Source organism: Streptomyces sp. NPDC003379 (assembly GCF_053589195.1).
The window spans coordinates 1-82,151 of record NZ_JBSFRK010000038.1 but is presented as its reverse complement, the minus strand read 5'-3'; the positions used below and the strand labels follow the sequence as shown (position 1 = coordinate 82,151).

77 protein-coding genes and 6 pseudogenes are annotated in these 82,151 nt (G+C 70.2%); 49 read left to right on the top strand and 34 right to left on the bottom strand.

The genetic code is table 11. The annotated features are described in order from the left end of the window. Positions 1-193 precede the first annotated feature (193 nt). Entirely contained in the window at positions 194-3,526 is a 3,333-nt protein-coding gene (locus ACWDVB_RS30495) for a S8 family peptidase (protein WP_451515037.1), read from the top strand. 18 nt (positions 3,527-3,544) lie between these two features. Here the strand turns inward: ACWDVB_RS30495 and ACWDVB_RS30490 are convergent, their stop codons facing one another. After that, positions 3,545-3,931: a YybH family protein gene (locus ACWDVB_RS30490; protein WP_451514986.1), complete on the bottom strand. Its 387-nt coding sequence runs from the start codon at positions 3,929-3,931 to the stop codon at positions 3,545-3,547. A gap of 25 nt (positions 3,932-3,956) precedes the next feature. Here ACWDVB_RS30490 and ACWDVB_RS30485 point away from each other — a divergent pair, with 25 nt between their 5' ends. From ACWDVB_RS30485 to ACWDVB_RS30475, 3 genes are read left to right on the top strand one after another with little or no spacing between them, the layout of a single operon-like run. Beyond that, positions 3,957-4,364: a winged helix-turn-helix transcriptional regulator gene (locus tag ACWDVB_RS30485; RefSeq protein WP_451514987.1), complete on the top strand. Its 408-nt coding sequence runs from the start codon at positions 3,957-3,959 to the stop codon at positions 4,362-4,364. Next, on the top strand, positions 4,361-4,819 hold the full coding sequence (locus ACWDVB_RS30480) for an ASCH domain-containing protein (RefSeq protein ID WP_451514988.1): 459 nt from the start codon (positions 4,361-4,363) through the stop codon (positions 4,817-4,819). The genes ACWDVB_RS30485 and ACWDVB_RS30480 overlap by 4 nt, the downstream gene beginning before the upstream one ends. 6 nt (positions 4,820-4,825) lie before the next feature. Beyond that, the gene (locus ACWDVB_RS30475; protein ID WP_451514989.1) at positions 4,826-5,656 is read left to right on the top strand and encodes an alpha/beta fold hydrolase; all 831 of its coding nucleotides are present in this window, start codon (positions 4,826-4,828) and stop codon (positions 5,654-5,656) included. Here ACWDVB_RS30475 and ACWDVB_RS30470 read toward each other — a convergent pair. Both ACWDVB_RS30470 and ACWDVB_RS30465 read right to left on the bottom strand, forming a co-directional pair. Further along, positions 5,638-5,927 (bottom strand): annotated as a pseudogene (locus tag ACWDVB_RS30470) (VOC family protein). The gene ACWDVB_RS30475 and the pseudogene ACWDVB_RS30470 sit on opposite strands and share 19 nt — an antisense overlap. A gap of 197 nt (positions 5,928-6,124) precedes the next feature. Then, positions 6,125-7,177, bottom strand: coding sequence for an NAD(P)-dependent alcohol dehydrogenase (locus tag ACWDVB_RS30465; protein ID WP_451514990.1), 1,053 nt, complete (start codon positions 7,175-7,177; stop codon positions 6,125-6,127). 139 nt (positions 7,178-7,316) lie between these two features. On the opposite strand from ACWDVB_RS30465, the gene ACWDVB_RS30460 reads away from it, so the two are divergent. Together ACWDVB_RS30460 and ACWDVB_RS30455 are read left to right on the top strand one after the other, a co-directional pair. Beyond that, positions 7,317-8,285 (top strand): helix-turn-helix domain-containing protein, encoded by a 969-nt coding sequence (locus tag ACWDVB_RS30460; RefSeq protein ID WP_451514991.1) that lies wholly within the window; start codon positions 7,317-7,319, stop codon positions 8,283-8,285. Positions 8,286-8,441: 156 nt separating this feature from the next. Beyond that, a complete protein-coding gene (locus ACWDVB_RS30455) occupies positions 8,442-8,816 on the top strand; it encodes a helix-turn-helix domain-containing protein (protein WP_451515038.1) in 375 nt (124 codons plus the stop codon). Positions 8,817-8,834: 18 nt separating this feature from the next. On the opposite strand, the gene ACWDVB_RS30450 is transcribed toward ACWDVB_RS30455, so the two are convergent. The 3 genes from ACWDVB_RS30450 to ACWDVB_RS30440 all read right to left on the bottom strand — a co-directional run bounded on the left by ACWDVB_RS30450 (position 8,835) and on the right by ACWDVB_RS30440 (position 10,524). Continuing rightward, positions 8,835-9,446: a ClpP family protease gene (locus ACWDVB_RS30450; RefSeq protein WP_451515039.1), complete on the bottom strand. Its 612-nt coding sequence runs from the start codon at positions 9,444-9,446 to the stop codon at positions 8,835-8,837. A gap of 48 nt (positions 9,447-9,494) precedes the next feature. Then, positions 9,495-10,154, bottom strand: coding sequence for a ClpP family protease (locus ACWDVB_RS30445; protein ID WP_451514992.1), 660 nt, complete (start codon positions 10,152-10,154; stop codon positions 9,495-9,497). 142 nt (positions 10,155-10,296) lie between these two features. Continuing rightward, a complete protein-coding gene (locus ACWDVB_RS30440) occupies positions 10,297-10,524 on the bottom strand; it encodes an HNH endonuclease (RefSeq protein ID WP_451514993.1) in 228 nt (75 codons plus the stop codon). A gap of 380 nt (positions 10,525-10,904) precedes the next feature. On the opposite strand from ACWDVB_RS30440, the gene ACWDVB_RS30435 reads away from it, so the two are divergent. Beyond that, positions 10,905-12,392, top strand: coding sequence for a recombinase family protein (locus ACWDVB_RS30435; protein WP_451514994.1), 1,488 nt, complete (start codon positions 10,905-10,907; stop codon positions 12,390-12,392). A gap of 334 nt (positions 12,393-12,726) precedes the next feature. On the opposite strand, the pseudogene ACWDVB_RS30430 reads toward ACWDVB_RS30435, so the two are convergent. Further along, positions 12,727-13,099: pseudogene (locus tag ACWDVB_RS30430) on the bottom strand (replication initiator). 5 nt (positions 13,100-13,104) lie between these two features. Here ACWDVB_RS30430 and ACWDVB_RS30425 point away from each other — a divergent pair. Both ACWDVB_RS30425 and ACWDVB_RS30420 read left to right on the top strand, forming a co-directional pair. Continuing rightward, positions 13,105-13,191 (top strand): annotated as a pseudogene (locus ACWDVB_RS30425) (integrase); the annotation flags it as partial. Positions 13,192-13,650: 459 nt separating this feature from the next. Continuing rightward, complete coding sequence (locus tag ACWDVB_RS30420) at positions 13,651-14,433, top strand: class I SAM-dependent methyltransferase (protein WP_451514995.1); 783 nt, start codon at positions 13,651-13,653, stop codon at positions 14,431-14,433. Between the two features lie 159 nt (positions 14,434-14,592). Here ACWDVB_RS30420 and ACWDVB_RS30415 read toward each other — a convergent pair whose 3' ends face one another. From ACWDVB_RS30415 to ACWDVB_RS30405, 3 genes are all read right to left on the bottom strand, one after another. Continuing rightward, positions 14,593-15,009 (bottom strand): hypothetical protein, encoded by a 417-nt coding sequence (locus ACWDVB_RS30415; protein WP_451514996.1) that lies wholly within the window; start codon positions 15,007-15,009, stop codon positions 14,593-14,595. Between the two features lie 182 nt (positions 15,010-15,191). Then, a complete protein-coding gene (gene msrA, locus ACWDVB_RS30410; protein WP_451514997.1) occupies positions 15,192-15,908 on the bottom strand; it encodes a peptide-methionine (S)-S-oxide reductase MsrA in 717 nt (238 codons plus the stop codon). Positions 15,909-16,021: 113 nt separating this feature from the next. Further along, entirely contained in the window at positions 16,022-17,140 is a 1,119-nt protein-coding gene (locus ACWDVB_RS30405; RefSeq protein WP_451514998.1) for a hypothetical protein, read from the bottom strand. A gap of 126 nt (positions 17,141-17,266) precedes the next feature. Here ACWDVB_RS30405 and ACWDVB_RS30400 point away from each other — a divergent pair, with 126 nt between their 5' ends. After that, a complete protein-coding gene (locus ACWDVB_RS30400) occupies positions 17,267-18,430 on the top strand; it encodes a cystathionine gamma-synthase (protein ID WP_451514999.1) in 1,164 nt (387 codons plus the stop codon). Between the two features lie 71 nt (positions 18,431-18,501). On the opposite strand, the gene ACWDVB_RS30395 is transcribed toward ACWDVB_RS30400, so the two are convergent. The 3 genes from ACWDVB_RS30395 to ACWDVB_RS30385 all read right to left on the bottom strand — a co-directional run bounded on the left by ACWDVB_RS30395 (position 18,502) and on the right by ACWDVB_RS30385 (position 19,855). After that, positions 18,502-18,753 (bottom strand): hypothetical protein, encoded by a 252-nt coding sequence (locus ACWDVB_RS30395; RefSeq protein ID WP_451515000.1) that lies wholly within the window; start codon positions 18,751-18,753, stop codon positions 18,502-18,504. Positions 18,754-18,789: 36 nt separating this feature from the next. Further along, complete coding sequence (locus ACWDVB_RS30390) at positions 18,790-19,272, bottom strand: sigma factor-like helix-turn-helix DNA-binding protein (RefSeq protein WP_451515001.1); 483 nt, start codon at positions 19,270-19,272, stop codon at positions 18,790-18,792. Positions 19,273-19,336: 64 nt separating this feature from the next. Continuing rightward, complete coding sequence (locus ACWDVB_RS30385) at positions 19,337-19,855, bottom strand: MarR family winged helix-turn-helix transcriptional regulator (protein WP_451515002.1); 519 nt, start codon at positions 19,853-19,855, stop codon at positions 19,337-19,339. 157 nt (positions 19,856-20,012) lie between these two features. Between ACWDVB_RS30385 and ilvA the strand changes: the two genes are divergently transcribed. From ilvA to ACWDVB_RS30370, 3 genes are read left to right on the top strand one after another with little or no spacing between them, the layout of a single operon-like run. Continuing rightward, complete coding sequence (ilvA, locus tag ACWDVB_RS30380; protein WP_451515003.1) at positions 20,013-21,242, top strand: threonine ammonia-lyase; 1,230 nt, start codon at positions 20,013-20,015, stop codon at positions 21,240-21,242. A gap of 31 nt (positions 21,243-21,273) precedes the next feature. Continuing rightward, the gene (locus ACWDVB_RS30375) at positions 21,274-22,236 is read left to right on the top strand and encodes an ATP-binding cassette domain-containing protein (RefSeq protein WP_451515004.1); all 963 of its coding nucleotides are present in this window, start codon (positions 21,274-21,276) and stop codon (positions 22,234-22,236) included. Then, positions 22,233-23,084 (top strand): ABC transporter permease, encoded by an 852-nt coding sequence (locus ACWDVB_RS30370; protein ID WP_451515005.1) that lies wholly within the window; start codon positions 22,233-22,235, stop codon positions 23,082-23,084. The genes ACWDVB_RS30375 and ACWDVB_RS30370 overlap by 4 nt, the downstream gene beginning before the upstream one ends. 68 nt (positions 23,085-23,152) lie before the next feature. Here the strand turns inward: ACWDVB_RS30370 and greA are convergent, their stop codons facing one another. Both greA and ACWDVB_RS30360 read right to left on the bottom strand, forming a co-directional pair. Then, the gene (greA, locus tag ACWDVB_RS30365; RefSeq protein ID WP_451515006.1) at positions 23,153-23,650 is read right to left on the bottom strand and encodes a transcription elongation factor GreA; all 498 of its coding nucleotides are present in this window, start codon (positions 23,648-23,650) and stop codon (positions 23,153-23,155) included. Between the two features lie 176 nt (positions 23,651-23,826). Then, positions 23,827-24,261 carry a DUF4307 domain-containing protein gene (locus ACWDVB_RS30360; RefSeq protein ID WP_451515007.1) on the bottom strand — a complete coding sequence of 145 codons (435 nt, stop codon included), beginning with the start codon at positions 24,259-24,261 and terminating at the stop codon, positions 23,827-23,829. Positions 24,262-24,384: 123 nt separating this feature from the next. Between ACWDVB_RS30360 and mca the strand changes: the two genes are divergently transcribed. From mca to ACWDVB_RS30345, 3 genes are all read left to right on the top strand, one after another. Continuing rightward, positions 24,385-25,266, top strand: coding sequence for a mycothiol conjugate amidase Mca (mca, locus tag ACWDVB_RS30355; RefSeq protein WP_451515008.1), 882 nt, complete (start codon positions 24,385-24,387; stop codon positions 25,264-25,266). 19 nt (positions 25,267-25,285) lie between these two features. Then, on the top strand, positions 25,286-25,486 hold the full coding sequence (locus ACWDVB_RS30350; protein ID WP_451515040.1) for a hypothetical protein: 201 nt from the start codon (positions 25,286-25,288) through the stop codon (positions 25,484-25,486). 143 nt (positions 25,487-25,629) lie between these two features. After that, complete coding sequence (locus tag ACWDVB_RS30345; RefSeq protein ID WP_451515009.1) at positions 25,630-26,208, top strand: hypothetical protein; 579 nt, start codon at positions 25,630-25,632, stop codon at positions 26,206-26,208. 70 nt (positions 26,209-26,278) lie between these two features. Here ACWDVB_RS30345 and ACWDVB_RS30340 read toward each other — a convergent pair whose 3' ends face one another. Together ACWDVB_RS30340 and ACWDVB_RS30335 are read right to left on the bottom strand one after the other, a co-directional pair. Further along, on the bottom strand, positions 26,279-27,409 hold the full coding sequence (locus tag ACWDVB_RS30340) for a serine hydrolase domain-containing protein (protein ID WP_451612002.1): 1,131 nt from the start codon (positions 27,407-27,409) through the stop codon (positions 26,279-26,281). 214 nt (positions 27,410-27,623) lie between these two features. Continuing rightward, the gene (locus ACWDVB_RS30335; protein ID WP_451515011.1) at positions 27,624-30,839 is read right to left on the bottom strand and encodes a tetratricopeptide repeat protein; all 3,216 of its coding nucleotides are present in this window, start codon (positions 30,837-30,839) and stop codon (positions 27,624-27,626) included. Positions 30,840-30,975: 136 nt separating this feature from the next. On the opposite strand from ACWDVB_RS30335, the gene ACWDVB_RS30330 reads away from it, so the two are divergent. Continuing rightward, the gene (locus ACWDVB_RS30330; protein WP_451515012.1) at positions 30,976-32,997 is read left to right on the top strand and encodes a thioredoxin domain-containing protein; all 2,022 of its coding nucleotides are present in this window, start codon (positions 30,976-30,978) and stop codon (positions 32,995-32,997) included. Between the two features lie 375 nt (positions 32,998-33,372). Here the strand turns inward: ACWDVB_RS30330 and ACWDVB_RS30325 are convergent, their stop codons facing one another. Then, the gene (locus ACWDVB_RS30325; RefSeq protein WP_451515013.1) at positions 33,373-34,212 is read right to left on the bottom strand and encodes a class I SAM-dependent methyltransferase; all 840 of its coding nucleotides are present in this window, start codon (positions 34,210-34,212) and stop codon (positions 33,373-33,375) included. A gap of 207 nt (positions 34,213-34,419) precedes the next feature. Here ACWDVB_RS30325 and ACWDVB_RS30320 point away from each other — a divergent pair, with 207 nt between their 5' ends. Continuing rightward, positions 34,420-34,968, top strand: a complete 549-nt coding sequence (locus ACWDVB_RS30320) for an EF-hand domain-containing protein (protein WP_451515014.1) — start codon at positions 34,420-34,422, stop codon at positions 34,966-34,968. 5 nt (positions 34,969-34,973) lie between these two features. On the opposite strand, the pseudogene ACWDVB_RS30315 reads toward ACWDVB_RS30320, so the two are convergent. The 3 genes and pseudogenes from ACWDVB_RS30315 to ACWDVB_RS30305 form a co-directional block, all read right to left on the bottom strand. Further along, positions 34,974-35,072, bottom strand: a pseudogene (locus ACWDVB_RS30315) (cation transporter); the annotation flags it as partial. Continuing rightward, the gene (locus ACWDVB_RS30310) at positions 35,072-35,407 is read right to left on the bottom strand and encodes an ArsR/SmtB family transcription factor (protein WP_451515015.1); all 336 of its coding nucleotides are present in this window, start codon (positions 35,405-35,407) and stop codon (positions 35,072-35,074) included. The gene ACWDVB_RS30310 and the pseudogene ACWDVB_RS30315, both read right to left, overlap by 1 nt. A gap of 421 nt (positions 35,408-35,828) precedes the next feature. Beyond that, on the bottom strand, positions 35,829-36,164 hold the full coding sequence (locus tag ACWDVB_RS30305) for a MerR family transcriptional regulator (protein ID WP_451515016.1): 336 nt from the start codon (positions 36,162-36,164) through the stop codon (positions 35,829-35,831). Positions 36,165-37,199: 1,035 nt separating this feature from the next. On the opposite strand from ACWDVB_RS30305, the pseudogene ACWDVB_RS30300 reads away from it, so the two are divergent. Continuing rightward, positions 37,200-37,777, top strand: a pseudogene (locus ACWDVB_RS30300) (transposase); the annotation flags it as partial. A gap of 990 nt (positions 37,778-38,767) precedes the next feature. Continuing rightward, positions 38,768-39,490 carry a dienelactone hydrolase family protein gene (locus tag ACWDVB_RS30295; RefSeq protein WP_451515017.1) on the top strand — a complete coding sequence of 241 codons (723 nt, stop codon included), beginning with the start codon at positions 38,768-38,770 and terminating at the stop codon, positions 39,488-39,490. Between the two features lie 441 nt (positions 39,491-39,931). Here ACWDVB_RS30295 and ACWDVB_RS30290 read toward each other — a convergent pair whose 3' ends face one another. The 4 genes from ACWDVB_RS30290 to trhA form a co-directional block, all read right to left on the bottom strand. Next, positions 39,932-40,666, bottom strand: a complete 735-nt coding sequence (locus ACWDVB_RS30290; protein ID WP_451515018.1) for a Mut7-C RNAse domain-containing protein — start codon at positions 40,664-40,666, stop codon at positions 39,932-39,934. A 42-nt stretch (positions 40,667-40,708) separates the two neighbouring features. Beyond that, entirely contained in the window at positions 40,709-41,341 is a 633-nt protein-coding gene (locus tag ACWDVB_RS30285; protein WP_451515019.1) for a TetR/AcrR family transcriptional regulator, read from the bottom strand. Between the two features lie 5 nt (positions 41,342-41,346). Then, on the bottom strand, positions 41,347-42,909 hold the full coding sequence (locus ACWDVB_RS30280) for an MFS transporter (protein ID WP_451515020.1): 1,563 nt from the start codon (positions 42,907-42,909) through the stop codon (positions 41,347-41,349). 112 nt (positions 42,910-43,021) lie between these two features. Beyond that, complete coding sequence (gene trhA / locus ACWDVB_RS30275; protein ID WP_451515021.1) at positions 43,022-43,738, bottom strand: PAQR family membrane homeostasis protein TrhA; 717 nt, start codon at positions 43,736-43,738, stop codon at positions 43,022-43,024. A gap of 278 nt (positions 43,739-44,016) precedes the next feature. Here trhA and ACWDVB_RS30270 point away from each other — a divergent pair, with 278 nt between their 5' ends. Beyond that, positions 44,017-45,882, top strand: coding sequence for a phosphoenolpyruvate carboxykinase (GTP) (locus tag ACWDVB_RS30270; protein WP_451515022.1), 1,866 nt, complete (start codon positions 44,017-44,019; stop codon positions 45,880-45,882). A gap of 57 nt (positions 45,883-45,939) precedes the next feature. On the opposite strand, the gene ACWDVB_RS30265 is transcribed toward ACWDVB_RS30270, so the two are convergent. Together ACWDVB_RS30265 and ACWDVB_RS30260 are read right to left on the bottom strand one after the other, a co-directional pair. Further along, on the bottom strand, positions 45,940-46,350 hold the full coding sequence (locus tag ACWDVB_RS30265; RefSeq protein WP_451519095.1) for an SCO4983 family protein: 411 nt from the start codon (positions 46,348-46,350) through the stop codon (positions 45,940-45,942). A 110-nt stretch (positions 46,351-46,460) separates the two neighbouring features. Beyond that, positions 46,461-47,672 carry a pyridoxal phosphate-dependent aminotransferase gene (locus ACWDVB_RS30260; RefSeq protein ID WP_451519096.1) on the bottom strand — a complete coding sequence of 404 codons (1,212 nt, stop codon included), beginning with the start codon at positions 47,670-47,672 and terminating at the stop codon, positions 46,461-46,463. A gap of 158 nt (positions 47,673-47,830) precedes the next feature. Between ACWDVB_RS30260 and ACWDVB_RS30255 the strand changes: the two genes are divergently transcribed. Next, on the top strand, positions 47,831-48,667 hold the full coding sequence (locus tag ACWDVB_RS30255) for a trypsin-like peptidase domain-containing protein (protein ID WP_451519097.1): 837 nt from the start codon (positions 47,831-47,833) through the stop codon (positions 48,665-48,667). A 79-nt stretch (positions 48,668-48,746) separates the two neighbouring features. On the opposite strand, the gene ACWDVB_RS30250 is transcribed toward ACWDVB_RS30255, so the two are convergent. From ACWDVB_RS30250 to ACWDVB_RS30240, 3 genes are all read right to left on the bottom strand, one after another. Next, entirely contained in the window at positions 48,747-49,145 is a 399-nt protein-coding gene (locus tag ACWDVB_RS30250; RefSeq protein WP_451519098.1) for a DUF2267 domain-containing protein, read from the bottom strand. A gap of 51 nt (positions 49,146-49,196) precedes the next feature. After that, positions 49,197-49,616, bottom strand: coding sequence for an Hsp20/alpha crystallin family protein (locus ACWDVB_RS30245; RefSeq protein WP_451519126.1), 420 nt, complete (start codon positions 49,614-49,616; stop codon positions 49,197-49,199). A gap of 132 nt (positions 49,617-49,748) precedes the next feature. Then, entirely contained in the window at positions 49,749-50,126 is a 378-nt protein-coding gene (locus tag ACWDVB_RS30240) for a hypothetical protein (RefSeq protein ID WP_451519099.1), read from the bottom strand. A gap of 397 nt (positions 50,127-50,523) precedes the next feature. Here ACWDVB_RS30240 and ACWDVB_RS30235 point away from each other — a divergent pair. From ACWDVB_RS30235 to ACWDVB_RS30220, 4 genes and pseudogenes are all read left to right on the top strand, one after another. Further along, positions 50,524-50,832, top strand: a pseudogene (locus ACWDVB_RS30235) (MerR family transcriptional regulator); the annotation flags it as partial. Between the two features lie 428 nt (positions 50,833-51,260). Next, on the top strand, positions 51,261-51,464 hold the full coding sequence (locus tag ACWDVB_RS30230; RefSeq protein ID WP_046930152.1) for a cold-shock protein: 204 nt from the start codon (positions 51,261-51,263) through the stop codon (positions 51,462-51,464). A 274-nt stretch (positions 51,465-51,738) separates the two neighbouring features. Further along, positions 51,739-53,214 (top strand): DEAD/DEAH box helicase, encoded by a 1,476-nt coding sequence (locus ACWDVB_RS30225; RefSeq protein WP_451519100.1) that lies wholly within the window; start codon positions 51,739-51,741, stop codon positions 53,212-53,214. Positions 53,215-53,409: 195 nt separating this feature from the next. Further along, the gene (locus tag ACWDVB_RS30220) at positions 53,410-54,042 is read left to right on the top strand and encodes an SAM-dependent methyltransferase (RefSeq protein WP_451519101.1); all 633 of its coding nucleotides are present in this window, start codon (positions 53,410-53,412) and stop codon (positions 54,040-54,042) included. Positions 54,043-54,069: 27 nt separating this feature from the next. Here ACWDVB_RS30220 and ACWDVB_RS30215 read toward each other — a convergent pair whose 3' ends face one another. Together ACWDVB_RS30215 and ACWDVB_RS30210 are read right to left on the bottom strand one after the other, a co-directional pair. Then, positions 54,070-55,689, bottom strand: a complete 1,620-nt coding sequence (locus ACWDVB_RS30215; RefSeq protein ID WP_451519102.1) for an N-acyl-D-amino-acid deacylase family protein — start codon at positions 55,687-55,689, stop codon at positions 54,070-54,072. A gap of 187 nt (positions 55,690-55,876) precedes the next feature. Continuing rightward, positions 55,877-57,232, bottom strand: a complete 1,356-nt coding sequence (locus ACWDVB_RS30210; RefSeq protein WP_451519103.1) for an amino acid deaminase — start codon at positions 57,230-57,232, stop codon at positions 55,877-55,879. Positions 57,233-57,359: 127 nt separating this feature from the next. Here ACWDVB_RS30210 and ACWDVB_RS30205 point away from each other — a divergent pair, with 127 nt between their 5' ends. From ACWDVB_RS30205 to ACWDVB_RS30190, 4 genes are all read left to right on the top strand, one after another. After that, complete coding sequence (locus tag ACWDVB_RS30205; RefSeq protein ID WP_451519104.1) at positions 57,360-58,439, top strand: sugar kinase; 1,080 nt, start codon at positions 57,360-57,362, stop codon at positions 58,437-58,439. Then, entirely contained in the window at positions 58,436-59,194 is a 759-nt protein-coding gene (locus tag ACWDVB_RS30200; protein WP_451519105.1) for an IclR family transcriptional regulator, read from the top strand. Before ACWDVB_RS30205 ends, ACWDVB_RS30200 begins: the two co-directional genes overlap by 4 nt. A gap of 6 nt (positions 59,195-59,200) precedes the next feature. After that, on the top strand, positions 59,201-59,611 hold the full coding sequence (locus tag ACWDVB_RS30195) for a RidA family protein (protein ID WP_361055398.1): 411 nt from the start codon (positions 59,201-59,203) through the stop codon (positions 59,609-59,611). A gap of 118 nt (positions 59,612-59,729) precedes the next feature. Continuing rightward, positions 59,730-61,223 carry a GntP family permease gene (locus ACWDVB_RS30190; RefSeq protein ID WP_451519106.1) on the top strand — a complete coding sequence of 498 codons (1,494 nt, stop codon included), beginning with the start codon at positions 59,730-59,732 and terminating at the stop codon, positions 61,221-61,223. A 40-nt stretch (positions 61,224-61,263) separates the two neighbouring features. Here ACWDVB_RS30190 and ACWDVB_RS30185 read toward each other — a convergent pair whose 3' ends face one another. Next, the gene (locus ACWDVB_RS30185; protein WP_451519107.1) at positions 61,264-62,604 is read right to left on the bottom strand and encodes a M14 family metallopeptidase; all 1,341 of its coding nucleotides are present in this window, start codon (positions 62,602-62,604) and stop codon (positions 61,264-61,266) included. 258 nt (positions 62,605-62,862) lie between these two features. Between ACWDVB_RS30185 and ACWDVB_RS30180 the strand changes: the two genes are divergently transcribed. From ACWDVB_RS30180 to ACWDVB_RS30110, 15 genes are all read left to right on the top strand, one after another. Then, positions 62,863-64,203 (top strand): Nramp family divalent metal transporter, encoded by a 1,341-nt coding sequence (locus ACWDVB_RS30180; protein WP_451519108.1) that lies wholly within the window; start codon positions 62,863-62,865, stop codon positions 64,201-64,203. Positions 64,204-64,348: 145 nt separating this feature from the next. After that, on the top strand, positions 64,349-65,233 hold the full coding sequence (locus tag ACWDVB_RS30175; protein ID WP_451519109.1) for a hypothetical protein: 885 nt from the start codon (positions 64,349-64,351) through the stop codon (positions 65,231-65,233). Between the two features lie 94 nt (positions 65,234-65,327). Then, positions 65,328-66,038: a Flp pilus assembly protein CpaB gene (cpaB, locus tag ACWDVB_RS30170; RefSeq protein WP_451519110.1), complete on the top strand. Its 711-nt coding sequence runs from the start codon at positions 65,328-65,330 to the stop codon at positions 66,036-66,038. A gap of 10 nt (positions 66,039-66,048) precedes the next feature. After that, a complete protein-coding gene (locus ACWDVB_RS30165) occupies positions 66,049-66,249 on the top strand; it encodes a hypothetical protein (RefSeq protein ID WP_451519111.1) in 201 nt (66 codons plus the stop codon). Positions 66,250-66,259: 10 nt separating this feature from the next. Continuing rightward, complete coding sequence (locus ACWDVB_RS30160; RefSeq protein ID WP_451519112.1) at positions 66,260-67,900, top strand: AAA family ATPase; 1,641 nt, start codon at positions 66,260-66,262, stop codon at positions 67,898-67,900. Then, positions 67,897-68,310 carry a TadE family protein gene (locus ACWDVB_RS30155; protein ID WP_451519113.1) on the top strand — a complete coding sequence of 138 codons (414 nt, stop codon included), beginning with the start codon at positions 67,897-67,899 and terminating at the stop codon, positions 68,308-68,310. The genes ACWDVB_RS30160 and ACWDVB_RS30155 overlap by 4 nt, the downstream gene beginning before the upstream one ends. A 35-nt stretch (positions 68,311-68,345) precedes the next feature. After that, the gene (locus ACWDVB_RS30150; RefSeq protein ID WP_451519114.1) at positions 68,346-69,683 is read left to right on the top strand and encodes a CpaF family protein; all 1,338 of its coding nucleotides are present in this window, start codon (positions 68,346-68,348) and stop codon (positions 69,681-69,683) included. Between the two features lie 91 nt (positions 69,684-69,774). Continuing rightward, entirely contained in the window at positions 69,775-70,722 is a 948-nt protein-coding gene (locus ACWDVB_RS30145; RefSeq protein ID WP_451519115.1) for a type II secretion system F family protein, read from the top strand. Between the two features lie 11 nt (positions 70,723-70,733). Continuing rightward, a complete protein-coding gene (locus ACWDVB_RS30140; protein WP_451519116.1) occupies positions 70,734-71,624 on the top strand; it encodes a DUF5936 domain-containing protein in 891 nt (296 codons plus the stop codon). A 260-nt stretch (positions 71,625-71,884) separates the two neighbouring features. Next, the gene (locus tag ACWDVB_RS30135; RefSeq protein ID WP_451519128.1) at positions 71,885-72,103 is read left to right on the top strand and encodes a hypothetical protein; all 219 of its coding nucleotides are present in this window, start codon (positions 71,885-71,887) and stop codon (positions 72,101-72,103) included. After that, a complete protein-coding gene (locus tag ACWDVB_RS30130; RefSeq protein ID WP_451612003.1) occupies positions 72,082-72,711 on the top strand; it encodes a pilus assembly protein TadG-related protein in 630 nt (209 codons plus the stop codon). The genes ACWDVB_RS30135 and ACWDVB_RS30130 overlap by 22 nt, the downstream gene beginning before the upstream one ends. A 32-nt stretch (positions 72,712-72,743) precedes the next feature. Then, entirely contained in the window at positions 72,744-73,352 is a 609-nt protein-coding gene (locus ACWDVB_RS30125) for a hypothetical protein (protein WP_451519117.1), read from the top strand. 4 nt (positions 73,353-73,356) lie between these two features. Then, the gene (locus ACWDVB_RS30120) at positions 73,357-73,980 is read left to right on the top strand and encodes an OmpA family protein (protein WP_451519118.1); all 624 of its coding nucleotides are present in this window, start codon (positions 73,357-73,359) and stop codon (positions 73,978-73,980) included. 78 nt (positions 73,981-74,058) lie between these two features. After that, on the top strand, positions 74,059-74,892 hold the full coding sequence (locus ACWDVB_RS30115) for a methyltransferase domain-containing protein (protein ID WP_451519119.1): 834 nt from the start codon (positions 74,059-74,061) through the stop codon (positions 74,890-74,892). 57 nt (positions 74,893-74,949) lie between these two features. Continuing rightward, positions 74,950-75,348 (top strand): winged helix-turn-helix transcriptional regulator, encoded by a 399-nt coding sequence (locus ACWDVB_RS30110; RefSeq protein WP_451519120.1) that lies wholly within the window; start codon positions 74,950-74,952, stop codon positions 75,346-75,348. 565 nt (positions 75,349-75,913) lie between these two features. Here the strand turns inward: ACWDVB_RS30110 and mgrA are convergent. Continuing rightward, complete coding sequence (gene mgrA, locus ACWDVB_RS30105) at positions 75,914-76,951, bottom strand: L-glyceraldehyde 3-phosphate reductase (RefSeq protein WP_451519121.1); 1,038 nt, start codon at positions 76,949-76,951, stop codon at positions 75,914-75,916. Between the two features lie 130 nt (positions 76,952-77,081). Here mgrA and ACWDVB_RS30100 point away from each other — a divergent pair, with 130 nt between their 5' ends. From ACWDVB_RS30100 to ACWDVB_RS30085, 4 genes are all read left to right on the top strand, one after another. Continuing rightward, a complete protein-coding gene (locus ACWDVB_RS30100; protein ID WP_451519122.1) occupies positions 77,082-77,843 on the top strand; it encodes an isoprenyl transferase in 762 nt (253 codons plus the stop codon). 321 nt (positions 77,844-78,164) lie between these two features. Next, a complete protein-coding gene (locus ACWDVB_RS30095; RefSeq protein ID WP_451519123.1) occupies positions 78,165-79,487 on the top strand; it encodes a PhoH family protein in 1,323 nt (440 codons plus the stop codon). A 399-nt stretch (positions 79,488-79,886) separates the two neighbouring features. Next, positions 79,887-80,618 carry an aggregation-promoting factor C-terminal-like domain-containing protein gene (locus ACWDVB_RS30090; protein WP_451519124.1) on the top strand — a complete coding sequence of 244 codons (732 nt, stop codon included), beginning with the start codon at positions 79,887-79,889 and terminating at the stop codon, positions 80,616-80,618. A 145-nt stretch (positions 80,619-80,763) separates the two neighbouring features. Continuing rightward, the gene (locus ACWDVB_RS30085) at positions 80,764-82,080 is read left to right on the top strand and encodes an AI-2E family transporter (protein ID WP_451519125.1); all 1,317 of its coding nucleotides are present in this window, start codon (positions 80,764-80,766) and stop codon (positions 82,078-82,080) included. Positions 82,081-82,151 lie beyond the last annotated feature (71 nt).

Genomic DNA, 82,151 nt, shown 5'->3' with positions numbered 1-82,151 from the left:
CGGCGAGTTCGTAGTGCAGCGGGATGTCCTCGCGCGTGTAGTACGCCATCGTGGCCGCCGTCCTGGCGAGAACCCACCGGCACCAACCCTGCACCTTCCCCCCACTATTGAGCAGATGTTCGACGCTCGGCATACTTCGCTGTCCAAGGAGCGAAGGCTCCTTAACCTCCAGGGGGAGAACTTGCACGGACAAGTGAAGAGAGCGGGCGGGGCCGCCGTCGCCGCGGCGGTCGCCGTGGCACTCGCGGCGGGCATGACCAGCCCCGCGGCCGCGGAGCCGGTATCCGTGGGGAACGTACTCGGCGCGCAGGCGGGTGAGGCCACCGGCAGGACCCACGTCACGCTGATCACCGGTGACCGGGCCGTCCTCGACGCCGAGGGCCGCGTGGTCGGCGTCGACCGCGCCAAGGGGCGGGAGCACATCCCCGTACAGGTGCGGCGCAGCGGCGGGCACACGCTGCTGATACCCGCCGACGCGCAGCGTCTGATAGCCGACGGCAAGATCGACCAGCGGCTGTTCGACGTCACCGAGCTGAACAAGAAGCGCAACCGCGCGGCCCAGAAGAAGGGCCTCAAGCTCATCGTCGGCTACAAGGGAGCCGCGAGCGGCGCCAAGGCCGACGTCCGCTCCGCCGGTGACACCACGGTCCGCAGGACCCTGAAGTCGCTGAACGCCGACGCGGTCACCACCCCGAAGCGGGACGCCGCCGACCTGTGGGCCGCTCTCACCAGCGGCAAGGGCGACACCCGTACCGCCGCCTCCGGCATCGGCCACGTCTGGCTGGACGGCGTCCGCAAGGCGAGCCTCGACAAGAGCGTCAAGCAGATCGGCGCCGACAAGGCGTGGGCCGCCGGGTACGACGGCAAGGGCGTGAAGATCGCCGTCCTGGACACGGGCGTCGACGCCACGCACGTGGACCTCAAGGACCAGGTGGTCGCCGAGAAGAACTTCACGCCCTCACCGGATGCCAAGGACCGCTACGGCCACGGCACCCACGTCGCGTCCACCGCGGCCGGCACGGGCGCCAAGTCCGGCGGCAAGTTCAAGGGCGTCGCGCCCGGCGCGAAGCTCCTGAACGGCAAGGTCCTCGGCGACGACGGCTACGGCGATGACTCCGGCATCATCGCCGCCATGGACTGGGCGGCCGCCGAGGGCGCCGATGTCGTCAACCTCAGCCTCGGCGGCGGTGACACCCCCGGTGTCGACCCGCTCGAAGCACAGGTGAACAAGCTCTCCGCCGAGAAGGGCATCCTCTTCGCGATCGCCGCGGGCAACGACGGCGCCCCCGGCTCCGTCGGCTCGCCGGGCAGCGCGGACGCCGCGCTCACCGTCGGCGCGGTCGACGACAACGACAAGCTGGCGGACTTCTCCAGCCAGGGTCCGCGGGTCGGCGACGGTGCGATCAAGCCCGATGTGACGGCTCCCGGTGTGGACATCACCGCGGCGTCCGCGAAGGACAGTCTCCTGGAGAAGGAGGTCGGCCAGAACCCGGACGGCTATCTGACGATCTCCGGTACGTCGATGGCGACCCCGCACGTCGCGGGCGCCGCCGCGCTGCTGAAGCAGCAGCATCCCGACTGGAAGTACGCCGAGCTGAAGGGCGCCCTGACGGCGTCCACGAAGGGCGGCAAGTACACGCCGTTCCAGCAGGGCTCGGGCCGTATCGCCGTCGACAAGGCCATCAAGCAGACCGTCGTCGCCGACCCGGTGTCGGTGAGCTTCGGTGTGCAGCAGTGGCCGCACGCCGACGACAAGCCGGTCACCAAGAAGGTGACGTACAAGAACCTCGGCAAGGACGACGTCACCCTCGACCTGACCATCTCCGCCACCGACCCGAAGGGCCGCCCGGCCCCGGCCGGATTCTTCGCCCTCGGCGCGAAGAAGGTGACCGTCCCCGCGGGCGGCACGGCCGCGGTCGACCTGACCGCCGACTCCAAGCGGGGCGCGGCTCTCGACGGCACGTACTCCGCGTACGTCGTCGCGACCGGCGGCGGGCAGTCCGTGCGGACGGCCGCCGCGGTCGAGAACGAGGTCGAGTCGTACGACCTGACGCTGAAGTTCATCGGACGGGACGGCGCTCCGACCAAGTCCTACGACGGTGACCTGGAAGGCATCAGCGGCCTCGCCACCGACAAGTCGTACAACCCGTACGACGAGTCCGGCACCGTCAAGGTCCGCGTTGCCAAGGGCGGCTACGTCCTGAACGGCAGCATCTACGTGGACCCGGCGGACTTCGCCAAGGGCTCCGACTGGATCGCCCAGCCCAAGCTGAGCGTCACCAAGGACACCACGGTGACGCTGGACGCGCGGACGACGAAGCCGGTGGACATCACCGTGCCGGCCGCCGGCGCCAAGATGGAGCTCGCCTCCGCGGACTTCAGCATCGACACGCCGAACACGGGCTACAGCTTCGGCTGGTTCATGGACTCGTACGAGAACTTCCGCAGCGCCCACCTCGGCCCGCAGATCACCGACGGCTCGCTGTTCCAGCAGTGGGGCGGGGCCTGGACGGACGGTGACGCCACCGAGTACGACGTCGTCACCGGCGGCAAGGTGAAGCAGGTCGCGACCGGCTACACCAAGCACTTCAAGGCGGCCGAACTCGCCAAGGTGAAGGCGGAGCTCGGCGCGTCGTCCAAGGGCAAGAAGGGCGCGCTCAGCGCCATGGGCAACCTCCCGGGCAGCATGAGCGGCGCCTCGATCGGCATCCCGCAGCCGCTGCCCACGACGCGGACGCTGTACCTGTCCACCGTGGACAAGGCGAAGTGGAACCTTGACCTGGAGCAGCACGCCGGTAGGGGCCCGGACGGCTGGCCCATTGTCGACGCGGTCTACACGCTCGGCGCCGCGCAGACGTTCAAGGCGGGCCAGAGCTACAAGAAGACGTTCAACACGGCCGTCTTCAGTCCGCGCGTCGGTGGCGACTTCGGTGTCTTCCGCAACGGCAACGAGATCGCGGGCTACCTGCCGCTCTTCGCGGACGGCCAGAACCACGCGGGCTCCTCGCTCTACACGTCCGTGAAGACGACGCTGTACCGCAACGGCACCAAGGTCGGCGAGAGCAACGACCCGCTGATCGGCGAGAAGCCGTTCAAGGTGCCCTCGGCCGATGCCGCGTACGAGCTGAAGACGTCCGTGAAGCGGTCCGTGAAGGTGGCCGCGGCCTCCACCCGGATCGACGCGGCCTTCAAGTTCCGCTCCAAGAAGGTGGAGAGCGCGAAGCTCCCCGTCTCCACGGCGCGGTTCAGCCCGGCGGTCGACCTGAGCAGCAGGGCGGAGGCCGGCAAGACCCAGTCCGTGCCGGTCAAGGTCCAGGGCGCGGCGGCGGGGTCGAACCTCAAGTCCCTCTACGCCTACGTCTCGTACGACTACGGCCAGACGTGGAAGCAGGTCAAGGTCACCAACGGGAAGGTGTCCGTGAAGAACCCCGCGAAGGGGGAGGGCATCTCCTTCCACGCCAAGATCACGGACAAGAAGGGCAACAAGTCGACGCTGTCGATCTACAACGCGTACTACGGCAAGTGAGCTTGTGACCTTGCCCAGCTAGTGCGTTGATACCGGCGCGGCGCCGAAGGGACTGTCGATCACGTATCGCCAGTACCCGTCGGCGCCGCGTCGTGCCACGTCCGTGGCCGTGGATCGGACCACGCCGTCGCCGATCTCCCAGTCGACGACGAGCAGCGCGATGTCCTGCGCGACGTGCACGTGCCGGGGCGTCACGGTGATCGGCAGGCCGAGGGCGAGGAAGGGACCGTTGGCGGCGGCGATCTCCGCGCTGCCGTGCACGGCGGCACCGGTGTCGGGCACGAAGGCGGCCCGCGCCTCGTAGAGCTCGCGTACGGCTTCGGGGTCGCCGCTGTTGAACCGCTCGGCGAACGCCGCCGGGACGTCCTCGGCGCGGGTGGGCAGGGACGGTGTCGATATCGTCATGGGCGAGACGGTAGGAGACGGATTCGTGACTCACCGAACGGTAAGCGGCGCCGGTACGCAGGAGTCCCCGGGGCTGCCGGACGACGCGCGGGCCCGCGTCACGGCCCCGAGCCCGGCCTGCCCCGTGGAGATCACGCTCGCCGCCCTGCGCGGCCGCTGGACGACGCTCCTGGTCCGCGAGCTGCTGCGGCACGAGCGGCGTACGTACAGTGAACTGGCCGCCGCTCTCCCGGAGCTGTCCGACAAGGTCCTGACCGACCGCCTCGCGCAGCTCGTCGCCGTGGGCGCCGCCGAGCGCACCCGCACCCCTGGCTGGCCCCCGGCGGTCACCTATGAACTCACCGAGCGCGGCAGACAGCTGGGTCCCGTGCTGCAGGCCCTCTGGGACTGGGGTGCGGCGGATCAGCCTCCGCGAATTACTGTGCTCCCATGACCACCACGCCACCGCCGGACCGCCCGACCTCCCACGCCTCGCTTCCCCGGGCCGAGTTCGCCTTCCCGGGACCCCTGCGTGACCAGCTGGTGGCGGCCGTCCTGGACGGTTCCAAGACGTCGACGACGGGGCTGCTCGCCGGCTACGAGCGCGACGGCGACCCGCTGCCGGGGACCGGTGAGCGCTCGGTCGTCGTCGACTCCGACGACCGGCCCGTGGGCGTCATCGAGATCACCGGGGTGCGGGTCGTGCCGCTGGCCGACGTGGACCTCGCGCACGCCGAGGACGAGGGCGAGGGGTACACGTCCGTGGCCGCCTGGCGGGCCGGGCACGAGAGCTTCTGGCACAGCGCCGAGATGCGGGACGCCCTCGGCGACGACGCGTTCACCGTGGACGACACCACCGAACTCGTCCTGGAGCGCTTCCGCCTCGTCGCCGACCTGCGGGACAAGTGACCGGCCGTGCCCTTCGCCGAAGCGGCCGACGGCGCCGCCCTGCACTACCGGCTGCACGGCTCCGGCGAGCCGTTGCTGCTGCTCGCCGGACAGTCCAACGACCACCACTGGTGGGACCCCGTACGGGACGACTTCGCCGCCCGCTTCACGACCGTCGTACTCGACCACCGCGGCACCGGCGGGAGCGACCGCCCCGACACGGACACGTACAGCACGCCGGGCTTCGCCCGTGATGTCGTCGCGGTCCTCGACCACGCGGGCATCGAGCGCGCCCACGTCTACGGCACGTCCATGGGCGGCCGCATCGGCCAGTGGCTGGCCGCCGACCACCCGGACCGCGTCGGCCGCCTCGTCCTCGGCTGCACCTCGCCCGGCGGCCCGCACGGCGTCGAGCGCGGCCCCGAGGTCCGGGCGGCCCTGAGCCGGGCCGATCCGGGCGCCGTGCGCCGCGCTCTGCTGGAACTCATGTACACACCGGCCTGGCTGGCCCAGCAGGAACGCGACCGTCCGGGGCGGGAGTTCCACACCCTCGGCGACCCGACCATGCCCGCGTACGCCCGGCGCCGTCATCTGCGGGCCAGCGCCCGCCATGACGCGTGGGACGCGCTGCCGCGGATCAAGGCGCCGACGCTGGTCGTGCACGGCACGGACGACGCGTTCAACCCCGCCGACAACGCGCCGCTGCTCGCCGCGCGCATCCCTGACGCGAGGACGTTCCTCATTCCGGGCGCCCGGCACGCGTACTTCGAGGAGTTCGCGGACGTGGCGACCGAACCGGTGCTCGCGTTTCTGTGCGGGGGCGGCGGGAGCGGCCCGGCTTACTCGCCGCTGCCGTAGGGCTTGGTGATGATCTCCAGTATGTGGCCGTTCGGGTCGTCCCAGTAGACGCCCCGGCCGCCGTCGTTCGTGTTGATCTCGTTGACGTGGTGGTGGTGCGGGTCCGCCCAGTAGGTGAGGCCCCGCTCCTTGATGCGTCCGAAGACCGCGTCGAACTCGTCCTCGGAGACCAGGAAGGCGTAGTGCTGAGCCCCAGAACGTCCGCGAGGAACTGTGCCGACGCCTTCTTGTCCACGGCCGTGACGATCGTGTGGTTCAACTCGATGGACATCGTGTGACCTCCTCGTATGCCTGAACTCGCGGTGTCCTGCGGTGTCCTGCGGTGACAACGCTAAGTCGGGCCGCCCGCGTGTCGTATCGGTCCCGGGGACCGACGCCCTGGGCCATGCGGACCAGGACCGGCGACGCAGACGCGTTCAAGCCACACGGAAGCCCGGCGGGAGCCCGCTCGGACCGGCGCGGACCGGCTCAGATCGTCGCGGCGTCGATCACGAAGCGGTAGCGCACGTCGCTGGCGAGTACCCGCTCGTACGCCTCGTTGATCTGGTCGGCGCGGATCAGCTCGATCTCCGAGCCGAGGCCGTGCGCGGCGCAGAAGTCCAGCATCTCCTGGGTCTCCGCGATGCCTCCGATCATGGATCCGGCGAGGGTCTTGCCGCCGCCGATCACGGAGAAGAGGTTGAGGGAGACCGGCTCCTCCGGGGCGCCGACATTCACGAAGGCGCCCTCCGAGCGCAGCAGCCCCAGGTACTTGTCGAGCGGCAGCGGCGCCGAGACGGTGGAGAGGATCATGTCGAAGGAGCCGGCCAGCTGCTCGAAGGTGATGTCGTCGCTGGTCGCGTAGTAGTGGTCGGCGCCGAGCCGCTCGCCGTCGGCCTTCTTGCGCAGGGACTGCGAGAGGACGGTCACCTCGGCGCCCATGGCGTGCGCGATCTTGACGGCCATGTGGCCGAGACCGCCGAGGCCCACCACGGCGATCTTCTTGCCGGGGCCCGCGTTCCAGCGCTTGAGCGGGGAGTACGTGGTGATGCCGGCGCAGAGCAGCGGCGCGGCCACGTCCAGGGAGAGCCCGTCGGGGATGCGGACGGTGAACGCCTCGTCCACGACGATGTGCGTGGAGTAGCCGCCGTAGGTCGGCTCGCCGTTCTTGTCGAGCGCGTTGTACGTGGCGATGTTGCCCTGCGTGCAGTACTGCTCCAGGCCCGCCCGGCAGTTCTCGCACGTACGGCACGAGTCGACCATGCAGCCGACGCCCACGCGGTCGCCGACGGAGAACTTGGTGACACCGGGGCCGACCTCGGTCACGACTCCGGCGATCTCGTGGCCGGGCACCATCGGGAAGATGCCCTCGCCCCAGCCGTCACGGGCCTGGTGGATGTCCGAATGGCAGATACCGGCGTACTTGATGTCGATCAGGACGTCGGACTCGCCGACGGCGCGGCGCGGGACGGTGGTCCGCTCCAGGGGCGCGTCGGGGGCGGGAGCGGCGTAGGCGGCAACGGTGGTGATCTGCTGAGTCATGGCTACGACACTGCCACTGACCTGCGACTTCACCCAGACACCCGTTCTGCCTACGTCCAACGGTCCTACTACTGGCGGGGTCAGGCTCAGGGGCGTACGAACGGGGGTGGGGTGCGCACGAGCCGGGATAATGGAACGTATGGACGAGAGCCGCGAGAGCCGCGAGAGCCGCGAGACCCGCGACACCGCAGGGGCCGGGGCCCAGCACCCGCAAGGCCCGACGAGCGGCCCGGCGGTCGTGCCGCTGGACGGTCGTGCCGAGCTCAGTGAGTTCCTGCGCACCCGCAGGGCCCGGCTGCAGCCGCAGGACGTCGGGCTGCCCAGCTACGGGCGGCACCGCCGCGTGCCCGGCCTGCGTCGCGAGGAGCTGGCCCAGCTCGCGGGGGTCTCCGTCGCCTACTACACCCGCCTTGAGCAGGGCAACGGCCGCAACGTCTCCGTCGAGGTGCTCGACGCCATCGCGCGCGCCCTGCGCCTGACCGACGCCGAGCACGCCCACTTCACGCGGCTCGCGAAGCCGAAGTCCGTGAAGAAGAAGCGGGCCGCGCGCCCGCAGCACATGCGGCCCGCGCTGCAGCGGCTCCTCGACTCCATCGACGGCGTGCCCGCGTACGTCGTCGGCCGCCGCGCGGACATCCTCGCCTGGAACACGCTAGCGGCGGCACTCTTCGGCGACTGGGGCGAGCTGGCGCCGAAGGACCGCAACTGGGCGCGGATCTGCTTCCTGGACGCGCGCTCGCGCGACCTCTTCGTGGACTGGGACCAGAAGGCGTCCGACATCGTCGGCCACCTCCGTATGGACGCGGGCTGCTACCCCAACGACCCGCAGCTGTCCGCCCTGGTCGGCGAACTCTCCGTGAAGAGCGAGGAGTTCAGGGGCCTGTGGGCCACGCACGACGTACGGGAGAAGGGACATGGCACCAAGCGCATGCGGCACCCGCTGGTGGGCGACCTGACCCTGGCGTTCGAGACGCTGCGGCTGCCGGACGACTGCGACCAGTCGCTGATCATGTACCACGCGGAGCCGGACTCGGCGTCGGCGCAGGCGCTGCGGCTCCTCGCGAGCTGGGGCAGGGACGCGTCGTCGGTGGGCTCCGCGACGACGTAGCGGCGCGGCCCTGCCGACGCCCGTACCGGGTACGGGATTTCGCGGGCGGCGGAACGCCTGGCGCTGCCCCGGTGACCCGATCCCTCCTAGGCTGAGCGAGTGAGCAGCCAAGAGCGAGTGAGCAGCCAAGAGCGGCAGACGCAGACGCAGAAGCAGATGCAGAAGCAGAAGCCGAACGAGGGCCGTGTGATTCCGTTGCGGCCGGTCAAGACCGCGCCGACCACTGGGAGCGGGGAGGCGAAGGAGCCCCTCTGGCGGGACGTCGTAGGAGATGTCCTGCGCGGTGAGCGCCTCGCGCAGGAGCGCACCCTCAAGGACGTGGCCGAGGCCGCCCGGATCTCCATGCCGTACCTCTCCGAGCTGGAGCGTGGCCGCAAGGAAGCCTCCTCCGAGGTCCTCGCGGCCGCCGCCCACGCGCTCGGCCTGCGCCTGTCCGACCTGCTCTCCCTGGCCCACGGGCGCCTGGCCGGCCTCCCCCGTGCGAGGCCGGCCAGGGCGTCGTACCAGGGCGAGGTGCGCCTGGCCGCGTGACGCGCGGGGCTCGCGTCCTCAGGCGGCGACGGGTGCGACCCGCCTGCTGAGCACCTGATCGGCGAGCCCGTACGCGACGGCCTCCTGCGCGGTGAAGACCTTGTCCCGGTCCATGTCGGCGCGGAGCGTGGCGACGTCGTGGTGCGTGTGCCGGGACAGCACCTCCTCCACCTGGGAGCGGATCCGCAGCATCTCCTGCGCCTCCAGGGCGAGGTCGGACACCGTCCCTTGCCGGCCGCGGCTCGCGGGCTGACCGAGCAGCACGCGCGCGTGGTCGAGTACGAACCGCCGCCCGGGGTCGCCGCCGGCGAGCAGCACGGCGGCGGTGGAGGCGGCCTGCCCCACGCAGAAGGTGGAGATGGGCGCGGAGATGAAGCTCATGGTGTCGTAGATGGCCATGAGCGAAGTGAAGGAGCCGCCTGGTGAGTTGATGTAGATGGCCACCTCGCGCTCGGGGGCGGACGACTCCAGGTGGAGCAACTGGGCGATGACGGCGTTGGCGAAGCCGTCGTCGATCTCCGTCCCGAGGAAGATGATGCGCTCGGAGAGCAGTCGGCTGTAGACGTCGTACGCCCGTTCGCCGCCCTGCGGGGTGCGCTCGATGACGGTGGGAATCGTGTACTGACCCATTGCCGTACTCACTGCTGTACTCATCGCTGTACTCACTGCCGTCACCCCTCAGATCCCGAGCCCGATACGCCGCTTCGACCCGGCGGGCCGCACGTCCTCCAGGGACTCGACCACGCGGTCGACCATCCCGTACTCCTTGGCCTGCTCGGCGGTGAACCACCGGTCACGGTCGCCGTCCCGCGAGATCGTCTCCGGGCTCTGCCCGGTGTGCTCGGCGGTGATCCGCTCGACGGCCCTCTTCGTGAAGTCCAGGTTCTCGGCCTGGATGGCGATGTCGGCGGTGGTGCCGCCGATGCCCGCCGACGGCTGATGCATCATGATCCGCGCGTTGGGCAGCGCGAACCGCTTGCCGTGCGTGCCCACGCTCAGCAGGAACTGCCCCATGCTGGCGGCGAACCCCATGGCGAGGGTGGCGACGTCGTTCGGGATGAGCCGCATGGTGTCGTAGATGGCGAGCCCGGCGGTGACGGAGCCGCCGGGGCTGTTGATGTAGAGGCTGATGTCGGTCTTCGGGTCCTCCGCCGACAACAGCAGCATCTGCGCGCAGACGCGGTTGGCGGAGACCTCGTCGACCTGCGTCCCGAGGAACACGATCCGCTGGTTGAGCAGCTGCGCGGCGAGATGGTCGTCGAACCGCGACGGAGCGGTGTCCCCGTCCTCCCCCCGCGGCCGCGCCACCGTGTCCCAGCCACTGCCGAGTACTGACATCGGACCTCCCTGAAGTACCGCGGCTCCCGACGCCGCGCTGTGCCTCCACTGTTGCCCGACGGGGGCGCGGCCGTCAGGAATCTCGGCTGGGGGCAGATTCGCTGACGGCAGAGCGGCCTCACACCCGGCGGATCGTCACCGGTCACCGGTCACCGGGCACAGCCGCGACTCCGCGCGCACGCGCCTGTTCGTGCAGCTCACGCACCACTTCGAGGAGGACCGCGCGTACGTGGTGCCGCGTCCTGCCCCGGGTCTTGACGGCGTGGCAGTTCGGGCAGAGGGCGATCATCTGGCTCGGGTGATCGCGGCCGTCTCCGGCGATCTCGACGATGTGGTCGACCTCCAGCAGGGCGTCCCCGGCGTCCGTCACATCGGCGGGGTGCGGGACGCCTGGAACCCGTACTGCCGAAGAAACACACTCCGACCGAGTCGGTCGAACTCCTCGACGGCCCGCAGGACTTCCGCTCTGCCTATGTCACTCAGCGCCATGGCGCCACGATAGACGCGGCCGCCCGATACGCGGGTGGGCCGGTTCGGGGCGGGTCGGTTCGCGGACCGGTCAGCTCTCGCTCGGAGCCGGAGCGACCCGTCGGGCAGGCCCGGCCCAGTTCGTCTCCGACGGGGTGTCCAGGAGGGCGCCCGTGCCGCCGATGCCGCAGTAGCCGTCGGAATGCTTGTCGAGGTATTGCTGACGGTACCTCTGCCTTTCAGGCAGTATTAAGACTCCCCGACAGGCAGAGGGTGTTTGACATGATCAAAGGTGATCAGTTAATCCCGGTGGTGGCTTACGCGAGGATCTCGGCTGACCTGGAGAGGGACGGCCACGGGGTCGAGGACCAGCACAACGTCAACGACGAGACTGCGGCAGCGCTCGGCCTGAGGATTGTGCACTACTACACCGACAACGATCTCTCGGCAGCGAAGGCCGCTGTCGTGCGCCCTGACTTCGAGGAGATGTTGCGGACCCTCAAGGCCGGACAACTCCCGGACGGCCAAGAGGTGCGTGGGGCGATCGTCGTCGCGGATGACCGACTGGTGCGGCGGGTCGGCGACTACGAACGGTTCGTGGACGCTCTGACGCACGACGACGGTCGGGTCTATGCGGACGCCAAGGGGATCAAAGACCTCTATAACGAAGACGTCGAGTCCATGGGACTGTTCGGGGTCGTCATCGCGAAGGCGGAAGTACGCAAGATCAAGCGGCGCACGCGTCGCTCGCACCGTCGCCGTGCCGAGCAGGGCATTCCCGTTGGCGGTACGCGGCCGTTCGGTTGGAAGGCGGACAAGCGGACGCTTGAGCCGGAGGAAGCCGAACTATTGGCCAAAGCGGCGCGCGAAGTGATCGCGGGGAAGTCGCTCCACTCCGTCCTCGCCGCATGGAGTGATGAGGGCGTGCGGACTGTCCACGGGAACGTGTGGCGAAGCCGATCGCTCAAACTCTCCCTCTGGAATCCCCGATTGTGTGGATGGAGAAGGCACAACGGAGACCTGGTCAGAGACGCTGGCGGTGTCCCAGTGGTGGGGCAGTGGGAACCCATCATCACGCCGAAAGAATGGATGGCCATCGATGCCCTCTTCTCCGCTCGGCTTGGCCCCAACATCAAGGCAGATGGCGCAATCACCGACTACCGGACTCCCTCGCATCTTCTGACTGGAATTCTCCGATGCGGAAAGCCGAAGGCCGATGGGCAGATCTGCAACGCTCCCTTGAGGGCGAGTACCAGGGCAGACCTTTCAGGTGGATACCTCTATCAGTGCCCGAGTCGGTCCATGGGCGGTTGTGGGGGCAGTGCCCGTAACGGAACCAAGGTAGATGAGTACATCACGGAGGCTGTACTCGCGAAGCTGGAGGAGCGTGCAGCCGTCAAGAGCGAGACGGACTCTGTGTGGAGTGGAGAGGACGAGCTCAACCGTTTGATGGCCAAGCAGCGGAAGATGTTGCAGGTGTGGCAGGAGGACCAGATCTCGGATGAGCTGTTCTTCCCTGAGAACCACAAGATGGAGTCCCGCATCAAGGAACTGCGCAAGGAGCGCACGCAGCATGCCTTGCGTGTTCAGAGGGCTTCGGTGGTGACTGAGGACGTTCGGGAGCAGTGGGAGTCAGGCAGGCTCGATATGGCGCAAAAGCGTGCGCTCATTCGCGAGGCGCTTCACGCTGTGATCGTCCGGCCTGTGGGCGGAGGTGGTAGGCGCCCGTTCAATCCTGACCTACTCGACCCCAAGTGGACCGAGGGATAGAGCATCGGTTATTCAGCCGAGTCGGCGTGGCCGATGACCCTTATGGCGGATTCGCTTTCCGTCACATTCATCGATTAGGTCGACGCCGAGAATCGTTGATATGCGAAGCCAACGCTCTTCGCTCCGAGCTGGTGCTTTGGCCGCTTGTACCTTCCCCCATTCCCGAGGGTTCGGGTGAGTAATTCTCTCCACCCCGGCCCCTCACAAAGCTCGTCCTCTCGTGCCACCCGAGCCAGCTGACGGGACTGCGCGAGATCTTCGGCGATGCCTGCGGTGAAGAGGGCAGCGCCGGGGGTGTGGCCGGAGCCGAAGTAGCGCCAGGCGGATTCCTTGATCAGGTTCGGTCGTCGTCCTGTCTGGGGCCGCCACGCGCGTAGGCGGCCCGTTCCTTGCGCAAGGCCGCGTACGTGGTCGAGTAACGGCGGGACCTGGTCAGGATGTGGCCCCGGTATCCGAGCGTGTGAGCCCAGGCGCGCAAGTCGCAGGGATGCCAGTTCCACCAGGCCGCCCAGGCGCCAGCAGGTGCCCATCAGGGCCCGGATGTGAGGCGGAACGACCGCAGCCCGGACATCCGTCAAACTTTTCACCGCGTAATCGAGTCCGGCCCCGGTGTCGGCGGCACTCTTGGACACGCACCTGGCCACGTAGGCGGCCGCCGCGTCATCGCTAAGGCCGTAGTCATCGCCGAACCCGTGGATCGGCCGCACACCGCAACCACGCCGCGCAGACTCGAGCCCTCCACGCCTACCTCCGCTGGCGCAACGCGAACGCCCGCCATCCCGACGTACTGGCTGTGGAAGTTCGCGTACTTCCCCATCCTGAACTTCCCCGGATTGGCCATGGGGATGACGGAGCGCCACCTCGGTGCCCCTGGGGACGACGGCTCGGCTCCCTCGTCCCCTGCGGCGCCAGGGTTTCCCGGGCCGCTCGATAGCCGACCGTCGTTTGGGCTGGTCAGGACTGTCCAGGGTGGCCGAAGGCCAGTGCGCAGCACCGCCGCAGGCGCCCTTGACCGGCCTGACCAGCCCCACACTCAGCAGTCGGGCGGCTCGTCATGGACTTCAGCCCAGGTGGGGAATTACGCGGTGCTCCAGGTGCTGATGTGGGGAAATTGCATGAACGTCCACACTGGCCGCCCAACGCCGCGAACGCGCATGTACCCGCAGCGAGAAGGGCATCCGCTGGGGCGGCCGAAGTCAGGCAGCCGCCGCCTAAAACTGCCCGCACTCCCCGGCGGCCAACCACTACGGTGGGATACATGCCCGAGCCCTCCGTGCGGGATTTCTACGACGATTTGGCCCACGACTACCACCTGATGTTCCGGGACTGGGACGCAAGCATGGCCTACCAGGCCGAGGTATTGGGCGGGCTCGTCCGCCAATCTCTCGGCGCGGCACCGCACACCGTCCTGGACTGCTCGTGCGGGATCGGCACCCAGGCCATCGGGCTGGCCCTGGCCGGGCACCAGGTCATCGGCAGCGACCTGAGCCCGGTCGCCGCCGCACGGGCCGCCGCCGAGGCGGCGGCCCGCGGGAGCCGGCTTCCGGCCGCTGCGGCTGACATGCGCAAACTGCCCTTCAAAAATACGTCCTTCGACGTCGTCCTCTGCGCGGACAACTCGCTCCCGCACCTACTCTCCGGGCAAGATCTCCAGGCGGCACTCCTCGGCATGAGCCGGGTGCTCCGAGACGACGGACTGTTGATGATCACTGTCCGGGCCTATGCCGAGACGCGCCAGACCAGACCCACGGCGACACCTCCCCAGGTCTCGGAAACACGCGACGGCCAAGTGATCACCTTCCAGCTGTGGCACTGGCATGAAGACGGCGAGCGCTACGACCTGGAGCACTTCCAGCTCATCCCCGCGGAGAACACCTGGCATGTCCGAGTCCGCCGGAACACCTACTGGGCGCTGACGCCCCCGCAGCTGACAGAGTTCGTGGCTGAAGCCGGCTTCACCAACATCACCTGGCACAGTCCGGCCTCCAGCGGGTACTACCAGCCCGTGCTCACCGCACGGCGCGCTCCCTCAGCGCAGTAGTCCAGACATCGGTTCCGCCCTGCCTACTTGCAACAAGCAGTTATGTGGATCTTCCTGTCGTGCCCTCTGAGCCGATAACCCGCGTCGCGGGCTGAGTCAACAGGACGGTCTTACAGCCGTGAGACGCTGATCCACTGCTGCCCCCTGTGACCTGTTAGGTCAGTGGACGGCGACGCCAGGTACCAGCGCCACTAGCCCGGACAGGAAGCTGCCTGCTGCTGCCAACGTGACGAGGGTCCCCTTGCCGTCTGTGAACAGCCCAGAGCAGAACTCCCGTACGCGCCGTCGGAAGATCAGCATCTTGAGCTTCTGCCATCGATGCTGGTGGATATGGCAGCCCATGAGGATGCCGGATGCGTTGTTGCGGCAGCCGTCCTTACGTCCTCTGACCGGAGCTCCGCAGATCACCGGGGCTTGGAAGAAGGACCAGAGGAGGACCAGGGCGGACAGGGCGACGATCGCCGCCGGGCCCGCTGCCTCATTGATCCACGCGGCGATGAGTAGGGCGCCGGCCAAGACGCCCCACCACTGCCCCAAGCCACCAAGCAGACTGCCCTTTGCCCCCGAAGTCGCCATGTCTGTAAGCGTGACGGTGCGCAAGATGATTCACGCCGTAAGCGGGCGATATGGCCGAATAGCACTTCAGGACGGCTAGGGCCTTGCGTAGACAGGGCGCTGAACGCGCATGGAACGGCTGTGCCGCCGTACTGACTCCCAGTCGGCGGCACAGTCTGTTCGGTCGAGCGGGAGCTGAAGGCCTACTGTTCCGTGGCCGGAGGCGCCGGAGCGATTCCCGTCGGGCAGGCCCGTCCCCAGTTCGTCTCCGACGGGCTGTCCAGCTCAAGGCCAGTCCCGCCTATCCCGCAGTACCCGTCCGGGTTTTTGCTGCTCGAAAGATACTGCTGGTGGTACGGCTCGGCCGGCCAGAAGGGCCTGGGTTCGGCCGGGAGGACCGTTGTCGTGATCGTGCCGTGGCCCGCTGCCGTCAGGACCCGCTGGTAGGCCTCCAGGGACGCCTTCGCCCCTGCCTCCTGCTCGGGGGAGTGCGTGTAGATCGCCGAGCGGTACTGCGTGCCGACGTCGTTGCCCTGGCGGAAGCCCTGCGTGGGGTTGTGGGACTCCCAGAAGAGCTTCAGGAGCGCCGCGTACGAGACCTTGGACGGGTCGAAGACGACGCGTACCGCCTCCGTGTGGCCCGTCAGGCCGGAGCAGACCTCTTCGTAGGAGGGGTTCTCGGTGTAGCCGCCCTGGTAGCCGACGTACGTCGTCCAGACGCCGTCCGTCTGCCAGAACTTGCGCTCCGCGCCCCAGAAGCAGCCCAGCGCGAAGTCCGCGATCTCCAGGCCTTCGGGGTAGGGGCCGAGCAGCGCGTTGCCGAGGACCGTGTGGCGCGAGGGGACCTCGAATTCCGGGGTGGCCCGGCCCTTCAGGGCCTGCTCGGGGGTGGGGAGCTCGGGCGTGCGGCCGAAGATCATGCGGGTCTCTCCTCGTGCGGGGCCTGACAGGGGCGCGCTGGCGTGCCTTGGGGTGCCTTGGGGTGCATCAAGGGAACGTGCGGGTGGGGCCCGGCATTCCGCACGGGCACCACTCAGTGCGGCAGCGTCGCCGGGCTGCCGCCGTTCGCCTCGTACCCCGCCACCGCCAGCGCGCGGTACACCGCGTAGCCCTCGGCCGGGTCGGGGGAGAGGCTCCAGGGCAGGGCCCCGACGTAGCCGTCCACGTGCACCAGCTGGTTCATCGCCTCCGACCAGCGCTCGCAGCGGACCAGGAAGAAGACCAGGAGATGGCGGACGTGCGCCAGCATCGGGTCGTCCGCGCGCGCGGCGTGCACCGCGAAGAGGGCGCCCTCCATGGCCTTGGTGACGACCTCGCTCTCGTAGAAGCCGCGGACCAGATTGACCTCGGGCATGTGTTCGTAGACGGCGAAGAGCGGGAGCGCCGCGAGGAGGGAGGCCTGGGGGGCGCGGGCCGCGGCGGCCTCCGCGAAGTTGTACGCGAGCTCGCGCGAGCCGTGCCACTTCTCGCACCAGTAGTGCAGCGCCGCCAGATGCGCGCCCATGTGCGCGGGCGCGCGGTCCAGGATCTTCAGCCACAGCTGCTCGAACTCCTCGCGGGGATACGCGAGGCCGCGCGCGATGGAGAGCTCGATGATGTACGGGACGGGGTCACCGGGAGAGAGCAGCGCCGCCTGCGCGCACGCCTCCTTGGCCTCCTCCAGAATGATCCGGAACTCGTCCGTCCCCTGGGCGGCGGTCCGCCACGCCTGCTGCACGAGGAACTCCGCGTGCACCGCGGCGCCCCCCGCGTCCTTGGGCGCCTCGGCCCGCCACACCCGCAGCCACTGCCCGCCGGGGCTCTCACTCACGCCACCGGGCCGCCGCTGGAGCTCCAGCGAGGCCGCGCCCGCGAACGCCTGCACCCGCTGCCAGCGCCGCTCGCCGTGCGTCTCCGTGCCCGCGAGCAGCTGTGAGGCGGCCTTCCACTCCTGCGTGCGCTGCACGAGGTCGAGGACTTCGAGGAGATCGGCGTCCGGCCCCGGCATGCGGATGTCCAGCTCCTCCTGGCGCAGAAAGCCGTAGTTCGCCGGGTCGGCGGCGTCCGGGGAGCCGGGGTCGACCTGCCGGATTCCGCCGCGCCTGCGCAGCAGCACGGGCCCGAGGACCGCACCGATCATGATCACCGCGAACAGGAACCAGAGAATCTCCATGACACAAGCGAACCAGACGGGTCCGACAATTGGCGAACCTGCCGGGACGTACCCGTACCGACCGGGCGGAACGACCCGTACGGTCGGGCGGCGGAAGTGCCTTCGCGCGCACTACGCTCAGGCCGCATGACTGACTTGCACAGCACCCCCGGCACGCAGAGTTTCGAGACCGTGGCGATCCACGCGGGCAACACGGCCGACCCGCTCACCGGCGCCGTCGTCCCGCCCATCTACCAGGTATCGACCTACAAGCAGGACGGCGTCGGCGGCCTGCGCGGCGGCTACGAGTACAGCCGCAGCGCGAACCCGACGAGGACCGCCCTGGAGGAGAACCTGGCCGCACTGGAGGGCGGCCGCCGAGGGCTCGCCTTCGCGTCCGGCCTGGCAGCCGAGGACTGCCTCCTGCGCGCGCTGCTCGGCCCGGGGGACCACGTGGTCATCCCCAACGACGCGTACGGCGGCACGTTCCGCCTCTTCGCCAAGGTCGTCTCGCGCTGGGGCGTCGAGTGGTCCGTGGCCGACACCTCCGACCCGGAGGCCGTGCGGGCCGCGCTGACCGACCGCACGAAGCTGATCTGGGTGGAGACCCCCTCCAACCCGCTGCTCGGCATCACCGACATCGCCGCGGTCGCGCAGATCGCCCGCGAGGCCGGGGTGCGCCTCGTCGTCGACAACACCTTCGCGAGCCCCTACCTCCAGCAGCCGCTGGCGCTCGGCGCGGACATCGTCGTGCACTCCATGACGAAGTACATGGGCGGCCACTCGGACGTCGTCGGCGGCGCGCTGGTCGTCGACGACGCGGAGCTCGGCGAGGAGCTGGCGTACCACCAGAACGCGATGGGCGCCGTGGCCGGGCCCTTCGACGCCTGGCTTGTGCTGCGCGGCATCAAGACCCTCGCGGTGCGCATGGACCGGCACAGCGAGAACGCGACCAAGGTCACCGAGATGCTGTCCCGGCACGCGCGCGTGACGCGCGTCCTGTACCCGGGCCTTTCGGAGCACCCCGGTCACGAGATCGCCGCCAAGCAGATGAAGGCGTTCGGCGGCATGGTGTCGTTCCAGGTCGAGGGCGGCGAGGAGGCGGCCGTCGAGGTCTGCAACCGCGCCAAGCTCTTCACCCTGGGGGAGTCCCTGGGCGGTGTCGAGTCCCTGATCGAGCACCCGGGCCGCATGACGCACGCCTCGGTGGCCGGCTCGGCCCTGGAGGTCCCGGCGGACCTCGTGCGTCTCTCGGTGGGCATCGAGTCGGCGGACGACCTCCTGGCAGACCTGAAGCAGGCACTGGGCTAGCCGGGTCAGCCCCTACGGCGCCTGGTGACGCGGGGCAGACGGGTGGGCGGCCTGGAACACCCGCCCACCCGCTACCAGCGGGTAAGAGGCGGGGTCGTATCCGCGGGCCGCTCCACCCAGGGCTCGGCCACGGACGCCCACACCGCGAACGCGACAACGGCGGCCACCAGGAGGAGCCACAGAATCCGCCGCATCACCCGGCGCCGCCGCAACATCCGCCCGCCCCGCCGCACCGCCTCACCGAAGAGCTCCGGCGGCACCGGCGGCTGCGTACCCTCCAGGAGACGCCGGACGGCGATCTCCTTGCGCTCGTACTGACTCATGACGGCACCGCCCGACTCATGACGGGCCCGCCCGGCTCATGAGGGCACCGCCCCGCTCAGCGCCCGCGCCGGCGCCGGTCCGCGCGGCGGGTGCAGGACCGTCGCCATCGCGCGGGCGCAGATCGACGAGACCCGGTCGGCGGGCAGACCGAGGAGCGCCGCGGTCTGCTCCTCGGCCACCCCTTCGTACATCCGGAGCACGAGAATCAGCCGCTCCTGGGAGCTGAGCCGCTCCAGGACCCCGCCGTGGCCGCGGTGGTGGCGCCAGGCGCCCCGCGCGAAGCGGACGGCGACCTGCTGGCGCGTGCGGTCGTAGGGGTCCTCGCCACGCAGCCGGTCCCACGTCGCGTACGTATGCGCGAGGGCGGCGGTCAGCAGGGCACGCGCGCGTGGGTTGTCGTCCGGGGGCTCGGCGGTGAGCAGGGTCGCGGCATGCAGGAGCCGCCCTGCCGCGCCCGCGACGAACGCCTCGAACTCCCGGGCACGGCGGGCGCTCTGGAGCGCCTGCCGTTCTCGCACCGCGCCTCCCGGCCTGAAGGAAGGGGGGTCCCGGTCTCATATGAGGCCAGGCGCGGGGCCGGGGTCAAGACTCCGGAGTGGCCGGAACCTCACCGCCGGGCGCCGCGTGTGACGTCTGGCGCGCCGAGAGGGCGGAATTGAAGCGTGTGAGGAGCGCGCAGAAGCTCTCGCGCTCCTCCGGGTCCCAGTCCTGCGTCAACTCGGCCATCAGCTCGCGCCGCGACGAACGCACCTCGTCGAGCCGGGCCTGGCCGCGCGGCGACAGCTGGAGCACCACGGCACGCCCGTCCTCGGGGTGCGAGGTGCGTTTGACGAGTCCGGTGTCGACCAGCGGGGCGACCTGCCGCGTGACCGTCGACGAGTCGATGCCCATGCTCGCGGCGAGCGCCTTGACACCCATCGGGCCCTCCTTGTCGAGGCGGTTGAGCAGCAGATACGCGGCGCGGTCCATGGAGTTGCGGACCTGGCCTACGCCGCCGAGGCGGGTCTGCTCCGCGCGGCGGGCGAAGACCGCCACCTGGTGCTGCAGGCTGTCGAGAAGGCCGGGTTCACTGGCGGTCGTCATGTCCGGAGTTGTGGGCATGGCCGGGGGCTCACTTCATGCGAGGGCGGTGGGTTGGGGGACAGGGTACGCGGACACGGCGCGTACCGTACCTGCGCTGCGCAAACCTACGCGCAGAACGGTCTCGTCCCTTGGTCACGGCGAGAGGTCTCGCGCGTCGGCTGCGAGACTTGCCGGCATGAGCTACCGCACGCCTGACTCCTTGCCGACGGTCACCCTCGACGATGTGCGCGGCGCGTGGAAGATGCTCTCCGGAGTGGCCAGGACCACGGCGATGGAGGGCAGCAGGCACCTGTCGCAGCTGGTGGGCGCCCCCGTGCACCTCAAGTGCGAGAACCTCCAGCGCACCGGCTCGTTCAAGCTGCGCGGCGCGTACGTACGGATCGCCGGCCTGCTCCCCGAGGAGCGCGCCGCCGGTGTCGTCGCCGCCAGCGCGGGCAACCACGCGCAGGGCGTGGCCCTGGCGTCCTCGCTGCTCGGCGTGCGCTCCACGGTGTTCATGCCGGCCGGGGCGCCGCTGCCCAAGGTCGCCGCCACCCGGGAGTACGGCGCCGAGGTCCGCCTGCACGGCCAGGTCGTCGACGAGACGCTGGCCGCCGCGCAGGAGTACGCGCGTGAGACGGGTGCCGTGTTCATCCACCCCTTCGACCACCCCGACATCATCGCCGGGCAGGGCACGGTCGGCCTGGAGATCCTGGAGCAGTGCCCGGAGCTGCGCACCCTCGTCGTCGGCGTGGGGGGCGGCGGCCTCGCGGCGGGCATCGCGGTGGCGGTCAAGGCGCTGCGCCCGGACGTGCGGCTGGTCGGCGTGCAGGCGGCGGGCTCCGCGGCCTATCCGCCCTCGCTCGCCGCCGGTCACCCGGTGTCGATCGTCAACCCCGCGACCATGGCCGACGGCATCAAGGTCGGACGCCCCGGCGACGTGCCGTTCCAGCTGATCGAGGAGCTGGTCGACGACATCGTGACGGTCTCCGAGGACGAGCTCTCCAGCGCCCTGCTGCTCTGCCTGGAGCGCGCCAAGATGGTCGTCGAACCGGCGGGCGCGAGCCCCGTCGCGGCCCTGCTGAGCAGCCCGAAGTCGTTCGAGGGCCCCGTGGTCGCGCTGCTCTCCGGCGGCAATGTGGACCCGCTCCTCATGCAGCGGATCCTGCGCCAGGGCATGGCGGCGGCGGGCCGCTATCTGTCGCTGCGGCTACGCCTGACGGACCGCCCCGGCGCCCTCGCCACGCTCCTCGGCGTGCTGACCGTGGTCGACGCCAACGTCCTCGACGTGAGCCACGTACGCACTGATCCGCGCCTCGGACTGACGGAGGCCGAGGTGGAGCTGCATCTGGAGACGAAGGGGCCCGAGCACTGCGCGGAGGTGGGCACGGCGCTGCGCGAGGCGGGTTACACGGTCATCGGCTGACATCCAAGCTTTTCCCCAGGAAAGGACTCACATGCCAGGCGCCATCTACGCCGAAGGCCTGGTGAAGACCTTCGGCGACGTAAGGGCTCTGGACGGCGTCGATCTCGATGTCCCGGAAGGCACCGTGCTCGGACTCCTTGGGCCGAACGGCGCGGGGAAGACCACCGCGGTCCGCTGTCTGACGACGCTCCTTACACCCGACAGCGGCAAGGCCGTCGTCGCGGGCATCGACGTCCTCAAGCACCCGAACGAGGTGCGCAGGTCGATCGGCCTTTCCGGGCAGTTCGCCGCCGTGGACGAGTACCTGACGGGCCGCGAGAACCTCCGGATGGTGGGGCAGCTCTACCAGCTGAAGGCCAAGGAGGCCAAGGCGAGGGCGGCCGAGCTGCTCGACCGGTTCCACCTCGCCGACGCCGCCGACCGCCCCTCCAAGACGTACTCGGGAGGCATGCGCCGCCGACTGGACCTCGCGGCCGCGCTCGTCGTCTCGCCGCCCGTGATGTTCATGGACGAGCCCACCACCGGCCTCGACCCGCGCAACCGCCAGCAGCTGTGGGAGGTCATCCAGGAGCTCGTCGCGGGCGGTACGACGCTGCTGCTGACCACCCAGTACCTCGAAGAGGCCGACCATCTGGCGCACGACATCTGCGTCGTCGACCACGGCCGCGTCATCGCCCGCGGCACCTCCGACCAGCTCAAGGCCAGGACCGGCGGCGAGCGCGTCGAGGTCGTGGTGCACGAACGCGAGCACATCGCCACCGCCGCCGAGGCCCTGCGCGGCTTCGGCAAGGGCGACGTCGCGGTCGCCGTCGCCGAGCACACGCGCAAGCTCACCGTGCCCGTCACCGGCGGCGCCAAGCTGCTCGCCGAGGTGATCCGCGAGCTCGACATCCGCGGCGTCGGGATCGACGACATCGGGCTGCGCCGCCCGACCCTCGACGACGTCTTCATCTCCCTCACCGGCCATGCCGCCGAGCTGGAGGCCGACAAGTGAGCACCGTCTCCGACACCGTACGCAAGGCGGGCCCCAGGCCCACGGGCGGCATCGGCCAGTCCGTCAGGGACTCCCTGGTCGTCGCCCGACGGAATCTGATCCGGATGACCAGGATTCCCGAGATGGTCCTTTTCGGGGTCATCCAGCCGGTCATGTTCGTGGTGCTGTTCAGCTACGTGTTCGGCGGCTCCATGAAGATCGGCACCAGCACCGACCCCTCCGTCTACCGCAACTTCCTGATGGCGGGCATCTTCGCGCAGACCGTCACCTTCGCGACCGCCGGCGCCGGGGCCGGTATCGCCGACGACATGCACAAGGGCCTCATCGACCGCTTCCGGTCGCTGCCCATGGCGCGCGGCGCGGTCCTCACCGGGCGCACCATCGCCGACCTCGTGCAGACCGCGCTGACCCTGCTCGTCCTCGCGATCGTGGCGCTGCTCGTCGGCTGGCGCGCCCACGAGGGCGTGGGAAAGGCCCTCGGCGCCTTCGGGCTTCTGCTCCTGCTCGGCTACGCCTTCACCTGGGTCGGCGCGCTCATCGGCCTCTCGGTGCGCACCCCGGAGGCGGCCACTTCAGGCGGCCTGATCTGGCTCTTCCCGGTCACGTTCATCTCGAACGCGTTCGTGGACTCCCGCCAGATGACGCCGTGGCTGCGCCATGTCGCCGACTGGAACCCCTTCAGCGCGACCGTCCAGGCCTGCCGTGAGCTCTTCGGGAACCCCGGCGTCTCCGGGTCCACGGCCTGGCCCATGGAGCATCCGGTCTGGGCCTCGGTGATCTACTCGGTCCTGATCGTCCTGATCTTCCGCACCCTGGCGGTCCGCAAGTACCGCTCGGCGACGGCCTGACACGCGACCACACGCGACCTGGCCCCCGCACGCGAAGTGCGGGGGCCAGGTCGCCAGGTCCGGTGCGGTCACGCCTGGTACGGCTTGGCCTCAAGGATCTTGACGGAGGCGAGCTTGCCGTTCGGCAGTTCGTACTGCGCGTTCTCGCCGATCTTCTTGCCGTTCACGCCGGTGCCCAGCGGGGACTGCGGCGAGTACGTCTCGATCTCGTCGCTCGCGTACTCCCGGGAGGCGAGCAGGAACGTCACGGTGTCGTCCTCGTCGCCGTCGAAGGCGATGGTCACGACCATGCCGGGCGCCACCACGCCGTCGGCGGCCGGGGCCTCACCGACCTTGGCGGTCTCCAGGAGCTGGGTCAGCTGGCGGACGCGGAGCTCCTGCTTGCCCTGCTCCTCCTTGGCCGCGTGGTACCCGCCGTTCTCGCGCAGGTCCCCCTCCTCGCGCGCTGCCGCGATCTTGGCTGCGATCTCGGTGCGCGCGGGACCAGACAGGTACTCCAGCTCGGCCTTGAGCTGGCTGTACGCCTCCTGGGTCAGCCAGGTGACGTTCTCGCTGGTCTGGGTCACAGGTGCTCCTCGTAGGTACTGGGAATACAAAGCATCGCCCTACCCAGAAGGATGTTCCCTCACGGGTGGGCGAAACCACGAGCCTAACAATTCAGGTGCGCCAAGGGGAGGACATAAGCCATCAGAATCACGTCAGCGCTGGTGAGGCCCGCAAAGGCGGCCTCGGGACCGCCGTGTCAGTCGGAGTGGCAGCCGAGCAGCTCGACGCTGGTCGCCTTCGCGGTCGTACGGAGTGTGACGACCTTGTCGACACGGCCCTCGCGCTGGTCGAAGCGGAAGTCCGCGCGGCCCACCTCGGCGCCGGACTCGGCCTGCGAGCGCAGGGTGCAGTAGCCCTTGACGTCGGCGTCCTTGCGCACTTCGAGGTGCGCCTTGACGGTGCTGGCCGAAACGACGTCGAACTTGATGACCTCGGCGCTGACCTTCGTACCGTTGACGTAGTCGTAGCCGAACCAGCCGACGACGCCGAGCAGGACGACGCCGAGCACGGAGCCGATGATCCGCAGCTTGCGGTCGGCGGCCTCGTCGGCCGTGCGCGAGCGGCCGTACCGCCCCTCGGGAAGGCCCGTGGAGGAGCCCTCGGAAGGCCCCTCGGGGAGCTTCGAACCCACCGCCGCCATGATCGTCCTCCAGGAACAGGGGATGCCGGAATTTTCCGCCCCCCGGTTCCGTCACTATAGAAGCCGCGTGTTGCGCCGGATCACGAGGGCGCCCGACAACTTGAGGATCGAGTCTTGACTGAGCAGCTGCGTTTGATGGCCGTTCACGCCCACCCCGACGACGAGTCGAGCAAGGGCGCGGCCACCATGGCCAAGTACGTGTCCGAGGGGGTGGACGTGCTCGTCGTGACCTGCACGGGCGGTGAGCGCGGCGACATCCTCAACCCGAAGCTCCAGGGTGACACCTACATCCAGGAGCACATCCACGAGGTGCGCAAGAAGGAGATGGACGAGGCGCGCGAGATCCTCGGCGTCAAGCAGGAGTGGCTCGGCTTCGTCGACTCGGGGCTGCCCGAGGGCGACCCGCTGCCGCCGCTGCCCGAGGGCTGTTTCGCCCTGGAGGACGTGGACAAGGCCGCCGGTGAGCTGGTGCGCCAGATCCGTTCCTTCCGTCCGCAGGTCATCACGACGTACGACGAGAACGGCGGGTATCCGCACCCCGACCACATCATGACCCACAAGATCAGCATGGTGGCGTTCGAGGGCGCGGCGGACCCCGAGAAGTACCCCGAGAGCGAGTACGGCCCGGCCTTCCAGCCGCAGAAGCTCTACTACAACCAGGGCTTCAACCGCCCGCGCACCGAGGCGCTGCACCAGGCGATGCTCGACCGCGGCCTGGAGTCGCCGTACGGGGACTGGCTCAAGCGCTGGGACGAGTTCGAGCGGGTCGAGCGCACGCTGACCACGCACGTCCCGTGCGCCGACTTCTACGAGATCCGCGACAAGGCCCTGATCGCGCACGCCACGCAGATCGACCCCGACGGCGGCTGGTTCCGCGTCCCGATGGAGCTCCAGAAGGAGGTCTGGCCCACGGAGGAGTACGAGCTGGCGAAGTCGCTCGTCGATACTTCCCTCCCCGAGGACGACCTCTTTGCGGGCATCCGCGACAATGCCTAGCGTGAACGCACATCTGGCAATGACGCATCTCGTCCCTCTTGCCAAGGAGGTCGACGACGACAAGGTGACCCCCGGCGTCCTCGGATTCATCGTCTTCGCGGTGATGGCCCTGGCCGTGTGGGGCCTGATGAAGTCGATGAACCGGCACATGGGCAAGGTCGACTTCAAGGAGCCGGAGACGGCCGGTACGGGCGAGAAGCGCGCCGACAAGGAGACCTAGAGGGACCCAGTTTCCGCCAGGTTCGCGTATTGGGTCGCGGTTTCGGGCTGAATTGCCAAGATGGCTGCTGTCCCCGTGGGGCGCCGGCCCCGGCTTGCCGGGCGGGCGCCCGCATGCAGCGTCATCCAGGGAAGGAAAGCCCGATGGCGAACGAGCTCAAGTACGGCGACCAGATCCATCTGCAGAACGGCTACAACGGCTGGCAGGGCGGCTACCTCGACACCAACGGCCACAGCACCGCTTCGGGCGGCAAGTACCAGGTGTCGACCACCGCCACACCCACCCGCGCCAAGGGCACGGGCACCTGGGAGATCCTCTCCGCGTCCGGCAAGGCGTCCGGCCAGCCCGTGGCCAGCGGTGATGTCGTGTACCTGCGCAACCTCTACGGCGGCGACGGCGGCTACCTCGACACCAACGGCCACGCGAGCGACGTGCAGAAGAACGCGGGCGCGAAGTACGACGTGTCCACCTCCGAGGCCCGGGACCGGGCCGCGGGCACCGGCCGCTGGCGGATCTTCGCCCAGGCGTCGAGCCCGGCCGACCAGAACGTCAGGGCGGGCGACATCGTCCACCTGTGGAACCTGTACGGCGACAACGGTGGCTTCCTGGAGACCAACAACGTGACCACGGCGAGCGGTGGCAAGTACGACCTGTGCACCAACGCGTACTTCAACCGCAGCTCGGATGTCGGTATCTGGAAGATCCACAGGGCTCAGGCCTGACCAGCACGCTCCGCATGCCGTGGGCCCTGGCCGCTGACTGCGGCCAGGGCCCATGTGCCTTGTTGCCCTGTCAGCGGCACAGGGCCTCGTCCACGATTCCCTCGACGCGCTCCATGACCGCCTTGTCGCTCGGCTGAGTGGTCACCGCGACGTTGACGGCGCGGCCGTCGTCGGTGACGCCGCCACGGGTCTGGTAGCCCGTGGTGCTGCCGCCGTGGCCCCAGTAGACGTCGTCGCGGCACGACAGGGGCGTGCTCACGAGCCCCAGGCCGTAGCGGGCGCCGGAGGCGAAGGGGGCCCCGGCGGGGACGGTGGTGCGCATCTGGGCGAGCTGGGCCTCCGGGAGGAGGCGGCCGCCGAGGAGCGCGGTGTAGAACCGGTTCAGGTCGGAGTTGGTGGAGATCAGCTGACCTGCCGCCCAGCCCCATGAGGGGTCCAGCTCCGTGCCGTCGAGCAGCGGCCCGCCCGGTGCGTTCCGGTAGTAGCCCTTGGGGTGGGGCTCCCGGATGGTGGAGTCACCGGGGGCGGGGAAGTAGGTGTGGCGCAGCCCGACGGGCTTGATGACGCGCCGTTCCATCTCCGCGGCGAGGCGGTGTCCTGTGACCTTCTCGATGATCAGGCCGGCCAGTACGTAGTTCGTGTTGCTGTACCCCCACTTCTCCCCGGGGTCGAAGTCGGCCTTGTGCTGGAGGGCGATGTCGAGGAGATCGTGAGGGGCGTAGTACCTGGGCTCGTCGGCGAGGTACTTGACGTAGTCGGGAAGTCCGCTGGTGTGCTGGAGGAGCTGGCGGACGGTGATGCGGCGTCCGTCGATGCCGTCCCCGCGGACGAGGCCCCGCAGGTGCGTGTCGACCCGGTCGTCGAGGCCGACCTTGCCTTCCGCGACCAGTTGCAGCATGACCACCGCGGTGAACGCCTTGGTGTTGCTGCCGATCCGCACCTGGCCGTCCCGGGGCACCTTCGAGCCGGTGGCCAGGTCGCCGACACCGGCGGTGTAGGTGCGGGTGCGACCCTCTCGGCTCTTCACGTCCCGGCTCTGCACGCTCGCCAGCGCGGCCGGCACGCCGTCGGAGTGGACCAGCGCGTTCAGGCCCTGCTGGACGCGGTCCGGCCTGGCGGACGCCGCCGGGGACGCCGCGGCGGGCGGCGCCAGGGCGCCCAGCGTCAGCACGCCGACGGCCACCGCGGCCGTGGCCGACACGACCGCGCGCCGACCGCCCAGCCGCCCGGGAGAACGAAACCTCTGCCATGCCTGTTCACGCACTGAGCCAACTCCTACGGGATCACGGAACCACGGAATCGAGGGAGGCCGACGGCGTCCGCCGGGCCCGGACCCAGCATGTCCGGACGCGATCACCCGCGACGATCCTGCTGCCGCCCGGCTCCCGGTGGGGCTAACCCCCGCCTCCCGCGGCTCACCGTCCCGGCACCTCGACCCCCATCACCTCCCGCGCGTGACGGCTCGGAACCATGCCGAGGCGCCATGCCTGCCAGCCCGTCTCCAGGTCGGCGCCGCGCTCCAGGAGCAGGCCGTACGCCTGGACGTAGTCGGCCAGTTTGCCGTCGCGGGTCGGGTGGTCGGCGCGGGCCAGTTGGTTCAGCTCCTCCTGGGCGACGGCCGTGCCGATCTCCCAGCCGCCCGGTGAGGCGTACGGCAGCAGGGTGCAGCGCAGGAAGCGCGCCCAGTCGGCGCCGCGGTCGTCGCCGTACGACGTGAACAGGGTGATCGCCTCGTCGCAGAGGGCGAGCGCCTGCTGCGTACGGGAGTTGCCCGCGTCCACGACCACCAGTTCCAGGCAGGTCCACGCCTCGCCGTGCGCGACGCCGATCCGCTGGAAGTCGGCGCGGGCGTCCACCAGGAGCTGGCGGGCGAAGCCGGAGTTGCGCAGCGAGCCGGTCTGCGCGGCGCGCTGGTCGCGGGTGACGCGCGCGGAGTGGTGGCGGGCGCACGCCAGGCCGTACACGTCCCGCATCCGGGAGAACATCGTGCGCGCCCGTTCGAGCTCCCGCACCGCCTGGTCGAGGCTGCCGGTCTCCTCCAGGGCCTGGCCGAGGTAGTACAGGGACCAGGCCTCGCCGCGCGCGTCCTCGTTGTCGCGGTGCCGGGACACCGCCTGGCGCAGGCCCTCCACCGCGGGCGAGGGGTCGCCGTCCACCAGGCGGGCCCGCGCGAGCTGGGTCAGCGCCCAGGCCTCGCCGCGCGCGTCGCGGGTGCGGCCGTACAGGTCGAGGGCGCCGCGCAGCTCGCTCTCCGCGCTCGGTACGTCGCCCATGCGCAGGCGCAGCTGCCCGAGCTGGAAGTGCGTCCACGCCTCGCCGTGCACGGAGCCGCTGTCGCGGTGCAGGGTCAGCGCCCTCTCCAGCATGTCGAGCGCGTGTGCGAGATGGGCGCGGTCGCGCTCCACCGCCGCCAGCGCGTGCAGCGTCCAGGCGCGGTCGCCCGCCAGCTCGTCGGCGGCCTGGAGGTCCAGCGCCTCCGTCAGCCGGGCCGCGGCCTCCGTGAGGTTGCCCTGATGGTGCAGGGTGATGCCGAGGGAGCCGAGCGCGCGGGCGGCCGCGGCGTCCTGGTGGGCCTCGAAGTAGAGGTCGACGACGGAGTTCAACGTCGTACGCGACTGGTCGAGTTCGCCGAGCTGGCGGGCCGCGATGCCCGTGCGCCACTGCACGCTGCGGCCGAGCAGGCCCTGGTCGATGGCCTGGGTGAGTTCGTTGATCTCACCGAGGCGGTAGAGGTCGCCGCGCAGCAGGCAGTAGTCGCACAGGGCGCCCAGGAGGTTGAGGACGGCCCGCTGGTCGACGCCGTCCGCGTGCCGCAGCGCGGCCGTGATGAACGTCGACTCGTCGTCCAGCCAGCGCAGCGCCGCGTCGAGCGAGGCGAAGCCGTGCTGCCCGAACTGGTCCGCCCGGGTGGACGTCTTGCCGTCGACCAGGCGGATCACCGTGTCGGCCAGCTCTCCGTAGCTGGCGATGAGCCGCTCCTGCGCGGCGGTGCGCTCGGCGGGCTCCTCCTCGTCGAGGAGGCGGGCCTGCGCGAAGGAGCGTACGAGGTCGTGCAGGCGGTAGCGGCCGCCCCGGAGCCTGTCCACCAGGCCGGCCCGGGACAGCGCGGTCAGCCGGCGGCCCGCCTCCTGCTCGTCCGTGGCGAGCAGCGCCGCCGCGGCGGCCGGGCCGAGCGAGGCGCGCCCGGCGAGCGCGAGGCGCCGCAGCAGCCGCCGGGCGGACTCGGACTGGTCGGTGTGGCGCAGCCACAGGACGCGCTCCACGGGACTGACCTTCTCGGCGGGGCCGTACGCCGCCAGGTCGGCCGCCAGTTGGCGCGGCGAGCGCGGGCCGAGCGCGGAACCGGCGGCGCGCAGCGCGAGCGGCAGACCGCCGCACAACTCCCGTACGGCGTCCGCCGACTCGGCGTCGTAGGGCCCGGGAAGCTCCTCGGCGGACTCCCGGAGCAGCTCCTCCGCGCCCGCCTCGTCCAGCGCCTCGACCGGGAGCCGGTGCACCCAGGCGGGCATGTCCGCGGGGAGCTCAAGCGGCTCACGGGCGGTGACCAGGACCAGGCTGTCGGAGCGCTCCGGCACCAGGGTGCGGACCTGCTCGGCGTCCCTGGCGTCGTCGAGGACGATCGCCACCGCGACGCCCGTCAGATACTGGTGGTACAGCTCGCTGAGCCGCTTGACCTGCTGTTCCTGCGAGGAACGCTCCCGGAAGAGCAGCTGCTCGCGCGGCGCGCCCAATCGATTCAGCAGATGCAGCAGCGCGTCACGTGTGGACAGCGGGGTCTCCCCCGGGGCGTCCCCGCGCAGATCCACCACACACGCGCCCCGGAACTGGTCCCGCAGATCGTGCGCGGCCCGCACCGCCAGCGAGGACCTGCCCGAGCCCGGCGCGCCGTACAGCATGACGACCGTGGGCCGCGTGTCGGTGCTGGCACGCGCCGCGTGCACCCACTGGGCGATCCGCCCCAGCTCGGCCCTGCGCCCCGCCAACGGCCCCTCACTCACCGGCAGTTGCTCGAAGGACTGCTGGAGCACGGAGCGTCTGCGCGCCGCCGCGCTCTTGTCCGTGCCGCGCAGCTGGGGCGCGGTCTTCTTCGCCGTCCGCGTGCCGGTCGACGCGGCGAGGACCCGCTGCTGGTCGATGAAGGGCCGGATGCCCCGCACTTCCAGCGCCGTCAGCCACTGGAGCCGCAGCTGCTCGGGCCCGCCCGGCTGGCTGAGCGCCCCGGCGCGGCGGCTGGCCGCCGGCACATGGGAGGCGGTCACCTTCAGGACGGTCGTCGCCGCGCCCGCCACGGCGACGACCGCGCCGGTGGCGAGAGCCGTGCCGACGCTCGTGCCGAACGACAGGTCGGACACGCCGGCCGCGACGGCGGCAACCACCGCCACCAGCAGGGGCGTTCCGGCGCCCTCGCGCGCGTACCGCTGCCCGAAGGTGAGCCGCCCGGCGTCCGACTCGTCGAGCGCCCGGGTGTACGTCTCGTACTCCTCGGCGGCCGTCTGCGCCATGGCGTCGAGCGCACCGCGCGCCCGCGAGAGCAGGACGCCCCCGTCGACGCGCCCGCCCGAACGCCGCACCTCCTCCTCCACGGCCCGTGCCAACAGCCGCTCGGCGTCGGCCCGATGGCTGTCCCGCATATGGGTTCCCCCTCCGAGAGCAACAGTCACCTGCGGCCACAAGTGTCCTGCGTGCGGGGCTCCGACGCGAGGGAGTCGGCGGATCAGGGCCCGGCGTACGTGAGCGGGGCACCCGGTGTGCGCGAGGATGGGGGGTATGCCGAACCGACTGGCCCATGAGACGTCCCCCTACCTCCTCCAGCACGCCGACAACCCTGTCGACTGGTGGCCCTGGTCGGCCGAGGCCTTCGAGGAGGCGCGCGAACGCGGCGTGCCGGTGCTGCTCAGCGTCGGGTACAGCAGCTGTCACTGGTGCCACGTCATGGCGCACGAGTCCTTCGAGGACGAGGCGACGGCCGCGCTCATGAACGAGAAGTTCGTGAACATCAAGGTCGACCGCGAGGAGCGGCCCGACGTCGACGCCGTCTACATGGAGGCCGTGCAGGCCGCGACGGGCCAGGGCGGCTGGCCCATGACCGTCTTCCTCACCGCCGACGCCGAGCCCTTCTACTTCGGTACGTACTTCCCGCCGGAGCCGCGGCACGGCATGCCGTCGTTCCCGCAGGTCCTCGACGGCGTCCACCGGGCGTGGACGGACCGGCGCGGCGAGGTCGCCGAGGTCGCCGGGAAGATCGTGCGCGAGCTGGGGGAGCGGCAGCTCACCCAGGGCTCCGGCGAGAAGCCCGGCGAGGACGAGCTGGCGCAGGCGCTGCTCGGCCTGACCCGCGACTACGACGCGGCGCACGGCGGCTTCGGCGGCGCGCCGAAGTTCCCGCCGTCGATGGCGGTGGAGTTCCTGCTGCGGCACTACGCCCGCACGGGCTCCGAGGGCGCGCTCCAGATGGCCGCCGACACCTGCGAGCGGATGGCGCGCGGCGGCATCTACGACCAGCTCGGCGGCGGCTTCGCGCGCTACTCCGTCGACCGCGAGTGGGTCGTGCCGCACTTCGAGAAGATGCTGTACGACAACGCGCTGCTGTGCCGCGCGTACGCCCATCTGTGGCGGGCCACGGGCTCGGACCTCGCCCGGCGTGTCGCCCTGGAGACCGCGGACTTCATGGTCCGCGAACTGCGCACGAACGAGGGCGGTTTCGCCTCGGCGCTCGACGCGGACAGCGAGGACCCGGCGACGGGCGCGCATGTCGAGGGCGCGTACTACGTGTGGACGCCCCAGCAGTTGAGGGAGGTGCTGGGGGAGGCCGACGCGGAGCTGGCGATGGCCTGCTTCGGTGTGACGGAGGAGGGCACGTTCGAGGAGGGTGCTTCTGTCCTTCAACTGCCGGTGTCGGAAAGCCCCTTGGCTGATGCCTCGCGGCTCGAATCGGTGCGGGAACGGCTCCTCGCCGCGCGCGCCGAGCGGCCCGCGCCCGGCCGTGACGACAAGGTCGTCGCCGCCTGGAACGGCCTCGCGGTCGCCGCGCTCGCCGAGGTCGGCGCGTACTTCGACCGGCCGGACCTCGTCGCGGCCGCCGTGGGCGCGGGCGATCTTCTCGTACGTCTCCACATGGACGCCCGCGCGCGGCTCGCCCGCACCTCGAAGGACGGGCAGGTCGGCGCCAACGCGGGCGTCCTCGAGGACTACGCCGACGTCGCCGAGGGCTTCCTCGCGCTGGCCTCCGTGACGGGGGAGGGGGTGTGGCTGGAGTTCGCTGGGTTCCTGCTCGACCACGTCCTCGCGCAGTTCGTGGACGCGGAGAGCGGGGCGCTGTACGACACGGCGGCGGACGCGGAGCGGCTCATCCGGCGGCCGCAGGACCCCACGGACAACGCGGCGCCCTCCGGATGGACGGCGGCCGCGGGGGCGCTGCTGTCGTACGCGGCGCACACGGGGGCCTCGCCGCACCGGACCGCGGCGGAGCGGGCGCTCGGCGTCGTCAAGGCGCTCGGGCCTCGCGTGCCGCGGTTCATCGGGCACGGGCTCGCCGTCGCCGAGGCGGCGCTCTCCGGGCCTCTTGAGGTGGCTGTGGTGGGTGAGGTACTGGGTGAGCTGCATCGGACGGCGCTGCTCGGCACGGCGCCGGGCGCGGTGGTGGCCGCGGGGCCCGAAGGGTCCGACGAGCTTCCGCTGCTCGCGGGGAGGGGGCTGATCGGGGGCCTCCCCGCGGCGTATGTGTGCCGCGGCTTCGTCTGCGACGCGCCTACGACGGATCCGGCCGCGCTCGCGTCGAAGCTGTCCTGAGGCGTTGCTTCGCTCCGCGGGGGCCCATCTGGGTCTCAGCTTGTCCTACCGTTCTGACGCGGGCCCACGCCAGTCATTCGTAGGATCGGTGAACCCGAGGACTCCGGGTATGGCAGTGAGCTTGTCGCCGCTTGATGGCTGAAATGACTTGGCCGCCCGGAGCCCGTGACGGTGGTGGCGACACCCTCATCATCGATCAGCGCCCATATCACCGCCGCGGCAGGGAACCCGCTTCGGCGCTCACCCTATGTGGTCGTCACTGCCGGCTCTCCTGGACGCCACGGCCACGGCTCTGGAGACCGGCAGAGCCGTGGATGGCTACCTGCCCGTCGCAGTCGACGAGACCGAACTGGACTGGGCGTGGGAAGGGGGCGATCAGCAAGAGCGGGCGAGGAGCAGATCCGTACGGCAGAGCACCTCGACTTCACCGCCGTGGGCGTCCAGCAGGCGGGCGACGGCAGCCAGGGCGCAGGCACGGATGTCTTGTGGCAGGAGGCGGTATGCGGAGGTCGAGGCGAGATAGGAGAGATACCGGCTGGTCGAGAAACGCTGTACGTCTGTGAAGAAGCAGGTGCGGATGTCAGTGAACCGGCCGTCGCGGTGACAGTCGGCCAGCGCGGTGGCCATCAGGGACGCGTCGGCGTGGTGCGCCCGCGTGCCCACGGTCACGGTGAGGGGCAACGGTGCGACCGGGGCGGTGGTGACGAGTGGATGGGTGATGCCCCGTCCGGCCTCGACAGCTTCGAGTACGGCGCGCAGCCGAGGATTGCGGACCGTGTGCGGGTTCCAGAACAGGGCGATCGTGCCGCCCGGGACAAGGGCTGCGTGGGCCAGGCCCCAGCGGTGCGCGGGCTGCAGCCAGTGCCACGACGCACCGGCGAAGAGCAGGCCGTAGCGGTGTCCGGCGGACCGCCACCGTTCGAAACGGGTGACTTCCACTCGCACTTTCGGATAGGGAGCGGTGTTGCGGCGCAGTACACGCGCCATGCGGGGGTCGGGTTCCAGGCACAACAGCGGAAGGCCGCGGGCGGCGAAGGGCAGGGTGGCCTTGCCAGTGCCCGCGCCGATCTCCACCGCTGTGGGATGTTCCAGTGCGGCGTAGGTGAGCACGTACGTCACCAGCCGGTCCGGGTATCCGGGCCGCGCGGAGTCGTACAACTCGGCTGCTTCCCCGAACAGAGTGCCGCGCGTGGTCCCGTGCTCATCCCTGGTCATCGTCGGCTCCGGGATCGCTCTGGATCGGCGAGGGCAACGTATCCGCCCATGGCATGCGGTCGGCCGTCACAGGCCCGGGACCGCTCCCCCCTACCCCCGGACGGGCTCACGGACGCGCCACGTTCATGGGCAGCCGCCATCCTGGAAGTCGTCGACAGCTGCTCGGCGGAACGAATCCCTCATCACCTCATCGAAGGGCAAGCACGCATGGACACGAGTGTCGCCAGCTCCGTAGACCGCAAGTTGCAGCGTCTCTTTGTCGCGATGGACACCGACCGCGACGGCTGCATCGACTGGTCCGACCATCAGCGGGTCGTCGACCGCTACCTGGAGGTTTTCTCCGTACCGGCATCGAGTCGCAAAGGCCGGGCCCTTCAGGCCGCGTACGCGATGCTGTGGCAGGAACTGCTGCGCCACGCGGACACCGACCAACAGTTGTCGTGCCCGCAGTTCGTTGCAGCCAGCCGCGCCCTGAGTGCGGACACCAGCCGTTTCAACCGGGTCGAAGGCATCTCACACGCTGTCTTCGACCTCATGGACGCCGACGGTGACGACGTACTCAGCAGGGAGGAGTTCTCCGGGCTCCTGTCAGTCTGGGACAGCACGGCGCCCGAGGCCTGGGAGACCTTCGACGGGATGGACACCGACAAGGACGGCAGGATTTCGCGCCAGGAATTTCTCGAGGCGATGACACAGTTTCACACTGCCGGCGACCCACACCGCCCGGGAAGCCAGTTCTTCGGAAGCGTGGCCTGACCGCCGACGTTGTAGGTGATGGTGGCCGCGACCAGCAGCCGTATCCGCCTGGTGAGGATGTCGCGGCGGGCCGGGCCTATGCCGACGGATATCTCGGCGGTCATCAGCAGCAGCCCTTCTCGTCCGCGTCCGCACACGCCTTGTCGGCTTCAACGGCGATCACGGCAGTGCGTAGATCGTCCAGCGCGTGACCGAGGCGTTCATCGGCGAGCTCGTAGCGGGTGCGCCGGCCGACCGGCACCGCGACGACCAGGCCGCAGTCACGCAGGCACGCCAGGTGGTTCGACAGCCGGGTCCGAGAGATCTCCAGAGCGTCGGCGAGGTCGGCGGGGTGGGCCGGGGCCTCGCGCAGGGCGAGAAGGATCCGGCAGCGGATCGGGTCGGCGAGGGCGCGGCCGAACCGCGCCAGCACCTCGATGTCAGCAGCGAGAGTCAGCACACCACGACAGTACACACGGTGCTGAATTCAGGGGACCTTGCACTGAAGGCCGGGGCCCCGGGCACCATGACTGATCTCCCGGGGCTCCCGCTCTCTGAGGACCGACCTGGCGGCGGCCGTCGCCCCGGCCCCCACCAGCATGGTCTTGACCTGGGTCGTGAACTGCCGCATCGGCCCGGCTCGGGGTTCGGCGATGTCGCTTCGTCGTGGAGTTCCTGGGTGTGACGCGGCCGATCTGGCGGGGGCCTTTCCTCTCCACACCTACCGGAGTCGCCCGATCGGCAGGATGCGTGGTCGCGCTTCTCCGACACGCTTGCGCGACGGGCGGGTCCTGTGGGTCTTGGTCCGCGGTGTCCTTTGTGGAAACTCTCGCGGTGTGGCTGGCGGCCCCGTCCCGGCCGCCGGTTTCCTCGGCGGCGAGTCAGGCGTCTGCCGTGCGGCGCGGTTCTGCTCCGGCGCGGTGTTCGGCGTTGATGCGTTGGGCTTCTTCGAGTTGGTCTTCGAGGATGATGATGCGGCAGGCGGCTTCGATGGGCGTGCCCTGGTCGACGAGTTCGCGGGCGCGGGCGGCGATGCGTAGCTGGTAGCGGGAGTAGCGGCGGTGTCCGCCCGTGGAGCGCAGTGGGGTGATGAGGCGGGCTTCGCCGATGGCGCGCAGGAAGCCTTGGGTGGTGCCGAGCATGTCGGCGGCCCGGCCCATGGTGTAAGCGGGGTAGTCATCGTCATCGAGACGGCCGAAGGAATCGTCTGCTGTCATTGCACCTCTCTGTGGAACGCGTTGGAGGGGCCCGGGTGCGCTATGGCACCCGGGCCCCGAAGGAACTGCGACATCATGTGCCGGCCCTAGTGCCGCGCCGGCCTTCTGTTTCCGCATCGCCACCCGGGGGTGACCGGGGAATGCGGGGATCGCGGTTGCGTGACCGGAGACCACCTCACTATCGATGTCCTGCGGTACCCGGGCTCAAGGCTTTTGCCCGGGCGATCCTGATGACGCCCCAACTCCTCCGTTCTTCCCTCTGGTTCAACTATTTGCCAGCGGACCGCCGACACTGCGTACTGCTTTGTCCTGCTGGTGATGCGAACTGCTGGTGACCTGAGCAAGCGTCACCGTCTTCGGCAGCCAGCCCCGTCGCCCCTCTTGCGTCTGCTCTGGCTTAGAACCCCGCTGCCGAACGTCCCGGTACGCGCGCCGCAGCCTGACGCCTTTACCGAGGAACCACTGGCACTGCCGACTGCACTTGCATGTACTGCGGTATTGCCGTGGCGGCCCCTGAAAACCGCGGGCCACCCGGTCCGGTCGTCAGCCCCGTCGCCGTACTGCGCAATCTTGGCTCCGGAACTCCACCACCGCACCGTCCTGCACTTACGCGTACTGCTTTCCGGCAGTTCATCCCTGCCGGACCTGCTTGATCTCTTGGCTACGGACAAGACACTAACCCCAGCCAGCTCCACATGTCTACCTCAGCCAACACAGATTTTCTGTATGGCCCGGCAGCGAAGCCCTGACATCCACAGCACCTATTACTGATCTCTTCGGGATGTTGTTGGAGAGGGTGACGGGTGGTGATCCCTGCGGCAGGCCGGTGGTACGCGGTACACGCAGGGCGGCGGGCTGACCGCGGGTGAGTGAGCGGTCGGTGCAGCGATGGCGGTGGGCCTGGCGCGAGGCGGCACGACCGCCCTCGCCTCGGCCGGACCGCCGAATCTGCCCAAGCTGACCGACGACCGGTTCGCCGAGCTGGAGAAGGAGCTGGCCGGCGGCCCGGCCGTGCACGGCCGGGAGGACCAGCGCTGGACCCTGGCGAGCCTCCCGGTGGAAGTGCTGGGCCGGATGCGCCCGGACGCGTCCTGAGCCGGCAGACGCCGCCACTGCGGCACGACCGCAACGGCCGGCCGGCCGAGTACGGCACGAGGTTCAGCTTCACCGAGCCGCCCGCCTGGGGCGAGCCGCATGCTGCCACCGCTCAGGTCACCGACCGATACGGCACCGTCAGGGCCATAACCTGGGACCGGCTGCACCCGCGTCTGACTCACCGCTCGGCATGGATCGACCATGACGGCGAGCTTCCGATGATCGAGGGCACGGTCATCCGCCTTGACGTGGACCGCCTGCCCGGAGACAGCACCCCGGTTCCCGTCCGGCTCTGGTCCTCGTCGACCGGCCTGACCAGTACGGGCGTCGATCATCGCGGCCCACACTCAACTCCGCCCGGCGCGGCCGTTGGCAACCTCCGCGCGGCATTGCCGTGTCCCGCCCGGGCACCGAAACGCACCGGCCCGGGTCCCGGACGGCCCCCAGGGTCGAAGAACAGACAGGCGGCACTTCGCTACGACGTCGGCAAGACAGTCAAACGCCTCGAAACTCTGTTGATCTCGTACACGTGCCACGGTGGAGGGCTCTGTACGCACAGGGCTCTCTGTTCGCAGTGGCCCGGCAGTGGGTTTTGCGGAGAGCTTCCGGGTGCTCCGCGTGGCGTGTCGGTACGCCTTTGTGGGATGGGCCGGCGGGCGGATTCTGCCGTTACCGGGCGGGTCGGAGTTCCTCTTCACGGCTGCGGACGCCTTGCTCCGGCCTGGCAGGGGGTGGGTTGTGGTGCCCAGTTCGAAGCTGGTCGGCAGCGTCAGCGTGGAGCGTTACGAGCGGATCGTGGCCGGGCTGCGTGATGCGGTCGAGAAGTTGTCGAAGAGCTGTGGACGCGAGTTCTGGGAACACCGACACCCGGCGGTGGGCAGCGGCCGGACGCCTCCCGGCCGCTTGAACGCATACTCGCCGTCCGCCAGATCAGCAGGCCGACGCTCTCTACAGATCAGTTTTCGCGTTGCCGCTCACGTGTTCGGAACGATATAGGCTCCGTTGTGCTCGCCGCCCTGACACCTATCTACCCCAAGGTTCCCCATCGGGCCGTCCATCACCGGCTGACCTCCTCCCTCACGGCACGTACTCCCGAAGACGGGACCATCGCTGGGCGCGGCTTGGGCGACATCCGCAAGTCCGAAGGCTGCTCCCATTGCCATCACCAGTGCTGCTGCAACCTGCGCAGGTCGACTCATGAATGCCTCCTCCCAATCGGGACGGCCCGGACGGCCGTCACAGCAGGAAGGCTGTCACCGGCAGGGGATGTGCGCTGGAACCCCTTCGCGCATGTCACGTAGACCACCCGATCGGTGCAGGTCTCCGAAGCGCCCCCTAAGCCTCGGTCAGGCCTGCGCTCTCCGCCCCCGGAGCTTCACGAGTACAGGGCCGTGGCACATGTACGAGATCAACAGGGGTTCAGGGATGGGCTCTCAGGCGCCCAGTGCTGTTCCGCCGGCGGTGAACACCGGTCCGGACGGGCTGGGTGATCACTACCGTCCGGTCTCATGACGACAGTTACCACGCGTACGGTCGCGTACCCGGCCGACGGCCTCACGATGATCGGGCACCTCGCGCTCCCGGCCGGTGCCGGCCGCAGACCGGCGGTGCTGGTCGGGCCCGAGGGGCCGGGGCTGAACGACTTCCAGCGGCGCCGGGCCGACGCCCTCGCCGAGCTGGGGTACGTGGCGCTGGCCTTCGACATCAACGGCGGGCGCTGGTTCACCGACCCCGAGGAGATGCTGGCGCACACGACGCCCCTGCTCGCCGACCCCGGCCGGATGCGGGGCATCGGCCACGCGGCGCTCGACGTGTTGCGCGCCGAACCGCGGACCGACCCCGACCGGATCGCCGCCGTCGGCTACGGCACCGGCGGCGCGATCGTGCTGGAACTCGGGCGCGACGGCGTCGACCTGCGCGCGATCGGCACGGTCAACGCACTGACCACGGGCCGGCCGGGCGAGGCGGCGCGCATACGCTGCCCGGTGTGGGCCGGGGTCGGGTCGGAGGACCCGATCATGCCGCCCGCGCAACGGGACGCGTTCGCCGCCGAGATGCAGGCGGCGGGCGTCGACTGGCGCCTCGTGGTCTACGGCGGCGCCCTGCACGCCTTCCACCACCCGCCGGTCGACCAGGCCGTGGTCCCCGGCGTCGGCCACCACCCACGACACGCGCAGCGAGCCTGGCACGACATCGTCGACCTGCTCGCGGAGTGCTTGCCCGGGGATTGAAAGCCCGTCCGACGATTAAGGACGAACCCGGCGAACCCGGCGACCACGCCGACGTAAGCACCGCCCGCGTCAGCGCAACCCCGGCGTCAGCGCACCGCTCCGGCGTCAGCGCACTGCTCCCGGCGGCGGCGCACCGGCCCGGGGGCAATGCACCGCCCGCGTCAGCGCGCCGCCCGCGTCAGCGCAACCCCGGCGTCAGCGCGCCGCTCCGGCGTCAGCGCGCCGCTCCGGCGTCAGCGCGCCGCCCCGGTGCCAGCGCAACCCCGGCGTCAGCGCACCGCTCCGGCGTCAGCGCACTGCCCCCGGCGGCGGCGCACCGCCCCGGCGTCAGCGCGCCGCCCCGGCGTCAGCGCGCCGCCCCGGCGTCAGCGCGCCGCCCCGGTACCAGCGCAACCCCGGCGTCAGCGCACCGCCCCGCGTCGCGCAAGCACCGACCCCGCGTCAGCGCACCGCCCCGCCGAACTCCCCCACCGCCCCCGCCACAATCGCCTCTAGCCGGTCATGATGGGCGCCCCGCCAGTACACGCGGGAGCAGGCCCCGCACTGGGCGAAGACCTCGTACGTGCCCCGGGTGCCGCCCTCGACGAGGTCCGCCACCTCCTCCTTCGTGGCCGTCCGCAGCTCGCCGTTGCAGGCAGTGCAGCGCGTCCAGGGGCGCAGTGGCGGGGTGAAACGCCCGAGCACGTCACGGAGTTGTTCCTCGGGGCGGTCGCTGTAGACGTACGCGCCCGCCCACAGCTCGCGGCGCCGCAGCAGGCCCCGGTCGCGGCTCAGCAGGACGCGCCGCTCGGCCGCCGAGCGCGTGGCGAGGGCGGGGTCGCCGATGTCCGTGCTCTCGTACGCCGCGTCGACGCCGAGCAGCCGCAACCGCCGGGCCAGCGTGCCGAGATGAACGTCGAGGAGGAAACGGAGCGGGGCGCCCGGCACGGGCTGGGGGCGCGTCACCGCGCGGACCGCGACGGTCTCGCCCGCCGCCGGGACGTGCCCGGCGGCGACCTCGCGGCCGTCCACGACGAGCGCGCCGACCTCCGTCAGCGGGACGCCGAGGGACTCGACCACGTGCCCGAGCGTGGACGCGCCGTCCGTAACCGCCTTGGTGGGGCCGCCCCTTCGCTCCTGCGGGACGAAGGTGCCCAGCTCGGGGGCGAAACTGACGAGGATCTCCGGACCGTTCATACGGTCAGGATGGCACGGTGCGGGCCGCGGCCACCGGGGGTTTCACGCCTCGGCCGCCCCGGCGAACCCGCTCACCAGCATGTCCAGCGTGCGGTCCACGAGGGTGGCCAGGTCGTCCTGGTGGTCGTGCTCGGCCCAGTACGCCGCGGTCTCGGTGAGCGCGCCGATCAGGCCCATCGAGAACGCCCGCACCTCCAGCTCGCCGGGGTCGCGGCCGGTGCGCTCGGCGATGACGCGGCACAGGATGCCGCCGGTGACCGACATGCTCTCCAGCATCCGTGACCGTACGGCGGGCACCTCGATCATCAGCTTCGTCCGGAGCCTGGAGACCTCCGGCTCCTCCGTGAAGCCGAGGCCCACGGCCCCGCGCAGCACCTGCCGCAGCGACTCCACGAACGGTTCGCCGGCGGGCCGCTTCCGCAGCTCGCTCTCCAGGAGCGGGTCGAACTCGTCGGTGAGGACGATGTCCTCCTTGGTGGGGAAGTAGCGGAAGACCGTGGAGGGGGAGACCTCCGCCGCCTCGGCGATCTGCTCGACCGTCGTCGCCTCGTACCCCTGCTCCCGGATCAGCCGGTACGTCGCCTCACGGATCGCGACGCGGGTCTTGAGCTTCTTCCGCTCGCGCAGCCCCAACCGGGGGGCGGACGCGGGGAGGGGAGTGGATGCGGCCGTCATGGCGTTCATTGTCGGGCATCCACCGGCGCCTTGCCCACGTCCCGCGGCGGCCGCCCCGGCCCGTCGCCGGACTTCGGCAGCAGCGCGGCGACGAGCAGCGCCGTCACCAGGGCGGCGACGCCGCTGACCAGCAGCACGAGGCCCATGCCGTGAACGTACGCGGCGTCGGCGGACGCGGCCAGGCGCGCGCTGCCCAGCCGGTCGGCGACGGCGTGGGCGGCGACCACCGAGTCCCCGGCGGCGTCGGCCGCGGGCCCCGGCAGCCCGCCGGTGTCCAGCTTGCGCGCGTAGGCCGAGGCGAGGAGCGAGCCGAGCAGCGCGATCCCGAGCGCGCTGCCGACCTGCCGTACGGTCATCATCAGCCCCGAGCCGGAGCCCGCGCGGTCCACGGGCAGCGCGCCGAGCGCCGAGTCCATGGCGGGCACGACCGCGAAGCCGAAGCCGAGTCCGGCCACCGACAGCCACAGGGCGGTGAAGCCGTAAGGGCTGTCGACCTCCGTACGGCTGCCGAGGATCGCGGCGAAGGCGAGCACCACGAGGCCGCCGCTGATCACCGCGCGCGACCCGAAGCGCCGTACGACGGGCTCCGCGCCCTTCGCGGCGACCAGCAGGCCGCCCATCATCGGCAGCATCCGCACACCGGTGCCGAAGGCGTCGTTGCCGAGGACGGCCTGGAGGTACTGAGGCAGGACGAACAGCAGGCCGGACAGGACGAACATGACCAGCGTGGCCGCCATGGTGTTCAGGGAGAAGCCGCGGTTGCGCAGCAGGGTCATGTCGAGCATGGGGCGCGTCATCCGGCGCTCGCGCAGGACCAGCGCGGCCAGCAGGGCGGCGGCGCCCGCGAACATGCCGAGCACGAGGGGGTGGCCCCAGCCGCGGCCGGGGGCTTCTATGACGGCGTAGATCAGCGCGCCGAGACCGGCGGCCGTCAGGGCGGTGGAGACCGCGTCGACCTTGGGCGAGGACGGGTCGCTCGTCTCGGGCAGCAGGAAGAGACAGGCGACGAGGCCGATCGCGACCATCGGGACGTTGATCAGGAAGATCGAGCCCCACCAGAAGTGGTCGAGCAGCCAGCCGCCGACGATCGGCCCGAGCGGCGCGCCGAGCGCGGAGGCGGCCGAGACGATGCCGACGGCCTTGGTCCGCTCGCCCGGTTCGAAGAGCGCGGGCAGTACGGCGAGGGCGAGCGGCATGACGAGGGCGCCGCCCATCCCCATGACCGCGCGGGCCACCACGACGAGGGAGACGTCGTCGGCGAGGGTGCCGATGAGCGAGCCGGCCAGGAAGACGCCGAGCCCCACCATCAGGACCTTGCGCCGCCCGAACCGGTCGCCGAGGAGCCCGGCGGGGAGCATCAGCGCGGCGAAGACGACGACGTACGCGTCGGCCATCCACTGCTGCTGTCCGGTACTGGCGCCGAGCTGATCGGCCATGGTCGGCAGCGCGGCATTGAGGATCGTCAGGTCGAAACCGAGCACGAGCATGCTCGCGACGAGGGTGCCCAGCGCCCACCAGCGGCGGGGGTCCTGCCGCGCGGCGGCAGGCGAGCTGATGACAGTGGCCATGAATTGAGAGTAACTCTCAAAAGGTACCCACTGTCAAGTGCACGCAAAAAAGTGGCCGCGACTGAGAAGCCGCGGCCACCGAAGGGGAGGAGTCAGGGGGGGAGGGGAAGGATCAGCCGTGCTGGTACGCCACCAGCGAGATGCCGACGTAGTGCACGGCGAAGGCCGCGAGGGTCAGCGAGTGGAAGACCTCGTGGAAGCCGAAGAAGCGGGGCGAGGGGTTGGGGCGCTTGATGCCGTAGATCACGCCGCCCACGCTGTAGAGCAGCCCGCCGACGACGACCAGGACCAGTACGGCGATGCCGCCCGTGCGCATGAAGTCGGGCAGGAAGAAGACGGCGGCCCAGCCCATCGCGATGTAGCACGGCGTGTAGAGCCAGCGCGGGGCGCCGACCCAGAAGACGCGGAAGGCGATGCCCGCGACGGCCGCGCCCCAGATGCCCCAGAGCAGCCACCGCCCCTTCGAGTCGGGGAGCAGCAGCATCGTCAGCGGGGTGTAGGTGCCCGCGATGATCAGGAAGATGTTGGAGTGGTCGAGCCTGCGCAGGACGCCGTCCGCCCGGGGGCTCCAGTTGCCGCGGTGGTAGAGCGCGCTCACACCGAAGAGCAGGCAGGCGGTCAGGGCGAAGACGCCGCAGGCGATCCGGCCGCGGGTGGAGTCCGCGAGCGCGGTCAGCACCAGTCCGGCCACGACCACCGCGGGGAACATGCCGGCGTGCAGCCAGCCGCGCATCTTCGGCTTCGCGGGCAGTGGCATCGACTGCGGGGGCGGGACGAGGGAGGGGGCGTCCTCGGGTTCCGGGATCGCTTCGGAGACGGAGGAGGTCATGGCCCGATCGTACCTACGGGCCCGTAGGTCAGGCATCAACCGGGTGTGAACCGGTCATCAAATCGGGTGGAACCCCGCCCTCGCACCCCGAAGGTGTACAAGTGGCGATGCTCACGCCGCTCACGTGTGAAGCCCTCTGGACAGATGGGCGGCCACGTCGGATGATCAAATGAGTGCGGTCGGCACCGGATGAGCGCCAGAGGATCTACACGTGAAGCGTCCGGGTCGCAGCCCCCACGGGGCATACATCCTCAAAACCCCCTCGATTAGGAGCAATCGTGGCGCGCGACATCGCGGCTCCCAGCACCGTCCCGACCAACACCGTCTCGACCACCACCGTCCCGACCGGCCACAAGGAGCTCGTCTCCTGGGTCGATGAGATCGCCGAACTGACGCAGCCGGACAGTGTGGTCTGGTGTGACGGCTCCGAGGCCGAGTACGAGCGCCTGTGCGACGAGCTCGTCGCCAAGGGCACCTTCAAGAAGCTCGACCCGATCAAGCGCCCCAACTCGTACTACGCGGCCTCCGACCCGACCGATGTCGCGCGCGTCGAGGACCGCACCTTCATCTGCTCCGAGAAGGAGGAGGACGCGGGCCCGACCAACCACTGGAAGGCCCCCGCCGAGATGCGGGAGATCTTCCAGGGCGCCGACGGCGAGGGCGGCGTCTTCCGCGGCTCGATGAAGGGCCGCACGATGTACGTCGTGCCCTTCTGCATGGGCCCGGTCGGCTCGCCGCTGTCCGCGATCGGCGTCGAGATCACCGACTCGGCGTACGTCGCCGTCTCCATGCGCACCATGACCCGGATGGGTCAGGCGGTCCTGGACGAGCTGGGCGAGGACGGCTTCTTCGTGAAGGCCCTCCACACGCTCGGCGCCCCGCTGGCCCCGGGCGAGGCCGACGTGCCGTGGCCCTGCAACTCCACGAAGTACATCTCGCACTTCCCCGAGGACCGCGAGATCTGGTCCTACGGCTCCGGCTACGGCGGCAACGCCCTGCTCGGCAAGAAGTGCTACGCCCTGCGCATCGCCTCCGTCATGGCGCGCGACGAGGGCTGGCTCGCCGAGCACATGCTGATCCTGAAGCTCACGCCGCCGCACGGAGAGTCCAAGTACGTCGCCGCCGCCTTCCCGAGCGCCTGCGGCAAGACGAACCTCGCCATGCTGGAGCCCACCATCTCCGGCTGGACCGTCGAGACGATCGGCGACGACATCGCCTGGATGCGCTTCGGCGAGGACGGCCGCCTCTACGCGATCAACCCCGAGGCCGGCTTCTTCGGCGTCGCGCCCGGCACCGGCGAGCACACCAACGCCAACGCCATGAAGACGCTGTGGGGCAACTCCGTCTTCACGAACGTCGCGCTGACGGACGACGGCGACGTCTGGTGGGAGGGCATGACGGAGGAGACTCCGGCGCACCTGACGGACTGGAAGGGCAACGACTGGACGCCGGAGTCCGGCGTCCCCGCGGCCCACCCGAACGCCCGCTTCACCACGCCCGCCGCGCAGTGCCCGATCATCGCGCCCGAGTGGGAGGACCCCAAGGGCGTGCCGATCTCGGCGATCCTCTTCGGCGGCCGCCGCGCCAGCGCGGTGCCGCTCGTGACGGAGTCCTTCAACTGGCAGCACGGCGTCTTCCTCGGGGCGAACGTGGCCTCCGAGAAGACCGCCGCCGCCGAGGGCAAGGTCGGCGAGCTGCGCCGCGACCCGTTCGCCATGCTGCCGTTCTGCGGCTACAACATGGGCGACTACATGGCCCACTGGATCAAGGTCGGCGCGGACAAGCCCGACCAGTCGAAGCTGCCGAAGATCTACTACGTCAACTGGTTCCGGAAGGACGACAAGGGCCGCTTCGTGTGGCCCGGGTTCGGGGAGAACTCCCGCGTCCTGAAGTGGATCGTGGAGCGCCTCGACGGCCGAGCCGAGGGCGTCGAGACCCCCATCGGCATCCTGCCGACCGTCGACTCGCTCGACACCGAGGGCCTCGGCCTGGCCGACTCCGACCTGGCGTTCCTGCTCACGGTCGACAAGGAGGTCTGGCGCGAGGAGGCCTCGCTGATCCCCGAGCACCTCAACACCTTCGGCGACCACACGCCCCAGGAGCTGTGGGACGAGTACCGGGCGCTGGTGCGGCGCCTCGGCTGACAGCCCCGTATGAGTGGCACCCGGTCCGCGGCCTCACCGGCCGCGGACCGGGGCCGATCAGGAGGCGCCGACCAGGCGCGTGGCGTCCGCGTGGGCGTCCATGCGCTCGGCGGCCAGGATGGCCGCCGCGGTGTCGGCGCGGGAGGCCGCCACGACCAGGGCGCGGCCCGCGAGGGCGTGGGCGCGCTGGTGCAGGGCGGTCGTGTGAGGTTCGTGGATGGCGGCGGCGATGGTGGAGCGCGCCGGCTGCACACCGCGGCGCAGACGGGCCACCTGGAACGCCAGCTGCTCGGCGGCGGCGTCCAGCTCGGCCGTCGGGGCCAGGGCGCGCAGCTCGTCGGTGACGGCGAGGAGCGCGGCGAGGTGCCCGGCGAGCTGGATGTCCAGCTCTTCCTCGCGGGAGCGGTGCGGGAAGCTCGCGTCGTCGGCCATCGAGTGGACCGACTTGGTGCGGATCGGCTCGTACATGGGGTGGCCTCCAAGCGGTGTAGCCACCATCCTACCTTGGATCCCGTCTAAAGTTGAGCACGGTCCGAAGGTGCGGTGCCACCTCCGGGCCCGCCTGTACGACGTGAGTGTCACGGCTGGCTGTAGCCGTCCAGGAAGTTCCCGATCCGCCTGACCGCCTCCGCGAGATCCGTCGCCGTCGGCAGCGTCACGACGCGGAAGTGATCGGGCTCGGGCCAGTTGAAGCCCGTACCGTGCACGACCATGATCTTCTCGGCCCGCAGCAGGTCCAGGACCATCTGCCGGTCGTCCTTGATCTTGAAGACCTTCGGGTCGAGCCGCGGGAAGAGGTACAGCGACCCCTTGGGCTTCACACAGCTCACCCCGGGGATCTGCGTCAGCAGGTCGTACGCCGTGTCGCGCTGCTCCAGGAGCCGCCCGCCCGGCAGCACCAGATCGTTGATCGTCTGGCGCCCGCTCAGCGCCGCGACGACGCCGTGCTGGCCCGGCATGTTCGCGCACAGGCGCATGTTGGCGAGGATCGTCAGGCCCTCGATGTACGAGGTGGCGTGCGCCTTCGGGCCCGATACGGCCATCCAGCCGACGCGGTAGCCCGCCACGCGGTAGGCCTTCGACATGCCGTTGAACGTGAGCGTCAGCAGATCGGGTGCGATCGCGGCGGTCGGCGTGTGCGTCACGCCGTCGTAGAGGATCTTGTCGTAGATCTCGTCCGAACAGACCAGGAGGTTGTGACGGCGCGCGATATCGGTCAGACCACGGAGCATGTCGTCGCTGTAGACGGCACCCGTCGGGTTGTTCGGGTTGATGATCACGATCGCCTTGGTGCGGTCGGTCACCTTGCGCTCGATGTCGGCGAGGTCCGGCATCCAGTCCGCCTGCTCGTCGCAGCGGTAGTGCACGGCGGTGCCGCCGGACAGCGAGACGGCCGCGGTCCACAGCGGGTAGTCGGGCGCCGGTACGAGGACCTCGTCGCCGTCGTCGAGCAGGCCCTGCATGGCCATCACGATGAGCTCGGAGACGCCGTTGCCGATGAAGACGTGCTCCACGTCGGTCTCGATGCCGAGCGTCTGGTTGTGCATGACCACCGCGCGGCGGGCGGCCAGCAGGCCCTTCGCGTCGCCGTAGCCGTGCGCGTCCCCGACGTTGCGGAGGATGTCCTCCAGGATCTCGGGCGGGCACTCGAAGCCGAAGGCGGCGGGGTTGCCGGTGTTGAGCTTGAGGATGCGGTGGCCTGCCGCCTCCAGCCGCATCGCCTCCTCAAGGACGGGGCCCCGGATCTCGTAACAGACGTTGGCGAGCTTCGTCGACTGGATGACCTGCATGGCGGCGAGCTTACGGGGTGTTCCGGCGGTCGGCGGAGCGGATTATTCGGTGGGTCCCCGGGCGCGGACCGGATGTGGCTGGTCGCGCGGTCTTGTCCTGATGGCCGGGGAGCCCAACAATGCGCATGACAAAACTGCCAGCGGAGGGGACCCCCCACATGAACAAGCCTCTCGTCGGTGCGTGCTTCGCCGTGCTGCTCCTCGGAGCGACGGCGGCGCCCGCGACGGCCGTCAGCGACGAGCGTCCCGCCAAGCCGAGGGTCAAGGCCGTCGACTTCGCCGGGACCGTGGCGCTCAGCAACTGTTCCGGCTCCGTCGTCCGCGTACCGAACTCGCGGCCCGGCGACCCCGCGCTCGTCCTGTCCAACGGCCACTGCGTGGAGAGCGGATTCCCCGCGCCCGGCGAGGTCCTGGTCGACAAGCCCTCGACACGCAGCTTCACGCTGCTGAGCGCCTCGGGCCGCAACCTCGGCACGGTCAGGGCGAGCAAGATCGCGTACGCCACGATGACCGACACGGACATCTCGCTCTACCAGCTCACCAGCACCTACGGCGACATCGAGAGCAAGTACGGGATCAAGGCGCTGGAGCTGAACGCGGCGCGGCCCGAGGCGGGCCGGGCGATCACCGTCGCCTCCGGCTACTGGAAGAAGTTCTACAAGTGCGGCATCGACGGTTTCGCATACCGCCTCAAGGAGGGCCGGTGGACCTGGAAGGACTCGGTCCGCTACACCCCCGCCTGCAAGACGATCGGCGGCACCTCCGGCTCCCCGGTGATCGATGACGCGACCGGCAAGGTCGTCGCCGTCCACAACACCGGCAACGACAACGGAGGCCGGTGCACGGACAACAACCCCTGCGAGGTCGACCAGAACGGCCAGGTCACCGTGCGCGAAGGCATCAACTACGGCCAGCAGACGTACACGATCGTGCCGTGCGTCGGCACCGGCAACAAGATCGACCTGAGCCGGGCGGGCTGCGCACTGCCGAAGTAGCGGCGGGCGCGGGCGCGGGTGCCGTCCGGGGGCGGACGGCACCCGCGTCGATCCTCAAGTCCTCGCAGGGGTCAGGTCCTCAGGCCGCCGGGACCAGCTCGGCCCTGCCGAACAGCAGGGCGTAGCCCGGCGGCAGCAGGTTCAGCAGGCGGTCGACGAGCTCCTCGTCGACCGCCCGCGCCAGGGCGGTGAGGACGGAGCTGACGTCCCACCGGGCGGTGGCCGGCGTGGCACCCTCCAGGCGCAGCGCCACGCTCTCGACGAACTCCGGCGCCGTGAGCTGTCGCGTCACGGGCACCTGGTCCGCGATCACCCTCGCCGCCTCGACCGGCAACTGGCCTGCCAGTTCGACGCGTTCGTCCCCGACGACGTGGCCGCCGAGGGCCGACAGGACGGTGCGCGTCACGCGCTCCGCCTCGGCGGCGGTGGTGTACTGGCCGGTTTCCCTTACCGCCTCGATGAGCTCGCTCCATCTCATCGTGCCGTTCTCCTCCGCTCTGTTCGTGTTGTTCTTCGTGTTGTTTCGGCGTCAGCCGCTGATCTGCTTGGGCCCGCCTCCGCCGCTGATCCGGATCTTGCGCGGCTTCGCCTGTTCGGCCACCGGGATGCGCAGCGTCAGCACGCCGGCGTCGTACGAGGCGTCGATCCGCTCGGTGTCCAGGGTGTCGCCGAGGAACAGCTGGCGGGAGAAGCTGCCGGTGGGGCGCTCGGCCGCGATCATCTCCACGCCCTCGCGGGCGGGGGAGCGGCGCTCGGCCCGAACGTTCAGGACGTGGCGTTCCACGTCCAGGTCGATCGACTCCGGGTCGACGCCCGGCAGATCGAAGTGGACCACGAACTCGTCGCCCTCGCGGTAGGCGTCCATCTGCATTCCGGCCGGACGGGCGGTGTTGAAGACCTGCTGGGTGAGGCGGTCCAACTCGCGGAACGGGTCGGTACGCATGAGCATCACGGGTCACTCCCTTCCTCAGGTGCTGGGTGCGATGCCCTACGTTTTCTATATAGCCCGAGGAAGGAAAATTGACAAGGCCGGGCTCAAGTCAGGTCGCCAGACCTGAGCCCGGTCGCTCGTCCGGTGCTGTCAGTTGTCCGAGTAGCTGAGGTCACCCACCGTCCAGGCGCTCACGTCCTGGAGGGCGATGCGGTACATCCCGCCGGTCGCCGGCAGGCCGAGGTTGCCCTGGAGGATCCGGGCCAGGTGGAAGTGCAGATGGGTGGGGGGCGCGGTGCCTCCCGCCGGGTCGGCGGGCTCCCCCTCGCTCTCGAACGCGGCGGCGAACGGACTCAGGTGGTCGGAGTCCTTCAGGACTTCGGCGACGCGCCGCCGCCACAGGGCTTCGGGGGCCAGCCGTCCGGTGATGACGGCGCCGGCCACGACCACGGTGAGGGACATCTGATTGCTGTGCTCGGACTCGACCAGGGTGGCGATGTCGACGAGCAGTTCGTCAGGCTTCGACATGACTGGTGAGCCTACCGAGACAAGGCGGTACGTGGGTGCCCTGATCCCCCCTCCTCCGCTTCCGAAAATCTATCTTGGCTGAGGTAGACATGCGGGACCCCCGTTGTTAGAGTTCCTTGTGTAGTCACAGACGTTCAGCGAGAACGTAAGGCAGCAAGGAGAGGAGTGGACGCCATCAGGATCGCCCGGGCGAGGTTCGGCACCGCTCGGGTAACGCAGACCCCGGATTGGAAGGTGGTCCCCGGTCACGCATTCGCGATCCCCGCATCCCCGCCCCGTCGGGCGGCCGTGCGGAAACAGATAGCCGGCACGCAGGGCCGGTAGATGGTGTTGAAACCCCTCGGGGCCTGGTGCCGTACGGCATCAGGCCCCTCGACGCGTTCCAGAAAAGGTGCAAATGCCCCCAGAGACCCTTACGCAAGGCCCCGACCGGTTCGATGACGACGACTACCCCGCCTACACGATGGGCCGGGCCGCCGAGATGATCGGCGCCACACCCGGCTTCCTCCGGGCCGTCGGCGACGCCCGCCTGATCACACCGCTGCGCTCCGAGGGCGGCCACCGCCGCTACTCGCGCTATCAGCTGCGCGTCGCCGCGCGCGCCCGCGAGCTGGTCGACCAGGGCACGCCGATCGAGGCCGCCTGCCGGATCGTCATCCTTGAGGACCAACTGGAAGACGCGCTGCGCATCAACGACCAGCTGCGCCGCTCGCCCACCGGGTCCGAGGAGGCGCAGTCGTCCGAGGAGGCGCAGCCGCACGGAGAGGCGCAGCCGCACGGGGAGGCGCAGTCGCGCGAGGAGGCACGCTCGTCCTGAAGCCGCCGTCCACGAAACTTTACGCCTCGCGCCGCCGGATATCTGCGACGGCAAATGCAGAATTTCATGTGATGCGCGATGAGGGTTTATCCGCGCCTCGGCGGAGCGGTAAAGAACACCATGCGCCGCCGCCGAGGGCGTGCTAGTGTCGTTATCAGTTGCAGTTGTGGTTCCCAAGAGACTTCAAGTGCTCAGTCGGCGTTATGTGCCGGCGGGGCACTTTGTATTGCCGGTCATTCCGGACGGGGAAATCATCGCGGCGACGCGGAGTTCGCACAGTGTGGACTCCACGGGCACTGCCCCGAAGGAGATATGACATGGCTACTGGCACCGTGAAGTGGTTCAACGCGGAAAAGGGCTTCGGCTTCATCGAGCAGGACGGCGGCGGCGCCGACGTCTTCGCTCACTACTCGAACATCGCCACCCAGGGCTTCCGTGAGCTGCAGGAGGGCCAGAAGGTGAACTTCGACGTCACGCAGGGCCAGAAGGGCCCGCAGGCCGAGAACATCGTTCCCGCCTGACGCTGACGCGTACTTCGTGGCTGGGGCCCGCACCTTGGGTGCGGGCCCCGGCTCGTTTTGTTTCCGGGGAAGCAACGCCCCGATGATCTGATGCGACACCCCGGTGGTCACACCCGGGGCGTGTCCCTCTTCTGACCGGCCGGTCTGGTGAATTTATTCCGGCGGCCGGAATTTATTTTTTATCCCCCCGGCCGTTCCTGCAATTCTCGACACCCGTCTCCGACCGGTGTCGGTGAGAATTCCTCGATACGCGCCGCATCGAGGAAGGTTCTTCATGAACCGCTCAACTCGCACGAACGGCCGTTACACCGGCGGCTCCCGCTCCGCCCCCGCCTCCGGAGGCCGGTCGTACTCCAGGGGCCCGTCCCGCCGCCCCGCCGCGCTCCAGGGAGAGTTCGCCCTCCCGGTCACCGTCACCCCGGCCCTGCCGCCCGTCGAGGACTTCGCCGCGCTCGGCCTGCCGGACGGTGTGGTGGAGATCCTCACCCGTCTCGGTGTCACCGAGCCCTTCCCGATCCAGGCAGCCACGCTGCCGAACTCGATCGCGGGCCGGGACGTCCTCGGCCGCGGGCGGACCGGCTCCGGCAAGACCCTCGCCTTCGGCCTCGCGGTGCTCGCCCGCACCGCCGGGCAGCGCGCCGAACCGCGCCGCCCGCTCGCGCTGGTCCTCGTGCCCACCCGTGAGCTGGCCCAGCAGGTGACCGACGCCCTCACCCCGTACGCCAAGGCGGTGAAGCTGCGTCTGGCCACCGTCGTCGGCGGCATGTCGATCGGACGGCAGGCCGGTGCGCTGCGCGCCGGGGCCGAGGTCGTCGTCGCGACGCCCGGCCGGCTCAAGGACCTCATCGAGCGCCGCGACTGCCACCTCGACCAGGTCGCCATCACCGTCCTCGACGAGGCCGACCAGATGGCCGACATGGGCTTCCTGCCCCAGGTCACCGAGCTTCTCGACCAGGTGCGCCCGGGCGGCCAGCGGATGCTGTTCTCCGCCACCCTGGACCGCAACGTCGACCTCCTGGTCCGGCGCTACCTCAACGACCCGGTCGTCCACTCGGTCGACCCCTCGGCGGGCGCCGTCACCACGATGGAGCACCATGTGCTGCACATCCACGGTGCCGACAAGTACGCCGCCACGACCGAGATCGCCGCCCGCGACGGGCGCGTGATCCTGTTCCTGGACACCAAGCACGCCGTCGACCGGCTCACCACGCACCTGCTCAACAGCGGGGTGCGGGCGGCGGGGCTGCACGGCGGCAAGTCACAGCCCCAGCGCACCCGTACGCTCGCCCAGTTCAAGTCCGGGCAGGTCACGGCGCTCGTCGCCACGAACGTCGCGGCGCGCGGCATCCACGTCGACGACCTCGACCTCGTCGTCAACGTGGACCCGCCGGCCGACCACAAGGACTACCTGCACCGCGGTGGCCGCACCGCACGCGCCGGTGGCTCCGGCAGCGTCGTCACCCTGGTGACCTCGGCGCAGCGGCGCGACATGAGCCGCCTGATGGCCGCCGCGGGCATCACGCCGCAGACCGCGCAAGTACGGTCGGGCGAGGCCGAGTTGACGCGCATCACCGGAGCCAGGACTCCCTCGGGTGTGCCGGTGACCATCGCGGCCCCGCCGAAGGAGGGCTCCAGGCACGGCGGTTCGCCGGCGCGTGGCCGCCGCCCCCGCGACGGCCGTGCGCGCCGCGCCTACACGGCCCGTGCGCAGGGCGGGGCGTCGGGCAGCTCTCAGGGTAAGGCCGCCTGACACCGGACGGTCACACCTGGCGGGCCCCGGCCCGCCAGGTCTCCTCCGCGTGGGCTCCCTTCGGGACCGCCTGTCGGCGACGCCGCCGCACCGCGCGCCTCCGCCCCGCTCACCTTGCCGGAACGGCAAGAACCCGTGCCAGTTCACGGTGAGCCGGGCAAGACTGCGCGCGTGCCCCGACAGAAGGAGCTCCCGATGAGCAACACCGACGCGCTCACGTTCTGGGACGGCGTCTACGCGGCCCGCCCCGCGGCCACCGATCCGCGGCCGAACGTACGACTCACCGAGACCGTCACGGGCCTGCCGCCCGGCGACGTGCTCGACCTCGGATGCGGCGACGGCGGCGACACGCTGTGGCTCGCCCGCCAGGGGTGGCACGTCACCGCCGTCGACGTCTCGGCCGTGGCGGTCGAGCGGCTCACCGAACTCGCCGCCTCCAACGGCCTGGCCGAGCGGATCGCCGCCCAGCGGCACGACCTGCGCGAGTCCTTCCCGCAGGGCGCGTTCGACCTCGTCTGCGCGCACTATCTGCAGACGCCCCTCGACCTCGACAAGGCATCCGTCCTGCGCACGGCCGCGCACGCGCTGCGTCCGGGCGGGCGGCTGCTGGTCGTCGACCACGGATCGACCGCCCCGTGGTCGTGGAACCAGGACCCCGACATCCGGTACCCGACCGCGCGGCAGGTCGCCGCGGACATCGGCCTGGACCCGGCGACATGGACGCTCGAACGGGCCGACGCGTCCCGCCGGATCGCCGACGGGCCGGACGGACGCACCGCCGAGGTCACGGACCACATCCTGATCATCCGCGGCGCGACCGGACGCTGAGGGTGCGGCGGGAGTGGGGATGCGGGCTCAGGGGGTTCGGCGTACGGCGCGTCCCGCGAGGGTGTCCGTGCGGCGGCCGTCACGCATCACGAACCGGCCGTCGATCAGGACGTGCGGGATACCGGTGGGAAGCGTGCGGGGCGCCTCGAAGGTGGAGCCCGCCGCGACCGTCTCCGGGTCGAAGAGCACCAGGTCGGCGCGGTAGCCCTCGCGTACGGTGCCCCGGTCGGGGAGCCGGAGGCGGGCGGCGGGACGCGAGGTGAGGTGGGCGACGGTCTCTTCCAGTGACATGACGCCCAACTCCCGGGCGTACCGGCCCAGATAGTGCGGAAACGTGCCGTACGCGCGCGGGTGCGGCTTGAAGCCCTGAAGGATGCCGTCGCTGCCGCCCGTGTGCACGCGGTGACGCATGATCGTCCGTACGTTCTCCTCGTGCCCGACGTGCTGGAGGATCGTCGAGCCGAGCCTGTCGTCGATGAGCAGACGGCGGGCGGTGACCCAGGGCGCCTCGCCGCGCATGTCGGCGGAGTGCTGGATCGTCTTGCCGACGCAGGAGGCGAGCCCGGGGTCGCTCACCCCCGAGATCTCGACCGTGTCCCACTCGATGGGTACGCCGTGACAGCCGTCGGCGCCGATGACCTCCATGTGATGGCGGATCTTCTCGGCGGTCGCCTCGTCCTCCAGCCGGGCGAGGATCGCGTCGGGCCCGCCTTCGCTCGCCCAGCTGGGCAGCATCGCGACGAGCGTCGTGCAGCCGGGGGTGTAGGGGTACGTGTCGAGGGTGATGTCCGCGCCCTGCGCGAGGGCGTCGTCGAGGAGGGCGATCAGGTCCGGGGCCTTGCCCTTGTTCACACCGAAGTTCATGGTGGCGTGCGCGAGGTGCAGGGGGCAGTGCGCGGTCCGGGTGAGCTCCACCATCTCCTCGTACGCCTGGAGGGCGCCCGCTCCGTAACTGCGGTGATGGGGGCAGTAGTAGCCCTTGTGGGCGGCGACGACCTTGCACAGCTCGGTCAGCTCGGAGTCGTCGGCGTACATGCCGGGGGTGTAGGTGAGGCCGGAGGACATGCCGACGGCGCCCTCCCGCATGCCCTGCGTGACGAGCTGCCGCATGTGGTCCAGCTCGGCGGGGGTCGCCGGGCGGTCGTCCCAGCCCAGCGCGTACATCCGGACGGTGCCCTGCGGGATGAGGTACGCGGCGTTCACCGCGATGCCGTGGCCGCCGTGGGCGGTGTCCAGCGCGTCCAGGTAGCCGCCGACGGTGCGCCACGTGAAGTCGATGTCGGCGCCGTCGCCGTTCCAGCCGGTGATGGCCTGGCGGACCTGGCCGAGCGTACGGTCGTCCACGGGGGCGTAGCTCAGGCCGTCCTGGCCGATGACCTCCAGCGTCACGCCCTGGGCGGCCTTCGCGGTGTGCTCGGGGTCGCGGAGGAGGGCGAGGTCGCTGTGCGCGTGCATGTCGATGAAACCAGGCGCCAGCGCCAGCCCCTGGGCGTCCAGTGTGTGCCGCCCTGTGGGGCGGTTGCCGGTCCCTTCACCGTCCTCCCGGTGGATCGCGGCGATCCTGCCGTGGTGTACGCCGACGTCAGCGCGGTAGGAGGCACCTCCGGTCCCGTCTATGACGCGAGCGTCCCGGATCACCAGGTCCATGGGGTGCCTCTCTTGTTCGCGGGATTCGTTGAGGGTGCGGGTGGCCGCCGTCGGCGGCTACCGGGTGACTACGTCGCTGCGGTGCAAACGCGGGGCAAACGGGTGGGTGGGTGGGAGACATCCGTCGCGGAGCGACGGTCCAGGGGACAGTGCGGGGCGCCGCCCAGGACCGCCCAAGACCCCCAGGTCAGAAGAACGTGCGGACGTAGTCCGTGACCGTCCCATCCCCCTCCACCAGGGGAATCATCTGCCACTTGTCGAACGCCGTGCACGGATGCGAGAGCCCCATGCCGACCCAGTCGCCCACCGCGAGGTCCGCCTCCGGAGTCGTCCGGAGCCATCCGTGCTGGTCGGAGAGCCCGGTGACCGTGACCCCGGTCGCGGGCCGCTCCACCCCGCCCCGCCGCACGACCTGCGCCGCGGGCAGATCCAGGTCGTACGCCGCGTCCCGCTTCCCCGCGTTGGTGAACGCCTGCTCGGCGGAGGGCCGCGACACCACCTGCGTCCAGAGCCGGAAGGCAGGCTCCAGCGCACCCTCCTCCGGGACCCGGTTGAAGGGCGTCAGCTTCCGGTAGTGGCCGTCGTCATGGGAGACGTACGCACCGGAGCGCAGCAATTTCAGAACCGGCAGGGACAGTTCCGGCACCTCGGCGAAGACCGACGCCACCGCGTCGAACCACGCGCTGCCGCCCGCACTGAGCACGACCTCCGGCAGATCCGCGAACCGCCCCGCCTTGTCCAGCTCGACGAGCAGCGCGACCAGCCGCCGCAGCCACGCCGTGACCCGCTCCGTGGAGGGCTGCGGCACCTCACCCTCGTACCCGGCGACGCCGACGAGCCGCAACGTGTCGGCGCCCGCCACGGCGTTCGCGATCTCGAAGCACTCGCCCTCGGTCCGTACGCCGGTCCGCGCCTCGTCGCCCGCCGCCAGTTCGATCACGACGTCCACGGGACGGCTGGCCCCCGCCTCGCTGAGCGCGGCGTGCATCAACTCGACGCCGCGTACGGAGTCGACGTAACAGATGAAGCGGAAGGACGGGTCGGCGTCCAGCTCGCGGGCGAGCCGGCGCAGCGCCGCCGCGTCGACCAGTTCGTTCGCGAGGAAGATCCGTGAGGTGCCGAACGCCCGCGCCACATGCACCTGGTGGGGCACGGCGAGCGTGATGCCCCACGCCCCGCGCTCCAGCTGCCGGGCGAAGAGCTGCGGCGCCATCGACGTCTTGCCGTGCGGTGCGAAGGCGAGGCCGTGGCGTTCGGCGTACGTCTCCATGAGCGCGAGGTTGTGCTCCAGGCGCTCGGCGGAGAGCGCGAGGACGGGGGTGGTGAAGCCGCCGGTGAAGAGGTTCCGGCGCTGGGCCGCGAGCTCGCCGACGGTGAGGCCCTCCGCGTCCGGGGGAAGGCCCTTGAAGCGGTGATCGATCCGTTCGTCCGCGAGCGAGGCGAGCGGGTCGCCGGACCGGCCGACGGACGGTTCGGTGGACCGGTCAGCGGACCGGTCAGCGGACTGGTCAGCGGGACGGTCGACGGCGTGGTCGGCGGCCATGGGCGCCTCCTCCAGGGATGCGTTGCAGTATCTGCAACAGTCATTGCGTATGTCGCTGACAGCTGTCTAACATCCGAGCCAACGCCGGGTCAACGGATCCGGAGAGACGGTTGAGGGGCTGGAGATCGTGACCGCACAGGCAACCGCACAGGCGGCCGCCCAGGCACCGGCACCGGTGGACGTCGTGGCGCTCGGCGAGTCCATGGTCACGTTCCTGCCCGCCTGCCCCGGCCGCCTCGCCGACGTGCCCTCCTTCGACCGCGGAATCGGCGGCGCCGAGTCGAACGTCCTCTGCGCGCTCGCCGCCGCCGGGCACACCACCCGCTGGGTCAGCCGAGTCGGCGCCGACGGCTTCGGCGACCACCTCGTCGAGACCATCGCGCGCCACGGCGTCGACACCTCCGCCGTCGGCCGCGACCCGCACCGCCCCACCGGCGTCTACTTCCGCACCGCCGACGACCGCGACACCGACACCCACGAGGTCGTCTACTACCGCGCGGGCTCCGCCGCCTCCGCCATGTCGCGGGCCTCCGTGGACGAGGACGCCCTGACCGCCGGCCGCATCCTGCACCTGACGGGCATCACGCCCGCCCTCTCCGCCGACTGCCTCGAACTCGTACGTCATCTCTGTACCCGGCGCGCGGACCGCGGCCCGCTCCTCTCCTTCGACGTCAACCACCGCCCGCGGCTGTGGACGGACGCGGGCGACCGCGCCCCCGGTGTCCTCCTCGACCTCGCGCGCGGCGCCGACCTCGTCTTCGTCGGCGCGGACGAGGCCGCGGCGGTCTGGGGCGTGACCGGCGGCCCCGACGCCGTCCGCGCCGTCCTGCCCGAACCCGCCACCCTCGTCGTCAAGCAGGGCGGCCGCGGCGCCACCGTCTTCCGCCACGGCGAGGAACCCGTCTTCCAGGCCGCCCTGCGCGTGGACGTCGTCGCGCCGGTCGGCGCCGGTGACGCCTTCGCCGCCGGGTTCCTCTCCGCCACCCTGCGCGACCTGCCCGCCGCACACCGACTGCGCCACGGCCACCTCATGGCCGCCGCCGCCCTCACCGTCCCGGGCGACCTCGCCCCGCCCCCCGCCCGCGCACACGCCGACCGCCTCGCCGCCCTGGACGACGCCGCCTGGGAGACACTTCGTCTCGGCCCCGGCTGGACGGCGAACGTCCCGGAGGAAACCGGGGCCGAGGAAGAGGTACGTACCCCATGAGCCAGACCGTCGACCGCGCGCTCTCGATCCTGCCGCTGCTCGCCGAGGGCCCCGCCGACCTCGGGCAGGTCGCCGACCGGCTCGGCGTCCACAAGTCCACGGCGCTCCGGCTCCTGCGCACCCTCCACGAGCACGGCCTGGTCTTCCGCCAGTCCGACCAGCGCTACCGCCTCGGCGCGCGCCTCTTCGCCCTCGCCCAGGAGGCCGTCGAGAGCCTCGACGTGCGCGAGATCGCCCACCCTCACCTCCTCGCCCTGAACGAGAAGTGCGGCCACACGGTCCATCTCGCCGTCTACGAGGAGCAGGAAGTCCTCTACATCGACAAGGTCGAGAGCCGCTACCCGGTACGCATGTACTCGCGCATCGGCAAGCCGGTGGCGATCACGGTCGCCGCCGTGGCCAAGCTCCTCCTCGCCGACTTCCCCGAAGCCGAGCGCCGCGCCTTCGCGGAGAAGCTCGACTACCCCACCTACACGTCCCGTTCGACGCCCAACGCCGCCGCTTTCCTGCGGGAGCTGGACAAGGTGCGCGAACAGGGATGGGCCACCGACCTCGGTGGCCACGAGGAGTCCATCAACTGCATCGGGGCCCCCATCCGCGGTGCGGACGGGCGTGTCGTCGCCGCCATGTCGGTCTCCGCGCCGAACGTCGTCGTCACCGCCGAGGAACTCCTCACGCTGCTCCCGCTGGTGCGCCGCACGGCGGACGCCATCAGCCGGGAGTACTCCGGCAAGTCACCCCTGAAGGAAGCCTGAACGACCATGACCGAAAAGACCGCTCTCACCCCGGCGACCCACACCACCCCGCCCGCGAAGTTCTCCCACGGCGTCAAGAAGGGCAACATCCTTCAGGTCGCCGGTCAGGTCGGCTTCCTCCCCGCCGAGGAGGGCAAGGCCCCCACCCCCGCGGGCCCGACCCTGCGCGAGCAGACCCTCCAGACCTTCGCCAACGTCAAGGCGATCCTCGAAGAGGGCGGCGCCACCTGGGACGACGTGATGATGATGCGCGTCTACCTCACGGATGTGGACCACTTCGCCGAGATGAACGAGATCTACAACGCGTACTTCGAGGAGCAGGGCCTCAAGGCCCCCGCCTCGGCCCGCACCACGGTGTACGTGGGCCTGCCCAAGGGGCTGCTCATCGAGATCGACGCGCTCGCCGTCCTGAGCTGACGCGCATCTTCTCCCAGCAAGCCGTACGTCGTCACGGCACGGCGCCCGTCACCCGCGGTGCGCCGTGCCGCGATCCTCCATGCCTGCCCGAAAGTCCCATGCACTTACGAGGTCAACGATGTCCCCGTCCCACACCGCCGTGCTCGCGGCCGCCGCCCCCGCCGCGGAGATGCCACCCCATACCGGTGGCGTCCTCACCCTGATCGACGGCACGGCGGGTCTGCTGACCGTCGCCGCGCTCGGGATCGTGCTCCTCCTCTTCCTGATCATCAAGGTCAGGCTCCAGCCCTTCGTGGCGCTGCTGGCGGTCTCCATAGTCGTCGGCCTCTCGGCCGGCCTCTCCGTCACCGAACTCTTCGGTACCGTCCAGAGGTCCGACGCGGTCTCGGTCATCGAGTCGGGCATGGGCGGCATCCTCGGCCATGTGGCGATCATCATCGGCCTCGGCACGATGCTCGGCGCGATCCTCGAAGTGTCGGGCGGCGCGGAGGTGTTGGCATCGCGCCTGCTGGGCCTCTTCGGCGAGAAGCGCGCGCCGCTGGCCATGGGCCTGACGGGTCTGATCTTCGGCATCCCCGTCTTCTTCGACGTGGGCATCTTCGTCCTCGCGCCCATCGTCTACGCCGCCGCCAAGCGCAGCGGCAAGTCGATCCTCCTCTACTGCCTCCCGCTCCTCGCGGGCCTGTCGATGACCCACGCGTTCCTGCCCCCGCACCCGGGACCGGTGGCCGCGGCGGGTCTGCTCCACGTGGACCTCGGGTGGGTCATCCTCATGGGCATCGTCTGCGGCGTCCCGGCCGTCCTCGCCGCCTGGGTGTACTCCGCGTGGATCGGCAAGCGCATCTTCGTACCCGTCCCGCAGGACATGGTCGAGGCCGCCGAGGAGGCGAAGGCCGCGGTCGTCGCCGAGCAGCGCGCGGCCGGTGTGGAGCCGCGCGAGAAGCCGGTGCCGCTGGGTGTCGTCTTCGCGATCATCGGTACGCCGCTCCTCCTGATCCTCCTCGCGACGTTCTCCTCGATCGCCTTCGACCCCTCGACTCCCCGCTCGGTGATCGAGTTCTTCGGCAGCCCCTTCGTGGCCCTCACGATCGCGCTCCTGATGGCCTACTACCTGCTGGGCATCCGGCGCGGCTGGTCCCGCAAGTCCCTTGAGACGGTGTCGACCTCGTCCCTCAAGCCGGTCGGCAACATCCTCCTGGTGGTCGGCGCGGGCGGCATCTTCGGCGCCGTCCTCAAGGCGAGCGGCGTGGCCAAAGCCCTCTCGGACACCTTCCAGGACGTGGGCCTGCCCATCATCGTCCTCGCCTACCTGCTCTCCCTGGTGCTGCGCGTCGCCCAGGGCTCGGCGACGGTCGCGATCGTCACGACGGCAGGCATCGTGGCCCCCCTCCTGGCCGAGGGCGACCACTCCCAGGCCTTCGTCGCCCTGGTCATCATGGCGATCTCGGCGGGCTCCATCTTCGCGTCGCACGTCAACGACGGCGGGTTCTGGATGGTCGCCAAGTACTTCGGCATCAGCGAGCGGGACACGCTGAAGACGTGGACCGTGCTGGAGTCGGTGCTTTCGGTGGCGGGGTTCGTGGTGGCGGCGGTGGTGAGTCTGTTCGTGTAGCGGTGGGGCACCCGGCAGGGTTTGCCGGGTGCCCGGGGTGTCAGCTCGCGCAGTACTGCTGCTCCTTGCCGATGGACCGGTACATGCAGTCCGAGTTCTCCAGGAGTTGCAGTACCGCGTCGCGGTTGCGGCTCGTCTCCCGCTCGATGACCTCGTCGGGCGGGTAGAAGCCGCCGCCGCCCGCGGACGACGGGTACATCTCGAAGGTGTAGCTGAAGATCTTCTGGCTGCCCCACAGCCAGTCGTCGATCGAGCCGTCCGTGATGTAGAGGTCGCTGGCCTGCTCGGGCGTGTAGCCGTTGCTGGCCGCCATCTTCCTGCCGACGGTCGCGTGGGCGTCGCGGTCGTCCTGGGTCAGGCCGGCGGCCGTGTCGGCGTACGTGTAGCCGTAGGGCCACAGGATCAGTTCGCTGTACGTGTGGAAGTCGATGGCGGACTTGATCTGCTGCTTGCCGCCGACGACACGGCTGCGTACGAAGTCGGCGACGACCTTCACCTCGGGGGCCGACTCGGCGGCGCGCCCGCGGTAGGTGTCCGAGCCGGGGGAGCCGGACGAGCCGCCGCAGCAGCCCCACTTGTAGGCCCAGTTGCGGTTCATGTCGGTGCCGACGCTCGACGAGCCGGTGTTCGGCTGGCGGTTCTTGCGCCAGCTGCGGTAGGAGCCGGTCGCGATGTCGTACTCGCCGCCGTCCGGGTTCATGTCCGGCACGATCCAGATCTCGCGCGAGTCGACCATCTTCTTGAGCCGCGCGTCCGTGGCGTAGTCGTCGCCCAGCTCGCGCAGCAGGTAGAGGGCCATCTCCACCGTCAGGTGCTCGCGGGCGTGCTGGTGGTGGGTGAAGAGGACCTCCGGTTCGGCCTCGTCGGTGGCGGCGTTGTCGCTGACCTTGACGGCGATGATGTCCCGGCCCGCGTACGACTTGCCGATGACCTTCTTGGTCATCAGGTTCGGGTGGGCCGCGATGCGCTGGTCGATCGCCGCGTTCATCTCGGCGTAGTTGTGGTACCTCGCGTCGGCGGGCGGGAAGTCCATCGGCTCCACCGCCTGTCCGTTCGTACGCTTCGGGGGGCCCGCCAGGGCCTTGAGTTCGTAGCCGGACGCCCGGAGCCGGGCCGCCTCGCGGCCGTCGGCGGAGACGACCACCGCGCGGGCGTCGACCTCGTCGATGGTGACGCCGGTGCGGGCGAGCGCGGTGCGCGCGGCGCGGTCGTCGGGGAGCGGGATCTCGTACTGGCGGGTTTCGTCGTCCGCCGTCGCGGTGCTTCGGGCGGCCGGGTCGGCCGCGGACGGTGTGGCGTTGGCGGTGAGGGGGGCCGCCACGGCGAGGGCGAGAAGGGCCGCGAGGGCGGCGGATCTTCTGCCGCGTATGCGGAGTCGCATGAAGTCTCCTGAGGGGTGGGGGGGTGGTTCAGTGCGACGCGTGCGGTGCGGGGGTGTGCGGGACGCGGGTGTGCGGGGTGTGCGGGGAGCGTTGGGGTAACGCGGGTGTGCGACGTGTCCCGCGTGTCCGCTGCGGGTCGCGCCGCGTGTCACGTGCGGGTCGCGCCGCCCCATCGTCGGGGCGTGGCATGCTCCGGTCAATGCCGTCTTCCGGCCAACCCCTTGTGCCACGCGCCGCTATGCGCTTTCTTGATCGGCATGGCTGAAACCACAGGCAGTGGCACCCCCGTCGGCGCGTCCGCACCCCAGCCGCGCAAATCGAGCTGGAAGTACATCGGCCCCGGCATCGTCGTCGCCGCGACCGGCGTCGGCGCGGGCGACCTCGTCGCGACCCTCATCGCGGGCAGCAACTTCGGCTACACCCTGCTGTGGGCCGCCGTCATCGGCTGCGTCGTGAAGATCTCGCTCGCCGAGGCCGCGGGCCGCTGGCACCTCGCCACCGGGCGCACCCTCTTCGACGGCTGGGCGAGCCTCGGCCGCTGGACGACGTGGTTCTTCGTCGTCTACGTCGTGATCTGGGGGTACGTGTACGGGGCGGCGGCCATGTCGTCGTCGGGGCTGCCCCTCCAGGCGCTCTTCCCCGACGTCATGGAGCTCAAGTGGTGGGGCATCCTCACCGGCCTCGTCGGCCTCGTCTTCGTCTGGTTCAACAAGTACGCCGTCTTCGAGAAGGTCATGACGGTCCTGGTCGGCGTGATGTTCGTCGTCACCGTCTATCTCGCCATCCGCGTCACCCCGCACCTGGGCGACGCCTTCGCCGGTCTGTTGCCCGTGCTGCCCGACGAGAAGGACTCCATCCTCAACACGCTGGGCCTGATCGGCGGCGTCGGCGGCACGATCACGCTGGCCGCGTACGGGTACTGGGTCAACGCCAAGGGGTGGACCAACACCGGCTGGATGAAGGTGATGCGGCTCGACAACCGCGTCGCGTACATCACCACCGGCGTCTTCGTCGTCGCCATGCTCTTCGTCGGCGCCGAGATGCTGCACTCCGCGAACGTCGCCATCGCCAGCGGCGACAAGGGCCTCGTCCAGCTCTCCGGCATCCTGGAGAAGGAGTACGGCGACGCCACCGCCAAGCTGTTCCTGGTCGGCTTCTTCGCGACGTCGTTCACCTCGCTGATCGGCGTGTGGCACGGCGTGAGCCTGATGTTCGCGGACTTCGTCGAGCGCTACCGCAAGCAGCGGGCGGGCGCCGACTCCGCCGGGGACACCGCGCGGAGCGGCGAGGAGGTGGCGTCCGGCGCCCGCGAGAAGTCGGTGCCGTTCCGCGCGTACCTGCTCTGGCTGACGTTCCCGCCGATGATCCTGCTCTTCGAGGGCCAGCCGTTCCGGCTCATCATCATCTACGGCGTCCTGGGCGCGGCCTTCATGCCGTTCCTGGCGCTCACCCTGGTCTGGCTGCTCAACTCCGCCCGCACCCCGAGGGAGTGGCGCAACGGCTGGCTCAGCAACGGCATGCTGACGGTCGCCGGCCTGCTGTTCCTGGTCCTGTGCGTCAAGCAGATCTCGGACCAGGACTGGAGCAGCTTCTTCTAGCCCACGGCCCGGACGTCGGCGGTGTCCGCGCCGGCGTCCGGTCATCTCCACGTGAACAGTGGGAAGTTGGGTGTTGATGCGGCCTTGCCTGGATATGGTGCTGAGGCCGAGGAGAAGTGCAGGGGGAGCCGCAGGGGGTACGCGCATGCCGACCGCCATAGCCGTCACCGGCCCCGACCTCGTGCTGCCCTCACCCGACCGGCACACGCCGTCGGCCGCGGTCCTCCAGTCCGCCGTGCAGTCCCCGCGGACGTACTCGCTGGACCAGGCGCTCACCGAGATGGACACGCTCATCGAGCACCACGGGTACGTGATCGTCCTGTGTCCGGCCTCGGCGCCCGCGGCCGTCACGCACCGTCTGTACGCGGTCCGCTCGGTCCTGGAGAGCGACCGGATCGCGGTCGTCCGCTCGGACCTGCCACCGCTGGGCCTGGCCGTACTGGCCCTCCAGCTCCGCCAGTTGTCCATCTGCGACTTCAGTCCGGGCGTCCTCGCCTCCGCGGCACGCCTGCTGTCCCACTACATCTACGCGGGCGCCCTGCTCGGCTCCGTCACCAAGCTGGACCGCGTCCCCGTCACCCTCCAGTCGCACGCCAAGTCCTGGCTCCCTGGAACCCAGTTCGCCGTCCTCGCCACACCACGGGCCGAGCTGGTGAAGGTCTCGGGCGGCGGCTCGGAGGCGAGCCTGTCCGGTCCGGGATTCGGTACGAAGATGCTGTACGCCCCGGGGCAGCTGGCGCCCCGCTGGGTCACCGGGACGCTCGCCCCGGCCTGGCACTCCCAGGGCGTCGCCGAGGTGCGCCTGCCCGCGGAGTCCGCGCGCTGGTGGGCCACGGGCAGACTCGTCGAGTTCGCCGCGGCCATCCCGGACATCTCCGTCCTCTACCAGCTGGTGTCGTCCGTCCGGCGCGACGACTGCCACTGGTGCGGGCTCGAACTCATCGGCGACCGCTGCGCGTTCTGCGCCGCACCGCTGCCACCGCCCGCGGACCGCCCCGCCCGCGCACTCCTGCCACGCGGCGCGACCTAGCCGCACTCCACCCTCGTACGCGACCTACGACCGAACACGCGCCACACCGCTCACTGTCCGTAGCCACCCGCACTCGATCGAGGTAGTCCGGCCCATGAACTCACGCCAGCGTCGCGGCGTCATCCTGCTGGTCCTGTCGGTCCTGTGCGCGTTCGGCGCCTTCGCGGGCGTCCTCTCGGTGATCCGTGACGTGAACTCGAAGGTGGGGCCCGAGGTCGCCGCGTACAAGCTCAAAGGGGACATCGCACCCTACAAGGAGCTGACCGCCGAGCAGTTCGAGAAGGTCGAGATGCCCGAGCGGTGGCTGTCCGACAACGCCGTCACCGACCTCGGCGAGATCCGCGGCAAGATCGCCGTCACCCAGCTGCGGAAGGGCTCGCTGCTCCAGTCCGACATGATCGTCAAGCGTCCCGAACTGGGCGCGGGCCAGCAGGAGATCGCCATCCTGATCGACGCGGCGACCGGTGTCGCCGGAAAGATCACGCCCGGCTCGAAGGTCAACATCTACGCCACCTTCAAGGGCGAGGCCGACAAGGCGAAGGACCAGTCCAAAGTCATCGTGGAGGGCGCCAGGGTGCTCGACGTCGGCAAGCTGACCCCACTCGAACCGGACCAGGACGACCGCACGCGCCGCAGGGCGAGCGAGGCCGTGCCGATCACATTCGCCCTCGGCACGGCGGACGCGCAGCGCGTCGCGTACGCCGAGTCCTTCGCCACGCACGTCCGCCTCGCCCTCATCGGCGAGGGCGGCGAATCGACGGTGCCGCCGCGGGATCGTACGTACACCCTCGATGAGGACAAGTAGGAGGTCTCGTATGGCCACTCGGATCCTGCCCGCCGTCGGGGGCGTGGAGGCTGCCCGCGCGCTGTCCATGCCGACCGGGCGGCTGCCGGGTGCGGAACCGCTCTGCGCGGTGGTGGTCGGCTCGCCCGCCCGGCCGGCCGTGATCGGCGAGGGCGGCGAATCGACGGTGCCGCCGCGGGATCGTACGTACACCCTCGATGAGGACAAGTAGGAGGTCTCGTATGGCCACTCGGATCCTGCCCGCCGTCGGGGACATCGAGGCCGCCCGGGCGTTGTCCACGCTGACCGGGCAGCTGCCGGGCGCGGAACCGGCGCTGCCCGTCGGGGACTCCACCGCGCTGCTCGACACCCTCGCGCGGCTCGCCGCCGAGTCGGTCGACGAACTGCCGGAGGTCGTCCTCGTCCACGAGCGCATCGGACCGGTTCCCGCGCTCGACCTCATCCGCGATCTCGTCCTGCGCTTCCCCGCCGTCGGGGTCGTCCTGATCACCGCCGACACCAGCCCGGGGCTCCTCACGGCCGCCATGGACTCCGGGGCGCGCGGCATCGTCGGCCTCCCGCTCGCGTACGACGCCCTGGCCGAGCGCGTCCAGGCCGCCGCCGCCTGGTCGACCGGGATGCGGCGCCACCTGGGCAGTGCGAACCTCGACCTGTACGGGGGCGGCGGCGCGGGCGGGGCGCCCGGCGGCTCAGGCACCGTCGTCGCCGTCAGCGGCGCGAAGGGCGGCGTCGGGGCGACCGTGACCGCCGTCCAGCTCGCCCTCGCGGCCCAGGCGTCAGGCCGTTCGGCCGCGCTCCTCGACCTCGACCTCCAGTCGGGGGACGTCGCCTCCTACCTGGACGTACAGTTCCGCCGCTCCGTCGCCGACCTCGCCGCCATCAGCGACATCACGCCCCGCGTCCTCCAGGACGCCGTCTACACCCACGAGAGCGGCATCGGCCTGCTCCTCGCCCCCGCCGACGGCGAGCGCGGCGAGGAGGTCACCGACCGGGTCGCCCGCCAGATCCTCGCCGCCCTGCGCGCCCGCTACGACGTCGTGGTCGTCGACTGCGGCGCCTACGTCACCGCCGCGAGCGCCGCCGCCGTGGAGCTCGCCGACCACGCCGTGCTGCTCCTCACCCCCGACGTGGTGGCGGTACGCGCCGCCAAGCGCATGGTGCGCCTGTGGGACCGCCTCCAGATCCGCAAGGCTGAGGAGACCCTCACCGTCCTCAACCGCCACGCCAAGGGAACGGAGATCCAGCCCTCCCTGGTGGAGCGCGTCACCGGCACACGGGTGGCCCGCACCACCGTGCCGGCCGCCTTCAAGGAACTGCGGACCGCGGTCGACGCGGGCCGCATGCAGGACCTCGACAGCCGCTCCTCCGTGAAGCAGGCGCTGTGGGGGCTCGCGGGCGAGCTGGGCCTGGTCGACGCGGAGACCGGGAGCGCCGGGAAGCGGGGCGGGCTCACCCTGCGGAGGAAGACGGCGAGCGGCGACCGGGGTTTCGGCAGCGATCGGGGTGCGGTCACGCTCGAATTCGCCGGGATGTTCCCGCTGCTGCTCGTGGTCATGACGATTCTCTGGCAGTGCGCGCTGTACGGCTATACGTACTCCCTCGCCGGAAACGCGGCGGACGAGGCGGCGCGGGCGGCCACGGCGGCGTACGCGGCGGGAGAGGGCGCGGCCGGAGCCTGTTCCTCCGCGGCCAAGGAGCACCTGCCCGCCGCCTGGCAGGACGCGACCGTGACGTGCACGGACGAGGGCACGGTGTGGAAGGCCCACGTGTCGGTGGACGTGCCGGTGTTCTTCCCCGGCTTCGACGCGGGCTGGCACGTCGACGGAGAGGCGGGCGCGGCGAAGGAGGGGGAGGACGGATGAGGGCGTTGAGGTTCCTCCGGGGCAGCCGGGGCCGGGGCCGGGGCCGGGGCCCGGCCCGTCGTTGGGGTGACCGCGGGGTCTCGATGTTGGAGTTCGCCGGTTTCCTGCCGATCCTGCTGCTCGTCGGCCTCGCCGCCATCCAGCTCGGGCTGGTGGGATATGCCGCCAACCAGGCGGGCTCCGGCGCCCGCGCGGCGGCCCGCGCGGCCTCGCAGGGCGACTCCGGGGAGGCGGCGGGCGCCGCGGCCATGGACGGCGGGCTCAGCTCCTCCGTCCAGGTCGGCATGGGCGGCGACACCACCACCGCCACGGTCGAGGTCGACGTGCCGCTCCTGTTCCCCTTCGTGGACACCGGCTGGAGCGTCACCAAGGAGGCCACGATGCCCAACGACGACGACGCCGAGTACTGAGACACACGTACCCCTGAAGGAGGTTGAAGGACGCCATGAGCCTGCGCGACCGCGTGGCCCCCACCCACCAGACCGAGCCGAGCCGCGACGACGGCCTCGTCGCCGTCTACCGCTCCAAGCTCCTGGAGGAGATCGACCTCGCCGAGATGTCGTCGCTCACGGCCGCGGACCGCCGCGTCCGCCTGGAGCGCGTCCTCGGCCACATCATCAGCCGCGAAGGGCCCGTACTCTCCACCTCCGAACGCGCCCAGCTGATCCGCCGCGTCGTCGACGAGGCACTCGGCCTCGGCGTCCTCGAACCGCTCCTCGCCGACGCCTCCATCACGGAGATCATGGTCAACGGCCCCGACTCGGTCTTCGTCGAACGCGCGGGCCGCGTGGAACAGCTCCCCCTCCGCTTCGCCTCCAACGACCAGCTCATGCAGACGATCGAACGCATCGTCTCCACGGTGAACAGACGCGTCGACGAGTCGAACCCCATGGTCGACGCCCGCCTGCCCACCGGCGAGCGCGTCAACGTCATCATCCCGCCGCTCGCCCTGACCGGCGCCACCCTCACCATCCGCCGCTTCCCGCGCGCGTACACGCTCCCCGAGCTCATCGGCCTCGGTTCGCTCGACGAGCACATGCTGATGCTGCTCGCGGCGTTCGTGCGGGCCCGCTTCAACCTCATCGTCAGCGGCGGCACGGGCAGCGGCAAGACGACCCTCCTCAACGCGCTCTCCGGACTGATCCCGGCCCACGAACGCATCATCACCATCGAGGACTCGGCGGAGCTCCAGCTCCAGCAGGACCACGTCATCCGCCTGGAGTCCCGGCCGGCCAACGTCGAGGGCAAGGGCCAGATCACCATCCGCGACCTCGTCCGCAACAGCCTGCGCATGCGGCCCGACCGCATCATCGTCGGCGAGGTCCGCGGCGGCGAGACCCTCGACATGCTCCAGGCCATGTCCACCGGCCATGACGGCTCGCTCGCCACGGTCCACGCGAACACCGCGGAAGACGCCCTGATGCGCCTCCAGACCCTCGGCTCCATGTCGGAGGTCCAGATCCCCTTCGAAGCGCTGAAGGACCAGATCAACTCGGCCGTCGACGTGGTCGTCCAGCTCGCCCGGCACACCGACGGCTCCCGCAAGGTCTCCGAGATCGTGCTGCTCGTCTCGCACGGCCGCCAGCAGTTCCGCATCGCCCCGGTCACCCGCTTCGTGGCACAGCCGATCGGCGCCGACCGGGTCGTGCACGGCCACTTCGAACACCTGCCGCTGCCGCGCGCGATCGCCGACAAGCTGTACGGGGCGGGCGAGCCGGTGCCGCCGGCGTACGGGGTGGCGGAGGCGATCGACGTGATGAACACGAGGGAAGCGAGCGGATGACAACTCGGATGACGACTCGGATGACCGCACGTACGACCGCACGTACGACCGCACGTACGACTGCTTGTGCGACCGTGAGGGAGGGAGCCCGGTGAACAGCCCCGCGCTGCTCGCCCTGGGCGCCACGGTCCTGACCGCCACGCTCGCCGTCGCGGGCGTCCATACGTACGCGTCCGGGCGCGCCCAGCGCCAGGCGCTCGTCGACCGCCTGGCGCTCGGCCCCGGCACCGGGGACGGCGGCCCTCCCGGCCGCTCGCGCCGCTTCGCCGCGGTCGACCGCCGCCTGCGCCGCACGCGCCTGGGACGCTCCATCCACCTGCGGCTCTCCTCGACGGGCCTCGACCTGACGGCGGGCGAGTTCTTCACGTACGTCGTCGCGGTCGTCGCCGCCCTCTGGCTGATCGCGGCGGCGACGCTCGCACCCTTCTTCGGCCCGATCGCGGGCGTCGTCGCGGTATGGGGCGCGGTCGCCTTCCTCAACTGGCAGCGCCAGAAACGCATCGAGGCGTTCATCAACCAGCTCCCCGACGTGGCCCGCATCCTGGCCAACGCGACGGCGGCGGGCCTGGCCCTGCGTACGTCCCTGGCCATGGCGGCGGAGGAGCTGGAGGCTCCCGCGGGCGAGGAACTGTCCCATGTGGCCGACCAGCTGACACTGGGCCGCTCCATCGACGACACCCTCGGCGAACTGGCCGCCCGCCTCCCGTCCCGCGAGCTGATCGTCCTGGTCACCACCCTGGTCCTCTCCAACAAGGCGGGCGGCACGGTGGTCAACTCCCTCCGCAACCTCACCCAGACCCTGGAGGACCGCAAGGAGACGCGGCGCGAGGTCCGCACGATGCTGTCGGAGGTCCACGCGACGGCGTTCACCGTCCCGCTGCTGGGCCTCGGCTCCCTGCTCCTGATCAACTCCTCCAACGAAGGCGCCCTGGAGCGGGTGACCGGCTCACCGATGGGCCAGACGCTGATCCTGATCTCACTCGGCCTGTACGGGATCGGTTTCCTCGTCATCAGACGCCTCGGCAAGATCGAGGTCTAGGAGGAGTTACGTTGCTCGGCTTGCTGTTGGCGGTCGTGATGGGCCTCGCCGTGGCCGGCGCGTGCCAGGGCGTCCGCATGTACCGCGCGGACGCGAAGCTCCCCTCCGACCTGGCCGTCGCCCTGGAGGTCGGCGCGACCCGCGTCTCGGCGGCGGGCTCGGCGGTGGACCGCCTGGGCATGCGCTTCGCCCCCCTCGTCCTGCGCCTAATGGGGCCGAGGCGGGTCGACGCCAAGCGCCGCAGGATCGACATGGCGGGCAACCCCGGGGGCCTCACGATCGACCGCTACGGAGCGCGGCGCGCGGTCTACGGCGTCTTCGGCGTCATCCTGGGCCTGATCTTCTTCACGAACGGCTCCCCACTCTTCGGCCTGCTGACCTTCGCCTTCGGGGCGACGGCGGCGGACGCCCTGATCTGGCAGGCCGTCCGCGAACGCCGCGAGGTCATCGACCGCACGCTCCCGGACTTCCTGGACGTCCTGGCGGTGGTGGTCTCGGCGGGCCTCGGCTTCCGCCAGGCGCTGGACCGGGTCGCGGAGCGGTACGAGGGTCCGTGGGCGGACGAACTGCGCATCACGCTGCGCCAGATGGACATGGGCGTCAGCCGCCGCCAGGCCTTCGACGAACTGCGCCGCCGCAACGCGTCCGAGCAGGTCGCCCAGTTCGTCTCGGCCCTGCAGCAGGGCGAGGAACTGGGCTCCCCCATCGCGGACACGCTGATCCAGCTCGCCACGGACATGCGCCGCACGGACGCGCAGAACTCCCGCCGCCGGGCGGCGAAGACCATCCCCAAGGCGACGATGGTGACGCTGGTCTTCATGCTCCCGGCCACGATGATCCTTATCGCGGCGGGCATGTTCCTCGGCTCCGGCTCGGACTTCGGTTCGATTCTGGGGCGCTGAGGATGCGACGTTCATCAACTGTGCGAAACCCCTTCGCGGGTGCAATGCGATGTGGGACAGTCGGGTCTGAGTTCACGGTTCGCGGGAGGGGACTTCGTGCATGGTGATCTCACCGAGAGGGAAGGGAATCCGCCAACTTGCGGGCCGAGTACGCCTGTCAGGACACCGGTCGCGCAGAGTTGCTGCCGACGCACGCCTTGTGGCGTACGTTGCCTCTGACCACAAAGGGCGCGGTATCTGGTGGGAGAGAAGGGGCCGTCGTGCTGAAGGAACGCGTGCTCGGAGTCTGGGTCGACTGGACGGTGACCGTGGCATCCCGGATCCGGGGGAGGGATCGGGATGCGGGGGCGGGGTTTGTGGAGTATGCGGGGCTCATGATTCTTATTGCGGGGATCTTCGTCTTGATCGACGGCTTGGGGCTCGACGGACAGATCTCCGGAGCGATTCAGGACGCCGTATCAGATGTGATCGGCGGCTGAGGCGGGCCTTTCTCAGAAGTGACCGAGGGCAGACTCTCCCCATCTACATCTGGATGACGGGGATTCTGCTCTTCGTTGCGTTAGCCTTCTTCGCTTTCGCTCAAGCGGCCTCTGCACGCAATGGCGCCCAGTCCGCCGCCGACGCGGCAGCTCTGGCCGCAGCGCAGGAGTCCAGGGACGAGCTGGTCGAGGGGCTCGGACTGGCCATCGGGGAGGGTGACGACTGGCTGGACTGGCTGGCCGGTGACGAGTTCACCGGCACGGGTAAGGCCCAGGAGGCGGCGGACGCACTGGCGGCGGAGAACGACTCCGAGGTCAGAGAGTTCGATGTGGTTGTAGCCAACGGATACCCAGGGTTCCGTGCATTGGTAGAGACCAACTACACAGTGGGCGACTCAGTCATCCCTGGCACGGAGTCCCAGCATGCCAAGGCCGATGCCACCGCGATCATCGAGCCGCGCTGCCACGTCAATGCATCGACGGACCCGGAGAAGGCCGTGGAATTCGAGTGTGACGGCGGCGACTCCTTCGAGATCGATCCGGACGACTTCGACCTGGATGACCTACCTGACGCATCCGTCCTCTTCTCTGTCCACCTGGCCGACTGACCGGCGTTCGACGAAAGAAGGAAGCGGTAGCGATGAGCATTCGGCGCACCATGATGGCCCGCAGGGCAATGACCGCTGTGGCGATCACGACTGGGCTGGTCTTCACGGTCGTCGGTTGCGGCGGCGGAGACGGAGACGGGGGTGGTGACACGTCCGACGAGAAGTCATCACCTACATCGACCGCCAAGCAGGGCGGGGACGATGCCGAAAGGGACGAGGCCGATCAAGCTCCCGGCGACAAGGTGTTGGCTGAAGTAAAGGGTGAAGAGAACATCACCCTGACGGTTACCTCGGCCGTGCGTGACGAGGGCGGCTTCGTGACTGTCTCGGGAAAGGTGACTAACAATGGCGGCAGGTTCTGGGCCGCGGCCAACTGGCGGGGAGAAGAACGCGAGCTGAACAAGAATGGCTCCTCCGTGGCCGGCGCCAACCTGGTTGACAATGAGGGCAAGAAGAAGTACCTCGTCCTCCGGGACACCGAGGGGCGGTGCTTGTGCACCAAGTTCACGGGTGGCGTCAAGCCGAGCCAGACCGCCGACTGGTACGCGCAATTCCCCGCACCGCCGGAAGGCACGACCAAGGTCGATTTCCAAGTCGGCGCCATGCCCCCCGCCCCCATAGAGATCTCCGAGGGCGAGTAACCCCATGACCCGCCACCACCTCCGCACCGTAGGCGTCGCCGCCACCCTCGCCCTGCTCCTCGGCCCCGCGCCCGCCTGGGCCGATGAGGGTGACCCCAGCGCGCCGCCCGGCAGTACCACCACCTCCCCACCCCCCGACGTCGACTCCAACAGCCCGGGGCTGAAGCTCGCCGACGGTGCCACGCTCGCACCCGCGAAGGTGCTGGACATCAAGTCCGTCGTCGAGGACCTCGGCGGCGAGGAGCGCCGCGAGGACACCAACACGGACGTGAAGTTCGCGCTCCAGGCGGAGGTCCTCTTCCCCAAGGACAGCGCGAAGCTGAACCCGGAGGCGAACGCCCGTATCAAGGCGATCGCCGACGAGGCCGGGGCGCAGAAGGCCACGGACGTCCGAGTGTTCGGCTTCACGGACAACCTCGGCTCCTACGGCCACGGCAAGAAACTCTCCCGGCAGCGCGCCGAAGCCGTGCACGACGAACTGGCGGGCCACCTCGGCCCCGAGGTCACCTTCTCCGTACGCGGCTACAGCGAGGACTACCCGATCGCGGACAACGGCTCGGAGGAGGGCCGCAAGAAGAACCGCCGCGTCGAGGTCTCCTTCCCCCGCGGAGCGGCCGGCACCGGCTGAGGCGAGACGCCGGTCCGCGGTCCGCCGATCCGCCGGCCGGCGGCTCCATGAAAGCGGCCGCGATGCCAGGCTTCTCCCATGGACAACAGCTCCAGCGACCCCACCGACCCCCGCGACCCCACCGACCCCCGCGACCCCACCGGCCCCGATCAGCGGCCCTCCTTCGAAGACCTCGTCGCCGAAGCCGAGGCCGCGCCCACCGAAGGCTGGGACTTCTCCTGGTTCGAGGGCCGGGCCACCGAGGCACGGCCCTCATGGCGGTACGCCGAGTCGATGGCGCGACGCCTCGCGCGGGCGGAGGCCGCGCTCGACATCCAGACCGGCGGCGGCGAAGTGCTGGCCTCCGCCGCGACCCTGCCGCCGCTCGCCGTCGCCACGGAGGGCTGGCCCCCGAACGTCGCCAAGGCCACCGCGCTGCTGCGCCCGCGGGGCGTGGTGGTCGTCGCGTCGCCGGAGGACGCGCCGCTGCCGTTCGCGGACGGCGCCTTCGACCTGGTCACCAGCCGCCACCCGGTGCAGGCCCGCTTCGAGGAGATCGCGCGCGTGCTGCGCCCCGGCGGCACGTACTTCGCGCAGCACGTCGGGCCCTCCAGCGTCTTCGAGGTCGTCGAGTACTTCCTGGGGCCGCAGCCGCCGGAGGTCGGGAACGCCCGCCACCCCGACCAGGAGCGCGCCGAGGCCGAGGCGGCCGGCCTGGAAGTCGTGGACCTGCGGTCCGAGCGGCTGCGGATGGAGTTCTTCGACATCGGGGCCGTCGTCCACTTCCTGCGCAAGGTGGTGTGGATTGTCCCCGATTTCAGCGTGGAGAAGTACCGGCCGCGGCTGCGCGAGCTGCATGACCGGATCGAGGCCGGGGGGCCCTTCGTCGCCCACAGCACCCGCCACCTCTTCGACCTCCGTAAGCCGGAGTAGCTCGTGCGGTCGGTACTGTCGTTTCGGTAAGTGTCCGGACGAGCAGAGGAGTTGGCCGTGTCCGAGGAGCAAGAGCCGTACGCCTGTGGGCTCGACGCCGCGGTGGACGTCGTCGGCGGCAAGTGGAAGCCCATGATCCTGTGGGCGCTGTACGCGGGCAGGACGCTGCGCTTCGGCGAGCTCAAGCGGCATATCCCCGGGGTGAGCGAGAAGATGCTGATCCAGCAGCTGCGGGAGCTGGAGTCGGACGGCATCGTGCACCGCGAGGTCTACCGCGAGGTGCCGCCGAAGGTCGAGTACTCCCTGACCGACCTCGGCCAGTCCCTCAACGCGGCCCTGCTACCCCTGGGGTTGTGGGGCGACCAGCACATGCGGGAGATCATCGACAGTAAGGCGAGTAAGGCGAGTAAGGCGAGTAAGGCGAGCAAACACGGCAAGTCCGCCAACGCCGCCTGAAAAGGCGCCCCGTGGGTCGTTCCCGGCAAAATCGATGCCCTGATTCCGCATCGTTACCAATACTGGCTCGATCTCCCCCTCGGCGTCACGTAAGTTCAGACCAAGGCTAATTCGCGTGAGCAAAGCGACGCGTGCGGTGCCGTGCGGTGGAGGGGGCCGCACGGCACCGCGAGCCGACACCCCGTACAGGGGTATGCCGATCCGTGCGCCCCGCGTACGCCCCCTCTCCGCCTGCGCCCCGGCCCCCGCCTCGATCATGTGCCGGATCCGCGGCAGGCCCGCGCCGGCCCCGCGGCCCCGGCGTCAAGCGCGCGAACCCGGCCGGGGTCCCTCTTGGGGGGTACCGCCGCGCTCGGCCGAAATCCGTCCTCGAACCCCGGATTCCGCGGGAAGAACGGGGTCTCGCAGTCGTCGCGCGGTCTCGGAGAGTAGTTGTGGCACGCCAATGCACGCAGCAGCACTTACAAAGGGTTATGGTGGAAACCCCCCCTCGGGCCGGTCCGTCTCCCCCCCACGGACCGGCCCGTTTTTTTCTGCCCGCGCCCAAGGCGCCGACCGGCCGCACTCAGCCCTGTCCGGCCCAGATGTTCGTGCCGGGCGTCGACACCGCGAACGTATCGATGGCCGAGAGCTCCGCGTCCGTCAGCTTCGGGCCCGTGAGCGCCGCCACGTTCTCCTCCAGCTGCTCGACGCTGGAGGCGCCGATGAGCGCCGACGTCATCCGCTCGTCGCGCAGCACCCAGTTGAGGGCGAGCTGGGCGAGCGACTGGCCGCGGGACGCCGCGATGTCGTTCAGGCCGTTCAGTCGGCGCACGACCTCGTCGCTCAGCAGGGTGGGGTCCAGGGACTTTCCCTGTGTGGCGCGCGAACCCTCCGGGATGCCCTTCAGGTACTTGTTCGTGAGCAGCCCCTGCGCGAGCGGCACGAACGAGATGCATCCCATCCCGGCCCGCTCCAGCGTGTCGAGGAGGCCGTCCTCCTCCGTCCAGCGGTTGATCATCGAGTACGACGGCTGGTGGATGAGCGCGGGGACACCCATCTCCCGCAGCAGCCGCGCCGCTTCGGCGGTCTGCTCGCTGTTGTACGAGGAGACACCGGCGTAGAGCGCCTTGCCCTGCTGGACCGCGGACGCCAGCGCGCCCATCGTCTCCTCCAGCGGGGTGTCCGGGTCGAAGCGGTGCGAGTAGAAGATGTCGACGTAGTCCAGGCCCATCCGCTCCAGCGACGCGTCCAGCGACGACAGCAGGTACTTGCGGCTGCCCCACTCGCCGTACGGGCCGGGGTGCATGAGGTATCCGGCCTTGGTGGAAATGACCAGTTCGTCGCGGTATGACGTGAAGTCCTGCGCGAAGATCTTGCCGAAGTTCAGCTCCGCCGAGCCGGGCGGCGGCCCGTAGTTGTTCGCCAGGTCGAAGTGCGTGACGCCCAGGTCGAAGGCGCGGCGCAGGATCGCGCGCTGCGTGTCCAGGGCCTTGTCGTCACCGAAGTTGTGCCACAGGCCGAGGGAGACCGCCGGGAGCTTCAGGCCGCTGCGGCCCGTGCGCCGGTACTCCATCGAGTCGTAACGGCCGTGGGCCGCGCGGTACAGAGAGGTGTCGTTCATGGGTATGAAGCTACTTCAGCGGCGCGGACCCGACTTCGATGGGCGGCCCATGCAGCGGTAGGGTGTCGCCCTCGGGGACTGCCCTACGCACACCCCTTGAGACCGCCATCTGCTGGAGGGGCTGACACACGTGAACCTGCGCGACCTGGTGTACGGACTTTACGCACGCCGGGTGGAAGGCCGCCTCGACCACGACCAGGTGCCCAAGCACATCGGGGTCATCCTCGACGGCAACCGCCGCTGGGCGAAGGCGTCCGGCGGGACCACCGCACAGGGCCACCAGGCGGGCGCGTACAAGATCGAGGAGTTCCTCGGCTGGTGCGCCGAGACCGACGTCGAGGTCGTCACGCTGTGGATGCTCTCCACCGACAACTTCGACCGGCCCGAGGAGGAGCTGACCCCGCTCCTCGGCATCATCGAGGCCACCGTCCGCTCGCTCGTCGCGGACGGCCGCTGGCGCGTGCACCACGTCGGCGCGCTCGACCTGCTGCCCGCCCGCACCCAGGCCGTCATGAAGGAAGCCGAGCAGGCCACCCACGACAACACCGGGATACTGGTCAACGTGGCCGTCGGCTACGGCGGCCGCCAGGAGATCGCCGACGCGGTGCGCTCGCTGCTCCTGGAGCACGCGGACAAGGGCACGAGCCTGGAGGACGTCGCGGAGAGCGTCGACATCGACCTCATCTCCAAGCACCTCTACACCAGCGGCCAGCCCGACCCCGACCTGGTGATCCGTACCAGTGGCGAGCAGCGCCTGTCGGGCTTCATGCTCTGGCAGTCCGCCCACTCCGAGTACTACTTCTGCGAAGTCTTCTGGCCGGCCTTCCGCAAGGTCGACTTCCTGCGCGCGCTGCGTGATTACGCGGCCCGCCACCGCCGCTACGGCGGCTGATCCGCATGTGCCCCTGAGGTCGGGGCCACCCAGAGTTAACCAACGCGTCGTCATATGCCCTGGCATGGCTGCGCTTGTTCGAGGGAATAAGCCTTCCAGGTCGACGTCCGATTCACGGATGTCGTATCTGAGCGGACGGTATGACGCCGTCCGCCCGGGAGGCCCTTTGCACCAGGACGACCGTGTGAACAGCACGGGCGACGTGGAGGGCCGGCGCCCGGCCCGCGCAGCGCGGCCGCGTCCGGCCTGGATCACACCCGCCAGCCCGGCCGGAATCCCTCCCGTCGCTCCCCGACCTCATCCGAGGGGGTACGTCCTTCCGTGGTGACCAGCACAAAGCGCCGCATGCCCGACAGGCGCACCTATGTTCTCGACACCAGCGTCCTGCTGGCCGACCCGAACGCCCTGACCCGCTTCGACGAGCACGAAGTCGTGCTGCCCGTCGTCGTGGTGACGGAGCTTGAGGCCAAGCGGCACCATCCGGAGCTCGGATACTTCGCCCGGCAGGCGCTGCGCCTGCTGGACGACTTCCGCATCCGGCACGGCCGCCTGGACGCCCCGATCCCGATCGGGGACCTGGGCGGTTCGCTGCGCGTCGAGCTCAACCACTCCGATCCCGGCGTGCTCCCGGCCGGCTACCGGTTGGGGGACAACGACTCCAGGATTCTCGCCGTAGCGCGCAATCTCCAGGCTGAGGGGTACGACGTCACGGTCGTCTCCAAGGACCTGCCGCTCAGGATCAAGGCGTCGTCCGTCGGGCTGCTCGCCGAGGAGTACCGCGCGGAGCTCGCCATCACGGACTCCGGCTGGACCGGCATGTCCGAGCTGACCCTCTCGGGCGAGCAGGTCGACCTCCTCTTCGAGGAAGACCAGCTGTACGTCCCCGAGGCGGCCGACCTGCCCGTCCACACGGGCCTGACCATCCAGTCCGAGAAGGGCAAGGCGCTGGGCCGCGTCACGCCCGACGGCAACGTCCGTCTCGTACGCGGCGACCGCGAGGCCTTCGGCATCAAGGGGAGGAGTGCCGAACAGCGGATCGCGCTCGATCTGCTCCTCGACCCGGACATCGGGATCGTCTCGATGGGCGGGCGCGCGGGCACCGGCAAGTCGGCGCTCGCGCTCTGCGCGGGCCTGGAGGCCGTCCTGGAGCGCAGGCAGCACCAGAAGGTGATGGTCTTCCGGCCGCTGTACGCGGTGGGCGGGCAGGAGCTCGGCTATCTGCCCGGCACCGAGGCCGAGAAGATGGGCCCGTGGGCGCAGGCGGTCTTCGACACGCTCGGTTCGGTGGCCGGCAAGGCGGTCATCGAGGAGATCACCGCGCGCGGCATGCTGGAGGTCCTGCCGCTCACCCACATCCGCGGGCGCTCGCTGCACGACGCGTTCGTGATCGTGGACGAGGCCCAATCCCTGGAGCGGAACGTCCTGCTGACCGTGTTGTCCAGGATCGGGGCGAACTCCCGTGTCGTCCTCACCCATGACATCGCCCAGCGCGACAACCTCCGAGTGGGGCGGTACGACGGGGTAGTTGCCGTCGTCGAGAAGCTGAAGGGCCATCCGCTCTTCGCGCACGTCACGCTCACGCGGTCCGAGCGTTCGCAGATCGCGGCCCTGGTGACCGAAATGCTGGAGGACGGCCACATCTGAGTCAGTTCGCGTTGTATGCACGGTAGTTGGCGCCGTCCGGCGAAGCGAAGGAGCTTAGCCGGGCGGCGTCGTCGCGCGCCCCGCTTTCCGTAAAACTCCTGGGGCAAACGGAGTGTGAGCTTTAACACGCAACGGAGAATTGCCTTGCGGTGTCGAGCTGGGGCAGAGTCTGGGTCCTGTCAGGCCCCGCATGCGACACACCTGTACCCCCAGCGGTACGGAAACCCAGAACTTCATAGTGGCCGTCGCATGCCGCCCGAAGCACCACGCGGCGCTCCCGACACGGGAGTTGTCCACCGGGCCCGTGCCTCCCGTGACCGATCGCAAGCGGAGGCCAGCGCCAGGGGCACGATTGCGTCCGCGAGGTCACCTATGCGGGCGATGCTGGAAGGAAACCGTGTGAGCCGGATTTCGGTCCGGGGATTCGCCGTGGCGTCCGCCACCGCGGTCACCACCGTCGGAGCTGTCGTGGGTGTCGCCTCGGGCAACACCCAGCCCGCGAACTCGAACGACTTCGAGGCAGCGGCGAGCGACGCCACCCTCCTCGCAGAGATCCCCTCGGGCCAGCAGGCCCAGGTCCAGACCGCTTCCCTGACGCAGCAGGCCGACGCGCAGGCCATGGCCGCCGACACCGCGGCGAAGAAGACCGCAGCGGAGGAGGCCCGCAAGCAGGCCGCCGCCTCGGCGATCGAGAAGCAGAAGGCCGCAGAGAAGGCGGAGGCGGCCGAGAAGGCCGCGAAGAAGGCCGCCGCGAAGAAGGAGCGCGAGGAGAAGACCGAGACCAAGGCCAGCCGCTCCTCCAGCCGCGACGCCGCCAGCTTCACTCCCCAGAGCTCCTACACGGTCGCCCAGGTCCAGGCGATGGCACGGCAGATGGTCCCCGGGGACCAGTTCCAGTGCTTCAGCAACATCGTGAACCACGAGTCCACGTGGAACTACAAGGCCACCAACGCCTCTTCGGGCGCGTACGGCCTCGTCCAGGCGCTGCCCGCTTCCAAGATGTCCTCGGCGGGCTCCGACTGGCAGACCAACCCGGCCACGCAGATCAAGTGGGGCCTGAACTACATGAACGAGCGGTACGGAAGCCCGTGCGGAGCATGGAGCTTCTGGCAGTCGAACAACTGGTACTAGGCCGCACCCGGGCCGTACCGCGCTCAACCTCGGCAGACCCCTCATCGTCCTTCGGTGAGGGGTCTGTCCTGTGTGCGGCGTGTACGGTCGGTGCGGAAAGCGCCAGGGGTGAGTGGTGGGGAAAGACGGGGGTAGAGGACGGATCATGTCGCGAGTGCCAGGGTGGCTCGGCCGGCTCGGTGCCGGACTGAGCGAGATGGGCGAGCGGTTGAACGAGCAGCGCCGTGACGAGGACGCCGACTCGGACACCGACGAGCCGAGTGACCTCGGCGACGGCGAGCACGAGCACGTGCCGCCGCCGCCCGCGTACGCGCCGGCCGTAGCGGCCAGGCCCGACCCCGTGGACGCCGTGCCGTGGGGGATGCGGGTCGCGGCCGAGGCCGGCTGGCGGCTGCTCGTCCTCGCGGGCACGCTCTGGGTCCTGATGAAGGTCATCAGCGCGGTGCAGCTGGTCGTACTCGCCTTCGTGGCCGCGCTGCTGATCACCGCGATGCTCCAGCCCACGGTGGCCCGGCTCAGAAGGCTCGGCCTGCCGCGCGGCCTCGCGACCGCGGTCACCGCGATCCTCGGCTTCGTCATCATGGGCCTGGTCGGCTGGTTCGTGGTCTGGCAGGTCATGGAGAACGCCAACGAGCTCTCCGGGCAGGTCCAGGACGGCATCGAGGATCTACGGAAGTGGCTGCTCAACAGCCCCTTCCATGTGACCGAGGACCAGATCAACGACATCGCCAAGAGCCTGCGCGACGCGGTCGGCGCCAACACCGAGGAGCTGACCTCCGCGGGCCTCGAAGGCGTCACGGTCATCGTCGAGGCGCTGACCGGCATCCTGCTCGCGATGTTCTCGACGCTCTTCCTGCTGTACGACGGCAAGCGCATCTGGCAGTGGTTCCTGAAGCTGGTGCCCGCCCAGGCGCGGCCGGGCATCGCGGGCGCCGGTCCGCGGGCCTGGCGCACGCTCACCGCGTATGTGCGCGGCACGGTGATAGTGGCCATGATCGACGCCATCTTCATCGGCCTCGGCATCTACTTCCTCGGCGTGCCGATGGCGGTGCCGCTGGCCGTCATCATCTTCCTGGCCTCGTTCGTGCCGCTGGTCGGCGCCGTGGTCTCCGGCGCCCTCGCGGTGGTCGTCGCACTGGTCACCCAGGGCGTGTTCACGGCCGTCATGGCGCTGGCGGTGGTCCTCGCCGTGCAGCAGATCGAGGGGCACATCCTGCAGCCGTTCATCCTCGGCCGCGCGGTGCGGGTGCATCCGCTGGCGGTGATCCTGTCGGTCGCCGCGGGCGGCATGGTCGCCGGGATCGGCGGGGCGGTGGTGGCGGTGCCGCTGGTCGCCGTGACGAACACGGTGGTCGGCTACTTGCGGGCGTACTCCCGTGAGGCCGCGCTGAAGCAGGCGCCGCGCCCGCAGGGGCCCACGGCGACGGCGACGGACGTGTCCGCGACGGATCCGCCCCAGTAGCCCCAGTAGGTCTTCGGATACGCGAAACGCCGGACGGGCTGAAGAAATTCAGCCCGTCCGGCGTTTGAGGA

Coding starts and splice junctions, on each gene's coding strand:
- ACWDVB_RS30490 (WP_451514986.1), bottom strand. CDS start 3,931: ATGACGATATCGACACCGTCCCTGCCCACCCGCGCCGAGGACGTCCCG.
- ACWDVB_RS30460 (WP_451514991.1), top strand. CDS start 7,317: ATGGACGAGAGCCGCGAGAGCCGCGAGAGCCGCGAGACCCGCGACACC.
- ACWDVB_RS30215 (WP_451519102.1), bottom strand. CDS start 55,689: ATGGACCTGGTGATCCGGGACGCTCGCGTCATAGACGGGACCGGAGGT.
- ACWDVB_RS30085 (WP_451519125.1), top strand. CDS start 80,764: ATGTCGCGAGTGCCAGGGTGGCTCGGCCGGCTCGGTGCCGGACTGAGC.
- ACWDVB_RS30335 (WP_451515011.1), bottom strand. CDS start 30,839: ATGCGGGACAGCCATCGGGCCGACGCCGAGCGGCTGTTGGCACGGGCC.
- ACWDVB_RS30210 (WP_451519103.1), bottom strand. CDS start 57,232: ATGGCCGCCGACCACGCCGTCGACCGTCCCGCTGACCAGTCCGCTGAC.
- ACWDVB_RS30415 (WP_451514996.1), bottom strand. CDS start 15,009: ATGGCGACTTCGGGGGCAAAGGGCAGTCTGCTTGGTGGCTTGGGGCAG.
- ACWDVB_RS30405 (WP_451514998.1), bottom strand. CDS start 17,140: ATGGAGATTCTCTGGTTCCTGTTCGCGGTGATCATGATCGGTGCGGTC.
- ACWDVB_RS30230 (WP_046930152.1), top strand. CDS start 51,261: ATGGCTACTGGCACCGTGAAGTGGTTCAACGCGGAAAAGGGCTTCGGC.
- ilvA (WP_451515003.1), top strand. CDS start 20,013: ATGAGCTACCGCACGCCTGACTCCTTGCCGACGGTCACCCTCGACGAT.
- ACWDVB_RS30395 (WP_451515000.1), bottom strand. CDS start 18,753: ATGAGTCAGTACGAGCGCAAGGAGATCGCCGTCCGGCGTCTCCTGGAG.
- ACWDVB_RS30115 (WP_451519119.1), top strand. CDS start 74,059: ATGGACAACAGCTCCAGCGACCCCACCGACCCCCGCGACCCCACCGAC.
- cpaB (WP_451519110.1), top strand. CDS start 65,328: ATGAACTCACGCCAGCGTCGCGGCGTCATCCTGCTGGTCCTGTCGGTC.
- ACWDVB_RS30165 (WP_451519111.1), top strand. CDS start 66,049: ATGGCCACTCGGATCCTGCCCGCCGTCGGGGGCGTGGAGGCTGCCCGC.
- msrA (WP_451514997.1), bottom strand. CDS start 15,908: ATGATCTTCGGCCGCACGCCCGAGCTCCCCACCCCCGAGCAGGCCCTG.
- ACWDVB_RS30250 (WP_451519098.1), bottom strand. CDS start 49,145: ATGAGATGGAGCGAGCTCATCGAGGCGGTAAGGGAAACCGGCCAGTAC.
- ACWDVB_RS30150 (WP_451519114.1), top strand. CDS start 68,346: ATGAGCCTGCGCGACCGCGTGGCCCCCACCCACCAGACCGAGCCGAGC.
- ACWDVB_RS30240 (WP_451519099.1), bottom strand. CDS start 50,126: ATGTCGAAGCCTGACGAACTGCTCGTCGACATCGCCACCCTGGTCGAG.
- ACWDVB_RS30330 (WP_451515012.1), top strand. CDS start 30,976: ATGCCGAACCGACTGGCCCATGAGACGTCCCCCTACCTCCTCCAGCAC.
- ACWDVB_RS30305 (WP_451515016.1), bottom strand. CDS start 36,164: ATGACAGCAGACGATTCCTTCGGCCGTCTCGATGACGATGACTACCCC.
- ACWDVB_RS30160 (WP_451519112.1), top strand. CDS start 66,260: ATGGCCACTCGGATCCTGCCCGCCGTCGGGGACATCGAGGCCGCCCGG.
- ACWDVB_RS30455 (WP_451515038.1), top strand. CDS start 8,442: ATGCAGAAGCAGAAGCCGAACGAGGGCCGTGTGATTCCGTTGCGGCCG.
- ACWDVB_RS30420 (WP_451514995.1), top strand. CDS start 13,651: ATGCCCGAGCCCTCCGTGCGGGATTTCTACGACGATTTGGCCCACGAC.
- ACWDVB_RS30445 (WP_451514992.1), bottom strand. CDS start 10,154: ATGTCAGTACTCGGCAGTGGCTGGGACACGGTGGCGCGGCCGCGGGGG.
- ACWDVB_RS30265 (WP_451519095.1), bottom strand. CDS start 46,350: ATGTACGAGCCGATCCGCACCAAGTCGGTCCACTCGATGGCCGACGAC.
- ACWDVB_RS30480 (WP_451514988.1), top strand. CDS start 4,361: ATGACCACCACGCCACCGCCGGACCGCCCGACCTCCCACGCCTCGCTT.
- ACWDVB_RS30185 (WP_451519107.1), bottom strand. CDS start 62,604: ATGCGACTCCGCATACGCGGCAGAAGATCCGCCGCCCTCGCGGCCCTT.
- ACWDVB_RS30280 (WP_451515020.1), bottom strand. CDS start 42,909: ATGGCCACTGTCATCAGCTCGCCTGCCGCCGCGCGGCAGGACCCCCGC.
- ACWDVB_RS30225 (WP_451519100.1), top strand. CDS start 51,739: ATGAACCGCTCAACTCGCACGAACGGCCGTTACACCGGCGGCTCCCGC.
- ACWDVB_RS30180 (WP_451519108.1), top strand. CDS start 62,863: ATGGCTGAAACCACAGGCAGTGGCACCCCCGTCGGCGCGTCCGCACCC.
- trhA (WP_451515021.1), bottom strand. CDS start 43,738: ATGACCTCCTCCGTCTCCGAAGCGATCCCGGAACCCGAGGACGCCCCC.
- ACWDVB_RS30295 (WP_451515017.1), top strand. CDS start 38,768: ATGACGACAGTTACCACGCGTACGGTCGCGTACCCGGCCGACGGCCTC.
- ACWDVB_RS30245 (WP_451519126.1), bottom strand. CDS start 49,616: ATGCTCATGCGTACCGACCCGTTCCGCGAGTTGGACCGCCTCACCCAG.
- ACWDVB_RS30200 (WP_451519105.1), top strand. CDS start 58,436: ATGAGCCAGACCGTCGACCGCGCGCTCTCGATCCTGCCGCTGCTCGCC.
- ACWDVB_RS30375 (WP_451515004.1), top strand. CDS start 21,274: ATGCCAGGCGCCATCTACGCCGAAGGCCTGGTGAAGACCTTCGGCGAC.
- ACWDVB_RS30435 (WP_451514994.1), top strand. CDS start 10,905: ATGATCAAAGGTGATCAGTTAATCCCGGTGGTGGCTTACGCGAGGATC.
- ACWDVB_RS30450 (WP_451515039.1), bottom strand. CDS start 9,446: ATGGGTCAGTACACGATTCCCACCGTCATCGAGCGCACCCCGCAGGGC.
- ACWDVB_RS30195 (WP_361055398.1), top strand. CDS start 59,201: ATGACCGAAAAGACCGCTCTCACCCCGGCGACCCACACCACCCCGCCC.
- ACWDVB_RS30175 (WP_451519109.1), top strand. CDS start 64,349: ATGCCGACCGCCATAGCCGTCACCGGCCCCGACCTCGTGCTGCCCTCA.
- mgrA (WP_451519121.1), bottom strand. CDS start 76,951: ATGAACGACACCTCTCTGTACCGCGCGGCCCACGGCCGTTACGACTCG.
- ACWDVB_RS30385 (WP_451515002.1), bottom strand. CDS start 19,855: ATGCCCACAACTCCGGACATGACGACCGCCAGTGAACCCGGCCTTCTC.
- ACWDVB_RS30220 (WP_451519101.1), top strand. CDS start 53,410: ATGAGCAACACCGACGCGCTCACGTTCTGGGACGGCGTCTACGCGGCC.
- ACWDVB_RS30400 (WP_451514999.1), top strand. CDS start 17,267: ATGACTGACTTGCACAGCACCCCCGGCACGCAGAGTTTCGAGACCGTG.
- ACWDVB_RS30285 (WP_451515019.1), bottom strand. CDS start 41,341: ATGACGGCCGCATCCACTCCCCTCCCCGCGTCCGCCCCCCGGTTGGGG.
- ACWDVB_RS30325 (WP_451515013.1), bottom strand. CDS start 34,212: ATGACCAGGGATGAGCACGGGACCACGCGCGGCACTCTGTTCGGGGAA.
- ACWDVB_RS30255 (WP_451519097.1), top strand. CDS start 47,831: ATGAACAAGCCTCTCGTCGGTGCGTGCTTCGCCGTGCTGCTCCTCGGA.
- ACWDVB_RS30120 (WP_451519118.1), top strand. CDS start 73,357: ATGACCCGCCACCACCTCCGCACCGTAGGCGTCGCCGCCACCCTCGCC.
- ACWDVB_RS30320 (WP_451515014.1), top strand. CDS start 34,420: ATGGACACGAGTGTCGCCAGCTCCGTAGACCGCAAGTTGCAGCGTCTC.
- ACWDVB_RS30290 (WP_451515018.1), bottom strand. CDS start 40,666: ATGAACGGTCCGGAGATCCTCGTCAGTTTCGCCCCCGAGCTGGGCACC.
- ACWDVB_RS30345 (WP_451515009.1), top strand. CDS start 25,630: ATGGCGAACGAGCTCAAGTACGGCGACCAGATCCATCTGCAGAACGGC.
- ACWDVB_RS30260 (WP_451519096.1), bottom strand. CDS start 47,672: ATGCAGGTCATCCAGTCGACGAAGCTCGCCAACGTCTGTTACGAGATC.
- ACWDVB_RS30190 (WP_451519106.1), top strand. CDS start 59,730: ATGTCCCCGTCCCACACCGCCGTGCTCGCGGCCGCCGCCCCCGCCGCG.
- ACWDVB_RS30465 (WP_451514990.1), bottom strand. CDS start 7,177: ATGACTCAGCAGATCACCACCGTTGCCGCCTACGCCGCTCCCGCCCCC.
- ACWDVB_RS30155 (WP_451519113.1), top strand. CDS start 67,897: ATGAGGGCGTTGAGGTTCCTCCGGGGCAGCCGGGGCCGGGGCCGGGGC.
- ACWDVB_RS30350 (WP_451515040.1), top strand. CDS start 25,286: ATGACGCATCTCGTCCCTCTTGCCAAGGAGGTCGACGACGACAAGGTG.
- ACWDVB_RS30125 (WP_451519117.1), top strand. CDS start 72,744: ATGAGCATTCGGCGCACCATGATGGCCCGCAGGGCAATGACCGCTGTG.